The sequence below is a fragment of the Alloscardovia criceti DSM 17774 genome, from assembly GCF_000376885.1.
GTDB classification, from domain to species: Bacteria; Actinomycetota; Actinomycetes; order Actinomycetales; family Bifidobacteriaceae; genus Alloscardovia; species Alloscardovia criceti.
Window position 1 is genome coordinate 230687 of sequence record NZ_AQXR01000009.1, and the last position, 115343, is coordinate 346029.

Below are 115343 nucleotides of genomic sequence, written 5' to 3' on the forward strand. Positions count from 1 at the left end.
TCCAGGATGCGCAAAACTCGGTCGCCATCCGTGAAATGCTACGCGCCCAGCTCCTCCAGGCTGTGCAAACCGACAAGGACGGTCACACCTTCAATCGCGAGCTTGAGCTCTATCGTGAGCCGGATGCCTCTGATACGCATGTCATCATGATGGTGGGTGTGAACGGCTCCGGCAAGACCACCACCACGGGTAAGTTGTCGCGCTTGCTCATCGCGGAGGGTGTGGAAAAAATCGTGCTCGGAGCTGCCGATACCTTCCGTGCAGCCGCTGCCGAGCAGTTGCAAACCTGGGGAGATACCGTGGGCGTGCCCGTGGTGCGCAGCGATAAAGAGGGTACAGATCCGGCTTCTGTCGGCTTTGAGGCGGCCCAGAAGGCCAAAGAAGATCACGCTCAGGTGCTTATCGTGGATACGGCAGGACGCTTGCAAAATAAGTCCAATCTGATGGATGAGCTGGGCAAAATTCGCCGTGTCATCGAAAAAACCTTGCCGGTAGGCGAGGTCCTGCTCGTGCTCGATGCTACCATCGGTCAAAACGGTATGGCGCAGGCAAAGGTTTTCGCCGAAGTCATTGGCATTACCGGTCTTGTGCTCACGAAGCTGGATGGTTCTGCTAAGGGTGGCGTGGTCATTTCCGTCCAACGCGAGCTGGGGGTGCCGGTGAAATTCGTAGGGCTGGGCGAAGGCGCGGATGATTTGACGCGCTTCGATGCAGAAAGCTTCGTAGACGGTATCTTGGGCTAAGGAGCGACTGCGTCTGTGCATTTCGTCACACATCGCTGTTCCTTTTCCCACGGTGTGAGATAGCAAAAGGTACAAGAATGCACAGGCATTAATCTGCCAGAAACATCGGGAAAACTGCGCAACATCGTAGGAATTGCGCGCCTTGACCTCCGTAATGTGAAAAAATTCGAAACAATTTCGACACAAAATCGCACTGAATTTAACTCAATGGTTATCTTCAGTGCGATTTTTATTAATGGACGCGGTCTTATATGAGGGGTATCGCATACAGCGAGAAAAAGGAGGGAAAAATGAATTCTGGCGATACTGCTTGGATGCTCATAGCGAGTGGACTGGTGTTTCTGATGACCCCAGCTGTGGCATTTTTCTATGGTGGAATGGTGCGTGCAAAGGCCATTTTGCACATGATGATGCTCAGCGTGGGGGCCATAGCCGTGGTGGGCATAGCTTGGGCCGTGTGTGGATGGTCCATTGCGTATGGAGGGCAATCCGTGGGCGGAATTTTCGGAAATCCCTGGACAGGGGATTTCTTCCATGGCGTTATTTCGCTGAATAACGGCGTGTATACGGCTACGGGCGGCTCGGCATCAGGCGATTATCCGATAACCGTGGACGCGCTTTTCCAAATGACTTTCGCCATCATTACGGTGGCACTCATTACCGGCTCGCTCGCCGAACGTGTGAAGTTTAGTACGTGGCTGGTGTTCGCTTTTGTGTGGACGATTGTAGATTATGCACCACTTGCGCACATGGTATGGAACCACGGATTGCTCAGCGCAGATGGTGCCATTTCGCAGCTCTTGGGCGTGCAGGCTCACGATTTTGCAGGCGGCACCGTGGTACATATCAATGCGGCCGTTGCAGCTCTCGTGCTCGCGCTCCTCATCGGCCGGCGTAAGGGCTTCGGCACAGTACCCTTCAAACCGCACAACGTACCGTTTGTCCTTTTGGGTGCTTTTCTCCTTTGGATTGGCTGGTTCGGATTTAACGGCGGATCGGCTTTTGCAGCCAATGGCACGGCTGCATACGCCATTATCTCCACCACGCTGTGCGCATGCGCGGCTACGCTGGGATGGCTGCTCGTAGAGAAACTGCGCACCGGTCATGCCACGCCCGTGGGTGCCGCCTCAGGCATGGTCGCTGGCTTGGTAGGCATTACGCCATCCGCCGATGTGGTAGCACCATGGTGGGCGCTCGTCATTGGATTCATCGTAGGCGCCGTGTGCTGCGTGGCCATTAGCGCAAAATTCAAACTGGGCATCGATGACTCCCTTGACGTGGTCGGCGTCCATGGTGTGGGCGGCGTTATTGGCACGGTCTGTGTGGGACTTTTTGCTGCATCAGGCGGACTGGTCACCACCGGCGATATCCGACTGACCCTTGTGCAAATTCTCATCGCCCTGATAACCATCGCTTTTTCCGGCGTTGTGACCTTCGCCCTCGCCTTCGTACTCGAAAAAACAATGGGCTGGCGCGTAGGCACCTACACGGAAATCACCGGAATTGATATCGTCCAGCATGGGGAGCGCTCCTACGACTTTTCTGACACTTCCCTGTCTCTGAGAAGGAGGTCATAATGAAACTCATTACAGCCATTTTGCAACCCGAAAAACTCGATGACGTCGTCGATGCGCTTTGTAGCATAGGTGTGCATGGTTTAACCATTAGTGAAGCGCACGGTTATGGTCGCCAGCGCGGGCATACAGAGGTTTTCCGCGGTACGGAAATTGACGTGGACATTTTGCCCAAAGTGCGTTTTGAAATAGTGACAACCGATGCACAAGCGGATACCGTGGTGCGCACGATTTGTGAGACTGCGCGTACAAACAACATTGGCGATGGCAAGGTCTGGGTCGTGCCGGTGGAGTCCGTTACACGCGTGCGCACCGGCGAAACAGATGGAGCGGCTCTGTAAAAATTTTGGGTAAAAAACCAAAGCAAAATCCGCGATAAGCCTGCAATTTCAAGGTTGGGCGTGTGCAGACGGCTGTAAATATTTCATGATTTTTCGAGCAAATTGAGCGAAAAATTGGATTTGACAGAAATTTAACAATTCTCTGGCGATGTTCTGTCATTGATTTTCTACGGTATGAAGTGTTGAAAAAACACCAAAGAAAGTCGAATTATGAATCGTGAAAATCTCATGAGTCGTTTGGCTCGCCCAGCTGTAATTGCTGCGAGCATCGTTGCATTGTCAACTCTTGCACTGGCTGGATGCGGATCTTCTTCCTCCAGCAGCTCCACTTCTTCCACTTCTGACGATGCAGCAATCTCTGTTGTTTCTCGTGAAGAGGGCTCCGGTACTCGCGGCGCCTTCGTTGAATTGACTGGCGTCGAAGAAAACAAAGAAGACAAGACTATCTCTACTGCAGTAGTTGCAAACTCCACTTCTGTAGTTGCTACCACCGTTGCTGGCGATGCTAATGCAATCGGTTATATTTCCTTGGGTTCCCTGGATGACACCGTAAAGGCTGTAAACGTAGACGGCGTAAAGCCAAGCGAAGAAACAGTTTCTGACGGTACATACAAGGTTTCCCGTCCATTTAACATCGTAAAGCCAACCACGCTCAGCGAAGGTGGTAAGGACTTCCTCGCCTTCATCATGAGCCCAGATGGACAGAAGGTTGTTCAGGACAACGGCTACGTACAGGTAACCGAAGGTGTTGCGGATTACACCGCTTCTGGTTTCTCCGGTACCATCACCGTTTCTGGTTCTTCCTCCGTCACCCCAGTGATGGAAAAGCTTGCTGAAGCTTACAAGCAGAAGAATCCAGATGCAAACGTAGAAGTACAGCAGTCTGACTCCTCTACAGGTGTACAGAACGCTATCAACAACGTTTCTGACTTAGGCATGGCTTCCCGTGACCTCAAGGATTCTGAGAAGAGCTCCGGTGTTGAATCCGTAGCAATCGCTCGCGATGGTATTGCTATCATCGTCAACAAGGGCAACTCCATTACCAACTTGACTTTGGATCAGATCAAGCAGATTTACACGGGTGACATCACCAAGTGGTCTGAGGTGAAGTAATACATGGCATCACTCACGAGTTCTGAAACGCAAATTTTGCAGATGAACTCAGCCGAACGCGACGTGAAGAGAATGAACATTCCTTCACGCCGCGTTCAGCGTGCATGGCAGAATGTAGCATCCGTAGTCTTCGGTTTGTGCGCTGCAATGTCCGTGTTCGCTTTGCTGCTCATCTGCTTCTTCCTATTCGCAAACGGTATCCCAGCCCTGAACGAAATCGGCTGGTGGCACTTCCTTTCTTCTGCTACCTGGAAGCCATCTTCCGGTGAATTTGGTATTGCAGCCTTTATCGCAGGCACGTTTGTTACCACTTTGGGTGCATTGGTTGTAGCTGTTCCTGTTAGCGTGTTGACGGCTATTTTCATTTCTTCCTTCGCTTCTCCACGCATCCGTGGCATGTTCATTCCTTTGATCGAGCTTTTGGCAGAAATTCCTTCCGTTGTATACGGTTTCTTCGGTTTGATTTTGTTAGTGCCTTTTATCCGAACTACCTTCGGTGTACAGGGTATGAGCATCTTGGCAGCCGTTATCGTGCTGGCCATCATGATTGCTCCAACCATCATTTCCACCTCTATTTCCGCACTCGATGCGGTGCCACACGCTTATCGTGAAGGTGCTATTGCGTTGGGTGCTACAAAGGAGCGCGCAGAGTTTACAGCAGTTCTTCCTGCTGCAAAGTCGGGTGTGATTTCCGGAATTATCTTGGGTATGGGTCGTGCATTGGGCGAAACAATGGCCGTTATCATGGTTATCGGTAACCAGCCATTGATGCCAGATTCGCTGCTCCATGGCGCACGAACAATGACCACCAACGTTGTGCTCGAAATGGGTTACGCTGCTGATTTGCACCGCGGTGCATTGCTCGGTACAGCTGTGATTTTGTTCATTATTGAACTGATCGTGAACCTCATTTTGGCTGGCATCAGAAAGAAACTGTAATGAAACCACGTCGACACATTGGTTCGCGCATCCTGCGCATTGCACTTTATGTGGCAAGCTTGTCCGTTGTAGCTGCTTTGGCTTATCTGCTGTTCTTCGTCATTACCAACGGCATCAGCCACTTTGATCCAAAGTTCTTTGAGTGGACTTACAACTCTGATAACTCCTCGGTGGTCCCAAGTATCATCGGCACAATCTTGATTATTATCGGAACGTTGATTGTGTCTGTGCCTTTGGGCGTGGGCGCGGCTATCTTCTTGACCGAATACTCTCACCGTCGTAGCTGGTTTGTGCGCATTATCCGCGTGACAGCAGAAACCTTGGCGGGTATTCCTTCCATCGTGTACGGTCTGTTCGGCATGCTCTTCTTCGTCACTTGGCTGCACTGGGGTATGTCCTACCTCGCAGGCTGCTTGTGCTTAGCCATTATGGTGCTGCCAACCGTCATGCGTACGAGTGAAGAAGCTATTCTCGCCGTGCCAGATTCTTACCGTGAGGCCAGCCTGTCTCTGGGCGCTACCCGTCTGCACATGGTGCTGACCGTCGTATTGCCAGCAGCGCGCGAAGGCATTATCTCCGGTATCGTGCTCGGCATCGGCCGTATTATGGGTGAATCCGCTGCACTGCTCTTTACGGCAGGCACCGTAGCACAGATTCCAAACTCCTTCTTCTCGTCCACACGAAGCCTCGCCGTACACATGTATGTACTGTCCACAGAAGGCTTGCACATGGATGCCGCCTATGTATCCGCATTCGTGCTGGTCATTTTCGCATTGCTGATTAACAGCTCAGTTGCTCTTTTAAGGAAAAAGGCATGAAATACGAAGTAAAAAATTTGTCCGTCAGCTACGATGGCAAGGAAGCTTTGAAAAATATCAATATGGATATTCCAGAGCGTTCCATCACCGCTTTTATTGGACCATCTGGTTGCGGTAAGTCCACCTTCCTGCGTTCCCTCAACCGTATGAATGACTTGGTGGAAGGCGCAGAAACGAAGGGCAGCATCCGCCTCGACGGTCAGGAAATCCTGTCTCGCGACATCGACCCAACGGCCTTGCGTGCGCGCGTCGGCATGGTATTCCAGAAGGCAAACCCATTCCCTATGAGCATTTACGACAATGTCGCTTATGGCTTGAAGGTTGCCGGCATGCGCAAGCGCTCTGAAATTACTCAGCGCGTGGAGCAGGCATTGGACGAGGCTGCTTTGCTGGACGAAGTTAAGGATCGCTTGGGTGAGTCCGCATTGGGACTTTCCGGTGGTCAGCAGCAGCGTTTGTGCATTGCACGTGCGCTGGCCGTGCGCCCGGATGTACTGCTGATGGACGAGTCCACCTCGGCTTTGGATCCATTGTCCACATCCCGCATCGAGGATTTGGCTACGGAATTAAAGAAGAAGTACACCGTTATCATGGTGACCCACAATATGCAGCAGGCTATGCGTATCTCCGATCAGTGCGCATTCTTCCTCATGGGTGACCTCGTAGAATACGGCCTGACCGATCAGATCTTCAACTCCCCTCACGATCCACGCACCGAAGGCTACATTACAGGCCGATTTGGCTAAAAGTGTGCGCAATCGCACTGATGTCGGTTAAACTATAGAAGTAATTGAAATCAGTGGTCGATTCAGTGGAAGATTATGATTTATTATCTTGAAGATGACGAGCAAATTCGGGAGATGACTCTATACACCCTCAACAAAACAGGTTTTGAGGCTGTGGGCTGTAGTACAGCAAGTCAATTAGACGAGCTTCTCAGCAAAGAAATTCCGGATTTGCTTCTTCTCGATGAAATGCTTCCCGATGCCGATGGTTTGCAAGTACTTGCAAAGCTACGCAACAATCCTAAAACCGCCTCACTTCCCGTTATCATCATTACAGCGCGTTCTACGGAATTCGATGCTGTAACAGGACTGGATGCTGGGGCGGATGATTTTATCCCTAAGCCTTTTGGCATGATGGAATTAGTATCCCGCATTCATGCGCTATTGCGCCGTTCTCAGCGCAATAATACGAATGAAGATTTGCTCACCGCAGGCGGTATTTCCTTAGATTCTCAGGCGCGCCAAGTCAGCGTGAATGGACAGGTGCTCGACTTAACGCGTAAAGAATTCGACGTATTGGAATTGCTCCTCAATCATCGGGGCATTGTGCTGACACGTGAGCAACTCTTTGAACAAGTGTGGGGGTTTGTGGATGCACAGTCGCGCACTGTGGATACACATATCCAAACACTACGCCACAAAATTGATGCCATCGATCCTCAAGCAGACTTGATAGAAACCGTGCGAGGTGTGGGCTACAGATTCGCCCGAGAAGGCAAATAATAACACAATAAAGGCAAGAATTCATGAATCCAGCTCCTCAATCGATTCGCCGCCGTCTCGTCATTCGCATTGGAATGCTGGTAACGGCGGTTTTGATTATTTCAGGCATGATTTTTGCCGCCGTCTCGTACCATTTGCTCTCTAGTGAAACAAATCGGACGCTGCGCAAGGCCACAGCCGCGCTTGCAGCCGTTTTTGATGCACAAGATCGCACACAGAGCATGAGTCGCTATGATATTGAACAGATTGTCAATCAGCAGGTGGTGGCGCAGAGCATACAGTTGCGCATTACTTATGTGCTGGCGGATGGTCAGGTGCGCTACGACAATGTAGAAGATCCGGCCCTCATGGCAAATCACAGCCAGCGCCCAGAAATTCAGCAAGCACAAGAAACGGGCGTGGGTCAGTCCACCCGCTACTCCTCGACTCTGAGGCAGGAAAGTCGTTACTACGCTATGAAGCTGGCCAATGGGGATACGCTACGCCTGTCCCGCAGCCAGCAGTCCTTGCTCGGTGTGATGTTCCAAGCTCTGCCAGCATTGACGCTGCTGATTATTATCCTAGCGGTGATTTCCTGGCTGATTGGTAGTGCTATTGCCCGGTCGGTGACCTCCTCTATCGGCAGCATCGATTTGGACGACCCGTTATCTCATCCGGTGGAAACCGAGCTGGAGCCGCTGACGCACCGTTTGGCCACGCAGCAGGAGCAAATTGCCTTGCAGCAGCAGGAGCGACAGGAATTTACCGCCAACGCATCTCACGAGCTGAAAACACCGCTGACGGTGATTTCAGGGTCGGCCGAACTCATTTCCTCGGGACTGGCCGAGCCGGAGGATATTCCGCGATTCGCTCAGCAAATAACCCAGCAAGTGGCGACTATGCGCGTCATTATCAACGATATGCTGACTCTCTCACGCTACGATGAGAAGCAAGTTATGCACAGTACAGAGGTGGACATCGCCGATATCGTGCGCGGTGTTACCGCGAACTTGCAAAGCGCAGCTCGCGCCAAGCAGATTCGACTCCTCAGCACGACACAAAAGGCTCTGGTCACGGGTGATCCCGCTATGCTGACGTATTTAGTGCGTAACCTCGTGGATAATGCCATACGCTACAACCGCGAAGGCGGCGTCGTCTCCGTAGAAGCTTACTCTCAAGGCTCTTACACCATTTTGCGCGTCGTGGATACGGGTAAGGGCATTCCGCGTGACCAGCGTGAGAATATCTTCAAACGCTTCTATCGCATCGATTCTTCCTCTGAAGCGCCATCGGGATCAGGTCTGGGCCTTGCCATCGTAAGACACGTGGTCCAAGCGCATAAGGGCACAATCAGCGTAGAAGATAACAAACCAATGGGTACCGTCTTTACCGTGCGTCTTTCTGCGCGTCAGCAGTCAACGCCCTTCGACCTAGACAATGTGGAGCAAAAGTCGTAAGCGAGACTAATCGACATCGATGAGATTGCTGCGATATTTTTCCTTGCCCTCCAGGACTTTGCGGAAGAAATCTTGCTTGTAGTCGATGAAAGCGATGCTGGCTTGAATACGATCCTTCTGGCGTACAAGCTCAGCACGCTTGTGGGCGAGAATCTGCTGGCGTTCGGGGATGGATGATTCACCAGCTAAGCAGAGATTTAAGTATGCGCGCATTTCGTCGATGCCCATACCGCAGTCGCGCACACAGATAAGGCTTTGAATCCATGCAATGTCCCGATCGTCAAAGATGCGGCGATTGCGCTCATCGCGTTTAACGTGGGGGACAAGCCCAATTTTGCAGTAGTACTTCAAGGTTTCATAGCTCAAATCGACGATTGCACAGGTTTCTTTCATCGTGTAGCTCGCCATAATTCCCTCCCCTTTTCGAAGCTTTTGCTCAGAGGCAAATTCCCTCTTCACATTTGACCGGTATCTACTACCGGATTGTAGCGTGTGAAGCACTACAGACACAGAAGATACTCCGAATTACACAGAAGGATGAATTATGGAAACATTGACATTAAGCAATGGTGTAGAAATTCCAAAACTCGGCTTTGGTGTCTTCCAAATTCCACAGGATGAAACCATTCAAGCGGTACACGATGCTCTGGAAGTGGGATACCGTCATTTTGATACGGCTCAGTCCTATTTTAATGAAGAACAATTAGGCGAGGCCTTGGCCGATAGTGGCATCAATCGTTCAGAACTGTTTATCACGACCAAGGTTTGGCTTTCACATTATGGGTACGAGCAAACAAAGGCGTCGGTCGAGGAGTCTTTGAAGAAGCTGCGCACGGATTATGCAGATTTGATTTTGCTCCACCAGCCTTTTAACGATGTGTATGGTTCCTGGCGCGCATTGGAAGACCTGTATGAGGAAGGCAAGATTCGCGCCATCGGCGTGAGCAACTTTAACCCTGGACGTGTGGCGGATCTAGCGGCATTTAACCGCATCGCCCCTATGGTCAACCAAATCGAAACAAATCCATTCCACCAGCGCAGCGAGGAGCATGACGAAATGCTCAAGCGTGGTGTGGTGCACGAAGCATGGGCGCCTTTTGGTGAGGGACGTGCCGGCGTTTTCGACAACCCCGTGCTCGCACAGATTGCGCAGAAGTACGATAAGTCCGTAGCTCAGGTAATTTTGCGGTGGTTGACCCAGCGCGATGTCGTGGCATTGGCAAAGTCCGCGCATAAGGAGCGCATGGAGCAGAACTTCCATATCTTCGACTTCCGCTTAACAGACGAAGATATGCAAGCAATCGCTGGATTGGACACAGGGGAAAGTCTTTTCTTCAATCATGAAGATCCGTCTACGGTCGACATGTTTGTCCACCTTATCCAAGAGCGTGAAGGCCGCGCATAAGTGCCCTATATTCATACAAAATGCAAAAATCCTGCCGTGCTTACTGTGCGACAGGATTTTTGCATATGTGACCGTTTTCTAAGTTTTAGCAATCGGCTTGATGCAGCTGCGCCCGCTTCAGAGCCACATGAATCCAGGTGTCTTTATGCGCGCGTGCAATATTCCCAATGCCACGCACACCCATATAGGTGATATTAAACACCAGCCATAAACACACGGCTTGTACGAGCTGCGAAGCATGGAGATGCTGAAGACTGAAGTACGTGATGCTTAACACGGTGATATGTGCTACTGCGGCGATAGTGCAGGCCTTCGCTAAATAGGCGAAATCTCCCGCACCGATGAGCACGCCGTCCAGAGCCCACAGCCATCCGTGGTACGGGAAGAATGCGCCCACAATGACTGCACACACCGCGATAATACGCGCCGTCGCATGCTCCGTGGTAAACAAATCTGCGGCAAACCACCCGAAGAGTGCGAAAAATACACCCACATACACACCCCAGAGGATGCCCGCATGCTCAATTTCTTTGACCAAAGAGCGCACCAGCTGGATATTGCGCGCACCAATCGCAGCGCCTACCAAGGCTTGACCGCCCACACCAATGGCATCCAAAATATTGAGGGCTAAATTCCAGGACGAATTAATCACTTGATAGCTCGCCAAAACAGAAGTGCCCATAGCCGTTGCGGCCATGACCGTGGCAATGGTGCCAATCCTCAACGCAGCGGTGCGCACAAACAGCAAAAAACCGTCTCCTGCGCTACTTTTGACTTCGCGCAGATTCGGGGACAGTTGCACCTTGTGACGACGCAGGATAGGGAAGAGGTAAACCAGCAAAATAATGCACATCAGCCATTGTGCGATGCCCGTAGCAATGCCCGAGCCCGCTACGGACCAGTGGAAACCAAAGATGAAAATCACATCCAAAATCACATTGGCGATGGCGCCGCTGACCGCCGACCATAAGGTAATACCGGCTTTTTGCAGTCCTCTAAACATGCCATTGGCAGCATAGGCTATCAACGTGCCTGTAATACCTAATCCTGCTGTGCTCACATATGAGACGGCTGCATCGAGGACTGCGCCGCGCGCGCCCAGCGCATAACTTAAAGGATGGCCGGCGATGAGGATAAAGGCCGTCAATACCACGCCAATGCCGGTGGCCAGCCAAATACCCGAAACGCCTGATTCTAAGCCTTCTTTCGTATGTCCCGACCCCATCAGCATGGATACGCGCGAAGTAGTGGAGTAGGCGAGAAATAAACACAAACCAACGGCCGTGAGGATGATCGTAGAGCCAATGGAGAGCCCAGCCAACGCCGTATCAGAAATTGTGCCCACCATAGCCGTATCAATGAGCACGAAAATTGGCTCGGCAATGAGCTGGCCTAAAGTCGGGATGGCAATAGCCGCGAGCTGCTTTCTGACGGTTTTCTGATCAAAGGTTTTCTGATGGGCTGTTTCGTTGTCCACTGGGTGGAGGTTGACGGTGTTCTGGTTCCTAGGCATACGTTATATCCTAGGAAACCGTGCGACTAGTGTGGAGCATTGCTCACTGTGCGACACGTTTATCCCCAAGTTATCCACTGTGTTATCCGCAAAATGTGTATAACAAGGGCAGTTATGCACCGCAATTTGTCCAAAAATGTGGATAACTCTTGAGTTGAACGTGAGTTATCCACATGCTCAGAGCGCATATTGTCGGCTTTGTGCTGTACGCATACAAGCGTGCTAATAGAATAGGCGTATGCCTGAAAACAATGGACGCAATTTTTCCTCTTCGCGAGACTTGGGAGATTTTGATAATTCACGCCGCAATGACGACATGTTCGGTGGTATGCCCCCATACGACGAAACGGCTGAAATGGCCGTGCTCGGCGGCATGTTGATGAGCAATGATGTAATCGCCGAAGTCATCGAAATCATTGACGCGCATGATTTCTATATTCCGAAGCATCAGACCATCTACAGTGCTATCGTCGAGCGCTTCGCCGCGGGTGATCAGGTGGACCCTGTGCTGGTGGCAGATACATTGCGCGTGCATCAGGAGCTCGACAAGGTTGACGGCGTAGATTACCTAGCCAGCCTTGTGCACTCAGTGCCGGCGGCCATTAATGCTATTCATTACGCGGAAATCGTCCACCGCGATGCCATGCTGCGTGACGTCATCCAAACGGGTATCCGCATCGCCCAAATGGGCTTTAATGCACAAAGTGCGGATGCGGAGGATGTGGTGAATTTAGCCCAAAACTCCGTCTATCAACTGTCGGATGGGCATGTGCGCCAGGATTATCAATCCATCGGAGAAAGCGTGAAAAATACGCTGGATCATATCGAGGATATTCAGGCAGGAACGGTAACGCCGGGTGTGCCAACGGGATTCCACGATATTGATAATGTGACCAACGGCCTGCAGCCAGGCCAGATGGTGGTAGTAGCGGGCCGACCTGGTATGGGTAAGTCCACGATTGGCATCGATTTTGCCCGATCGGCTGCCTTGCACAACAATTTGCCTACGGCTGTGTTTTCCTTGGAAATGAGCAAGTTGGAATTATCTCAGCGTATTATTTCGGCAGAAACGGGCATCCCACTCAAGGCCTTGCGCGATGCGGAAAATATCAGCCCAGATGATTGGCGCAAGCTCAATGCCTTCCAAGATCGCATTGCCGATGCGCCGCTTTTCTTGGATGATTCGCCGAATATGAGCATGATGGAAATTCGCTCGAAATGCCGGCGCCTCTCGCGTCAAGGCTTAAGTCTCGTCGTCATCGATTATTTGCAGCTGATGAGCTCGGGCAAGCGCGTAGAGTCACGCCAGCAGGAGGTATCGGAGTTTTCTAGGTCGCTAAAGCTGCTCGCTAAGGAGCTGGAAGTGCCAGTGGTGGCTCTGTCCCAGCTGAATCGTGGTGCGGAGGCACGTTCGGACCGCACGCCAATGATTTCGGATTTGCGTGAATCGGGATCTATTGAGCAGGATGCGGATGTGGTGATGCTGGTGCATCGTCCAGAAGCGTATAATCCTGAGGATCGCCCAGGCGAAGCAGATATTATTATGGCAAAGCATCGTAACGGTCCAACGGCTACCTTTACGCTGGCCTTCCAAGGACATTTATCGCGCTTTGCGGATATTGCAAATGACTACAGTCAAGGCATTTAATCGGCATTGCAGTATTAAACAGTACTAAACGAAGAACTTAGAACGAAAGCTCTGAAGACAAGGACTTATATGGCTCGCACATTTCTTTCAGCTCTTACACCCGCAGTGGGGAAAGCCGTTCGCGCAGTAGCCCGACTTCGCAGCGGCGGCACGGCATTACCGGGCAAAGTAGTAGAGCTTATCGATCCTGATTTTATGGCGCGCACTTTGGCACAACTGCCATATGGCGTTATCCTCGTCTCCGGTACCAATGGCAAAACCACCACTACGCGCATTGTGGCATCCCTACTCGAGCAAGTAGGCCTCAAAGTTTTCACCAATCCTACGGGATCGAATTTCACGCGCGGAGTGGTGTCTGCTCTATTGGGACAGGTGGATATGAAGGGTCGTCTCCACGCCGATGTGGCCGTGCTGGAGTTGGACGAAGCGTATGCGGTGCATTTTGTGGAGAAGGTGAGGCCGCGATTTTCCCTGTTGCTCAATATTTTGCGTGATCAGCTCGATCGCTTTGGAGAAATTGATACCACGGCACGCATGCTCTCCGCCGTGGCGCAGGCCACCACGGACACGGTTATCCTCAACCGTGAAGATCCGCGCATCGTGGCCTTAGCCGAGGTAGTAGCAGACGGTACGGATGTACAGTATTTTGGATTATCCGATGCTTTGATGAGCTTCTTCCCCTCGGACGATGCCATGTATGAGCACTCTGAGGACGCAACGCCAGACGACAATGCTGCAGAGCAAAAATTCGATCTCGCACATTACCGCCCAGCCGCCGTCACCTTACAGGCACTACAAGGCAATACAGCCACCTATGCCTTTGGTGCTGACGAGGGCACATACAATGCCAATCTGAAGCTCGAAGGCGTCTACAATGCCTTCAATACAGCGGGAGCTCTCGCGGTGGTGGATGCAGTTATGCGTCATACAGAAGGCGCTACGCAGCGTCCAAGTCATGCCGAGCTCGTGCTTGCAGCCTCCACTGTCACCCCAGCCTTCGGGCGTGGTGAATCTATCCGCGTCGGCGACCGCACCGTCGAGCTCATCCTCGTCAAAAATCCTATGGGCTTTAGACTGGCACTGACTTCGTTCGAAGCAGATAATCATGACACCATGATTATCATCAACGATGAGTATGCCGACGGCCGCGATATGAGCTGGCTATGGGATGTAAATTTCCGCTCGCTGGCTGCCACGGGCGTGCGCATGGTTTCGGGCGTACGCGCCACGGATATGGCTTTGCGCTTGGCATATGACAGCGTGGAGGTCGAAGAAATTCACGAAAATATCAGCGAAGCGGTGGAAAAATTCGTTTCGCTCGATAACGGCCACGATAAGCATATTTACTGCACATACACGGCTATGCTTGCCGCGCGCAAAGCATTAAGCCGCATTGCACACGTAGAGGATGTGGGATTGTAATGACACAAACAACTCAGTCACACGCAATGGAAACACCAATAACAGACGCAGCGCAAATGGACAGGGCACCAGAACGCGTGCTCGATATCGTTTCCCTGTATCCCAAGGACATGAATATCTACGGCGATACGGGCAATGTCAAAACCATCGAAATGCGCGCTCGCTTGTACGGCTATGAACCACGTATCCACACGTACAATGTGGGCGATACATGGCCAGAAAGCGTCGATCTCATCCTCGGGGGCGGCGGGCAAGATAAAGGACAGTCCATTATCAGCCACGATTTGTTCTCCCGCGCTGATGCTATCCAGCAGCTTGCTCAAGAGGGCGTGCCTATGCTGCTTATCTGCGGAATGTACCAGCTGTTTGGCGAGTATTTTGAAACCCAGCAGGGCGAAAAACTGCCGGGCATCCACGTACTTGGCGTGCACACCGTGGGGCAGGATACGCGGCTCATCGGCAATCTCGTAGAAAATACGGATGAATGCGGCGTTATCGTAGGCTACGAAAATCACTCTGGCCAAACGGTGCTCCACGAGGACGGCACCCTGCCTTGGGCAGAGGTGCATGCGCAAGGCGTAGGCAATAACGGCAGTGATTACACGGAGGGTGCGCGCAAATACAACGTCATCGGCACGTATATGCACGGATCGGTGCTGCCCAAGAACCCAGATTTCGCCGATTTCCTCATCGCTAAGGCTGCAGAGCACCGCTATGGAGTTTTCGAACCACAGAGCACGGCTCAGCAGCGCGCCTTGTTAGAAAAACTCGATAGCTTGGCCAAGGCAGCACGAGACGTAGCTGCACAGCGTCCACGCTAAGCAAACTAGGATGCAGGCCGAAGCCGAGACCTTCTGCACTCCATTGCATATCTTTTCGCGCGTTTTCCACGCATAAAGACTGGATAAAAATAAATTAATTTTTGGAGAAATAAAGAGAAAATTCACAGGAGAAGTTCAGAAATGAGCTTCTCCTTTGTATATTTTCTCTACACATACTCTTTAATCTTTATACTTTCTTAAATTATCTGTAATTTTCTAATTTGCAATCGATTTCAGTCCGCGAAGTGGTGTAAGTTACTCATTTGGGTTAGAGTATCTGCGACACTTACCCGCCTTGTGGGGGCACCTTACGCGGAAAACGTAACACGAGCCATGTGAAGTTTTGGGTGGCTTAAGGCTGCGTACAGCGTGTGAGATGCGTCCAGAGGAAAAGTCTCGTCCAACGCAGAACGTGAATAGAGGTCAAATGTCTACATCAAAGAAGACCGGATTCATTCAGATCCTCCCGGTATTTATTGCCTTCCTTACCATGGCTTTTGTCGATTTGGTGGGAACTGCAACAAATTACGTGAAGCCAGAATTCAATCTTTCCAATTCAACGGCTAATTTATTTACCACTATGACATTCTTCTGGTTCCTGGTACTGTCTGTGCCTACAGGAATTTTGATGAATAAAATTGGTCGTCGTCGCACCGTTATTTTGGCAATCTGGGTAACAGCTGTGGCTACATTATTCCCATTGGTTGCTTATTTGCTGACTCAAGGCGATGTCCGCTTTGTTTTACTCGTTATTTCTTTCTGCCTGTTTGGCGTGGGTAATGCACTGATGCAGGTATCCCTGAATCCGTTGATGGCTATTTTTGCACGCGGTGACCGCTTGGCATCCATGATTTCCATCGGCCAATTTGTGAAGGCTATCGGCTCTCTGGCGGCTCCTTATGTGGCTGCATGGATGGCTATCCAGTTTGGCATGTGGTGGGGCGTGTACGCTGTCTGCCTCGTCATCGCCGTCATTGGTGCCTTTGCTTTGCAATTCGATCAGATTGAGGAGCCTCCAGTTACTACAGGAAAGACCAGCATCGGGGCTGTCGTCAAGCTGTTGAAGGATCGCACGGTGCTGTTGTGCTTCCTTGCAATCGTGGCTCATGCGGGTATCGATGTGGGCGTTAATACGCAGGCTCCACGTATTTTGATGGAGCACACGGATATTGAGCTGAGCATCGCAACTGGTGCCGCAATGGTGTATTTTGCAGGTCGTATGATTGCTAGCTTTGCAGGCGGTGTGGCTTTGCAGAAGATGAGCTCCAAGGCGGGTTTGCGCATCAGCGCTTTGTCTATGACACTTTCTGTAGTGCTCTACTTCTTCTTCACGTTGAGCACGTCCAACCCTCCACTGTGGGCCTTCTGGACCGCAACCTTCTTGGCGGGCTTTGGAAACGTCAATGTTTTCGGTATTGCTCTCGGACGTGCACTTAACAACTTGCCGGATCGCCAAAACGAAATTTCGGGTTTGATGATTATGGGTCTTGTCGGCGGCGCAATTATCCCGCCAATTGTGGGTGTGGCAGCCGATGTCATGGGCCAAGTCGGCGGCATCATCGTTATCGCCATCTGCGTGGCGTATGTGGCGGTGCTGTCTGTACGCTACTCCTTGATTGAGGAATAATTATTTGAGGAATAATTGAGATAATTCCATATAATAAACCCGCCTTCAGCGTTGACTGCAGGCGGGTTTTACGTTGCTTGAGACGAGAACACAGGGCTGAACGATGGGAAACACCGTCCAGCCCTGTGCGCTACTGAAGCTTACTCAAGCTCAAATGCGCCCGTATACAACTGGTAGTACTGACCCTTCTGAGCAATGAGCTGGTCGTGATTTCCGCGCTCAATAATGCGACCGTGATCCATCACCATAATCACATCCGAATTGCGCACAGTAGACAGTCGGTGTGCGATAACAAAGACGGTGCGACCTTCCATTAACGCATCCATACCCGCCTGCACGATTTCCTCCGTACGCGTATCAATCGACGAGGTCGCCTCATCGAGGATCATCACAGGAGGATCGGCCACGGCTGCACGCGCAATGGAAATGAGCTGACGCTGACCTTGGGACAGACCGCTACCATCACCGGTGATAATGGTGTCATAACCGTGAGGCAACATGCGGATAAATCCATCAGCATTGGCCAACTTTGCGGCGCGAATGCACTCATCATCCGTAGCGTCGAGGCGACCATAACGGATATTGTCCATGACCGTGCCCGTAAAGAGGTTCACATCCTGTAGAACTACGCCCAAGCTTTGACGCAAATCTTTCTTATTGATATTCGAAATATCGATGCCATCATACAAAATCTGGCCCGAGCGAATGTCATAGAAGCGATTCACCAAATTTGTAATCGTGGTCTTGCCTGCACCGGTTGCGCCCACCAGAGCCACTTTCTGGCCTGGCTTTGCATACAACGTAATGTCATGCAAAATCTCACGATCCGGATTGTAGCTGAAGTCCACATTGGTAAAGCGGATATCGCCGCGCAAACGCGTGTACACGCCTGCGCCAGTTTCTGGGCGGCTGACAGGGTGCTGGGTAGAGATGCTGTGTGCTAGGGCAGACACCGCAGAAGAATGTGCATCGTCCACGCCCAGAGCTTGTGCGCTTTGCTTTGAAGGAGCCACGGTGACTTCTGCCACATCTTCGCGCACTTCGATGCCTTCTGGCACCTTCCATGCCCACACATTAGTGTAGCGCGAGGTTTCCGTCAGAGTGCCATCATCTGCCACCATCGCATTGACCAGCGTAACCGTGCCATGATCTTCTTCCACCGGTTCATCCAGCAGACTGAAGATGCGCGAAGCACCAGCCAAAGCCAGCATGACCATGGTGAATTCGTTAGAAATCTGAGCAATAGGGTTGATAAAGCTGCGCGACAAGGTGAGGAAGGAAATCAGAGTGCCAATGGTCAAGGCGGATGCTCCACCTAAACCGAAGTTCGCAAAGCCATTTAAGCTGGCATAAGCGCCCACCAAAGCTATCAACACGTAGAGCAAATATCCGAGATTGCCTACCACAGGCATGGTGATATTACCGTAGGTATTTGCGGTATACGAAGAATTGAAAAGCTTCTCATTTTGCTCGTCAAACTGTTTTTGCGAAGCCTCTTCATGCGTGAAGACCTTAATAACTTTCTGGCCATTAATAGCTTCCTCGATGAAACCGTTGATATCGCCCAAGGCCTTTTGCTGCTTGACAAAGAAGTGGCCAGAGGTCGTGGCTAGATAACGGATGACGATAAAAACGATAGCCGTGTATGCGATAACGCCTAATGCAAAGGGCACGCTTAAGATAAACATGGCCACCAAGGCAGCAAGCATAGAAATCGATGAGGAGAATATAGCCGGCAAGGACTGGGAAATAGCCTGGCGCAACACATCCGTATCGTTCGTATAGTAGCTCATCATGTCGCCGTGCTGATGCGTGTCAAAGAAACGAATAGGTAATTTTTGCATATGCTCAAACATTTCGTCACGCAGCTTTTTCAGTGTAGACTGCTCGATTTTGACGAGAAGTCGGGCATAAATAAGATTTGCTATCACGCCTGCAGCAAAGACCACTGCCATAACGCCCAAGATTTGTGCCAGCGGCGCAAAGTTAGGATTGACGGCGCTTACTAATGGCAAAATGTACTGATCGATTAAAGCGCGCACAAACAATGCCATTGCAGCATTTGCTACAGCGGTAATAACAATACATACAATCACTACAAACAAAGGGCGCGTATTGCCTTCAAAAAGCGTCTTCAGTAGGCGTTTCAACGTGCCTGGATTGACGCTGTCCTTACGCTTTTCATCTTTTTCATGTGTATTACTCATCGATTGCACCTCCCTTTGACTGTGATAAGGCAATAGAACGGTACTCTTCACAGCTTTCCATCAACTCATCATGAGTGCCGTGGTCCATAATTTGCCCGTTGTTCATGACGATAATCTGATCTGCATGCTGCACCGAGCTAATGCGCTGCGCGATAATAATTTTGGTTGTATCCGGAATTTCGCTGGCAAAAGCCGCACGGATGCTGGCATCTGTTTTGGTATCCACCGCAGACGTCGAATCATCCAAAATCAAAACCTTTGGTTTCTTGAGCAATGCACGCGCAATGCACAAACGTTGCCTTTGACCGCCGGAGAAGTTGGCGCCGCCTTGCTCTACGCGCGAATCATAGCCATTTGGCAATTGCTCGATGAATTCATCGGCACTGGCCAAGTGTGCGGCGTGACGCAGCTCCTCATCGGTAGCTTCAGGATTTCCCCATCGCAAATTCTCCGCAATAGTGCCGCTAAAGAGGATATTCTTCTGCAAAACCATACCCACTTCATTGCGCAGGACATCGAGATCATAGTTGCGCACATCGCGCCCACCAATGCGCACGGACCCCTCCGTAGCATCGTACAGACGTGGAATCAGCTGCACTAAAGAGGACTTTGCCGAGCCCGTACCACCCACGATGCCTACAGTAGAACCGGAAGGAATGCTGATATCAATGTGGGAGAGTACGTCCTTTTCAGAGTCGTCAGAGTACCTAAAAGATACATCCTTAAACTGTACAGAACCATCAGCCACCTCCGTCAAAGCATTGTCTGGAGTAGTTACTGTGGATTCCTCGGTCAATACTGCAGCAATACGGCTGGCCGATGCGCGCGAAATAATAATCATGATAAAGATGAAGGAAATCATCATCAAAGCCATCATGATCTGCATGGTGTAGGTAATCAGCGATGTCAAATCACCCGTCGTCAAGCCCAGTGCCGGATTATTGCCCGAAGCTACGATTTGGTGAGCAGCCATCCAGCTGAGAGCCAGCATTGCCACATAAATCGAACCCGTGAGCACAGGGTTGAAGAAGGTTAAACGCATTTCAGCCTTGACAAAGAACTTGTAAATGGTTTGAGAAATGTGCTGGAATTTCGTATTCTCATGATCTTCACGTGTGAAGGACTTCACCACGCGCACGCCCAGCAAGTTTTCCTCCACATTTGAATTCAGACGATCATAAATGCGGAAAACCCTTACGAAAATAGGATGCACAGTTGCGGCAATCCAAATCAAAGCGCCACCCGCAAGCGGAATCAAAATCAAATAAATTAAGGAAATACTCGGGCTTGTGCGGAAGGTAAAAAGCCATGCGAAGACGATCATCAACGGGGCACGGAATGCCACACGAATCAACATCTGGAACGAGTTCTGCACATTTGTCACATCCGTGGTCAAACGCGTTACCAACGAGCCGGATGAAAAGCGGTCAATATTAGTAAAGGAAAAGCCTTGCACCTTCTTAAACAGGTCATGGCGCAAATTCCTTGACAATCCAGTTGCTACGCGTGCCGCAAAATGACCAGCGCCGATACCAGCCGCCAACGAAGAAAGGGAAACGACCAGCAAAATGCCTCCCCATTTCCATACATTGCTAATATTTCCTTGGCTCAAGCCTTGGTCGATGAGATACGCCATCAAGGTTGGAATTAGCACCTCAAAAAGTGCCTCGATTGCCACCAAAATAGGTGTAAGAATTGCTGCCGGTTTAAACGAACGCAGACTTTTAAACAGGATAAAATAATCGCGAACGGAACCATCTCCATCGCCATATCCCGTATTATCTTCTAACTGCTGCATCGTCAGCTCGGCCTGCTCTAAAGCCGCGCGCTCACGAGCGGATAGATTCTCACGTCCATCAGCAGCTACAGTTGTTGTCGATTTTTTTGCCATCATGCTCCTTTCTTCCTCCTCAAACAGCCCTTCACGCCCCTCTAGCGGTGGTATGGATGCCATTACTAAGGTCCACACATGCGATGTGCGGTTCGCATCTGCTATCTCTCACATCGAGACGCGGACTTTTGGGCATAGCAGTGCCACCGTCCGTATTTCATTGCGAACGATTGCGTAGGGTGTGAAAAGGGTAAATATAGTTTTTAGTTTAACAAAGATAGTGAAAACTCGCCCTGAATTTTCGTTGATATCTCGTAGAGAAAACAAAATTGAGTTACGGATGTTTTCGTGCGCATAGAGCGGTAAGGGTGGTGTTGAAGGAGGACTTTCTGCTCTATGCCGGACGAACTGAGGTGTACCGAGACCGGCTGAGGTGAGCATGCTGAACTACGTTGTCCGCGAGAGTCACCTAAATCGTGAAATCGGCTAGCGCAAGTGGCTTACCATCTTTAGTACGCTAGCCGAAAGGGAATTCATGAGTTACTTTTACCTGACTTGCCAGCCTGCTGATAATACCTATCAACAAGCAGTCGAGCGGTTTCCGCATCAATTTTCTTTTCAACAGTTAAAGCATTAATTGTCAAAATGAAAACATCTTCGGCATCGCTGTCATATACGCGGATCTTTTCTATGAGTCGATTTAGACGTCCGCGCAAAGTAGGGTAAGAAACCTGGTACAACTCGCTCATTTGCTTTAATGATCCAGACGCAAGAACAAAGTTCTTAACAAAGGCTGCATCTGAGTCTGTTAAGCGTTGCATCCAAGATTTTGCTGTAGTCATGTTTTACCCCCTCTCTGAACTGTATAAGCGGCTTTTGCAGGCTACCTTAAAAGTCGCCTATATTAAACAATTTTAGTCTTCCTGAAAAGAAATATCCAATTTCAAAAAGGGTGAGAACTTTTGATTCTCTTTTTGTCATCTACAGATAAAATTAGAAGGGACAACGGGTGTATTGAGTTCAAAATATGTACTTTTTCAATAGTATTTAATTAAGTTTGGATTTCATACATTTGTTAAATTAATGCAAAACATTTTCAAAGGAACAGTGAAGGAAATCGAAAATGGCAAAGATGAAAGCAACTTTCATGTACGATCCGGGCGATGTTCGCGTTGAAGAAGTGGAGCGTCCAAACATTCAAGAACCAACGGATGCCGTCATCAAGATGGTGTCAACCTGTGTGTGTGGATCAGATTTGTGGTCATGGCGTGGACTGGAAGGCGAGCAGACTGAACCTCGTCGTATGGGCCACGAGTATGTGGGCGTAGTGGAGGAAGTAGGTGCGGATGTAACGTCCGTAAAGCCCGGTGATTATGTGGTCGGTAGCTTCTGTTTGTCCGATGGCACCTGTGCGGTATGTGAGGCGGGCTATCCGAGCCGATGCATGCACGGTGGTTTCGTAGGCGAAGCTCAGGCTCAGTATTTGCGTGTGCCATTGGCGGACGGTACGTTGGTGGCAACGCCGGGCGTGCCAACGCAGGAGCAGATTGTGGATTTGACAGCGGCTTCTGATGTTTTGGGCACGGGTTGGTTTGCGGCGGATGAAGCGAAGGCTCGTCCGGGCAAGACCATCGTCGTCGTAGGCGATGGCGCTGTGGGCTTGAGTGCGGTTTTGGCTGCTAAGCAGCTGGGTGCTTCTCGCATTATTGCCATGAGCCGTCATGCGGATCGTCAGGCTTTGGCCAAGGAATTTGGTGCAACCGATATCGTCGAAGAACGCGGTGAAGCGGGTGTGGCAAAGATTAAGGAGCTCACCAACGGCGTCGGCGCGGATGGCGTCGTAGAAGCTGTGGGTACGCAGGAGTCCATGATGCAGGCCATCGCATGCTGCCGACCAGGCGGATATGTGGGCTATGTCGGCGTATCTCACGGCGTGCAGCTCGATGGCGGGCAGCTCTTCTTCAGTGAAGTGCACCTCATGGGTGGCCCAGCTCCAGTACGTAAGTATCTGCCAGAACTCATCCATCTCATCTTCGATGGCAAGATTCACCCAGGTAAGGTCTTTACGAAGACTGTGGATTTGGATGACATTGCGGAAGGTTACAAGGCAATGGATGAGCGCAAGGCCATTAAGGTGCTTGTGCGTCCATAGCTTATGGTGCTTCTTCGCACAGTCGGTGAGGAGTTGTGCTCTGCGCGACTCCTCATTTTATGCGGTATAAGTCTTTCGGCAAAACTGCAAGAAAAAGGTGTGACAACAGCAGAAATTAAGCTGTTTCCACACCTTTCTGTTTGGAAGGGAAGAATAAATTACTCGGCAATCTTCTTCAAGAATGCATCCACCTGTGCGTCAATCTGAGTCTGCTCATCTGCGCTGATTTCCACGGTTCCGGTAGCCCATTCGTTGCCGAGAATGTGAGCAAGCATAGGGTCATCCATGACGTCCATACCGATGAAGTTAGCCAAAGCTACGACATCGCGGAACATGTTAGTGGAGTAGTTTTCTCCAGAAGTGGCGGAGGAGAAGGTGATCTTCGTGCCGTTGGACACGCTGGTGCTGCGGTCGCCATCGACAACTGGACGAGAAATCTAGTCCAACAGATTCTTCACTTGTGCAGGGTAGCTGTTGTTATATACAGGGGAAACGATCCAGACGCCATCAGCAGCCTTGAAAGCTTCACGAGCTGCGGTTACGCCTTCAGGGGCTGGGAATTCGATGTCCTGGTTCACGAATGGTACCTGGGAAATGTCGAAGAAAGAAACTTCTGCACGGTCGCCGATGGTATCGGTGATCTTCTGTGCGAGCTGAGCGTTAAAACCATTCTTGCGCTGGGAAGCTACCACCATAAGAATCTTTGCCATAATATTCTCCAATTGTGAAGTCTAAAGTTTTCTGTGCTAGTTTTCGAGAGCCTGAACTCCGGTGAGTTGCTTAGCCTCAGTCATGCTTAACGGGAATTAAACAAACCTAGCACTATAAAAAGTTTAGTATCTTACATAGAGCGCATCCAGTAATATCGTTTAAGGCGGAAAATTTCAAGGAAACAAAAATTTTTTTCATGATTCATAATCATTCACATCTTGACGATAAATGAAAAAATAATCATAAGCGCATAACGCAAGGAAGCAAAGCGGAAGGGGAACGTAGCGTGGTAGCACAACAATTGCCAGCAGCAGTCATGTGGGATCTAGATGGAACGCTTATTAATTCAGAGCCTTATTGGGCTGAAAGTGAGAAGGTGCTGCTGAATTCTGCAGGACAGGAATGGAATTACGATATTGCTGCTAAATTGCAGGGAAATTCACTGACTTTTGTGGCCGAATATATGATCAGCTCGGGCGTCACCGATAAAAGCGTGGAGGAAATCGCACAATTCATGGTGGAGTACGTGTATCGTAAGGAAGTAGAGGTGCTTCCATGGACGGCGGGCGTGTACGAATTTGTGGGAATGCTGCGCGATGCTGGAATTCCTCAAATGGTGGTCACAAGTTCGCCGGAAAAATTGGCGAAAAACGTGGTGGCACAGGCGCCGGAGGGTGCATTTGTGGGCTTTGTGAGCGACGACACGGATGTGGAGCACAAGCCGAGTCCGGAACCATACTTGTATGCGGCGCGCCATATGGGTGTAAAGATCGAGGACTGCTTGATCTTTGAGGATTCGGTGCCGGGGCTGACGGCGGCGGGTGCGAGCGGAGCCTCGTGGGTGTCCGTCACGGGCTACTCGAGTATCGATGCGCGAGAGCTGGGGTTGGCCAAGCATTTCATCGAGAACTTTGAGGGCTTGGGGCTTGAGGATGTGCAGGGCTTTATGGCGCGGTAGTGTGCTGCGGCTTTTGGGCTCTGTGGGGTTTCACGCTTTAGACGGTTTTGGTTGTGTCTGTTTTAGCGGTTGAGGCGGTTTAGCCTGCGGAGGTGTCGCGTTTTTCTCGCATTTTTTTGCAGATTGGACTATCCAAGGTATTGCTCTCATTTTTTACGCGCAGGTAAAACAGAATTTTTGGCTTAAAACAAGGCTTAGAGAGGTGCACGCTCTAAGCCTTGTTGCGTATTGAGTTTGCCGATGGTCCGTTATGCAAAAAATTGCATTGATGTGAGATTTTACCGGCGCATGACGCTTTCGGTGCTCTTGTGCTAACCATGTCCGGCGTTTGTCAGCCACCGTGGAAGAAGGCCCAGGCAGATGATGGCGAGGACACTGGCAAGGAATACCACGGGAATCGCATAGGAGAAAATCAGCGAAGCAATAAGCAGGGCGACAAGTGATTTGTTGAGTCCTACTGGCGTAGCGGCGGTGATGCCGGCAATGATGGCGAGCGTCACGCTCATGCCTGGAATAAGCGCTGACACGGCCGTGCACGAAAGGGCGCCGATAAACGCTAAGGCGGAAGAATTCGCCGCCGAGCCAGCCTACACGAACCGACAATGTAGTTGCCAGAATTTTCATCAGGGTCAGCACCAAGAAGAATCCTGCTGGTTTGCTCTGCACAAGGTTAGGGAGCAAGCCTACGGACTCGTGGCCGAAGAATCGCAAAACAGGAATCGCGGCAAGAAGCAGTCCGAGCACGGCAGAGCCAATCATAATCAGCCAAACCGGCAGATGTGGATGCTGGACGTAAGCAGTCAAACGGCCTAATGCGTGACGTACAAGAAGATAGAGCGTGGCCATCGCGCAAGCGACCAAAGCAGCAAGTGCACTAAGGACAAACTGCTTGACGCTGGGCTCAGGAACGGCGGGCAAGTCAATTGGGTGCGAACTGACAGAGGACAATTTGAGCAATAGCCAGAAGGTGAGGAAGCCGCTAATGGCTGCCGTCCATGTGGATATCTTGGTGGACAATTTGTGTGTGCCGGATTGTTTCGAAGTATACAGGACGGCACCCGGCGCAGAGCCATACAATCCCGCCAGTGCAGCGGCTTGCGTGCTTTCATTCATCTCGTCGAACTGTGCTTGTGTTTGAGCCGCACGGAGAGAAATCAATGTGTCGCACAGGGGCACGATAGATAACAGCCCAGCTTCGGGCCCAATTGCGCCGCCGAAAGCTACGGACACGATGGCGATGAGGAAGGCTAGCGCGAGATGCTGACGGAAAATGGAGCGTGTATGTGCGGAAAACCGCATGTCTGCCGGGGGTAGTTAGTGGTGGTCGGTTTGATATCGACGGCTTGGGCTTTATCGGCGCTGTCTGTGTGAGCCGGCTGGGCGGTCGTGTGCGCATCAGGCAGCTTGAGTAGATCAGGGATTGGTTCGAGGCGTGAATCTTTCAGCCACGTCAGGGCGGCGATAATGCAGCCGCCGATTGACACGATGAGAAAAATTTCCCAGAAGCCATCGCGCCCGTTCCATAGGAGGTGTTGGAGCTGTTTCATCGCGATGAAGGCTAAGGCGGATATAAGACCTGCGATAGCTCCAAGAAATGTGGATATGCCTAAAATCTGCGATTGCCTAGTTAACTGTTGCTTATCCAACCGTCGCCTTGCTGGTGACATTCATGTTGTTCCGCTCTTCTCTGGTGTTTTTTTTTGGGGGGGGGGTAGGTACCTGATAAATTGTGCTTATTTCAGAATATCGATGTGTAAGGGCAATACGTGCTGCGTTTTTTGCAGATGGGACCATATGCGAAATGGTTGTGGATCGGCGTGTATGTGCGGCAATCTGGAATCGGCTTAAATCAAGGCTTTACGAAGCGCTTTTGAGGTGGTATGCGTGGGCGCGTTGTGCAGGTGGGTCGACCTGCAAAAATATCACATAATGTGGGGCAGAATCGAGTGAATTGTAATCAGAATAGCGTTCTGGATTTTTCCTCGACTCGTGGGTGGATTTACGCTGAGTTTTTGCAGATGGGACCATCGTAAATGGCGTCCTGTTTTGTGCAGCGTTCTGAGCTGCGAAAAGCGTTGGAAAATCAGAGATCGAACGGTGCGTCCGAAATCGGCAAACCTACGGGTTTTGGCAAATGGTCCCATCTGCAAAAAAACATAGATAAATCGACTAAGAAGCGCATTCCGCCCGAGAAAAATCACAATGAGTTGTCCTACGCGGAACCGCCGAAAACCTAGGAATTACAAGGCTTTCAGGCATGAAAAAAGGTTTCAAGTTATTTACCTGAAACCCTGCTCGTGGAGCTAGGGGGGGGGGAAGCAGTCGAACTCAACGCTTCCCCCTTTAACAAAAGGGGATTCGTCGGTCCAATACTCATCCAGCGAGAACCAGTCCCGCCACGTGATTTCCTGCTTGTCGTCCTCGGAGAACCACATGCTCACGACGAGCTTGTCATCGTACAGATAGACCTTGTCCACGAAATACTCGAACACTTGGTCTCGAATCCCCGGGTCGTTCACGTCAGCGTGCAGGAACTTGTCGAAGTACGCCTGAATGCCGTGCTTGTCCTCGCACAACGACACGCGGACGTTTTCCGTCTCTATGGCATCGTTCAGGGCGCTCTTTTGCTCTTCGAGCTGCGTGAGACGTTCCGTCACCGTATCGCTGACCACGCCCTTCTCGATGACCTTCACGAGGTTCGCAAGGCTTTTCTCCACTTCCCTGCGCTTCGCTTCCAGCGCTTCGAGATATGCGGTGTCGTTGTGGTTCTTCTCGTAATACTCCGCCGCATCCAGAGCGAGCGCCGTCACGTTCTCCTCGTCGTCAACGATGTTGTGCAGGGCGAACAGCACCATGTCCTCTAAGTCCCGCTTGCGGGCCTTGTGCAGGTGGGACTCTTTCCTGCGCTGGGCGGAGCAATAGTAGTAGTAATACGTCCGTCCGGTCTTGCTCGTACCGGACACGCCCTGCATGGTGCTCCCGCACTCACCGCAATAGAGCTTGCCCGTAAGCCAATAGCGCGGAGCCTCGTTCTCGTCCATGCCGTGCGCCCGCTGGGAACCCTTGCGCTTGTTCTCGGCGAACCGCCTTTGCGCCCTGTCGAAAGTCGCCTTGTCGACAAGGACGGGCATTCCGCCCTCGACCACGATGTCGCCGTGGTGATACTCGCCGATGTAGGCGCGGTTCTTGAGCATCTTGTTCAGCATGTTCACGCTGAACTTCGCGTTCCTCGGCGTGCGCAGGCCCTGCGCGTTCATCTCCTCGGCAATGGTCTTCAGCGGCTTGCCCGATGCGTATTCCCCGAACGCCCACTGCACGAACGGCGCTGTGTTCGGGTCTGGGATGTACTTCTTCGTGGACCTGTCCACGTTGTAGCCGAACAGCTTGTGGCCGTTGTACAGGGCGTGCTGCGCGTTGTAGTCCATGCCGCGCTGGATGTTCTGCGACAGCTGGCGGCTGTAATACTCCGCCATGGCCTCCATCAATCCCTCGATGAGGACGCCTTCGGGTCCCTCCGTCGGGATGTGCTCGGCCAACAGGTGAATCTCGCATCCCGCGTCGCGGATTTTCTTCTTCGCCATCGCCAGAACGTATTTGTCGCGTCCCAGACGGTCGGTCTTCCACATGATGAGGGTATGAGGACGGATTTTGCGACTTCCGACAGCATCTGCTGGAACCCCGGTCGTGCGTCCGTGGTGCCGGATATTGCCGCGTCCTCATACTCCTGCACGATTTTGAAGCCGTGCGCATCCGCCCAGTCGTGGGCAAGCTCGCGCTGCTGGTCCATGCTCGCGTCGTTCTGCGAGTGGGACGAGAAGCGATAGTACGCTATCGCAAGATTGTTGTCGTTCGGCGCGAATTTCTTCTTACGTGCCATAGGTTTACCCCCTCCCGTAATTTCTGCTTATAGGCTTTCATGGTTCACTCCTTTGGAAATTAGCCCGCCGCCCAAAATAGCGACGGGCTATCCGACATTTAGCTGATTGACTGCATCGCGAGCAAATCGGACTTAGTGCGTTCCATCACAGTCCGCATGTACTCGTCCATATACGCCCAATCAGGCTCGTTATCACTGGTGCACGGCAATGTCACAGTCAACAGCTTCGCTTTGTCCCATACACACTTATCGTCATAGCTAAACTTGTCCTTGATTGCCTTTTCGAGCACAGTTGCAAGAAACATCAACGTGAACGCTGAATCAATCTTTGCTTTCGGCTTCACCAGATAGGCATCCCATAGCACACCCGTTCTCTGCGGTTGCGCATACACATCGCCTGTTGCGATAGCACCGTTCTGCACAATATCAATCGTCATCTCAGCGGTTTCAAAATCGGCCTCGCGCCCGTAATACATGATGCCGTTATTGCCATGTTTGGCGTTCACAAGGGGAAGATTGAACTCCTCTGTACGTTCCTCAGACACATCGAACGTCTTGTTGAAGTCCTCTTTCTTGACATCAAGCTGGAGCTTTTCGAATAAGTCCCCGATGATGAACTCCCGCCACCCGGATACACTCAACGCATGTTTTTCTCCATCGGTCTGTCTCAGACTCTCAAGGCTTGCCCCAGACTCTCTCATGACCGCCGACATGTATTCATCCATATAAACCCAGTCAGGCTCACCGGACGGCGTTGCAGGGAGTTTGATAAACTCGTTCTCGACCTTTCGAAAACTACACATGTTGTCGTATGCATAATTCAAGAACTGTCGATTCAGCACGCCCGCCACGAACTGTCCAACGGACTTGGAAACAACATTTTTCGGAATCAACGCAAACACGCGAGCGTGCGTGACCATCGTATACGGATAATCACGAAAAATCGTATGGCCGAACATATCGACGGTGATGGTGTTCCCCGAAATCGGAGCGACGTCCACTTCGGTCCTACCGATAATTCCATTATTCGCCGTCCCAGCAGAAACGACCAGCGTGCCATCATCTGATAAATGTTGTGGTCGAATATCGAAGCTGCCGGTCTTCGAATCAAACAAGTCTCCGACCCGGAACTCCTTCCACCCGCTTGTATCAATCTTCGCCATCGCCGCCACCACCTTTCTGCATGGTCACGGTCACGGACTCGCCGTCGGCGCTCACGCGGCTCGAATACATCGCGGTGTCCAGCAGCTTCTCACCGAGCTCCTTCGCGTCGATACCCTGCTGGAGCATCAGGTAGTCCATCGCCGTCTTGCGGAAGTCCTCCTCATAAATCTCGAACGGCTTCTGTGGCATCTGATAGGACAGGTGCTCGGCCGGGTTGACCCACTGGCACGTATCGTCGCCGGACTGCTTCTCAACCACATCGACCCAATGCGCCTCGATAGCCGACCACTTGCCGTAGACGTCATGGCGTCCCTTGTTCTTGACTGTCGCCAACCCATCGGACTCCATATAGCAAGCGAAAAATTCCTTGCCATCCTGCGCGACACCCGCCTCGAACACGAAGATGCTCGTGGTCACGCCCACGCCGAAGAACAAGTCTTCCGGCAGCTTGATGACCTTGCGCAGGCGGTTGTTCTTCAGAATGCGCTTCATCTGCGCCTTCGATGCCTTCTCCAGCTTCTTGTCCGGCAGGATGAACGCGCACTGGGTATGCGTGGGAACGCTGTCCAGCACGTTCTCGACGATGGTCATGCAGCCGTACTTGTTCTCGTACGGCGGGTTCATCAGCACCTTCGTAATCGGCTTGGACTGCATCCATTCGCTGGCTGCATCCGTGCGGGCGTCCATCTGTTTCAAGGTTCGTCTTGCCGTCCTTGTGAATCAGCATGTTCGCGCACGCCAGCGCGTAAATCTCGCGGTCAAACTCGATGCCGTAGAGCTGCTTGGACTTAATCTCTCCGGCCTTCTTCGTCTCCATACCGCCAGCCTCGCGAATCATGTTCGCCATGGCCTTCACGAGGAAGCCGCCGGAACCGCACGTGGCGTCCAAGATGCAGTCGTCCATGTTCACTTCGAGAATCTTGTACATGAAGTCCGTGATGTGTTCCGGCGTGAATATCTGTCCTGACTCGGACTTCTTCTTGTAACGGTTGAACTCGTTGAAGAAGATGCCCATCACGTCTTCGCCGCGCCACTCGTTCGAGTTGATGCACTCGGAAATCTCGACGACCCAGTCGATGAAGTCATTGATTGCCTTCTGATTGTCGGTCGTGTTCATCTTGATGTCGGAATATTCCTCCAGCAGGATGTCAATCTTCGCATTCTGTTTGCGACTGGCTATCAATGATTTTGCAAGCGTCGAGTGAATCGCCGTATGGAACGTCTCATACCCAAGGTCTTTCAGACGCTTCAATCCCGCACCGTAACGCTCGGCAACCAACGCGCATGCCGTGAAAATCATGCGGTGATATAGATTCTTGATGCCGAACTCGAAGTGCAGGCAGTTGTTGATACGCGCCGTCAGCTGGTAAATGCGCTCCTTGTCAATGCTGTCGACGGTGTAGAGCGACAGGTAATAGCCGACGTGCTGTAATTTGTCGGGCGTCTTAACTTCCTCCTCGGCCTTGAACACGCGCACGTCCTCGCCGTTGTACAGAACACCAACAACCTTCTCGTACTGCGTTTGCACAATGCGGACGTTCTTCAGCACCTCGTCCACCTGTGCATTGCCAAGGGCAATGCGTGTCGCCTTCGTCTCCAACACCAACGCCACGTCTGCCTTGTTCTTCGGCAGATACCAGCCGTCCGGCTTGTCCGCCACGCCCGCAAACCCCAGCTGATTGAACGTCGTAAGCTGACCGACACCGGCACGTGCAATATCACTATCTACAAGCCCGAGGATATCACGCGCCAAATCACGCACCGCATCCTCCGTCAAATTCTTTGCCATCTACTCATCCGCCCCCTCAAGATGCTCCTGAATCCACTCGTGGATGATTGCGGCAATCGTCGTCTCGCGCTCCGCAGCCATCATCTTGAGCGCCTTCTTATCGCTCACAGTGAGCGACAGTGAGAGGGTGGTGCGCTTCTCGTCCGCAGTCGTGTCGGCGACGACAGCCTTCTCTATCTTCTTCTGCTCGGCCTCGCGGTCGGCAGCGTATTTCTCGAACATATTCGCCATTGCTCGACCTCCTTTAATCATTTATATATTTATACATTTATACATCATAGAGATGCATTTGTCCATACGCAGCACGGCTTTGACCTGCGGTTACTCCCTCGGTAACCCTACAGCCTTGCGCACCGTGTCCACCAGCTCGCGCGTCGCCTTCGCAGCCTTGCCGCGTCGGTCGAACTCGACCACGGACTTGCCGGCGGCTCCCGCCTGAACGAACGCCTCGGACTGGGGCAGCGTGGCCACCGTCTGGTCGCCGGCCAGACCCTCGAACCACGCCATGAAGTCGCGGGACGCCTTGAAGCGATTTCGCCAGAAAGACCAGCTCGGGGTCAAAATCCATCAGAATCTTGTTGCCGTAGTCATAGATGCCATTGTTCACGGCAACGAGGTCTTTGTCCGTGCATGCCCTCTTCTTCTCGCAGATGTCGCGAAGGGTGGCAACCGTCTCGGTGACGCCCTTCGTGGTGATTGCCATGTTGTAGCCGCGAATCAAGCGCGTCAGGACCTCTTCGGTCGTGTCATAGCACCCTTTGTTAGGACCGCTCTCCTGATAGACGCCTATGTCGAAATTGTCGTCGTCAGCCCTGTTGCAGGGTATCCCGATAGCGTGATGCAGCTCGCGCAGGACAATGGCAATCTGCAAGAAATGGAGACCCGACAGGCGCTTGTAACGCTCCGCGCCCTGCTTCTGGTCGGGGTAGGCGTCCTTCGACTTCGCGCCGGGACCTGCGTTCGGGTCGCGCTTGCCCAAGTTGTACGCGTCGATGCAGCGGTTCGTCAGCGTCAGAAGCTCGAACTTGAGCGTGTCGCGCGAGGGCGGGTTCTCGGGGTCGATGCCCTGAAGGTAGGACAGGGCGGCGTACGCGATGATCTGCTCTTCGCAAAAGGCCACCATATCGGCACAATCCTCGGGCAGGCACAGCCAGCCCTTTTCCTCTTGAATATCAGGCGCATCTGTGCTAAGATATTTATATATTGATTTGGCCGTCCCGGAAGCTGCGCAGGCATCGGGGCGGTTTTCTTTTGCCTTCATGTTCTCACCTCCTTAATTCGTCAGCTCGACGCGCTTCACGTTCGCGTTCTTCCACGCCTCAACGTCGTCAATCTTGTAGCGAACCGCGTTTCCGACCTTGTAGTAACTCGGACCCTTGCCCTGAGAGCGCCAGACGCAGAGCGTCCCCGCGCTCAAACCGAGGAACGCCGCCACCTCGCGCGTCGTCATGTAAGAAGGATTTACCTCTTTTACCTGCTTCTTTCCTTTAGCCATAACCAGCCACCTCCATGCTCAAAGTCCTTTTCGCGAAACAAAAAAAGCTCCCGTGGAAACCAAAGAAGGACAGAGGCGCAAAGCCTTGTCTATCTCGGTTTCCACGGGAGCTTCGTGTTCGTTGTTTCGCCCGTGACGCACGGCCTATTCGACCGAGCGCTCGGCTCCTATTCCCGATAGCAACCCCGCATCAAGGACGGGACGGGTGCTGAGCCATTCATCTTTATGTATTCATAATACGCCATTAGGGCAATTAAAGCAATATCAATTTTCCCGTCACCGCAGGTCAGAGCCTATTTCCGCTCATATATGGGCAGAAATCGGTTCAAATAATCTTCTGCCCGCGCCCCGAACGCATCGGCGGGGGAAGAGGACGTACGCCAAGGATTGCGGGGTCTGTTCCAGTTTGTTCTAAAAAAGTTGGAACAAGATTTTTCCGTGTTTACCTGCGTCTTTGCGCGATTCGCTGAATCTTGTTCCAACTCCGTTTTTCAAATTGGAACAGGATTTTCCCGTGTTTACCAGGCTTTATGGTCGTTTGTTCCAATTGTTCCAGTTTTCAACAAGTCCTCTATATATAAATACATATATAGAAACCCCTTCCTGTATTCTTTTTTCCGCGCTTTAGGTTTGACAATAATTGGAACAACTGGAACAAATGGGACATTTTCAGGAAAAACCCTCATAAATGAGCATAAAATCGAATTTCAAAACTGGAACAAACCTTCTATACGTTAATAGGCTTTAATGAATGGGCCCATGCCGCATCCCTTCTGTACGTCCACCCACATCCAACCGCCGCCCGCAGGGCGACCATCCCCAGCATCGAGCGGCAGCGAGATGCACACCTGCGCTCCGTCTGACGCTCTCAGAGCCGTCTTAAGGCACGAAAAAGCCCTTCAGGGTACACGAAGTATCCTGAAGGGCTTAAAACGTCTTAAAACGCCAAATATGGCGTCCACATGATGACAGCCGAAACGGGAGCACCCTTACCGGGTACCCCCGAATCTATAAACAAGCGCGAACTCATTCTTGTAAAAGAAGAGTTCGACGCTTCCTCTTTTGGTGGAGCTAGGGGGAGTCGAACCCCCGACCTTTTCGATGCGAACGAAACGCGCTACCAACTGCGCTATAGCCCCAAGGTCTAGCGTGTTTAATTGTATACGCACACTGGACCAAAGCAAGATGCACGTGTACCGTGTCGGAAAAATCTTACTGTTCGTCTGTCTGAGAAGTCTCAGATTCCTCAGCAGCAGCTTCCACGGTTTGTGCCTTCTTCTTACGATTGATAAGGCCCCGAATGGCCGCCACAATTGTAGGAGCCAACGACACGAGCAAGATTGCTACGATAACAAGCTCGAAGTTCTTTTGAACGAATGGAATGCCGCCAAAGAAGTATCCGAGCAGCGTAAACAAAGAGCTCCATACCAGACCACCGAGCACGCTAAACGGCGTGAAACGACGCCAGCTCATGCCGGAAAGCCCCGAGATAAATGGCATGAAGGTACGAATGAATGGGAAGAATCGTCCCAAGAACACAGCCAGAGGTCCCCACTTTTCAATCATGGCTTCTGTTTTTTCGATGCGTTCTGGAGTCATTGCCTTGACCTTACCCGAATCGACAATCTTGCGACCGAAGAAGTGACCGATGAAGTAATTGCACTGATCGCCGATAATTGGGGCGGTCCACACAATAGGCAACAACACAGCTAAGCTCATACCAGAGCTTGGTTCTGCTGCGAAATATCCAGCAGCAAAAAGCAAGGAATCGCCAGGCAAGAATGGCATGAAGACCACACCGGTTTCCACAAAGATGATGAGGAAGATAAATGCATACGTTGGAGCTAATCCCATTGCAATCCAACCTGCGATAGCTCCGCGTGGATTTTTAAGAAGCTCGATGAAGAAATTAATAATGCCCATGATTCTCCTGGGTGACACATATTGCTAACAAACCCTTCTAAGTGTAATGAGAATCTGCGCTCACTCCATAAGAATGAATTAACATCAACATTTTCCACATAAAAACCTGTCAGAACTTTTGTAACTTTATAGATTACCTCCATAAAAAACGCGCGAATTTGTGTAAAATCACAGGAAAGCGCCGCGGCGAAGATGAGGATTCGCGTAGCAACACCGTTGACGAGAGTACCGAAGTTTTCATAGAGCTTGGGTACTCTAAAAGTATGAGCACACTTCAGGGAACGGTTATCCTCGCAGCAACACCTATCGGAAATACGGCGGATGCCTCAGCACGTTTGGTGTCGTTGCTGTCTTCTGCGGATATCGTGGCAGCAGAAGATACACGCCGTTTGTATGACCTCGCGCGCCGGCTGGATGTGCATGTGAACGGTCACGTGGTCGCTTACCACGATCACAACGAGCGTGGGAAAGCAGACGGTTTGCTCGATGAGGTGGAGAACGGGGCCACGGTGCTCGTGGTATCCGATGCGGGTATGCCTACGATTAACGATCCAGGTCTTGCGATTGTGCGTCGAGCAATTGAGCGCGAGTTGCCTGTGACCTGTGCGCCAGGGCCTTCTGCAGTGTTGGATGCACTAGCTTTGTCGGGTCTGCCTACGGATCGTTTCTGCTATGAGGGTTTCGTGCCGCGCAAGCATTCGGACCGTATGAAACGTTTCCGCTCCTTAGCTGCTGAAATGCGCACCATTGTTTTCTATGAAACGCCGCATCGCATTGCAGAAACCATGGATGACATGGAAGCTGTTTTTGGCGAAAATCGTCGCATGGCATTGGCAAGGGAACTCACTAAGGACTTTGAAGAGATTCGCAGGGGTAGTGTTCATGCGATTCGTGAGGGTGTAATCAATAAACCTCCTCGTGGTGAGATTGTGCTGGTGATTGAAGGGGCGACAGAGGAAGAAGCCATAGAAGCTGCGGGAAATACCGTGCTTGGCATCGATGATCTGGCACAGATTTCCCTGGAGGTGTCTGAGCGTGAGGGCATGCGCATCAAGGATGCTATCGCGCAGGTCGTGAAGGAGCATCCTTTGCCGGATGGTTCCTTCGTATCCCGCAAAGACGTGTATGCGCATGTTTTGGATATGAAGGCTCAGTAAACTAGATGCCCGCCTTTCAACTTGTGCCGTCTGGCGAGCTATACGGTGTGCTCTGCTACGCTGTCTCCAAACAATATTTCAAAACTTTCCTTCACTCGAGGACCTCCTGCTTGAGACACGCATTCTAGTAGTTCGGGCGAGGCGCGGAGATTGGCGATGAGCCAGTATCTCAGATCCGGACAATGCTCGGCGATATACCATAAAATCTGCGGATTCGTGTGAGGATTCGTTGCAATGAGCGGCGTAAGGTGAAGTGGCGCTGCGGGCGGTGGACTGCCCGGGTAGGGATGTGGGCACGGTGAAGAGGCATAAAAGTATTCAGACATGGCTATCCTTGTCGTTGCGTTCTTGACGAGGCTTTACTGGGATCGGCATTGTCCTCTTCGTGTTGCTGTGGCTGAGTTTGTGGCGGTGCATTCTGCGAGGCAAAAGTGCGTAAAATCAAATTCATACCTGCCGTATACCGCGGTTGGCGCGTATTCACACGCATGACTTCTATACAATCGCGCTCGCCGAAATCATAGTTCGTTGCTAATTCCAAAATCATGGCACTGATAAGATGCGGGCGAAAGCGAGCATCTTCGCTGCAGGCAAGATCGCAGGCGGTGCGTTCAGGCGTGGTGACTAAAAGCTGGGGAAATTCCGCGATAAAAGAGCTGTGGATTTGCCGTGATGTTGAGCGCACTTTTCGCCCAAAAAGAATGGAATGATAATGGTTATCGCGCGCCACATCGATATGTCGTGGAAATTCGCCGCCCAACCAAATCCACGCAGCCAAAAAACCTGAAGCGATAGCTCCGTGTGGCATAATATCGCGCGCCACATGCGCACGCGTATGACTGGAGGCTAGAAAACGCGTGGAAAAATAGGTGCTGGCATCCAGCTCGGTAAGTGTATTATTGTCCTTCAACCTCCTCAAACACATGGGTCCTGGAAAGTCGCTCACGTGGTGGAGGGGATGCTCAAGTGTTGCTTGGAAACTTGCATCAGTGCGCGCAATGCGTTGATGGTACACGTGCGCGGACATAGATGATTTGAGGTTAACAAAATCAGAATCCTGCTCGGGCAGGGCGCGGGGAGCCATTGCAGGTGTCGGGGTTGGTATCGGGGTTGGATTTGGTTCCAGATCCGGCGTCGTTGTCGTTGAATTACTCATGAGGGTCAGGCTATAGCAAGGCCGTTCAAAGACGAAAACCGAATCCGCATTTTTGTGGATAACTGGAGAATTGTTGATAATCTCATGTGTTTTCACATTCGTCCACAGGGTGGATATGTGGACGAATGTGAAAAAATACCGTGGGTGTGAAGAAGGGTTAATGTCGGCTCAATTAGAGATAATCGACAGCATGAGTCATGTATTAGTAGCAGTAGCTTGGCCGTATGCCAACGGCCCTCGCCACATTGGCCATGTGGCAGGTTTCGGTGTTCCTTCGGATGTGTATGCGCGTTTTGAACGTATGAAGGGCAACGATGTATTGATGGTTTCGGGTACGGATGAGCATGGTACCCCAATTTTGGTGCAGGCCGATGCAGAAGGCGTAAGCGCACAAGAGCTTTCAAACCGCTACAATCGTGTCATTTCACAGGATTTGTGCAATCTGGGACTGAGTTACGATCTTTTTACACGCACCACCACGAAAAATCATGAACTTGTGGTGCAGGATATGTTTAAGCAGTGCCTTGACAACGGTTATATTTACAAGGGCACTCAAATGGTGGCAATTTCGCCATCTACGGGGCGTACGCTTCCGGACCGTTATATCGAGGGCACTTGCCCAATTTGTGGATATGACGGCGCGCGCGGTGATCAGTGCGATAACTGCGGTAATGAGCTCGATCCTATCGATTTGAAGAATCCTGTATCTAAAATCAACGGTGAAACGCCACGTTTTGAGGAAACAGAGCACTTCTTCCTCGATTTGCCAGCACTAGCAGAAGCAAACTTGGAATGGTTGAAGTCACGCAAGGGCTGGCGTACCAACGTCATTAACTTCTCCATCGGCTTGTTTAACGAGGTGAAACCTCGCGCCATTACGCGCGATATCGACTGGGGTATCCCTGTGCCGGTGGCAGATTGGATCGATAATCCAAATAAGAAGCTGTACGTGTGGTTCGATGCGGTGATTGGCTATTTGAGCGCATCCATCGAATGGGCACGTCGCAGTGGTGACGACGATGCATGGCGCAAGTGGTGGAACGACCCAGAAGCGTTGAGCTATTACTTTATGGGTAAAGATAACATCACCTTCCATTCCCAGATTTGGCCATCAGAGATGCTCGGCTACAACGGCGCAGGCTCCAAGGGTGGCGAGCCAGGCGATATGGGCACTTTGAATTTGCCTACGGAAGTGGTGTCTTCTGAATTCCTTTCTATGGAAGGACGCAAGTTCAGCTCCTCACGCGGCATCGTGATTTATGTGAAGGATATTTTGGAGCGCTATCAGGTGGATGCCGTGCGGTACTACATTTCCGTGGCGGGCCCTGAAACCTCCGATTCAGACTTCACCTGGGCAGAATTTGTGCGTCATAACAACGACGAACTCGTGTCCGGATGGGGCAATCTTGTCAATCGCGTAGCCACTTTGCTGCACAAGAATTTCGGCGAAATTCCACAAGTTAGCGAAGATCAGCTAACCGAGCAGGATCGCACACTTTTGGAGACTACACTTCAAGCCTTCGATACTGTGGGCGATTTGATTAGCCAGCACCACCAAAAGGCTGGTTTGAACGAAGCCATGCGCGTAGCCGCAGAAGTGAACAAGTACATCTCTGCCACAGAGCCATGGAAGATTAAGGATAATCCTGCACGTTTGGCCGCCGTTTTGTACACGGCTGCTCAGGCCGTTATGGATATCAATGTGCTACTTTCTCCATACTTGCCTCATTCGGCTCAGAAGGTCTGGGAAACCATGGGTGGTGAGGGCGAATTCTCGCCATTGCCACGCATTGAAGAGGTGACGGATTTGGATAATCCAGACTTCAGCTACCCAATTATTACGGGCGATTACAAGCTGGGCGTAAATGTGCACCCATGGCAACGTGAAAAGCTCGTCGCCGGTACAAAGATTGCGAAACCAAGCCCAATCTTCCAAAAGATTCCTGTGGAAGCTGTGGAAGAGGAGCTCGAGCGTTTCCAAACAGAGCTGGATGAGCGTAAGAGCAAAGAAATGGCCCGTTTAGAAGCAGAAAAGGCAAAGCTGCAAAAAGACTAAGAATGCAGATACCGCAGAGAAATAATTGAAAAGAGATGCGAGCAGAAGAGTTCACAGGTGATTGTTTACAATTTCTTTACAAAATTCTCAGCTTATCCTAAGACTTTTTCCACATTCGGCTCAGAAACCGGGTGTTATATATAAGTTATCAGCTGAAAGGCTGGCAGGTAACACTGATAATTGAACCTCTCTTCTCTTTCTCTTCTAGCCCGAGTTTTTCGCTCGGGCTTTCTCTTTTCTGTCAGCATTATGATCTTCGATCTTCCACATTCGCTGGAAGCTAGGCACTGTGCGTCTCACCCACGAACCACTTACAACAGAACTATCACTCAGAACTATCGCTAACGACTGCTACGCGCAGTCATTAAACATCACGCCATGATTGTGTACCATCCGCAAGAGTGGCGAGGAAGTGACACTACAGTATGGCTAAAAAGCATCGCAACCGCTCCTGGGCACCTGCGCCGGAAGCTTTGGAATCCATGATTATCGACAATCACACGCATGTGGCCTCGGTTGTCGATTTCGCAATTTCCATGAGCAGTCAGGCGGCGCAGCGCCATATGCCGCCCGTGCCAGTTTTCTCCGTGGAGGAGCTGATTCGCAAGGCACAGGGCACAGGTGTGGCGCACATGATTGACGTGGGCTGCGAGTTGCCAAATCTCATGCGGGCTGTGAATATCGCTAAGCAATATCCGGACATCCTCAAAGCCGCGGTAGCAATTCACCCGAACGAAAGCGTGCTCCACGGCCATCGCGGCGATGTGGGGCCGGATGGACTAGACATTCACTATCAGCCGTGGCATGACGTGACCATCGACGATGCGCTCGCAACCGTGTATCGCATCGCCACGCACAACCCAGACGATGTGGTAGCCATTGGCGAAACAGGTCTCGACTACTTCCGCACCGGTCCGCAGGCCCGCACAGCCCAGCGAGAGGCCTTCCGTGCGCATATTGCCATGGCCAAAGAGCTGAACCTCGCCTTACAAATCCATGATCGCGACGCCCACGAGGATGTTATCGATATCCTCCTCAAAGACGGCGCACCAGAGCGCACCGTCTTCCACTCCTTCTCTGCGGATAAAGAAGTGGCGGAGCTCGCCAATAAACACGGCTGGTATCTGAGCTTCTCTGGCACGGTTACATACAAAGCCAACGAACGCCTGCGTGAGGCACTCAGCGTGCTGGATAAGAGCCGCATCCTCGTAGAAACGGATGCGCCGTATCTGACGCCAGAGCCTTACCGTGGCCGCACAAATTCCTCCTATTTGATGCCTTTTACGTTTCGAGTTATGGCGGAGGTTTTACAATTGAACCATAAGGAAACAGCGGAAATTACATACGAAAACACCGTTCGTGCATATGATTTGCCCTACCGCAGTGTAAAATAAACGTCTATTGCTAAAGTGCGTGGCAAACCACGTGCTTGGTCGAGCCTGATATTTCGCGAGAATTTGACGGATTCGAAAGAATATCTAGGTCACTTCAAGAGGTAGAGGGCTCATGGAGAAAGTCCTGGAAACAGGTGGAGAATTATATGGTGTCTGAAATGGACGCAGGAACTAATCAAGACTCCGGTCTTGCAAACCTTGCAAAAGATACTGCAGAGCAAACCGAGAAAGAGCAATCTTCTGCTGATGATAAAGGAGATAAACGTATCTGTACGACCACAGATTCGCTAGCTCTCGATTTAGCTCAAACAGGTGCAATCTTGCCACCAGAAGGCATTACTAAAGCCCCAAAAGTTGACGAACATGCAGTTTCTGAAGAAGAGCTCGAAGCCAAGCGTTTAGCGGAAAAAGAAGCAAAACGCACGGCCGAACTGCAAAATAAAAAGGCGCGCACGCCGTTAGGGCGTTGGTGGCGCAAAATCCAAACTTCCCAAGATAAAATCAGCCTCGGCATGATGATTGTGGCCTTGGGCGTGGTATACGGCGATATTGGTACTTCGCCGTTATATCTTTCCCAGTCCTTCATTACAGGACAAGGCGGCATTCAGAACGCAAACCGCGAGTCCGTGCTCGGCATGCTCAGCTTGCTCTTCTGGTCCGTAACCTTGATTACGACGGTCAAGTATGTGTTCATCGCCATGCGCATTGACAACAAGGGTGAAGGCGGCATCTTTGCGCTGTATTCCTTGGTCAAGCGCTACGCAAAATGGCTGTGGATACCGGCAATGGTGGGTGGTGCGGCATTTCTTGCTGATTCCGTCCTAACTCCAGCCGTGTCTATTTCTTCGGCTGTGGAAGGTTTGCGCACGCTGGCACCGCTCAAGCAGGTCTTTACCGAAAATCCGAATATTTCGCTGGGCATTACGGCCGTGATTATCGTGGCACTCTTCCTCATCCAATCGCGCGGTACGGAAAGTATTGGAAAAATTTTCGGTATTGTCGTTTTTATTTGGTTCACCTTCCTTGCCATCACAGGCATTTCAGCAATTGGCACGGATTGGAGCATCTTCGAGGCGCTGAACCCCGTACTCGGCATCCAATACCTGTTCTCGCCGCATAATCACGCAAGCCTAGCCATTATGGGCACAGTCTTCCTTGCCACCACCGGTGCAGAGGCCTTGTACTCCGATATGGGACACGTGGGTCGCGGAAATATTTACGCTACGTGGCCGTACATCAAGGTGTGCTTGATGCTCAATTACTTCGGCCAGGGCCAGTGGATCATCGAAAATCAAAACAACACGGCTATGCAACAGTTGGAAAATCTCAACCCATTCTTCCAAATGATGCCGGAAGCCGTGCGTTATGTGGCGGTTATTCTCTCTGTGGTGGCGGGTATTATTGCTTCTCAGGCGTTGATTTCCGGCGCGTACACCATGGTTTCAGAAGCTACGGGTTTGAACTGGATGCCGCATTTGCAGGTGCGCTACCCAAGCCGTACCCGCGGCCAGTTGTATATCCCAGTGGTGAACTGGGTTCTGATGGTTGCAACGCTTTCTGTGCTGGCCATTTTCCAGGATTCCGAGCGTATGACCGCCGCATATGGTCTTGCATTGACGGTCACCATGATTACCACCACCATTCTGCTGGCAGCCTATATGTGGTGGGGGAAGAGGCGTCGACTCTTCGCCGTTATCTTTACCATCGTCTTCCTCGCCATCCAGATCCTCTTCTTCATCTCCTCGATGTCGAAGTTTATGACCGGAGGTTGGTTCACCACCTTAATTACCATCGCTATTTTCGGCATCATGTATGCGTGGGATACGGGAACGAAGGTGGAGCGTAGCCAGAGGCGTCACATGTCGCCAGAGGACTTCTTACCTTCGCTGAATGTGCTGCACAACGATGAAGACATCCCGTTATATGCGGATAATTTGGTGTATCTGACTTCTGATACGGAGCTGCGACGATTGGATACGGATATTTTCTATTCCATTTTCGCTGGGCATCCTAAGCGTGCTCGGGCCTGGTGGGCCGTATCCGTGTTTGTTACCGATGATCCGTATACGCGTGAGTATTCCGTAGAAAACTTCGGCACGGACTTCCTCTTCCGTGTGCGCATCCGATTGGGCTTTAAGGTCAGTCAAAATGTGGCTACCTATTTGCACCAAATCATGCATGAGCTCATTGATGACGGCACGCTACCGCCTCAAACTACCATTTATCCGCAGGTGGATGAGGATCCGGAAATTGGGTCCATCCGCTATGTGCTTATCCACAAGGAACTCATGCCAGAGTCCAAGGTGCCGCGCTCGGGTGCTATTGCGTTGCGCATGAAGTACGCCATTCGTAAGGCGGCAGGTTCGCCTATTAAGTGGTTCGGTTTGGCGACGTACAATCCGCTTATCGAAGTGCAGCCGCTCTTTGTATCCACCTCGCCGGTGGCTCCGTTGCGTCGCGTGAATTTGCGCAAGACGAAGAAGCGCATCACGCTGGAGGCGGTGCTGGCTGAAAAGGCTGCGAAAGCGGGTATCACCGTGGAATTGGAAGATGCTGAGGGAAACCCTCTAGAAAATCCTGCAGAGAAGACGGATGCGCAAGCGGATGCGGCAACGACAGCGTCTCAGGAGCCAGCTCAGGGGCAAACTGGTCATCAGGACAGCGCAGATAATGCTGAGGATGCCCACAATGCATCTGAGTCTGAAGATACGCAGCAGACTGAGGAAACGGCAGATGCGCCTTCCGAAGCGTCTTCAGATGCGCGAAACGGTCAGCAAGACAGTCGGCAAGACTAGACTTCACAGCGCAACCTGAGTGATCACATTCGGAGCGAAAGCGCAACTGTGCTCAATCTCACACCGCGTAATCGCTCGTTATAACTAAACACAATAACTGCATGGGCGTGTAATACAGTTCATGCAGTTATTTTTATAATTATGTGCCGTTTACTAGGATATGTTTCATCTCAAACCGATATCACACTGCGCGATGCCATTGGTTCCGCGCAGCTCGACGAGTTTAAGGAAATCTCGCGCATCCACAACGATGGCTGGGGAGCGGACACCTTCAGTAGCACACACCGCGCCGCACATGTAGAAGACGGTGGCGCACCAAGTCCCGAGGTTTTTGAAAGTATTTATCGCACCACAGAACCGGCATATTTGGATCATAATTTTGAATCCTTGGTGTCCACTAGCGCACGTAGTGCTATCTTCCATCTGCGTTTGGCTTCCTCAAATTTGCCTTTAATTCCAGAAAATCAGCAGCCTTTTACGGCGCACGGCATCAGTTTTACCCATAACGGCGATATTTCATCCACTGAGGGCGTAAATCTCGTACACAATCCCCATGTGCTCGTCTCTTCCGAAGAGGTCGCCCAAACGGGTGGTAAATCGGATTCGGCGATTTATTTTGCGCATATTTTGCACTTCATAGATGCGGGCTACCCAGTCGATCAGGCGGTGGAGCAGGCCATTGCGGAGCTGCGTAAGCAATACAGAGATTCCTCCTATAACTGCTTTGTGCAAACCGATACGCAACTCGTCTGCGTAAACGCCACCGGTCATGAAAACTTATCCACGCGCATTGCAGACATTTACGAGGCATACAACCAGCGTGAGAAGGCAAAAGATTACCGTGTCATCCGCTATAAGGAAATTCCAGGCGGAGTCGTCGTGGCATCCTCCGGTTTTGAACAAAACGAGGAGGAGGGGTGGAAAGACTTGCCGAAGAATCACATGCTCGTGGCAGATACGGCCACAGGCGAGTATGAGATTCGAGCTCTGTCTTAGTGTGCAGTAAGCGGCAAGCGACCATGAATCCGCAGGAAGTGACGCTCAATACAGGCATTTATGCGCGAAGGGAGCAGACCTATGTATAAAGATTTTCCTTATTTTCATCTGGATCGATCCGTCAATCCCAAGCATCTGCAGTCGGTGGTGAACTTTTACGCCTCGGGCTGTGTGCCGTGCGAAGAGTACGGCATCGGCGTGGAAATTGAGCATTTACCCGTGCGCAAGGGCAGTCATGAAGCCGTTACATATGCGCAGGAGCACGGCATTCGCGATATTTTACACGACCTTGCGCCGCTTTATGATGCCAGCAAAGAATATTATGATGGGGGTCATCTTCTGGGTCTTGCCCGAGGAAAAATTGCGATTTCTCTGGAACCCGGCGGACAGATTGAGTGTTCCTTGGGCGTGCTCACATCACCTGAAGAGCTAGATGCCGTATATGCGCAGTTTAGGGCGGACATCGACCCCATTCTCGAAAAGCACCAGGTAGAACTGCTGAATTACGGCTACACGCCGGTCAGCAGTGCGCGTGATATCCACATCATCCCTAAGCAACGCTACGCCGCTATGGACAAGTATTTGGGGCGTCTGTCGAGCTATGGCTGGAATATGATGCGCGCCTCGGCTTCCACGCAAATCAGCCTTGATTACTCCAGTGAGGAGGATGCCATCGCCAAAATGCGCATGGGTGTGGCTGTGGGGCCGCTGCTGAATTATTTCTTTAGAAATACGCCGTTCTTTGAAGGCCGCACAAACAGCATCCCACTGCTGCGTCAGCACATGTGGGATGGCGTGGCCACGGGCCGCACGGGCATCAACCCAGGCTTGTTTGATAAGGATTACAGCTTTGAAAAAGCTGCGTATGACGTGCTTGCCACGCCCATGATGGTGGCTGATGTGACGCATACCCCCGAGGCGCAGGGCTCTGAGCCGCAGGTGTGGATGGCCAGCTTCGACAACGCCGCAGACGTATATCCGGACCGCGAACTCAACGAGGCCGAAATTACGCATATTATTTCCACACATTTCAACGATGTACGCCTAAAAAACTTTATAGAGTTGCGCCACTGGGATTCCTTGCCTATAGAACGTGCGCGCATTCTCGCCGATATCGTGGTCAATCTCTTTACCCAGCCGGCTGAGCTCGACCGTTTACAAGGGTATTTTGAAGGCATAAGTGTATTCGATATCAACCGTGCAAAGCTCGAAATACAAGCGCAGGGCCGAGAGGCCAAACCATATGGTCAAAGCCTAGAATTCTGGCGCGAATTCCTCCATGCCGAGTACACGGGAGACGATATCCCGGGAGATCCCCATAACCCAGACGTCTTCCAGAATTAGTTCCGAGTGCGTGTGCCGAAACACGGCACTTTAAGGCGTACACAGCGGACACAACTGCACACAATGACGACATGTGGTGCGTACACGCTCAGCGAAAGCTATGCCTGCGTTCCAGCGCCACTACTAAACTGGAAGCCAGATCCATTAGCAATAGAAAGCGTAGAAAAATGGCAGAAGCACAAGCAAATATTGGCGTTGTAGGCCTTGCAGTTATGGGTTCAAATCTTGCCCGTAACCTCGCTCATCATGGAAACACAGTAGCTGTGTACAACCGTTCTTATGGACGCACAGAAACCCTTATGAAGGAGCACGGCTCCGAGGGCAACTTCGTGCCTTCCGAAACTATCGAAGACTTCGTAGCAAGCCTGTCCAAGCCACGCACTGCAATTATCATGGTGAAGGCAGGCGCGCCAACCGACGCCATGATTAATGCTTTGGCAGATGCCATGGAGCCAGGAGACATCATCGTCGATGGCGGAAACTCCTACTTCCCAGACACTATTCGCCGCGAAAAGGAAATCCGCGCTCGCGGTTTACACTTCGTAGGTTGTGGCATCTCCGGCGGTGAAGAAGGCGCTTTGAACGGCCCATCCATGATGCCGGGCGGTACGGATGAATCCTGGAAGACTTTGGGACCAATTTTGGAGTCCATCGCCGCAGTAGCTGAAGGCGAACCATGCGTGACCCACATCGGACACGATGGTGCAGGACATTTCGTCAAGATGGTGCACAACGGCATTGAGTATGCAGATATGCAGCTCATTGGCGAATCCTACGATTTGCTACGCCGCGGTTTAGGCATGAGCGCTGAGGAAATCGCGTCCACCTTCGACGAGTGGAATAAGGGCGAGTTGGACTCGTATCTTGTGGAGATTACCGCTGAAGTTTTGCATCATGTGGATGCGAAGACCGGCAAGCCATTCGTGGATATCGTAGTCGATCATGCAGGCATGAAGGGTACCGGTACCTGGACAGTGCAGACCGCTTTGTCTTTGGCTACCCCAGTTACAGGCATTGCAGAAGCAGTATTTGCACGTGGCTTGTCCTCCATGACCGCTCAGCGTGAAGAAGTCAAGACCAAGCCACTGGCAGGCCCTGACGGCAAGATCAATGTAGAAGACAAGACTGCTTTCGTAGAAGCCGTACGTCAGGCTTTGTATGCCTCCAAGATTGTGGCTTATGCACAGGGCTTCGATGAGATCCGAGCCGGCGCTGCAGAGTACAACTGGCAGATCGATTTGGGTGCAGTAGCACGTATTTGGCGTGGCGGCTGCATTATCCGCGCGAAGTTCCTCAACCGCATCTCCGATGCTTATGATTCAGGCGAAAAGTTTGAGTCTTTGCTTCAGAATGCTTACTTCAAGGACGCCGTAGAAAATGCACAAGATGCATGGCGTGAAGTTGTATCCACTGCAGCGCGCGTAGGCATCCCAGTTCCAGCATTCTCTAGCTCCCTGTCTTACTACGATGGTTTGCGCTCCGATCGCTTGCCAGCTGCCTTGATTCAGGGTCAGCGCGACTTCTTCGGCGCTCACACCTACGGTCGTGTGGATATGCCTGGCACCTTCCACACCTTGTGGAGCGAGGACCGCTCTGAAATCCAAGAGTAAGAAATCTAGGAGTAAAAGAAATCCAGTAGTAAGAAATTCAGGAGTAACAACGGGGAGTAAATCCTCGGTAGCTAATTTCTACACCTGAGTGAAACTTATGAAAAGTGACCGCGATTGCCGTATTAACGGTAATCGCGGTTCTTTATGCAATAATGTTGAATCCCAAGTAAAGCCCATTTGTATTGTGAGGAGCTTCGTTATGCGCAATATTTCTTCTCATCTTTACGCCAGTGACGGTGAAGAATTTAGCTTTGGGCCTCTGAAAACCGGCACAAAAACTGCCATGCTTACCGTTTCATTCCTCGCATGGGCCGGCGTTATCGTCACTAACATTGGCAATATTTTTGACCTCTATCCACGCGTTTCCGGACAATGGAAGGGCTTGTATGGGCACTCCGCTCGCGGCATGGCCGGCGCAGGGCAACGCTTCATTGAAGGCATGAGCTACTTTACGATGGTGTCCAATGTGCTGGTTGCCGTGGTGTTTCTCATGCTGGCCCTGAGTGCACGTAAAACGAAGCGACGTGTGGTTTTGGTAGATTCGGCCGTGCTCATGATTACTATCACATCGCTGATTTTTCTCACCGCCATTCTGCCGTATATCCAGCTTTCCGGCCTCAGCCTCGTGACATCGCCGTGGCAGCATGTCGTTGTGCCTTTCAGCGCATGGATTGTGTGGCTGCTATGGGGGCCACGCGATTTTTATGTGGGTTCACGGCTGATGACCGTAGCGCACACGCTGGTATTGCCGGCATTATGGATCGTATGGATGCTCATATATGGGGCGTTTACAGGGTATTACCCGTATGGTTTTGTGAATGTCAACGAGCTGGGGTACGCCGGTGTAGCCCTGAGTTTGCTTGTGGTAACGGCCCTGGGCATTGTGATAGAAATTGCTTTAGGCTATGTAGACCGCATATTGCTACGCAAGAAATAAAATAAAACGGGCGTGGAGCTCGATAAGGAACTCCACGCCCTTGCTTTAAGAAATGTACGAAACAGTTATGCCAAATTCGTTGCGGCAGAACTGTCAATCATCCACAGGGTTTCTTCCTTGCCACGGGCGAATGAACTTGGTACGTGCTGATTATCCGCCTCATACAGGGCACGGCCCACAGCATCGCTCTTGCGCTCGGTGGAGGCAAAGACCCATACAAAATCGGTCTGCTGGATAAATGGCACGGTTAAGGTGACACGCAGTGGTGGCTTCTTTGGCGAATGCGCAACGCCCAAGCACTTAATCGACGGGTCTGTGGATAAGACCTCATCATGGCCTGGGAAGAGGGACGCGAAGTGGCCATCTGGCCCCACGCCGAAGAGTGCTAAGTCCAAAGAGCCATCTGGACCGAGCTCGCGGTCGAGTTCTGCCTGGTAGGTGCGTGCTGCTTCCAGAAGCACAGCATCATTTTCAGCATCGCTGGCGGCAGCGACCTGCTCAGCTGTACGCGTTTCGGCCGGCATTTCGTGGATATTCTTTTCTGGCAGTTCTCCGCTTTCCACCAAGCCATTGAGCCATGCATCGCGCGCCTGCAGAGCATTGCGATCTGCATGATCAACTGGCACATACCTCTCATCGCCCCACCAGAAGTGGACACGAGAGAAGTCGACAGCGGCAGCCAAAGGGCTGGATGCTGCGGCTGCTAGTACTTCGATGCCATCCGTGCCGCCTGTTAAGGCCACATCAACGCGCTCCTGAGCGGTGAGAAGGTCAGAAATGCGCAGAAGTAAACGCGCTGCTACTGTTTGGATAAGTGTTTCTTCAGTGGCATACACCATGATGCTGCGTTGTGTTTTATCCATATAAACCTCATTGCTTGATATGTATGAGTCGCGGGTTTTACTTAGACCAGTGCTCATGACTAATCTTATCCCAGCCCTCGGTAAGAACGGCGTTGTAGATTTCGTCAGGATCCAAACGGCGCAATTCCTCGGTCATGCACTCCTTCAATGTGCGGTGAGGCACAGAAACGGTTTGCTTATGCTGACCCGGTGTAGTGATGAAAATATCCGAGGATGTGTCATCCGGACGCTCAATAGCACTATCGCCTTCTGCAAGGTGGAAAATAACACCGCTGACGGCAGAAACATTAGGATCAAATTCGAACTTGACAGGCACCTTCAGCGCCCACGCCAGCCAAGCGGCCAGCAAATCCACGGACAAGTGAGAACGGCTACCGCGCACAGTCACCGACTGGATAGGACTCTGTGGTTGATCGTCAAACATAGCGGCCAAAAGTCCGCGCCACACCGTTAAACGCGTCCAAGAAAGATCCGTTTCCTCTACGGAGTGGTTGGCGCGCAACTTCATAAAGGTTTCGTATGGGTTTTCTGTCATTTGAGCATCGGTAATGCGACTGCGTGCCATGCTGCCGAGCAGGGAATTGGCAGGGGATGCAGGTACGCTGCTGGTCCACCACGCTACGACTGGGGAATCCGGCACGAGCAGCGGAATCACCAGCGTATCCAAATGGCGCAGCAGACTCTCCGATGGGCGCATCACGATGACCTCGCCGGCGCCGCCATCAGAGCCTAAACGAATTTCTGCATCCAAAGGCGCCAAAGTACCCACCGCCACGGCTGGCAGAGTATCCATATCAGGAGCCTCCGTACGGTCCGTAACGATAGCAATAATGCGGCTCGGATGCTCTTGACTTGCGTGGATAGCAGTTTTGAGCACGTCTTCGAGTTCTTTTTCGCTGGTAGAGACGAGCAAGGTCAGTACGCGACCCTGAGACGCCTCACCGCGTTCCTTGTGCGCCTGGTCCAGCTTGGAGGAAATTTCAGACGTGGTGCTGGATGGTAAGTTTACAATCATTGTCTTGTCTTTCTTGCTTTTCTAGCTTTTTCTAACGACTTCAATGGATGCAATGCATAGAATGGGGCAACTTTACGGCAAACGCCAAGCGCGACCATCGCGAGCCAGCATATCGTCTGCTTCCTGAGGACCCCACGTACCCGCGCGATAGGCCTGTGGCTGCGGCTGCGTAGCCCAGAACTTTTCGATAGGGTCGAGAATTTCCCAGCTGAGTTCCACCTCACGTGTCGTAGGGAAGAGTGGTGGCTCGCCCAGAAGCACATCCAAAATCAAGCGTTCATAGGCTTCTGGAGACTGCTCAGTAAAGGCCGTGCCGTAATTGAAGTCCATATTCACATCACGTACTTCCATAGCAGTGCCTGGCACCTTGGAACCAAAGCGCATGGTGACGCCCTCATCCGGCTGTACGCGGATGACGATGGCGTTATTGCCCAATTCTGAGGTGGAGGTGTCTTCGAATGGCAGGTGTGGAGCGTGCTTAAAGACCACGGCAATTTCCGTGACACGCTTGCCTAAACGCTTGCCCGAGCGCAGATAGAATGGCACTCCAGCCCAGCGGCGCGTATCGATATCGAGGCGGACGGCTGCGTATGTTTCCGTCTTATCGTCCTTTTCGATGCCCTTTTCATCCAAGAAACCGTTCACCTTCTCTGCGCCCTGCCAGCCTTCTGCGTACTGACCGCGTGCCGTGTGCGCGCCCAAATCCTTCGGCAAGCGCACAGCAGAGAGCACCTTAATCTTTTCAGCGACCAAATCCTTGGCAGAGAAGCTCACCGGCTCTTCCATAGCAGTCAGTGCCATCAGCTGGAGCAAGTGATTCTGGATGACATCACGCGCAATGCCGATGCCGGAGAAGTAGCCGGCACGTGTACCAATGCCAATATCTTCTGCCATGGTAATTTGCACGTGATCGACGTAATTCGAATTCCATACAGGTTCAAACATCATGTTTGCAAAGCGCAAAGCAAGGATGTTTTGTACGGTTTCCTTACCGAGATAGTGATCAATACGGAAGACGGATTCCTGATCAAAGACCTCCGAAACCACGCGGTCGAGTTCCTGAGCGCTTTCCAAATCGTGCCCAAATGGCTTCTCGATGATGACGCGACGCCACGCACCCTCCGTGGACTTTGCCAGTCCCGAGTCCGCAAGCTGGCGGGAAACGGTAGGGAAGTCGCGAGGAGGAATAGACATGTAGAAAGCGTGATTTCCGCGGGTGCCACGCACCTCATCCAGCTCGGATACGGTGTCAGACAAGCGCTTGAAAGAATCGGCATCATCGAAGGTACCCTGTACAAAGCGAATACCGCCCTTTAAATACTGCCACGTGGATTCATTAAATCCCGTACGTGCATGCTCAAGAATATTTTCCTTAATAAATTCAGCAAAATCTTCATGGCTCCACTCACGGCGTCCGAAGCCTACAAGACCGAAACCAGCAGGCAACAAACCACGATTCGCAAGATCGTATACAGCAGGAATCAGTTTCTTTTTACTCAAATCACCCGTAACACCAAAAATCACCAAGGAGCACGGACCTGCAATACGTGGCAGACGCATATCACGAGGATTGCGCAAAGGATTATTCCAATGATGTGCTGAGGAAGTGCGGTCAGAGGAAACATGTCCTTCAGAATTGTGACCATTCAAAGCGTTATTCATAAGTTCTCCTCAATATTAGTTACTTTCATTTTAAACGTGTGAAGGCTGTAAAATCCAAGAAAAAATAAACTATGCGATGCGTGAAACACGAATATAATCCGCGTCGGCACGTTTCACGCAAAAGGCCTCGCCCTCGTCGGATTGCAAAACGATATCCGTCGGCGTCAGAGCCTTTACCGTAATAGTGCTGTCAATCATGGCATTGTGCTCTTGCAGGATGTGCAACAAATCCGTGTGATCGTCATTCACACGACTAATAACGGCGCGCGCGCCCACCGGTACAAGATTGACATTAATCGTGTCAAACTGAGGAATGTCGCCTGCGCGGTCGGGGATGGGGTCTCCATGTGGATCGCGGTCGGGGAAGCCCAAATGTTCCTCCATGCGCTCTATCATCATAGAACTCGCCACGTGCTCCAAAGCCTCCGCTTCCTCATGCACCTCATCCCACGTGTACCCTAAAGCGTGCACGAGGTAGGTTTCGATAATGCGATGTCGGCGTAGCATTTGGATGGCCAACGCGCGGCCCTTTTCCGTAAGTTGGATGCCGCCGTAGGGTGCGTGCATGACAAATCCCTGATCCGTCATGCGTGCCAAGGCGCCGGACACGGTAGACGCACGCATGCCTGTTTCATTCGCCAAATCAGAAGGGGAGATAATGTACTGCTCCAAGGATGCAGGATTGGACTCCATGTGATGCCACTCGTGCAATTTCCAAATCGCTTTGACATAATCCTGGGTGCTGGCAGAGGTAGAAATCGTCATAATACTTCTATTTTACGGAGGAAAAGTTTCATAAAGAGGTAAAGGTGACGAATTGTTCGCATATGGGCAGTTTTAGGCCTTGGGCACCGAGAGCAATCAGAGAATCCACCGGTATTTACGTCTCGCTCGTTACAATACGAATTATGGTGTGGAACGGCTGGCAGACAACGGCTAATACAGAAAAATTATGGCAACTCCATAAGGCTATCGCCTCACGCAGTGCTCAGCCGGAGCAGGCATTTGCGCTCATTGCTACACACTGCGAAATCGTGGCACGGCTCGCCGAGATTATCGCGCGCGTCTGGGGCAAGCCGCTCGACTCGGAGCACAAAAACCTCCTCATAGAAGGCGCGCTCGCACACGATATTGGCACCTATAGTGTGCTGGATGACAGCAATTTCACTGCCCAACGAGAGCCTATTTTCCAGCGCGGGGTTTATATACAGCATGGCGTACGCGGCTACGAACTCCTACGCAAAGCCGGGTTTAGCGAGGATATCGCCCAGTTCGCCCGCAATCACACGGGCGTAGGCATTACCTACGACGACTGCCTCAAGCAAAGTCTCGCCATACCTGCGGCAGATTACACGGCCCAAAGCACACTGCAAGCCATCGTGATGCTAGCGGATAAATTCCATACCAAAAGCCTGCCGGCGCGCTTCGTCAGCGAGGATGCGGCCCGCACGCGCTGCGCAAAATTCGGCGCAGAAAATCTCCACAGGTGGGATAAACTAGTGGCTGAATATGGCGTTCCGACTGCGGCAGAGCTGACGAAGCTGGCGAGCGAATATGCTATGGACATTATTGAAAAATAGGTCAACAATTATCTACACGACAACGACTGAGAACTTGAGAAAACTATGAAGAAGAGCATTCTTGCGCTAGCATCAGGCACTTTTGCACTGGGTGCGGCTGAATTCGTCATGATGGGGGTTTTGCCGCGCGCGGCTGATGAAACGGCGGTCAGCATTCCGACGGCTGGTCACTATGTGTCGGCGTATGCCATTGGTGTGTGCGTGGGCGCGCTGTTTCTCATTTTTGGTCGCAAAATCAAGCCGCGCAATCTCATTGTTCTTTTTATGGTTATTACCCTCGTGGGTAATCTTCTTGCTGCACTTGCTCCAAATTTTGCCGTGCTCGTGCTGGCACGCTTTATCTCCGGTCTGCCGCATGGTGCGTATTTCGGTACGGCCACGATTATGGCGAAAGTGCTGGCAGATAAAGGCAAAGAGGGCATCGCCGTGTCGCAGATGGTGCTGGGCCAAACCGTGGCAAATATGATTGGTGTACCCGTGGGCACATGGCTGGGCAGCACGCTGTCGTGGCGACTTGCCTTTGCCATCCTGTCCGCATGGGCTGTGATGACGATTATCCTCGTTATCGCGTGGGTGCCCGATGTGAGCGCAATTAAGGATGCGGGTTTGATGGGACAGTTTAAGTTCCTCAAACGCATCAAGCCGTGGTTCGTGATTTTGGCTGTATTCTTTGGAAATTCAGGCATTTTCTGCTGGTGGAGCTACGTGTCACCATGGCTGCAAAAGACGGGCGGCTGGAGCGAGGCGGCTGTGCCGTTGCTTATGACGCTGGCTGGTTTCGGTATGGTTGTGGGCGGACTCGCGGGCGGTAAAATTACGGATAAATTCGTCCCAGGTGCGGTGGCAGGATTTGGTCAATTAATTGCCGTTTTCGCCTTGATTGCGATTTTCTTGGATCCGGGTTCGCGCCCCACATCGGCGCTGCTCACCTTTATTTGCGCAGTAGGCATGTTCTTCATTTCCTCGCCTCAGCAGTTACTGATGGTGCAACTCGGCGAAGGTGGCGGCGAAATGCTGGCCGGTGCGATGGTGCAGATCGCCTTTAATGGCGGAAATTCTGTCGGTTCGCTCATGGGCGGCTGGGCTTTGGATAATTCCCAGGAAGACTACCACATGTCAGCGCTGACGGGCGTGCCCTTTACACTTTTGGCTGTGATCCTGCTCTTTGCCTTCTACTTCCTGTATGAGCGCAAGAAGCGCAATCAGGACATTCTGTAGTAATTCCCGTCATCGCCACGAGCTAGCGAGTACGCTACGACTTAGCACTCGACCACATTGACAGCGAGACCTCCTTGTGAGGTCTCTTTGTATTTGCTCATCATGTCATCGCCCGTTTCTTTCATCGTGCGAATGGCATTATCCAAAGAAACAATGTGTGAACCATCGGAAAGCAGTGCCATATGAGCCGCGTTAATCGCCGTATTTGAGGCCAGAGCATTGCGTTCGATGCATGGAATTTGCACCAGTCCTGCAATAGGATCGCAGGTGAGGCCTAAATGATGCTCGATGCCAATTTCCGCCGCATTTTCCACTTGCGCAGGCGTACCGCCCAGCACTTCGCACAGTCCAGCCGCTGCCATGGAGCTGGCCGAGCCCACCTCGCCTTGGCAACCCACTTCCGCGCCGGAAATAGACGCATTGCTTTTAAAAAGATAACCAATGGCGCTAGCCGTGAGCAAGAATTTAATAATGCCCTCCTCGTTTGCGCCATCCACAAACCACCAGTAGTAGCTCAAAACGGCTGGGATGATGCCAGCAGAGCCATTCGTAGGAGCGGTAACGATGCGTCCGCCACCGGCATTTTCTTCGTTAACGGCCAGTGCAAAGAGATCTACCCAGGAGCTTTTATCGTGTGTGGGATGCGCAAGAGGACGGTGTGCGGCTGCATCGGTAGCAAAAATATCAAAGTCGGTTTGTGCGAACTTCTTATACAGTTGTGGCGCACGCCGGCGCACATTGAGACCGCCTGGCAAAATTTCTTCCGTAGAGCGGCAGCCCGACTCAATGCAGCCTTGCATGGTATGCCAGATGCGCAACAGGTACGCGCGCACTTCTTCGGCCGGGCGGAGAGCCGTTTCGTTTGCCCACATGATGTCGCACATACTTAAGCCCGTTTCCTCACACAAGGCGACGAGTTCGTTGCCCGTAGAGAAGGGGTATGGAATGGCTTCTTGCGCGTGTACGGGGCTGGAGTTGGATTCACTCTCGAGAGCCTCGATGTCTTTTTCGTGGACGACGAAACCGCCACCCACCGAAAACGCCGTGTCTTTTAGCAGAATTTCCTGAGCCGCATTAAAAGCCGTAATCGTCATGCCATTAGGGTGATATGCCAACTTCTCCCAGCGTTCGAATTCGATGTCAGAGCGCGAAAATGCGATGGCATGAGTGCCGCCTACGAGCAACTGACCGGCCTGATCGCACTCATCCAAAGCATTCAGCACAATCTGAGGATTGACATCTTCTGGTGTGTGCCCAAGGAGACCGGCTACAATGGCGCGATCCGTGCCATGTCCCAACCCCGTTTGCGACAAAGAACCATACAGTTTCACATGAATGCGCGCCACGTCGTGCACAAGTTGAGCATCGCGCAATGTGGAAATAAAATCATAGGCTGCCCGCATAGGTCCCACGGTATGCGAGGATGATGGCCCAATGCCAATGGAAAACATATCAAAAACACTGAGCATGAGAGCCTTCCCTGTGATTCGATGGATACGCATTGCCTTTCATGGAGGCGTACTCATTTTAAGCATGTGGGTGCATTTTCCCGCCTTGCACACGCCGAGCAAAACGGTCGGGTTAAGGAGGGAATTTTATGAGGATTACTGCAAAAATTTTTCGTTAAATTCAGAATATTTCATCATGCTCGAAAAATACCAGTTGAGAAGATGAAATAAGCGGAGATGTCAGAATGTCTCATTGATAGGATAGAAGTACTGAGAGGGTAAAGGGCTATGAGTGCGAGAAGCTCATAAACCAAAAGAGAAAAGGGGATCCAAGATGAGGTGGAGAAATCTTATCATCAGCGCGGCCTTGACGGTTTCCATGATTCTGCCAATATCAAGTGCCTTTGCGGCGCAAAGTACGCAAGATTCTGCGAATAATCAAACAACGACTTCCGTGCAGCCTGATTCGACAACGCAGTCGGATTCTGCTTTAGAATCGGATGGACAAGCAACGAATAATAGCGCAGGAACTGAGTCCATTAATCAGGATTCTGCTGCAGATGCGCTGGATTCCGATGCGAGTGCGAGTACGAGTGCAGACAACTCTGACAATAATTCTGACAATTCCGACAACTCTGCTGATTCTACGTCCACGTATACACAGGATGGTGCGGCAACTCAGGACAGTGACGCCCAAGACGAGGCAGCAACGCAATCCGATTCGCAATCAGAAGCACAAGCTCCTGCTGCGCGTGCACCGCAAGCCCGAGCGCAGGCTCAAGCACAGCCTATTGTTGAAGCGACACTGCGTGATAGGAATCAGGAAGCCACTCAACGCGCGGAGCTAACGGACCCATTCGGCGATTTCACTACAGGGCGTAACGCTGCCTATTATCTGCGCATTCACGCTGTTTTCCCTGCGGCTTCTGAAAAGCGCATTGCGGTGCGCCTCAATTACGGTGTGCAGTATGGGAATTACAGTTTTGACACCACGGCTGGCTGGTACCTCGCGCTGAAGGAGAACGGTATTACGTACCCGGGCGATCAACCACATGCCGAAGATAAGAATACGAAGCTTTATGGTGCAAACTTCCAGGACGGCACGCTCAGCTTTGACTTCCAAGATGGCACTCAGGAAGTAACCTTCGATGTGCCTATCCGTGTTTCATGGTCACAAGATAACGGCGGTGCTAATGCTGATGGTATGTCGTCTATTCCACAGGCTGTGTCTGTCACGCAAAGCTATACAGAAGAAGATGGCACAGAAGTTTCAACGAAGATTGGCACGAATTTCACTATTACTAATCTACGCGCGGTCGTTATTGGCCTGCAACGCCGCATAAACAACATGTTCAACGACAACGGCAATATTGCAATTGCATCGGATTCGCCAAAGGGCACGGGCGATGACGTGACGTACAACGCCGGCTTGAACGACAACAGTGGCGCCATGCTCGATGACTATTATGTGGCGATGCTGGCTCCTGCAGATGCGGAATATTTGGGCATCTCTACGAAGAACGGCGCATTCGGCGATGGTACGCAATATCTCAGAACCATCGATGCTGGTGAGCACTTTACCCTGAGCACAGGCGAGGATTATGTGGTGCCAGACGGTCAAAAGTTGTATGTGTGGCAGCGCACAAATTCATATACGAATACCGATGTTAATCGCGGCTTCAACCCTATGTGGCGCTTCCCTAGCGATAAATTCCCAGCCGGTACGGTTGTAGAAATTAAACAGATTGATGTGGGCATCAAATTCTACAACCCTTATCAGGAACGCTCCTATCTGCCATACAATGCGAATAATCGCGCTACGGTAAGATACGAAATTACGCCTCCTCAAGAGGACGTGTATGTCAACACGACAATGTACTGGCAAGGTAACACGAAGCCTCAGGGCTGGCCGCTGTGGGAAGGCTATATTGCAGACAATAACGTCTATATGGGTGCACCGGGATATGAACACACCCAGGAGCGCACCTTCGGTTACTTTACCGTGGGCAATCGTGGTACGGGTGACTCCCGCGCGAAGACAATTATCATCGATTACGATGTAAATAACACGGGCGTCGGTGGTGTCACCGGTCAGGCTTTGCCGTTCTTGTCTCATGAATACTTGGGCTTGCAACCTACCCAGGTGACGGATTTTAAAGCGGTTTTGTGGGATAGCAATACCAATACGACGAAGGAATATACGCTGGATAATCCTCCGCAGCGTTTCCGCGTACAAACCCTGCTCGGCGAAGGTGCGCATGAAGGCATCTATATCAAGCATATTGAGTACAAGATTGACACCATTCCTGCGAAAACGGCTTTGGTGAGCTACAACAATAACGATTATGCGACCGAAAACTTTGGCTCGCCAACGGCAAGCTTCCCTTACTTCGGTGTAGTACGTAATAACACGTACATAGAAAAAGGTAAGTGGGGTGATGATCCGAGTTTGTTTAAGACGCGCATTCGCATTGAAAATACGGGCGCAGAGGAACCAAACTGGAATAAGCGGCATCAAGAGGAGGGCGATCCTGACGGGGACGGAAAAAACGAGTATCTGTGGTACGAAGGACGCTCAGCTGATCACGTCACTATTGGTGATACCTTTACGGCCTTTACGGGAAAGAGTTACATCGAAGGTCACGGTGAAGTGCGTGGCTGGCATGGTGGCGACTTTACAATAAACCTCGGTGATCAGTTCAGGGATGGAGGCATCTCGTACTTCTCTCCTGTATGGGGAGACGGCAGTAAAAACGGCATCGAAACCTATAAAGCAGCCTATTTGATTAGCCCTTATGGTTCGGATATGTCCATTCACGTGAAATATCGTGCATACAACTCAAAGCCATGGTTGACCAGTAAATCGAATAACGAGTATGAAGCAGCACAACCGAAGATTTATAAGGTTCCTGCATCGGAAGCATTAAAGGCAGAATACCCGAATGCAGTGGTGTATAAACTCGATTTCTCTGTACTGACATCTCAGCAGGATATTTATGAATCTCGTGCATTCGGTCCGAGTGTGCTCTGGCGTGAAGCCTCGTCAACGATTCCTTACGCCACAAATCAAAGTTACTGGGCGTATATGGGATATCCTATCGTGCAAGTGAGCTACACATCGGACCCAGAAAAAGATGTGCCGGGCGTCTTCAGAGGCATGCTGTGGTACGAATACGATACGGACACGCCTGAAGAGCTTGTATACGGTGACGGATTTACCAATGATAAGTGGGATGTGAACGGCGACGGCTCTACGGAAGATAAGATTGGTCTGGCATACGGCAGCTTGACTATTAAGGCCCCAACCGATGTAGTCGTGCGGTCCTCCGCAAAAATGGCCTCACAGCCAGACAGCCGTTACGTCACCTACGATGGTCGAAGCAAGGCCGTAGTAGGTGCGCAAAGCACGGTGGATTATCGTTTGATTGCCAATAACCCTACGGTTATGGATGTGAACGGCTTTGAAAGCTACTGGCCGGTGCCGAAAGCAGGTCAGAATTGGGGTAACAGGCTGCAACCAGAGGGCGCATTCAAGTTCAATATGTATCTCAACGGCGGTATCCGCTCTGAAATCCCAGACGGCTACAAGGTGTATTACGCCAAGAACGCTACCCCGACCCAAAATGAGCTGAAATGGGCCGACTTCGAATGGACAGAGCAAAGCGGCACGTCCTCATGGACTCAGGGCGACTGGGATCAGGTGAACTTCGTCAAAGTGGTATCGCCAGATAATGCCGTCTTTGCTTCGAAGCAGACACTGCCTATGAAGTTCAATTTGATGGTGCGTGAAGGCGAAAACAAGGATGCCGTCAACGGTCTGCTGAACGTATACAAATCGGCATATCTGCGCGATCTCGGTAGCGGTAAGACGTGGGCGTACGGACAGCCCGTAGGCATCGTCATCGCCACGGGCACTATCGGCGGTACGGTCTGGTACGACAAGGACTACGATGGCGTCATGGATGACACCGATGCTGAGCCGCGCATTGCGGGGGCAAAAGTGGAGCTGTACAACGACCGTGGAGAACTCGTGGATTCCCGCGTGACGGACGCCGCCGGTCAGTACCAATTCGATGGATTACTCAAACCAACGGCATCCACGGATACGGCGAATGCGCTGGCATCCCGTTTTGCGGCGAATAGTGCTTTACCGGACTCGCCATTGGCTTCGCTGTCGAGAGCGGCAGCAGCTGCAAACGATGCTCAAGATGACAGTGGTCTGGATCAGTACACGGTGAAGATTACCAATCCGGACACGGAGAAGTACAGTCGATTTACGGCACAAGGTGCAGATATGCGCTTCACCTCGGATGAAAATTCGGCGAATACAGCCACCTCCGTGGCCGTCAACACGCTGAGCGCTGTGGCGAATGATTTGAACGTGGGCTTGACGCAGACCAGGCGCATCACAGTGTCAAAGACTTGGGCAGAAACCGATGCTCAAAAGACACCTGTGACGATCAAACTACGCGCCGATGGCCAGCCGGTTAAGGATATCGATGGCCATGAGGTCGCAGACCTCACGCTCAACGACTCCAATAATTGGACGGACGTGTTTACCAATCTCATCATCAATAATGCTGAGACAAATACGGAAATCCAGTACACGGTGGCTGAAGATCCGGAACCAGAAGGCTATTGGTCTGCAGTAACGGGCAACATGACGGACGGCTTTAGCGTAACGAATACGAAGATTCGCGGCACGGTCACCGTGACAAAGGTGGATGCGGATGATCAGACGCCACTGGCAGGAGCGAAGTTCGCGCTTCAGCAAGATGGGGTGACGAAGTACGAAGCTACCTCGGACGACCATGGCGTAGCCACGTTTAGCGACGTGCTGTATGGCACCTACATCGTGGTCGAAACCAAGGCTCCTACCGGTTATGTACTGTCCACTCAGACGCTGACTGTGCAGGTGAAGGGTAACGGCGACACCGTCAATGCGGGCACCATTACCAATGCCAAGATTCGCGGCACGGTCACCGTAATGAAGGTGGATGCCGATGACCAGGCACCGCTGCCGGGCGCTAAGTTTGCGCTGCAGCAAGCGGGTGAAACGAAGTACACAGCTACATCCGAGGCTAACGGCGTAGCTACCTTTGAAAATGTCGTTTACGGCAACTATGAACTTGTAGAAACGCAAGCTCCAGAAGGCTATGTGCTGTCCGATACGAAGCTGGATGTAAAGGTAGACAAGGATGGTGAAACAGTCAATGCGGGCACCATCGAAAATGCGAAGATTCGTGGCACTGTCAAGGTTACGAAGCTGGATGCAGAAGACCAGAAACCACTTGCGGGTGCAAAGTTTGAGCTTCAGCAAGGCGGCGAGACGCAGTATGAAGCTACGTCTGGTGCCGATGGTGTGGCTACCTTCGAGAATGTCATTTATGGCAACTATGAACTTGTAGAAACTGTGGCTCCGGAAGGCTATGTGCTGTCCGATACGAAGCTGGATGTAAAGGTGGACAAGGATGGTGAAACAGTCAATGCGGGCACCATCGAAAATGCGAAGATTCGCGGCACCGTAACCGTGAAGAAGGTCGATGCGGATGATCAGGCACCACTGGCGGGTGCGAAGTTTGAGCTGCGACAGGGCGACGAAACAAAGTACGAAGCGACTTCTGGTGCCGATGGCATAGCCACCTTCGAAGGCGTCATTTACGGTGATTATGAACTCGTGGAAACTCAGGCGCCGGAAGGCTATGTGCTCAATAACACGGTGCGGCAGGTCCGCGTCCGCGAGCATCAGCAGAACGTAGATGCCGGAAGCGTCGAAAATGCGAAGATTCGTGGCACTGTCACCGTGAAGAAAGTCGATGCGGATGATCAGACGCCACTGAGCGGAGCACGCTTCGAGCTTCAGTACAACGGGGTAACAAAGTATGTAGCAACCTCTAGCGCCGATGGCGTGGCTACGTTTGAAAACGTCATTTACGGCGACTATCAGTTGGTCGAAACGGTAGCGCCGGAAGGATATGTCCTGAACAAGGAACCTATAGCGGTGAGCGTGCGTGAGAATGGCGAGACCGTAGAGGCGGGCATCGTACAGAATGCCAAGATTCGTGGCACGGTCATCGTTGCAAAGAAGGACAAGGACGATAACAATGCTCCTTTGGCTGGAGTTACCTTCGCATTGCAGCAAAATGGCGAAACCAAATACGAGGCGGTCAGTGGTGCGGATGGCTTGGCAGTCTTCAACGATGTAGTGTACGGACGCTACACCTTGCGTGAAACCAAGGCCGCTGAGGGCTATGTCATCACAGATGAGAGCTTCGACGTCACCATCGACACAGATGCCCAAACCGTTGAGGTGGGCGATGTACTGAACGCAAGAATTCGCGGCACCGTTACAGTGACCAAGAAGGATGCGGACGACCAAACACCACTCGCAGGCGCACAGTTCGCTTTGCAACGTGAAGGCAAAACCTTGTACGAGGCTACTGCTGGCGAGGACGGCGTGGCCACCTTCGAGCGGGTGCTCTACGGCACGTACACACTGGTGGAAACTGAAGCGCCGGTGGGCTACAACCTCTCCACGGAGTCTCTGAACGTCACCGTTGCACAGGACGGCGAAACCATCAATGCTGGTGATATCCACAATACGAAGATTCGTGGCACGGTGCTAGTAACCAAGAAGGATGCGGATGACGAGACGCCTTTGGCGGGTGCGAAGTTTGAGCTCCAGCAGGATGGTGAGACGAAGTATGAGGCCAGTTCTGGCGAAGATGGGGTAGCTACCTTTGAAAACGTCATTTATGGCGACTATCAATTGGTAGAAACCCAAGCGCCGGAAGGCTATGTACTAAACGATAAATCCATACTCGTCAGCATGCGTGAAAACGGCAAGACCGTGGATGCGGGTGACGTGCTCAACGCCAAGATCCGCGGCGCGGTGATTGTGACGAAGAAGGATGCGGATGACGAGATGCCTTTGGCGGGTGCGAAGTTTGAGCTGCAGCAGGATGGTGAGACGCAGTATGAGGCCACCTCGGGTGAAGACGGTGTGGCTACCTTCGAGGGCGTCATCTACGGTGATTACGAACTCGTAGAAACCGCGGCTCCAGAAGGCTACGTCCTCGATGAGAAGCCAATCGACATCAGCATCACAGAAGATGGCAAGACCGTGGATGCGGGTGACGTGCTCAACGCCAAGATTCGCGGTGCACTCAAGGCGCGCAAGATTAATGCGGCCATGGGCTGGGCACTAGCGGGCGCACGCTTCGAGTTACGCGATGCCACATCGCAGGTCGTCGCCGAAGTCACATCTGCTGAGGATGGCACGATACTCGTTGAGAACCTCCCATACGGCATGTATACGCTGGTAGAAACAAAGGCTCCAGACGGATACATACTGGATCCTGCGGTGCGCAAGTTTGACATTCAGACCAACGGAGAAATCGTAGACCTAGGGGATATCAAGAATGACCCAATTATCGTGGACACTCCAGAGCAAAAGCTGGCTCGCACGGGTGTGAACGTGGTCTATGCGTTGCTTCTCGGTGTGGGACTCGCCTTTGGTGGTGTGCTTTTGCGTACCTCCACCGATATGGCACCGGCCGCGGGATCGAGGAAGCGCGGTGGTAGGCATGCGCGGCGATAAGACTCGCTAAATGCATTGTTCAAGGGACGATAGTGTTTTGTACTATCGTCCCTTTGTCTATCCGTAAGAAAAACGGCATAAAAAAGCTCTGGCAGCTCATGCTGACACAGCACAGAAAGCCAGAGCTAGAGAAAAGAAAGTGAGGCTAAAATTAGTCCACCAGACCGTACAAACGATCACCCGCATCACCCAAACCAGGGACGATGTATGCCTTTTCGTTGAGCTTCTCATCCTCAGCGCAGACCACAAGCTTGAAATCGATAGAAGGATCGACTTCTTTCTCCAAGCGCTCCAAGCCTTCTGGTGCGGCGAGAATGCAGATAGCAGTAACGTCCTTAGCGCCGAGCTTCTTCAAATACTCGATAGCGGCCACCAATGTGCCACCGGTTGCCAGCATAGGGTCCACGACGAAGACCTGACGGCCCGTCAAATCATCCGGCAAGCGGTTTGCGTAGGTGACGATATCCAAGGTATTTTCGTCGCGCTTCATACCGAGGAAGCCCACTTCAGCCGTTGGAATCAGACGGGTCATGCCGCCAAGCATGCCCAAACCAGCGCGCAAAATTGGCACAACCATAGGGCGAGGCTTCGTCAGTTTCTTGCCCACCATAGGAGCTACAGGGGTTTCAATAGGCGCATCTTCCACGGTGAGATCGCGCGTAGCTTCATAAGCTTCCAGCATGACAAGTTCAGAAACAAGTTCACGGAAAGTGTTAGAAGGAGTGTTCTTATCACGCAAAACAGTGAGCTTATGGGCGACCAAAGGGTGGTCCAAAACAGTCAAATGCATAGTCATACTTTCAGCATAGTCTTAGGTGTATGAACTCGCCATTTTCACACGCTATGGGCGTGGCTCTCGAGCAGGCACAGCAAGCCCTAGACAGCCACGAAATTCCTGTGGGAGCCGTGCTACTGGATGAAGATGGTGCTGTCATAGCCGCCGCCCACAATCTGCGCGAGACGCATGGAGACCCTTTAGCGCATGCTGAAGTGGAAGTCCTGCGTAAGGCTGCGCAGCTTAGAGGAGACTGGAAGTTTGACAACTGCACCTTAGTCGTCACGCTGGAGCCGTGCCCTATGTGTGCAGGAGCGGCCGTCAGCGCCCATATGGGACGCATTGTTTTTGGTGCGTGGGACGAAAAAATGGGTGCCTTGGGCTCAGTGTGGGATATAGCGCGCGATCCGCATGGGGGATTTCAGCCCGAGGTGTTTGCAGGAGTTCGCGCGTATGAGTGTGCACAGCTGCTGACGGAGTTTTTCCGCACGAAACGATAAGTAATCTGGCTATTTCTTAAAATTCTCTGGTTTGGCTGGGCGTTTTGCCCAACCGGTTCGATATAATTTCTTGTAGACGGAAAATAAATACCGTAAACTAATTAAAACAAGCGGTACGGGGCAATGATGGCCCACGGCTGCTCACAACGACTCAAAGGCGCGACACAACAAGTAAGGACCAATGATGGTAAATTCTTCCACCCTTTCTCGCAACGTATACGCAGACAGCGGCGATCCTGTGGATGGTAAAACGCAATCCATATATACTTTGGAAAACTCGGGCGTGGCGGTGACCCTATCCGTGTTTGATAACGAACTCCCGCGCATAGTGTACTGGGGCAAGTCCTGGGAGAGCGCTCCTGCACAGTCAGCACATTCAGTACAGCCCGATACTTCCGTAGCACATCTGTACGCGGCTCTGCGTCCACAGCGCATTTCCGGTGGTTTGGATGATACGAGCTTTCCTTCCGTTTTGCCTACACAGGCAGAAGGATGGACGGGTGCGCCACGTTTTGTGGTGACGCGCGATGGTCAAGAAATTTTCTGCAAATTTACGGTGACGGATGTGCAGGCAAATGTGGAAGGCAAGGTTATCGATGGCTTATCTGATCTTGCACGCCAGCTTTCTGGTCTCAGTGAGGAAGAACTCCAACAGGCGGAGGAAACCAGCTCCACCTATCCATCTGGCCTCGCTCAGGTACCACACGTGGTGGTGACGGCAGAAGACGCTCAGCAGGCTGTGAAACTGGTCTGGGAAATGCAAATTCTCAACGGTGGCTTGGTGCGTCAGCGGGCGCAAGTGTCTAACATGGACTCAGCGGCGCCAGATTCTGTACTGTCCGTGCAGACGTTGGAGCTGTCCTATCCTGTGCCAGCCATTGCTCAGGAAATCCTCACCACAGCCGGGCATCACTTGCGCGAACGTCATCCACAGCGTCAAAACCTCACCATGGGCCGCTTTGAGCGCGTGGTGGAAATTGGCCGCCCAGACTTTGATGCCACGCTGCTGCTCAATATCGGCTCCCGCGGCTTTGATTTTGAGCATGGTGAAGTGTATTCCACGCATGTGGGTTGGTCGGGAAATTCCATTACGGCAGTAGAACAGACCGTGTATACCCTGCCAATCATTGGCGGTGGTGAGCATTTGTATGCAGGCGAAGTGCAGCTCACTGCGGGCTCACAGGATACCTATACTTCACCATGGGTGTATGGTTCGTACGGCGAGGGGCTCAATGCAGTTGCACAGCGTTTCCATGCTTACGTTTCCAGCTTGCATCCAAACTTCCGTGCTAAGCCTCGCCCGGTTATTTTGAATACGTGGGAGGCCGTGTACTTTGATCATGACTTTGATACGTTGAAGAGACTTGCGGACAAGGCGGCGCAGTGCGGCGTAGAGCGCTTCGTTGTGGATGATGGCTGGTTTGGCAGCCGCCGCGATGATACCTCGGGCTTGGGTGACTGGTATGTGTCGGAAGAAGCCTGGCCGGAAGGTCTCAAGCCGCTGGCGGATTATGTGCACGGTTTAGGTATGGAATTCGGCTTATGGTTTGAGCCGGAAATGGCGAATATCGTATCTGATCTGGTAAGCCAGCATCCGGACTGGTTGCTGGCGCCAAACAGTGCTCGCAAGCCTATGCAAGGCCGCTTCCAGCAGGTCGTGGATCTGTCTAATCCAGAGGCATTGCGCTATATCTTCGACGCCATGGATCGCTTAGTAGATGAAATTGGCATTGACTATATCAAGTGGGATCACAACAAGCTCGTCACCGAGCCGGGGTCGCCAATTCATGGATTTGCAGCCACGCAGCGCAAGCAGGTCGAAGCTGTGTATGCCATCTTTGATGCGCTCAAAATTAAGCATGATGGTTTAGAAATCGAATCCTGCTCCTCGGGCGGTGGTCGCGTGGATTTGGGTATCCTCGAGCGTGCTGACCGCATCTGGACCTCCGACTGCGTAGATCCTGTAGAGCGCGCGGATATCCAGCGCTACACCTCGCTACTCCTGCCAGAAAGCATGATGGGCGAGCACGTCGGAGCCTCTCCAGCGCACTCCACTCAACGCGCCACGTCACTATCTATGCGTGCGGCCACTGCACTCTTTGGGCATCTTGGCATCGAGTGGGATCTCAATAGCCAGCCACAGGAGGATCTGGATGCCTTGGCCCAGTGGGTGGATTTGTACAAGCAAAGCAGACCATGGGCTGGCTTTGGTGTGAACGTGCACGGGGATAACAATGATGACAATGTCCGCCTCGATGGCGTGATTGCCCTCGATGGCTCGAAAGCCTTGTATCGTTTCGCACAGGTGCGCACCTCGGTGCATTACCCAGCCTTGCCAGTGCGCTTACCAGGTCTCGATGACCACACTCTGTATCGTGTACGTCCTGTAGATATCCAGCGCGAGCTGACCGTGCATGAAATGAATGGTCAGTCAGAGCTGCTGTGGTGGAATGCCGAGGGTGTTATACTCAGCGGTGCAGCATTGAAGAACTTTGGCATTCGCCCACCACAACTGCACCCAGCACAGGCCGTTGTATTCCAGGTGGACGCGGTAGAAACGTTGTAGAAAAGGTGTGAAGGCACAATGGTTGGAATACGTGACGTTGCGAAAAAAGCAGGCGTCTCCACAAGCACAGTTTCGCTGGTTATCAATAACAGCGGGTACGTTTCGGACAAAATGCGCGAACTCGTCACCGCTGCGATGCAGGAACTCAATTACATTCCAAACGATTTAGCGAAAAACCTGTCTAAAGGCCGCACCAATACGGTGGGCGTTATCATCCCTACGCTCCAGCACCCCTTCTTTGCCTCGCTTGTGGCAAGAATTCAGCATTACTTGGACGTGCAAGGTATGCGAGCTCTGCTGTGTTCTACAGCCGATCAGCAAACGGGGGAAACTCAGTATGTAGATATGCTGCAAAGGCATACACTCGATGCGCTGATTATGGGCTCGCATTCCCAGCTGAGCCAGGAGTACTGGGAAACGATTCATCGTCCCATTGTGGGCTTTGACCGTTATCTGTGTGATTCCATCCCAACCGTGGGTGCAGACCACGTCTCTGGCGGGCGTATCGTGGCGCAAAAGCTCATCGAAACGGGCGTGCAGCATGTGGTCAACATTGGCGGCCCGCGCACGCGTTTCCATGACCGCGACCGAGGTGTGGAGCTGCTCAATGCCCGTGCAATGAGTTCACGGCCAGACAGCTCCTTCCCTACGGTGCGCTATCAGTTGGTCATGGAGGATGAGCTACTGACCGCAGGTATTGAGACGGATTACATTACGGTGGAGGACCTGTCGGATTTGTCGCTCTTCTTGAGCTCTGCGCAGCGAGCTTTCGACGATTTTGCGGATGTGGATGCCATTGTGGCGCCGGATTTGGCGGCCGCCGCGGTGATCCAAGAGGCGACGAAACGCGGCATCCGCATCCCGGAGGATCTGCAAGTCATCGCCTATGACGGTACGTACATTACGCAATTTGCGGGTCAACAAATTTCATCCATCGTGCAAAATGTAGATGAAACCGCGCGCCGCTTGGTGGTGCATACCATGCAGGAAATCGAAAGATATGCCCATGCCGAACGGTCAAAAACGCAGATTAGCGCGGATCAGTCCGGTGAGAAGATTTCCAATGATCATCAGGACTACTTCTCCGTTTCTGATAATTCTGAGGGCGTGCCGTATCGCTTCGATGCGGTCAAACTCGAATTTGTGGAGCGGCACACAACCAAGCGTATGGATATCAATAAATAAATCCATCAGCAGTGCCTTCAAGGGCTTCCGATTCAGCGCAATCGGAAGCCCTTATATTATTCCCGAGCGCCAAGAATTTCATGAATCGCGCCAAAAATTACCTGAGTAGCCGATTAAAATTTGCTCTTATCAAACGGGTTCGATATAATAGGAGAGTCTGAAAAATTGATCAGCCATGGAGGACTGATGAAGAACAAAGTTCAATTAATTACCTATGCAGATCGCCTTGGTGATGGGACATTGCAGTCTATGACCGAGACCATCCGCAAGCATTTTGATGGCGTGTATGAGGGCGTGCATATTCTCCCATTCTTCACACCGTTCGACGGAGCTGATGCAGGCTTCGACCCAGTGGATCACACGCAAGTGGATCCACGTTTGGGCTCTTGGGATGACGTGGCAGAGCTTTCCAAGACGCACGACATTATGGTCGATACCATTGTGAACCACATGTCGTGGGAATCCAAGCAGTTCCAGGACGTGATGGCTAAGGGTGAGGAATCTGAGTATTATCCAATGTTCCTGACCATGTCTTCGATTTTCCCAGATGGCGTCACCGAAGAGGATTTGACCGCCATTTATCGTCCACGTCCAGGTCTGCCATTTACGCATTACACCTGGGGTGGCAAGACGCGTCTGGTCTGGACAACCTTTACGCCTCAGCAGGTGGATATTGATACCGACTCAGAAATGGGTTGGAATTATCTGCTCACCATTTTGGATCAGCTGTCTCAGTCGCATGTATCCCAGATCCGTTTGGATGCGGTGGGCTACGGTGCGAAGGAAAAGAATTCGTCCTGCTTCATGACGCCGAAGACCTTCAAGCTCATCGAGCGCATTAAGGCTGAGGGCGAGAAGCGTGGCTTGGAAACCTTGATTGAGGTGCATTCCTACTACAAGAAGCAGATCGAAATTGCTTCCAAGGTGGATCGCGTGTATGACTTCGCCATCCCGGGTCTGCTTTTGCATGCTTTGGAATTCGGCAAGACCGATTCGTTGGCCAAGTGGATTGAAGTACGTCCGCACAATGCGGTCAACGTACTGGATACGCACGATGGCATTGGCGTTATCGACATCGGCTCTGACCAGATGGATCGCTCCTTGCTGGGTCTCGTACCAGATGAGGAAGTCGATGCTCTGGTGGAGTCCATTCATCGCAATTCCAACGGCGAATCCCAGGAAGCAACCGGTGCGGCCGCATCTAACCTTGATTTGTATCAGGTCAACTGCACGTACTACTCCGCTTTGGGTAGCGATGACCAGAAGTACATCGCTGCGCGTGCCGTGCAGTTCTTCATGCCAGGCGTGCCACAGGTATATTATGTTGGCGCTTTGGCGGGTAAGAATGATATGGAGCTGCTCAAGAACACCAATGTGGGCCGCGATATTAATCGTCACTACTACTCCGCAGCCGAAGTCGCTCAGGAAGTGGAGCGCCCAGTGGTGAAGGCTCTCAATGCATTGGGTCGTTTCCGCAATACTCTGTCCGCCTTCGATGGTGAATTTAGCTACACCGAAGCAGACGGCGTGCTTACCATGACTTGGGCGGATGACGCTACCAGCGCCAAGCTCACCTTCGCCCCTCAGGCCGGTGCTCACGATGTATCCGTAGCCCGCTTGGAGTGGAAGGATAGTGCTGGCGAGCATGCTACCGATGATCTCATTGCAAACCCACCAGTGGTGGCATAGCAGGAGAGTAGTGGACATTTAGAATAATTCTTCTCCTTCATATGCGTCCCTTTGCGCGCTTCACAACGAGCTAGCTCAGGGGCGCACTTTTATATGTGCTGGATGTATGAGTGTAAGGTTTTTCCTATGAGTGGCTTTTTCGATCAAAACAACTGGTTTTACAAACTGATGGGCATGCTGTTTGATTTAGTGGTGCTCAATGTCATCACCCTCATTGTCAGCATCCCACTGTTTACAGCTGGCGCGGCCTTAACTGCCTTACATTACACGTTGTGGCGCATGGTGAGGGGAGAAGAGGGCTCGCTGCTGAAAATGTATTTTTCTGCCTTTTCTTCGAATTTCAAAAAAGTCACACCCATCTGGCTGGTGGTACTCGTGCTGGCAGGCATTGGAGCGGCCGATGTGTACTTCGTCACGCATTTTGAGGAAGTTGCTCCGGGACAACCGAATGCCTTGCGTGCTGTGCTGATTGTGGCATTTAGCATTATGGCGGTTATTGTCGTCGCCATCACCCAGTGGTACACCATTTTGGTCTCGCGGTATGAAAACACGAATGCTGCACACCTGAAAAATGCGGCCTTGAGTGCTATGGGCTTTTTCCCACAAACGCTGACCATGCTCATCCTGCTCGTTGGCACCGCCGTTGCCTGCGTGATTTTTTACGGATACGCTGTGCCTTTTGTTCTGTTGCTCGGCATTTCTCTGCCACAGTATTGCTGTGCGCTGGTGTATAACCCAGTGTTCGAGAAATTAGATAATAACTAGCAGAAACAGAAAAGACGAGAAGCCCGGAATTACCGGGCTTTTGTGCTTTCTGTGTGAATTTTATCGGACAATTATCACACACGTATCGAACCCGTTTGACATCCCTGTGATTTTTAGGTATTATCGAACCGGTTGCATAAAGAAGTGACCGGCAAAGAAGCAGTAACTTGTGCTTGCTTTTCAAGGACGGAAAGTAAAGCAAAGGAGAGATAAAATGTTGAAAGATTGGAAGCGCTGGGCTACCGCAGCAGTAGCAACCGTTGCAGCAGTTGGATTATTGGGTGCTTGTGGAGCAGGTTCTGGCAGTGGCGACAGTGACCGCACAAAGATTACAATCTTTAATTCCAAGATGGAAATTCAGTCCCAATTCGAAGAGCTGGCTGAAACATATAGCGAAGCGCATGATGTAGACGTGGAGGTCTACTACTCCAGCGATACCGTTGCAGCTCATTTGGCTACAAAGTACGCAGCAAACCAGCCTTATACCATTTCTATGGTGGATGCAAAGGATGTATACTCCTTGGCTGAAGAGCATGCTCTGGATTTGAGCGACCAGTCTTGGGTGAGTGACACTGACCAGGCCATCGCCATCGATGGTAAGACCTATGGCTTCCCAGTCACCATCGAAGCACGCGGACTTATCTATAATGCAGATGCCATTAAGAAGGCTACGGGCAAGGACTTCGACCCATCAACTATTAAGACTACTGAAGACCTCGAGCAGCTCATTTCTGATTTGAAGGCGGGCGGCATGGAAACCCCAGTGGGCATCATGAAGGAAGACTGGTCCCTTGCAGCTCACTACCTCCCACAGGTCTATGAAGAGCAGACCGATCCTGCAGCATTCATTCAGTCCTTGCATGATGGCGCAGATTTGAACGCCGATGCACGCTGGACCTCCTTGATGAACACCTTCGATGTGCTCAAGGAAAACAACTACGCACAGGGCGATAAGGCTATTTCCGCAGAGCGCGAGGTGACCGAGCAGAAGCTGGCACAGGGCGATATCGCTTTGATGTTTGGTGGAAACTGGGATTGGTCCGTGCTCAACCAGTATGAGCCAACCGAAAACATGGGCATGATGCCAGTGCCACAGGATGACAACGATCTCGAAGTGCAGGACAAGCTCGTAGGTGGCGGTTCTAAGTACTTCTTCATTGATAGCTCTGAAAATACCTCCGAAGCACAACAGAAGGCTGCTAAGGACTTCCTCACCTGGTTGGCTGAAGACAAGGAAGGCCAGGAATGGCTGGTAAACACGGCTAACCTCGTTTCTCCATTCAAGAGCAATACGCTGACCGTGGCTGACCCATTGGGTAAGTCCGTGAAGGAATACGCAGATGCGGGCAAGCTCATCGACAACTACAACTACCTCCCGGATGATCACTACTCTGTGCTCGGTGCTCAGTTCCAGAAGTACCTCGCAGGTCAGTCTGATCGCGCAACCTTGGCTACCCAGATTGTGGATTACTGGAAGTCCAACGATATGAGCACCATCAAGTAATTTCCGCTCGGAAATCTTGATGCACTCCATCTCAATCAAAAAATTAATATGAAGAGCCCAAGAAAAGTGACGCATGGGGAGCTTTCACCAGAGAACCTTCTTATGGTGTCACTTTTCTTCTCTTCGCTCTTGTCTTCACGACGTACATTATGCAGAGCATCACACAGTCGCGGTGCTACGCATATATCCACATCCATTACACACACTAATGGTGAGAGAAATGAAACAGAATAAACTTTCCTATAAAATCGGACAATATTTAATGTTCGCAGGCCCGGCAACGATACTCTTCGTTGCAGTGGTGATCGTGCCCTTTATTTACGGTCTGTATTTAACCTTTACCAGCTGGGATGGCGTCGCAAATACCAAGCCATTCGTCGGCTTCCAAAACTATCGCGATGCTTTCGCAGATACCGATTACTGGTCGGCTCTGGGACGCACCGCAGTCTACTCGGTAATTTCCGTGATTTTGGTCAACATCGTAGCCTTTGCTTTGGCTTACCTTGTAACCTCCGGTCTGAAGGGCCAAAACATCTTCCGCGCAGGATTCTTCATTCCAAACCTTATCGGCGGTATTGTCTTGGGTTATGTCTGGAAGTTCGCATTTAATCGCGCATTCGTCGCCATCGGCACGGCACTGACCGGGCATGACGGGGCTTCGCTCCTAGGCACGACCAATGGAGCCTTGTTTGCGCTGATTCTCGTATCCGTCTGGCAATACGCCGGCTATATGATGTTGATTTATGTGGCGGGCTTCATGGGCGTGGATAATTCCCTGAAGGAAGCCGCACTTATCGATGGCTGCAGCAACGGACAGGCCATGCGTCACGTCATCATTCCTTTGATGCGTTCCTCCTTCGTGCAGTGCATCTTCTTGTCCACCACACGTTGCTTCATGGTCTACGATTTGAACCTCTCCTTGACCAAGGGCGAGCCATTCAACTCCTCCGTTTTGGCTGCTATGCACGTGTACAACAAAGCATTCGTATACAAGAATTACGGCGTAGGTCAGGCTGAGGCTTTGATCCTCTTCATCATCTGCGCAGTCATCGGCATGATTCAGGTATACGTTGGTAAGAAGGGCGAGGTGGCAGCATAATGGCTCAGTTAGCTCAAATTCAAACACACGATAACCGTAAGGCTGTTATTCGTCAGCGCATTGCACATGGTTTGACCATTGCCTTGCTGACCATCCTCTTGTTGATGTTCCTGTGGCCATTCTTCTTGGTTCTCACGAACGCCTTCAAGTCCATGAGTGACATCACCAGCCAGCCGTTAAGCATTGTGGGCGATCATGGCTTTACCTTAGATAACTTCACCAAAGCTATGAAGAGGATGCACTTCTGGCGTGTATTTGGTAATTCTGCCATTATTACCACCTGCGCCACCGTGCTGACCGTACTCTTCTCCGCCATGGCGGCCTACGTACTGGTGCGCAATCCAAAGTGGACCGCTTCCAAGCTGACCTTCTCGGCTATGGTAGCGTCGATGGTCATCCCATTCCAGGTCGTCATGGTGCCATTGGTCTCCGTATACGGTGGTTACCTCGGCATCCTCAACTCCCGCACCACTTTGATCTTCATGCACGTGGGCTTCTCCGTCTCTTTGGCGGTGTTCATGTTCCACGGTGCCATCAAGACCAACGTGCCGATCGAATTGGAAGAGGCAGCCGAAATCGATGGTGCGTCCAAGTGGCGAACCTTCTGGACTGTGGTCTTCCCATTGCTCAAGCCAACGGCTGCCACCGTAGCCATCATTGATGCCATGGCATTCTGGAATGATTACCTCCTGCCATCCCTCGTCCTGACGGACAAGAAGCTGTACACCATTCCTATTGCTACGCAGGTCTTTTACGGTACGTACTCCACGGATATTGGTCTGGTTATGGCCGCACTTCTGCTGGCTATGCTCCCAATCCTCATCTTGTACTTGGCTTTGCAGCAATTTATTGTAGCTGGTGTGACTGCAGGTGCAGTAAAGGGTTAAGACTAAGCTCCGCAAACCCCGCGGTTTCGCTCATGCTGCGGGGTGAGCGCGTTCATAAAATTTCTCTCACCATCCCTTGCCTCGTAATGAGGCAAGGGAATTTCTTATTTTTGGTAAGAAAATCTTAAAAATGGCACAATCATACCCTTTTTCGTCTCTTTCACCCTCTATAATGTAAATCGGTAAAAGCGCTGCAACGTGGCGCCTTTTTTATGTGAGGGTAAAACATGGCACAGAATAATTCGCCGTTGCCAGGATCTGGAAAATTCCAGCGCCCAGGCATTGATGATCGCCCAGATTTGGACGAAGCATTCGATGACGAACAAATGAACGCTATCAACAGATTAGCTGTACCAATGAAAACAACAAATATCGAAGAAGAACCTACTCTTGAAGATCCAGACGTGCAGGCCACGCGCATGAGCGCAGAATCAGGAGCCGCAGCCGCGGCGGCAGTACCGACCGAAGTGCCGGGCACTGCATCCGCATTTGTAGATCTGCGCGATCCTATGGTCAGCGCCGATGGACACCGCCCAACGCGTGCAGAAATTATCCGTCTTGGCGTGGGCTTTACTATCACAGCTGTTTTGGGTGCTATCCCATGGCTGGCTATGAACTCCATCTTGCTACCAGATTTGCTGCAATCCATCGATTATGCCAGCAAAGACGCAATGATTTCCCTGATTAGCTCTGTGGGCGCAGTCGTTGCACTGTTTTCCAATCTTATTTTTGGTACCTTCTCTGATTTGACGCGTTCGCGCTTCGGCCGCAGAACGCCATGGATTATCGCCGGTGGTCTGGTAGCCGGCGCTGCAGTGGCCCTGATTTCCACGGCTACGACTGCATGGGCAGTCGTCGTGCTGATGTGTTTGGCTCAGTTGGGTTACAACATGATGCTGGCTCCGTTTGTGGCCACCATGTCCGACCGCGTGCCAGATAAGTTCCGTGGTACCGTTTCCGCCTTCTATGGCGCGGGCATTACGACCGGTCAAACCCTGGGTACCTTGGTGGGCTCCATGATGAAGGATACGGCTACAGGCTTCCTCATTGGTGGTGCTATTTTTGCCATTTTAGGTATTTTGGTCGTGACCATTTGGCCGCGTGAAAAGAGCAATAAGGATCAGCACCGCGAAGCATTTAGCATCAAGATGATTCTCAACTCCTTCCGTCCACCGCGCAATGCGCCAGATTTCTACCTCGCGCTGGTGGGACGCACGCTGATGATGGCAGGTTACTTTATGATTTCCAGCTACCAGCTCTACATCGTGCAGTACTACATTTTCGGCGGTGGCGAAGGCTCAAATGACTCTGCGAAAAGCGTGATTGCCATCATGTCCACGATTACTTTGGTCGTCTCCTTGGTGGCAGCCTTCGTGTCTGGGCCAATTGCGGACTATATCGGCAAACGCAAACTGCCAGTAGCGCTGTCCAGCTGCCTCTTCGCCGTGGGTGCCGCTATGCCATGGCTCTTCCCAAGTGCTATGGGTATGTACTTATTCGCCGGTATTGCAGGCTTTGGATATGGCGTGTATAACGCTATTGACCAGGCTTTGAATGTGGCTATTTTGCCCAATCCGGAAGAAGCTGGAAAAGATTTGGGCATTTTGAACCTTGCTAATACTATTTGCACCGTGCTCGGTTCTGTCTTTACAGCCACCATCTTTATGCTCTTCAACAGCTATGCGCTGGTCTTCCCAGTGTGTATCGTGGTCGTACTGGCCGCCGCATTCATCATTATGCGCATTAAGGGCGTGGAGTAAATCTCGGTATATCCTATCCACGCTTTAAACGGGTTGCGTGTCACATGCAGCCCGTTTTTTCTGCGCTTTGTTGTCGTAATTCAGTTGTAATAATTCGAGTTACAACGTATGATGGAATATTCGAAAGACTTTTACCAACGGAAGTAAAAACTACAGACGCAAAAGAGTACAGAAACATGCAAATTTCCAGTCGATTTACTATAGCTATACATATTTTTTCCTGCATCGAATACTTCCAGAGTGCGCATAAGATAACTAGTGAGTTTTTGGCCGATAGTATCCAAGTCAATCCGGTAATCATTCGCAAAATCTTGGCGCAACTGAAGAAAGCAGGGCTGGTGAATGTAGCGCGCGGTGCAGGTGGTGCTACAAGTGCCAAGCCCGTGGCTGATATTACGCTTTTCGACGTGTATCAGGCCGTGGATAGCGTGGAAAATGGCGAGCTATTCCATTTTCATGACAACCCCAATCCGCAGTGTCCAGTTGGGCGCAATATTCACAATGCCTTAGATGACAAGCTCGCCCAAGTGCAGGCCGCCTTTGAAAATGAGATGAAAAGCATCACCATTCAAGATGTCGTACGCGATACCCAGCATTTCATTGCGTTGGAAGGGAATTCAGAGGCATAATCTTAGATACTGACCCACACATAATCATAAAAATCCAACAAAATAAAGAATTTTCCTAAATTAACCATATTGTGGTATGCGATGTCTTAAAACTGGAAAATCTCGATACTATAGTGCCAAGAGTTGGGACAAAATCCTGCGATTGACACATTCGCGTTAAGAGAATAAACGCAGTATTTTAAGGAGCGCCTCATGGCAGCACAAATTTGGTATGAAAAGGATGCAAACCCTTCCGTTCTCGATGGCAAGAAGGTTGCAATTATTGGTTATGGTTCCCAAGGCCACGCACATGCACTCAACTTGCGTGACTCCGGTGTGGACGTAGTTGTAGGTCTTCGCCCAACCTCCAAGTCTGTAGAATTCGCTAAGGAACAGGGTCTGGAAGTTCAGTCCGTAGCGGATGCAACGGCAGAAGCAGATATCGTGATGATTCTGGCTCCAGATCAGTACCAGCGCACCATTTGGGCCAATGACATCGAGCCAAATTTGAAGCCAGGCGCAGCTATTGCTTTCGCTCATGGTTTCAACATCCATTATGGCTACATTAAGCCATCTGCAGACCACCCAGTATTTATGGTGGCTCCAAAGGGACCAGGCCATATCGTGCGTCGTCAGTACACCGAGGGACGCGGCGTTCCAGTAGTTGTAGCAGTGGAGCAGGATCCACAGGGCGATGCTTGGGATATCACCTTGGCATACGCTGCAGGTATTGGTGCTCTGCGTGCAGGTGCTATCAAGACCACCTTTAAGGAAGAAACCGAAACCGATCTCTTCGGTGAGCAGAACGTACTGATGGGTGGCGTCAACAAGCTCGTAGAAATGGGCTTTGAAGTATTGACGGATGCCGGTTATCAGCCAGAAATCGCTTACTTCGAGGTTTGCCATGAGCTTAAGATGCTCGTGGACCTCATGAACGAGGGCGGTTTGAACAAGGCTCGCTGGTCTTGCTCCGATACCGCTCAGTATGGTGACTACACCAACACCGTCATCGACGAATCCTGCCGCAAGCGCATGGAGTACCACCTTGGACGCATTCAGGATGGCTCCTTCGCGAAGGAATTCATCGATGATCAGGATGCGGGCGCTCCAAAGTTCAAGGAACTGCAGGAAAAGTACTCCAACGTACGCATCGAAACTGTGGGTCCAAAGCTGCGTGCTATGTTCTCCTGGAATAACGAAGGCGTCGCAGATGCTGATGAAGGCCAGTCCTTCAATGGTAAGATTGCGCGTACTCAGGTACAGGAGTAATTGCTAACCCAATCTTAACATTTCGCTCGCTAAGGAGAGATCTTAATCAAGATCTCTCCTTTTGCATTAGAATTGTTAAAGAATTGAATGACAATATTTCTATGAGTTGGATTCCTGTGCCTGCAAATAATAAAAGAATAGTAGATTTAAGTGCAAGTGACGCACGTGAGCAATTACTAGACCCTCGAGCGTATTGCACGATTCCACTGCCTGAATATATAAATTCTAAGCCAATCTTAGACGTGGCGAATGCTTTCGTGTTTTTTTGTTGGGATGGCAAAAGCATAAAAGAATTGAAGCAAACGGATGCCAGTTGGAAGAATCTGATGAATGCAACTGACTATGTTAATTATAAATTATTAACCAATAAAGATGGGTTATTGAGTTGGCGCCCTATTGAGCTTATGGAGCCAATCTGCTATGTACAGCTAGTAAGAACAATCACAACTCCAGAAAATTGGGAAATAATTGTAAATCGTTTTAAAGAGGTTGAGTCTTGCAACGTGATAGAGTGTTGCTCTCTCCCATCGGTAAGAAGTGATGACGAACATCTCAGTAAAACATCAATTCTAAACTGGTGGAGTGGCTTTGAACAGAGGTCGGTTGAGCTGTCTTTGGAATACCAATTTATGATCACAACCGATATAGCGGATTGTTATGGATCAATCTATACGCATGCAATCTCTTGGGCACTACATGGAAAACAATTAGCAAAAAAGAAAAGAAATGCTGATGCTTTATTAGGGAACAAAATTGAAACAATTCTCAGAGCTCCACGTGCTAACCAGACTAATGGAATTCCTCAAGGCAGTATGCTCTCTGACTTGATTGCAGAAATGGTTTTAGGTTATGTAGACATTGAACTTCAGAAAAGGTTGGATGTAATCTTTAGTTCTAATGACGGAGAGACAAACAGAAGCAATAAACCAAAGTTTAAAATTCTTCGTTATCGTGATGACTACCGGATTTTTTCTGATGACCATGCAGTAGCGCAAACGGTCCTACTAGAACTTATGCAGGTCTGTGCTGAAAACAATTTTAAATTGAATTCAGGTAAAACAAACCAATCAGAGGATATAATTATCAGTTCGATTAAGCCAGATAAAATAGCTTGGCTATCAATTGGATGTTATCCAAAAAATTTGCATAAACAGCTGTTATTAATAGCTGACTTTTCAAGACGTTTCCCCAATTCGGGCACCCTACTGAAAGAAATATCACGTTTTGCCGATCGGCTTGAGCATCTTAAAGGGAGACCTGAGCAAAATCAAGTACTGATTGCGCAGGTTGTAGATCTTATGGTACGTAATCCACGGTGCTACCCTTCGGGGTGTCGTGCACTGAGTATTCTTTTGAAGTATGAGTCGGAGGAATCCCAAGCACGTCTTTTCGAATTAATTCTTAAGCGTTCTCAATCAGTACCGAATAGGGGGCTGTTCGAGATATGGTTACAAAGGATTGCAGTGAGGCTAGAATGTTTCGTCTCACACAAATGGGAAGAACGAATTTGCGAGTGTCTGCCTCAAACCTCAATAGGTGACACTCAAAGACAAAACCCATTCAATTTTGACTGGGTTGATAAGGAGTCTTGTGCTTTGATCCAAAATGTGCCAATTGTGGATCAAAGCAAGTTGGAAGTGATAACGCCAGAAATTTCTGCCGATGAGGCGAATGAGCCTTTTACTTACACAGGCTTTTTATGGTAGTAATTATAGGGGCTATTGAATTTTCAGAATTAACAAGTGCCCATAAATCGAAAAAGGGCGCAACTCTGAACTGTGCCTTTTATAATTAGAGAAGAATAATTTAACCGATGTCAATAATCTTCTTCTCGATAATTTCCCTGATACTTTTTATTTCATCGGGGCACAAGGGTAATTCTAAATTCGTAATTGTCTTACGAACAAACTCTGGATCAAAGATGTTTTCAACATTATATCTCGACATTACTGACTGCAGATATGAGTCACTGTCTCCTGAAAGAACGTCATGGTTCTCATCCCTAAATACATCAATGCTAACTCGATCAAAAAGAGCATGAATGTTTTTGGTTTTTGAATCTTGCTCAATGGTTTGGAGGTTGATAACTGCTGTAAAGTTATTTTTTCTAACAACAATCCACTTCCAAATCCCTAAATTATACGGCGATATATTCCTCCTAGATGTATACCTTGGAGACCCTTGACGCCCAGATACTTTGAAATCATGTTTTCTTAAATCTTCGATAATTTTTGAACGCTCAATATTTCGTGCATCATTATATTTTTTCCTTAATTCTTCAAATGAGGATTCCATATTAAATAATAATAATTACTATTCTTGATTTCTAAAGAATGCTCTCCATAATCGTTTCCTGAGGCTTCATTCCAAGGCTTTCATAAAAAGCCCGTGCGCCTGCGTTGAGTTCCCACACGCCTAGGGTGATGTTGTAATATCCCTTTTCGCGTGCCCAATCGCGCACAAATTCGAGTAAGGTCCTGCCCACGCCTAAACCGCGTGCCTTTTCATCGACACAGACATCGTCGATGTACAAGGATGTGATATCCGTAAACAGCGGATTATCCCGGTAATCGCGCCTTTCGCAGAAGCAGTGTCCATACACCTGAGACGGCTCATATGCAGACACGGCCACGAAAATCGGATTTTCCGAAGCGGTATCCGTCAATCTTTTCTCCAACTCCGCCGCAGAATACTTTGTGCCCAGCTCAAATAAGTCCGGACGTCCGTCATGATGGACGCGGTTTACCTGTTTCAGTAGCTCCATAAGCGTTGGAATATCCTCGATTTGTGCTGGTCGAATGGAGATTTTCTTCATATGTACAGTTTAGGGCGAAGAATGTATATTCCACTGTTATAAAATGAAAATTTGTAGATTGAACAAGAGCGGATGTAAGAGAAGGGCTGGTATGACTGACTCATCACAGACTGAGCACAGAAACAGCAATCTGAAAACGGTGGACCATTTGGATGAAAATAACCAGATGGAGCGTGGGCTTAAGAATCGTCACGTCCAGTTCATCGCCATTGGTGGCACCATTGGTACGGGTTTATTCCTTGGATCAGGTGAATCCATTGCGCTGACCGGCCCGTCTATCATTCTCGTCTACATCGCTGTCGGTCTGTTTATGTTTATCCTTATGCGTGCCATCGGCGAGCTGATGTACCGTGACCCGAGCCAGCACACCTTCATCAACTTCATCGGCCGCTACGTGAGCCCGATGTGGGGACGGTTTGCGGGTTGGTCATATTGGATTGTGCTGATTTTGATTGGCATGACCGAGATTACGGCTGTGTCCACGTACTGTGTGAGCTTTTTCGGCACCTTCGGCGTGGATATTTCGTGGTACAAATGGCTCATTGAGCTGGTCTTTCTGGGTGTACTCACGGCCGTCAACCTCATTGCAGTAAAAGTTTTTGGTGAAGCAGAGTTCTGGTTCTCCATGATTAAGATTGCCTTGATTGTGGGCATGATTATTACGGCTATCGTGATGGTGGTGCTGAATTTCTCTTACCCAGAGCACAATATCAACGGTGTCGTCACGCCTGCCGGGCATGCGTCCGTTAGCAATTTGTTGGAGAATTTCCAGATTGCGCCGCTGGGCTGGAAGAGCTTCTTTATGGCTTTTCCTATGGTCTTCTTCGCATATGAATTGATTGAATTTGTAGGCGTCACCGTGTCCGAAACGGAAAATCCGCGCAAGATTTTGCCCAAGGCCATTAATCAGCTGATTTACCGCATCCTGATTTTCTATGTGGGCGCTTTAGTGGCCATTATGTGCATCGTGCCCTGGAAGAGCTTTGTGCCGGATGCGCAAGGCAATATCGCCTCACCGTTCATTATGGTCTTCCGCTATGCCGGCTTGGACTGGGCGGCTACGCTCGTATTCTTCGTGGTGATTACGGCAGCCAGCTCGGCGCTGAATTCCTTGCTGTACTCCGCAGGTCGTCACCTGTACCAGTTGGCGGAAAATTCTTCAGAAGACAGTGTGCTCTCGCGCTTGGGGCTGAACCAGGTTTCTGCGGCGAAAGTGCCTGCGCGTGCGATTATTGCTTCGGCTTTCCTCATTATTTTGTCCCCGATTGTCAGCATTATCCCAGGGATTAAGTCCGCCTTTACGCTGTTTTCCTCGGCCTCTAGCGCGGTCATCATCTTCATCTATGTGCTGACCTTGGTTGCACATTACCGGTATCGTCAAAGTCCGCAATTCAGTCAAGATGGCTTTATTTTGCGCGGATATCAGTTCTTTGATGTCATCGGCATTATCTTCTTTGTGGGCATTTACATCTCGCTCTTTGTATCAAATGGGCGCATTATTCCTGCCGTGGCAGGGCTGTTGTGGTTGGCGATTTTTGGTACCTATTGTTACTTCAAAGAGCGCAAAATTGCCCAAGAGCAGCTTGCCTAAGCTGCGTTGCTTGTAAAGAATTCGCCCTGCCAGTTTGCCGACTGCTGGGCGAATTGGGTATATCCCAGACGAGCAAAACTCCATTGGGGGATATCGGGCTGGAGCAGGGCCTGGGGTGCACAGAAAAACAGAGCTGTGGACAGCGCATCCGCCCATGCCGTGGGATACGCACCCGCATGCTGAGCATCTACACAAGTCCACGTGGCCGCTATATCCTGCGTGCTTTCACCAGTGAGTCCATCGATTATGTGATGCACCTCGTGTGCCGCTTGCGCGGGCGTCCAATGCCGGCGTGAAGGGGATGAGGCACACAAGGCCTGACCGGGCTGGAGCGTTATCATGCCCACAGCCTGCTCGAAATTCTGCGGATTTTCTAGACCGACGCGCAGGCCTTCGGTGGTAAAAATATCTCCGCCCGCATTAATTGTAAAATCACTCCAGCCGTGTTCGATCAATGCCTGAGCCAGTAAATCTACGAGAAAGCCTTTTCCGGCGGCGCCAAAATCCAGATGAACGGGCCGGGAAGTGTGCAGCAAATACGGCTGCTGAGGATCGCGCCATACATCCACACCCCATGTGGCACGCGACGTTGCCTCTACACCGAAATCCTCACCGTAGCCTAACCGCACTAAATCCTCAGCCACCGTAGGCGTAAAACGACCATCCGTCGCGCGATACAATGCATCATAAATATCAAAAAGCTGCGCCGCATAAGGCGGGAAAAGGGCCGAAAATTCACGGTGCTGGGTCATTTGACTGAGGAGACTATCCGCCTGGAAACGAGAAAAATACTGCTCAAAATCGTGGATGAATGCGGCTAGTTGACTGTGTAATGCTTGGATCTGCTGCTGTGACATTTCGGCGCGGGAGGAAGAAATGATAATGCCCGTGCCCACGGCATGCGGAAAATCAAGAAGAACAGACATACCTTCACCATACCCGAGCAAAGTGGGCGGGTAAACGGTAGAAACTGAGATATTTCAGAAAAACTATTTACTTTTGGCGAAATTCCTTTACCCTTGGTTTTGAGAGCACAGGGAAAACCTGAAGAGAAAGTGAGCGTGAAGAAGTGACTGCACACTGTACAACAACACAGAAGAATCAGCAGCCCACAGTAATGCGCTATATCCTGCGAGCAGTGCTGCTTGCGGCCTTTGTAGCAGTGTCCACTTCGTTTATTTTTGCGCCTTTAGTCACGCCGTCCAGCTTCGCTGCGGACAATACCACGGCAAACACCACCACCGAGAGCGTATCCATTCCTGCCAGTGCAGATGCGGACTCGTGGAGTGTCGTAGCCGCGCAGCTCAACCAAGACCTGAGCGAGGGCGTGGCCTCCCTCCAGCTGGGGGATACCGCTACGGCGGCCTCGCATTTCCAAAGTGCCTACAATACCGACTATGTCGCCTCGAATTTTGCCGTGGTAGCCCAGCAGTATCTGGCTGCTGAAACGGCGCAAAGCATGCAATCCGAGCTCTCTGCTTTTACAACCGACGTGTTTGTATCCTCCAAAACAGCCGGCATTGCAGACCGCGTCAGCACGGTGAGCGCGCAAGTGACGGATGCGGCAAACCAACTGGATGCTACCGCAGATCTGAAAAATCCGCGCGATTACGCCACGGAGCGCGCACAAAAAACAGCACAGGAACGCGAGCAACTGGATGCCGCCAAAACCCGCACCAATGAGGGCCGTGGAACGCGCACGTGGTCGCAAATTGCCGAAGAAATGACGGCTATCCTCGACAAAGCACAAACAGCTGCCACCACCGGCAATGATGATCGCCAAGGCTCCAATCTCGTCAATGAGGTGTACTACCAATACTACGAAAAACTGGGCTTCGAAAAAACCGTGATGAGCGCCATCTCCGGTAGCCGCGTCTCCCAAGTAGAAAACCAATTCAAGGAAACGCGCAAATCCATGATTGGCGGCAAATCCGACGCCGAAGTGACCGCCAACGTGCAAAGCCTGAAAAATATGCTGGTCGAGGATGCCAAAACACTGGATGAAGGCGCCGCTGCCAAGGTGAACCCTTTCGTCACCTTCGCTACCTCGGCATTCGGCCAGGCGTTCATTATTCTCCTGCGTGAAGGATTAGAAGCTATCCTCGTTGTAGCCGCCATTATCGCCTACCTCGTCAAGGCAGGGCAGCGACGAAAAGTTGTGTATATCTATGCCGGCGTCCTCGTGGGCTTGATTGCCTCCGGGATTATGGCGGCGCTGATTACCTTCGTCTTCGAATCCGCAGGTTCCCATCAGGAAGTATTTGAAGGCGTAGCGGCCCTGATTGCTATGGTGATGCTGCTCTACACCAGTAATTGGATGCTCAGCAAATCCTCCCACGATGCGTGGCACGCCTACGTGGACGAAAAAACCCAGAAAAGCATCTCCTCGGGAAGCGTGATTTCGCTGGCCGCGCTCGCCTTTCTTGCCGTCTTTCGCGAGGGTGCGGAAACGGTGATTTTCTACCAGGCATTAGGCACGATGATTAGCGATTCTGACTATTCACCGCTGGTGTGGGGTGCAATGGCCGCCACCGTGGTGCTCATCGCCATCCTGCTGCTTTTCCGATTTACCTCGGTCAAGATTCCTTACAAGTACTTCTTCTCCGTTATGTCCCTTCTCATGTCCATTATGGTGGTTATTTTCGCGGGCTCCGGCTCGCACGAGCTCATCGAAGCGGATGTGATTAACGGTACTTATATGGCTTCCTGGCCTACCAACGACTTCCTCGGTCTGTATCCATACGTGCAAACCGTTGTATTCCAAATTGTGATGGCAATCATTGTTATCGCTCTGTATGTCTTGTCCTCCGTACGTCGAAAGCGCTACGAGCAGCTGAAAGCTACGCAGATTTCCGCCCAGAACGTCTCTGAGCAGAAGAGCGGGCATCCAGAGGATAACTAAATTTCCACCGTATGGGCGTAACACACACAAAGAGAAAAGATAAATAATGAAGAAAAAGAATCTCGCAGTTGCCGTAGCACTCATTCTCGCAGGTAGCCTAAGCCTCGCCGCGTGTGCAAACAACACCTCGAGCAGTAGTTCCTCCGATTCCTCCACCTCGAGCAGCCAGTCTGACTCGAACTCGGACTCAAATTCCACCGCCGTCGGTTTCGAGGAGTTCCCTATCGGGGATGATCAGGAAGTCGGCCCGCTGAACGTGGCGATGGTGTACTTCCAGCCCGTAGATATGGAGCCAGCCGGCATGGGTCTTTCAGCCGCTGAGTCCAGCTTCCACCTCGAAGCGGATATTCACGCGCTGAAAGATAACAATCTTGGCTATGCCAGCGGCGAATACGTGCCAGATTTGACCGTAACCTACGAAATCATCAACAAGGACAGCAACGAAACCGCTGCTTCGGGCACCTTCATGCAGATGAATGCGGATGACGGCCCTCACTACGGTGCGAACGTCAAGCTCGACACCGCCGGTTCCTATACCGTCAAGCTCACCATTGCTTCACCTTCGGAAAAGGGTTGGGCACTGCATGTGGACTCTGAAACGGGCGTGAAAGGTAAGTTCTGGACCACGCCTTTGGAAGCTAACTTCGACTGGGACTACACCCCAATGCAGTGGTAATTTCTCGCAGCGGCCTCAGACGTTGTGAGGGAGTTTTTGAATAGTAAAGGCAAGGCGTAGAGTTTATGCTCGATCAATTCGTTCATGCGCTTCCAGGCTCTTTTGCTCCCATCGTCCTGACCATGGTGATGGGAGCCGTGTGCAAACCTGCGGATGTGAAATATCACCGCTCCAGCCGGTTTGCACGCCTCGGCGGCGTTATTGTAGGGCTTATTGGGGCAGTCATTTTTGCCAGTTTGCGCGGCACCGGCGTTATCACACAGCGCACGGCCGTGAATCTGCCTACGCTGGTGCTCTGCATCATCGCAGATGTTGCCGTGTTGGTCATTTTCGCGCGCATGATGGCCCGGCGTCGCGTAGAGGTGTCTGCGCGTACGGCGGATATCGTGAATTACATTTTTGCCCTCGGCCTTGCCTTGACGTATTTCCGTGCTTTCCCGGATGTGATTTTGAATGTCACGAATTTCGTAGAAACCGGACAGAGCATTTTCACCTCCGATATGCTGCTGCGGGCGCTGGGATTTGTGCTGGGCATCGGCGCCAGCGTGGTTATTGCGGCGATTTTTACCTCGATGAAATCCAGCATCGCGCCTTGGTATTTCGCATTAACGGGCTTTTTACTCACGCTACTCATCGCCGTGCAGCACAGCATCGATGTCGTGCAAATTCTCTTTAGCACACGCGTTATACGGCTAAACAGGGTCGTTTTTTCCTGGCTGGCGTGGGGATTGAACCATTCGCTTGCTATCGTCATTGCGCAAGCCTGCATTTTTATTATTCCCATTATCATTACGCTCATCGCCGGGTGGAAGACGCCGCTCGAGGGTGAAACCATTGCCGTGGTGCGTACCAAGCGCAAATTCAAGCGTCATGCCTATGCTGCCGTGGCCTTTAGCTTGTTAGCCGTTCTGAGCGTGGGTGCCGCCTTAACGTACGGTGTGGCTGCCACACAGGTGGAAATTAAGCTGTCTGAGCCTGAATCTTACGAGCTCAAGGATGGCGTGGCACAGATTCCCGTCACTCAGGTCTCGGATGGTCATTTGCATCGCTTTGAATACACCGCCAATGACGGCACAACCATGCGTTTCCTCGCCATTAAAAAGGGTGCCGGCGCCATCGTAGTCGTGCTCGATGCCTGCGATAACTGCGGCGATGCAGGATATTACGAAAAAGACGGCAAAATTATTTGCAAAAAATGTGATGTGGCTATGAATGTGGCAACCATCGGTTTCAAGGGTGGTTGCAATCCTGTGCCCATCAACTTTAATAACGACGGCACCACGGTAACGGTGCAGGCATCCGACTTGGATGCGATGAGCTCATACTTTAGAAGATAGTAAGGAGGGATCATGTTTTTTGTGCGAATGATTGCGCGCTCCTTGACGCAAGAACTGCGAAAACGTGTGCTCATGGGGCTTACTGTTCTTCTTGCAGCCACCGTCTCTACAGCTATGCTGGGCGTGGTTTTTGATGTGGGGGATAAGCTGACGGACGAGTTGTCCGAATATGGCTCAAACATCACCGTGCGTCCACAGTCGGATGCGGTTATTTCCGATTTGTACTCCACTGGTTCCGCATCCACGCCGAGCTCCGCGCAAACGGATCCGACGCGGTTTATCAAAGAATCCGATTTACCGAAAATGAAGACCATTTTCTGGGCGTATAATATTTTGAATTTTGCACCACAGCTGAACGAACACGTCACGGTGAGCGCGCATAATGCCCGCATCGATCGCGTACCTGTGGCGGGCACGTGGTTCCAGAAAACCTTGAATCTGACCACCGGGGAATCCACCGTGGTGGGCATCCAAACCATGCGGAACTGGTGGAGTATGAATGGCACCTGGCCGCAGGATGACGCGGATGAGGCCATTGTCGGCTCCACGTTTGCGCGTGAGCAGTCCATCAAGGTGGGCGATACGTTGACGCTGGAACGCGATGGCAGAAGTCATGCCGTTACGGTTACGGGCATTTTTACTTCGGGCGATGATGACGATAAAGCCGTATTCACCTCCACCTCTGTGCTCCAAGACGTCACCCAGCTTGCCGATAGTGTGAATTACGTAGAGGTCAAAGCACTGACCACGCCGGAAAATGACTTGGCGCGCAAGGTGGAAAAGTCCCCTGAAGCGGTGTCTCAAACCGAGTGGGAGACTTGGTATTGCACGGCGTACGTCAGCTCTATCGCTTACCAAATCGAAGAAGTTATCCCGGGGGCAGTGGCCAAGCAGGTACGTCAAGTAGCCAGCCTGCAGGGCAATGTTTTGCGCAAAACTCAAGCCATTATGATTGTGATGACTGCACTGACTTTGATAGCCGCCGCCATCGCCGTCGCAAATCTTATGGCCGCAGCCACGGCCGAGCGTTCTAGCGAATTGGCACTGCGCAAGGCTATCGGTGCGAAAAACAGCGAAGTTATCCGCTTTGTGCTGGCTGAAACGGCTTCGATTTGCGCATGCGGCGCTCTGGTGGGCGCCCTCCTGGGCACAGGCGTTGCGCAGGCCATCGGGCAGGTGGTCTTCGGCTCCGGCATTGTGATGCGACCGATGGTTTTCGTGCTCGTAGCCGTGCTTTTGGTGTTAACCGTGCTCGTAGCATCCTTGTCCGCTATGCGCTCCATTTTGAACGTGAAACCAGCAGAGGTGCTACATGGAAGATAAAGAAGAGAAAGACGTGGATACGACACATCACAATTCTCAGTCAGAAGACGTAAAAGCGGCAGAAAGCTCAGAAGCTCAGCCGACGTACACGATTGCAGACGTAAAAAAGCAGGAGCGTGCCCAGCGCGCCATGCTCTGGACTATGATTCGCTCCGCCATTACACGCCGCCGCTCGCGCGCCATTATGGCCGTCATCGCCTCCCTTGTGGGCTCGGCTACGCTTTTTGTACTAATCATGGTGTGCATCGTGGTGCCTGCTCAAATGACCGAGGAAATGCGCACCTACGGTGCAAATCTGGTGGTAACAAGTAATCAAATGGGGGTCACCGCGCAGGGCATTCAACCAGACATGGTGGAGCACACCACTGAAATGGTACGCGCCACCGGTTTTGATGAAAATCACGCCACATATAGGTATGACACCGTGCGTATTAATTCGGCCTCCTACCAAATGGCGGGCATAGATGCGACGCGTGTGCAGGCCATGAATAAATTCTGGGATGTCACCGGCTCATGGCCGCAAAAAGACGACCAGATTTTAATCGGATCCGATGTGGCATCTAAGCTGAGCGTAGAAATCGGCGAAAGCATTACCGTGGGCTATATTGATGAAAATTCTACGGATACGATTTTGGACACGGACGGCACACGCATGCAAATCGTGGGCATCGTGAGTACGGGTGGTAACGAAGATTCTATGGTGTACTCTACGGTGAGCACGCTGGAAAAGTTGACCGGTGTGGAGCGTGGAGCAGACGTTATCGAGTATTCTTCGGAAGCCAGCGGTGCGGATTTGGATAAGCTAGTGAGCAATATCAACGATATGACCTCCATGAATGTCACTGCCCAAGCCGTGAGCAAGATTTCTCATGCCAATGCCAGCATTATCGCCATGCTGACCACGCTGTTTTGGATTATTTCCGTGGTCATCGTGGCGCTGACTTTGGTGGGCGTATCCACCACCATGACCTCCATTGTCTCGCAGCGGCGCAATGAAATCGGACTGCGTAAGGCCTTGGGTGCTTCCAATGCGTCGATCGCCCAAGAATTTTACGCAGAATCCGCCATCTACGGCGTGCTCGGCGGCGTGCTCGGCGTCCTTGTGGGTGCGGTCGTGGCGGCTGTGCTCATCCAATCCGTCTTCGCACGCAGTGCGGCTCCCCATGTGTGGCTGATGCTCCTGTGCGTGCTGGTGGCCGTGATCATAGCCATCGTGGCATCTATCCTGCCTGTGCGTAAGGCAACTCAAATCAACCCAGCTGTCGTATTACGAGAAGAGTAAAAATGAGCGAAATTGTATTGCATTTAGACCATGTGTCCAAGATTTATGGCGATTTGCATGCTTTGGATGATGTGAGTCTGAGCGTGCCGAAAGGGCAGTGGCTATCCATTGTGGGCTCCTCCGGCTCGGGTAAAACCACGCTGATGAATATCATCGGTTGCTTGGATTCGCCAACCAAGGGCGAAGTCATCCTCCAAGGCAAAAACGTGGAGCATTTGCGGGAACGTGAACTGGCAGATGTGCGCAAAAACGTGGTGGGTTTGGTGTTTCAGAAATTCTATCTCATCCAGCATTTGACGGCGTTGGAAAATGTGATGGCGGCTCAGTACTACCACTCCGTCGTGGACGAGAAGCAGGCCTTGGAGGCTTTGCGTCAAGTGGGTTTGGAAGACCGCGCACATCATTTGCCGCGCGAGCTTTCCGGCGGCGAGCAGCAGCGCGTCTGCATCGCCCGTGCGCTGATTAACTGCCCAGATATTATCTTGGCAGACGAGCCTACGGGTAATTTGGATGAGACGAACGAGCATATCGTGCTGGATCTTTTTAAGAATTTGCATGAACAGGGCACCACGATTATCGTCGTTACGCATGATTCCACCGTGGCGGGGCAGGCGCAGCGAGAGATTATGCTAAACCACGGTAAACTGGTGGGAGAAAAGTGGAATGATGCTCAAGCTCGTGCGGATTTTGAAGCTTTGGCTGCAACCGATTCTTCCATTGCTGGCGTCAAGAGTGATGGTTTTGTCTCGCCCACAAAATCGGCAAAAGATACGATGAATCAGACACAATTTGAGTAATGCATACAAGGTGAGGGATATGACAACGAAAGCACACAATCAGGCTATGGCTCTGGCTGCTGCGGGCGTGCTGAGCACGGGGCTGCTACTTGCAGGATGCGCACAGCAGTCTCCAACAGCTGGCGACAATACGGATTTGCAAAGTGACTCCTCAAGCTCGTCCGAGTCTTCGAATAGCTCAAGCACGGATGCTGCCCAAGTGAGCAATGAGATGAATTTCCCGGCCGCCAGTGCGGATACGGGCACCTATGCGGACGGCACATATACCGTTTCTGGCACTTACGGTGAGCATAGTGCTAGCACGATGAATGCCTCCATAAGCATCCAGGATGGCAAGATTTCCTCCGTAGAGGTGACCACAGAGTCATCGAGTGCTATTTCTAAGAAATATGGCAAGGACTTCGTGCAAAATATCAATGCGGCTGTAGAAGGCAAAGATATCCGGGACTTGACTGTGGATACGGTAGCGGGTGCAAGCTGGACTACAGAGGCCTTTAATACGGCTTTGGTCAATGTGCGCGGTGAGGCCTCTGCTGCGGCTGCGCAGAGCTAAAGGAACTGGTCACATACAAGAGCGTTACGCATTCCTACGCTCCATACTTACCGTGAGATGGAAAAAGAGCTGCTGACTTACGCCAGCAGCTCTTTTTCAGTCTTGACAAAAAATCTATGGAGGTTAAGCAACTTCCTTTTCAGCCAGTTGCTTCTTCTCGCTCTTGCCTGCCTTCTTACCGAAACGCTCAGTAAGCTCGTAGGCGACAACAAGCACGATGCACCAGATTGGTCCTAACCATGCAGCAATGCGGTAACTTGGTGAGAACCACATCAGTCCATAAATCACCAGCATAGCCACAAGGATGACCCAAGGAGTAATCTTAGCAAATGGAAGCTTAAATGTCAGCTCCTTTTCGCCATTTTTTCCAATAAATTTTCTAAACTTCATCTGAGTGATGGCAATCAGCGACCAATTCAGGATGCCGGAGAAGGTGGCAATAGACATCAGATAGTTGAATGCGAAGTCAGGCCAGAGGAACACAACCACCACAGCGATAACCGTAATAGCAGCAGAAGTGATCACGCCACTGGCTGGCACGCCACGCTTGTTCAGGCGTTGCAAATACTTAGGTGCGTTGCCTTGAATGGACAGCGAGTACAGCATACGCGAGTTGGAATACAGCGCGGAATTGTATACAGAAATGACAGCGGTTAAGCAGACGAAATTCAAAATACCGGCTGCAAAATGGATGCCCACGGAGTCAAAAATTTGCACGAATGGACTAACCACCACGCCGTCAGCATTTGGGACGCCAATCTTATTCCATGGGACAACGCACATAATTACAGCAAGAGCTGCCACGTAGAAAATCAAAATTCTCCACACAACTTCGTTGGTTGCCTTAGGAATGGACTTCTTAGGATCGGCTGCCTCGCCTGCGGTAATGCCGATCAGTTCCGTGCCGCCAAAGCTAAACATAACCACCACAAGAGCCATCAAAACGCCAGAGTAGGTGACACCACCTGCTGCGCCCGAGCCCTCACGTGCGGTAAAGAATCCGTTAGGGAAGAAGTTCGCAAGATTATGCAAACCTGGGATAGCTCCGTCCGCTCCTGGGATAGCCATAAAGATGACAACTATACCAAGAACAATCATGGCGATTACGGCAACAATTTTGATAATGGCAAACCAGAATTCAAACTCACCGAATGCTTTTACTCCAAGAAGGTTTGCGGCAGTAATCAAAACCATAAATACTGCGGCGCTTACCCACGCTGGGATGCTTGGGAACCAATATTGTACAAACTGTCCGACTACGGCAAGTTCCACCATAGATACGAGCAGATAATTTGCCCAGTAATTCCATCCACTGACGAATCCGGCGCGCTTACTCCAATAATGGCTTGCATAGTAGCTAAAAGCGCCAGCTTTTGGATCGTAGGTGCTCATCTCGCCCAGAGCGCGCACAATAAGGAAAATCAGTGCGCCACCCAGCAGGTAGGTGAGCAAAATAGATGGACCAGCAAGTTGGATAGACTCTGCTGAGCCGAAGAAAAGTCCGGTGCCGATAGCACCGCCCAGCGCAATGAGCTGGATATGACGATTCTGGAGACCCTTCGTGAGTTTCTCTTGACTCTGGTCATTTGTTGTTTCAGCCATAGGTGTAGCCTCTCTCTTCACTGTTGCCTATTTGTAGCTGCGGTGGAAAGAGCTACCCGAGTCATTGTTTTGTAAAACTCTGACCACCTACATTGATGCTAGCGGCACCGCCGTTTGTAGAGAGTTGAACGTTCGCATTTTGACATGCGCCGTTACCTGTGCAGACCATAGACCACGTAATCTGTGACGGGTTGTCCTGATTATCCACGGTGGCGCAGCTGCCTGTGCTGCCGTCGCTGAAGGTGCAGGTACTTGGAGCGCCGGAGGAATTGTCGGCATAACGCACGCTACAGTCGCCATTCAAGGTGAACTGCGTAGAACCGTTGGCATAGGTTCCTGCATAAGGTGCACAAATACCGGACGTATTTTCTTCCCTATTTTTCTTAGCTTCGGCTTCCTCGTACGTCTTCATAGAGTTTTGCACAGCCGTCATGGTGTTGTTCAAAGTGTCCACAGCGGCGGAGTATTGCGTCGCTGTCACAGACTTTGTGCTTTGTGCAATGAGCTCGTCTGCTTCGTCAATGGCCTTCTTCAGATTCTCACGTGTAGTTTCGTCAGATACCTTGCCAGCGGACTGGTCGTACAGGGTTTGAGCTTCCTGACGCTTAGAACTCAGATCATTCTTGGCGCTGGAAATGCTCTTATTGGATTTTGCGCTATCTACGGCAGAAACGCTGTCGTTAATCGTCGTCGTGTACTGCGTTTGATTGGTGACAATCTCGTCTGCTTGAGAGGTGATGGACTGCAATTGAGCATCGCTCAGCTCCGTTGTGCAAGACTGAAGATCCTTCTCGCTGGCAATGGATGCGCTCGCTTGATTGACGGCATTCTTTACCTTGGTCAAAACCGTCGTATCGTCCACCTCGCTGGACTGCGTGGAGGTAGCAGACTGCGCATCATCCACCACCTTTTGCAAAGCTGCGGATGAATCTTCAGCAGCCTTGCGGCTAGATACGCATTCCGCGAGAATCTGCTGATGCGTTTGAGCATTCGCAGTATTGCGCCAGAAAATAGCTACGGCTACAATCAACGAAATTACGAGCACAGCCACGATGCCCCAGATGAGGATGCGACGCGTATTGCGGTCCGAATTGGTCTTCGAGCGTGCCACATGCGAATGGCGGCCCGCAGCGCTTGCGGCGGCGAATTCTCCGGTTTTGCCGAGGTCATCATCCTCATCGGCAAACTGATTCAGGGCCTCGGTAAACGCCGTATCGAAGGAGGATGTGTCTTCAGCAGCAGAGGTGCCGGATGCAGAGGTGCCGGATATGGCTTCGCGTGGGGTAGTCGGTGCAACGGTGGTTTCATCCACTGGCGACAGGGGTGCCCCCAAAACTACCGTTTCCGAACCGTCATCGGTAGAAGAAGCGGCATCGCCTGCATCTCCGGCCTGCGAGGCCATCGAAATTGTATGAGTTTCTGTGTGCGGGTTAAATTCCGCAGGCAGCATGTCCGCGTCATCGGCGAGCGGATCAAAAGATGCGGTGGATTCTGGGTCTATAGAATTGTCCGAAGCGTTGGCGGTGCTGGAGTCCACATGCTGCGCGCCCTCTTGATCAGGAGTATCGGCATTGATCTCCCGCAAGGATGACGACGTACTTTCTGAAAGCTGAGCCAAAGATTGTGTATTTTCCGCCGTTGGCTGCCCAGATAAATCAAAATCGATGCCGTCTAAGTTAGGAATGTCCCACTGAGATTCGTTCATGGCATCATCTTTCGAGTTAGGGTTAAAATTCCCCATCGAAGGGATACCGTTTGAGTCGGTCATAAAAACTGTCCCTTTATTTCTCGTTCTTCCCTGATGTGAATAGTTTAGCGTAAAGAGGGTGCAAACGGGGGAAAATGCCTGTAGGAGCTCGTGGAAAACGGCGTAGAACAACGGTAAATTTACAACAATATTATTATTTCTTTAATAATTACGCATAATCTCCATGCATAAAGCACGTGAAGAAACGCCGATAATTTCACTCGATGCCAACGCCGCATGGAGCAGGGGAGCCACGTCAAGTCCCTGTATTTCCTGTGCATGCACGCAAGAGCAAGTGTTTCGTGCGGTAAAACGTTGATGTGAGAATAAATTAGGGAAAAATACAGGTAAGGCAAAGCTGTCAAGAGGGATTTTCTGTTGCTGTCGGGGTCGGACTATTTGTGAAATCATGGAAGCGAAACACAATGTATGGCGTCACTTTCGGCATAAAATAAAGGATCATGAGCGGCTACACGAAAGTTTCGACACGCCTCATGAGATAGTTAAACGATTTTACTAACTGCGTGCTATGATAATTTTCGTTAATTGGGGATTTTTAGTTTTGCATTTTCTGAATTTATGCTAATGTGGGGAATAGGGAAATGTGAACGTTCACATTTAACAACACACACTCATAAAGTTAATGGAGACACTCATCAAAGGAGATAACATGAGTGGAGAAACTACAACTGTAGAGCCAAAAAAGCTCTCAACTAGTGACCGCTGGCGTTACTACATCACCTTCCTAATGTTTGCACTGCTGTGGATGGGCGGATTGGCTATCGTAGCTTCCGTTTTGTTGCCACAGCATTTGAAGGATGTAACCGGCGATTCCAACACGGCAACGGCTGTGTACACGGCACTGAACTCCGTCACCGCTTTTGCATCCCTCATTTCTAATTTGCTCTTTGGAAATCTTTCCGACCGTACCCGTTCTCGTTTCGGTCGTCGCACACCATGGATTTTGGGCGGCGGTATTGTCGGTGGTATTTCCCTCTTCCTCACCGGTGTATTTGACAATCCTTGGATTGTAGGTTTCTGGTACTGCGTCTGCATGTTTGGTTTGAATGCAATGATTGCGCCGATTATTGCGGCTCTATCTGATCGTGTGCCGGAAGATATGCGCGCAAGTATGTCCGCATTCATGTCCCTGGGCACCACCATCGGCCAGTCTATGGGTACCATCATCGCAGCCTTCTTCATCAATATGGTTGTACCAGGCTTCCTCGTCGCCGGTATCCTCATGGGTATCTCTGGTTTGGCAGCTGTATTAATTTGGCCAAAGGAGCCTTCTGCTGCAGACCTGCCTCCGGTCAAGTCTGGATTTGCAGATCTCATTAAGTCCTTCACGCCTCCAACGAAGGGTGCGCGCGACTTCTGGCTCGCATTCCTCGGCCGTACAGCCATTATCTTTGGCTACTACATGATTTTGAACTATCAGCTGTATATTCTTCAGGATTATATTGGCTTGTCCAAGGAAGCATCTGCTACCACCATCGCATTCATGTCCACCTTGATTATGGTTTTCGGTCTCATCGGCTCTTTGGGCTCTGGTTTCATCTCTGACAAGATTGGCCGCCGTAAGCTCCCAGTAGCAGTGTCTGCTATCACCATGGGCCTGGGCTTCTTGCTCCCATGGATTTTCAAGACTGAATGGTCTATGTTCGGCTTCGCTATTCTCGCAGGCTTCGGCTACGCAGTATACGGTGCTGTAGATCAGGCTCTGAACATCGATGTACTGCCAAATCCAGACGAGGCTGGAAAGGATTTGGGCATCCTCAACATTGCTACAACCTTGGGCCAGATGGTTGGACCTATCTTGACGGGCGTTATCGTCATCGCTGTGGGTTACCAGATGGTATTCCCAGTAGCTATCGCCTTTGAGGTACTGGCAGTCGTATTCATCTACATGATTCGCTCCACCAAGTAAATCTGCCTACACTATTAAGTGACATTTCTGAATTCATAGCAAAGAAAGCGCATCGTAGCGCAAACGTGCAACGTACAGCACCATCGGTGCGCTTTCTTACCTCCCCATACCTCACCGTATTTTCGAACTACTTGCTTGAAAGAAGAAAATCATGACAACATGGATTGCTACAACTCCAGATGAAAAATTTGTAGAAAAAACGATTAACGCTTCCGAAATTTCCGAATCCCAAGATTTGCAATTAACAGGTGAAAAATTCCAGGCTTTCCGTGGATTTGGTGGCTGCTTTAACGAGCTCGGTTATCAGGCATTAACAGAAATTGCCAGCCCAGAAGATGCCGAAGAGGTATTCAAGGAACTCTTCGATCCTGCGGAAATGAATTTCGTTTTCAACCGTGCACCAGTGGGCGCAAACGACTTCTCTCTCAATTGGTACAGCTACGACGAAACCGATGGTGACTTGGAACTCAAGGACTTCAGCGTAGAACGCGATGAGCAGACTTTGATTCCATACATTCACCGTGCGCAGAAGTACCAGCCAGATTTGGAACTTTTCGCCAGCCCTTGGTCCCCTCCAACCTGGATGAAGTTCCCTAAGGTGTACAACTTCGGCCGCCTCGTCATGACGCCAGAAAATTTGCAGGCCTATGCAAACTACTTCGTCAAGTACGTCCGCGCATACGAAGCACACGGCATCAAAATCTCACACATCTTCCCACAGAACGAAGTCTTCGCAGACCAGAAGTTCCCAAGCTGCCTCTTCGACAGCGAAGACATGAAGATCTTCATCCGCGACTACCTCGGACCAACCTTCGAACGCGAAGGCCTGGACACCCGCATCGGTTTGGGCACCTTGAACGGCCCAGAAGACATGGCGTTTACCGGCGTAGGCTACGGCATGCGCATGGATAACTACAATCGCTGGGTGGATAACATCCTCTTCGATGACGATGCGCGCAAGTACATCTCCGCAGTAGGCTACCAGTGGGCTGGCCGCGCCGCTTTGCAGCGTACACACGAATCCTGGCCAGAGATGGAAATCTTCCAGACCGAATCCGAGTGCGGAAACGGCGAAAACGCTTGGGATTACGCTGAGTACATCTTCCACTTAATCAACCACTATCTGCGCAATGGTGCCACCACCTACACCTACTGGAATATGGTGCTCACCGAGGTAGTATCCACCTGGGGCTGGATGCAGAACTCCCTCTTCACCGTAGACTCCAAGAGTGGCGAAATTACTCGCAATCCGGAGTACTACGTGATGAAGCACTTTGCTAAGTTCGTCAAGCCAGGCGCTCGTGTGCTCGGCACCAGCGGACACTTCAACTCCATGGCTATTGCCTTCGAAAATACCGATGGCACTATCGTGGTCGTGGCTCAGAACGCTTTGGAGAAGGAAATGCAGTTCAGCTTTGCAAATCCAGAAAATCCTCAGCAGGGTATCGAGGTGACCCTTCAGCCACGCTCCTTCAACACTTTCGTCCTCGGCTAAGTGCTGAATCTAAGCTGATTTCACACGGTTGTTCTGCTTTGTCGTACGCAATGAGGCAGAGCAGAACAACCCTCTCTTTTCATTCGACACAAACACTCATTATGTGGGCTTTAGCATACCCAAAACACCCAAATTCTGGGCAAGACGGCGGCATAAAGCTCATAATGAAAGAATTCTTAAGGACTTCCCATGGCAAAAAATCACGTAGACCAATTCCTTTTTGGCGCCGCTTATTACGACGAATACATCCTTCCGCACAATATTGATCGCATAGACGAAGACTTCCAGATGATGCGCGAAGCAGGCATGAACGTCATCCGCATTGCCGAGTTCACGTGGAGCACGGAAGAGCCTGAACCTGGTGTTTTCAATTTTGCACATGTCGACCGTGCACTCGAAGCAGCAGAAAAATACGATATTAAAGTCATTATTGGCACGCCAACGGCGGCTGTGCCGAGCTGGCTGGTCGAGCTGGATCCACATGTGCTCGCCGTTCAAGACAATACAGGACAGGCCAAGTACGGCGCTCGCCAAAACATGGACATCGTCAACGGCACCTACCGTTTTTATGCAGAGCGCATTATCCGCAAGCTGATTTCGCACACAGCTCCACACAAGCAGGTCATCGGTTTCCAGGTGGACAACGAAACCAAGTATTACGACTGCGCCAGCGCAGACATGCAAAAACTCTTCGTGCAGTCCTTGCGCAAGCGTTTCCACAATTCCACCGATGAAATGAATAAAGCCTTTGGCTTGGATTACTGGTCCAATCGCGTGGATGCCTGGGAGAATTTCCCAGATGTCACCGGCTCTATTAACCAGTCTCTGCGTGGTGCTTTCGACGAATTTAGGCGCGCAGTTGTCACGGAATTCCTTGCGTGGCAGGCGGCTATTGTCCGCGAATACGCGCGTGAGGATCAATTCGTCACCCAAAACTTTGATTATGAATGGCGCGGCTACTCCTTCGGAGTGCAGCCGGCCGTCAACCACTTTGAAGCCGGCAAGGCCTTAGATATTTCCGGTGTGGATATTTATCATCCAACCGAAGAACATCTGACAGGTAAGGAAATCGGCTTTGGTGGTGATGTAGCACGATCGGTGAAAGGTGGCCGAAACTTCATCGTGCTCGAAACAGAGGCTCAAGGTCAGCACGGCTGGCTTCCATATGCGGGACAGCTGCGTTTGCAAGCGTACTCGCATGTGGCAAATGGTGCAGATGGAGTGATGTACTGGCATTGGCATTCAATCCACAACTCCTTCGAAACCTATTGGAAAGGCGTTCTTTCTCACGATTTTGCAAAGAATCCTACCTATGAAGAAGCAGGCATTTTTGGACGAGAGATGGCTGCAGACAGCATTGGTGGACGCTTAGTGCACGCGACGAAGAACAACCGCGTGGCGATTATGGTATCCAACGAAGCATTGACCGCTTTAAATTGGTTCCACATCGAAACGGGATTCCCTTTCGGCGGACAGCTCATGTACAACGATGTGGTACGTCGATTCTACGATGCACTTTTCGAGCTGAATGTAGAGACGGACATCATTCCTGTCAATGCTGACCTTGAGCGCATTGCGCGTTACGACATGGTGATTACGCCTGCTTTGTACGTGGCGCCTCAAGAAACCATTGATAATTTGCGCACCTATGTAGCCGATGGCGGACACCTCATATCTTCTATGCGCTCCTTCGTCACCGATAAGGACACGAAGGTGTGGCAGGGTGCCGCTCCTCACGATCTGACGGACGTATTTGGCATGAGCTACAACCAATTCACCCGCCCAGATGGTGCTGTAACTGTCTCGGGTTCAGTAGTGCAGACCTTCAATGCGGAGGCTTTGATTGAATTGCTCAAGCCTTCCGAGGGTACGGAGGTCTTGGCTTCTTATGATCACTATGCATGGGATAGCTACGCTGCTGTGACGCGTCATGCGTTTGGCAAGGGCGATGCGCAGTACATTGCCACCCTTCCAACCGCCGATGCTACTCGCGAAATCTTACGCGAGGCGGTGCAACATGCGGGCATTGAGGTCGCGGGTGCGGATCTAGCGGGCATTATTACCGTGCGCCAGACAATTACGCCAGAAGGTAAAACAGCCACCTATCTGCTGAACTACTCGGCCGAGGAAAAGACCTTCGCCTCACCTGTCAGCGGCGAGGTACTCGTAGCCCCTGAAATTATTGGGCAAGATGGCAAGCTGGCGGGACAGGCAGCACCGCTAACAGCGGGTACAAACGTCCAGCAAGGCGAGAGCATTACTATCGGCCGCTGGAATCTTGCTGTCATTCTGAGTTAAACGCTTGGATAAAATAGTCATGTGAGGCAGGGGAGCCAAGCCGCTGCTCGCATACGTGTTAAATGGAGAAATCAATGGTGAATGTAAACGATTTAACCCTAGAAGAAAAGGCATCGTTAACCTCCGGTGGCGATGCATGGCATTTCCAAGCTGTGGAACGCGCCGGCGTACCAGGCTACATGCTGACGGATGGTCCTCACGGATTGCGTAAGGAAGACTCGGAAACGGCTGCCTTGGATATGAAAAATACCGTACCAGCAACCTGCTTCCCACCAGCTGCGGGCATGTCCAGCTCGTGGAATCCTGAACTCGTCCGCGAAGTCGGCGTGGCCATGGGCGAGGAGTGCGTACAGGAAGACGTAGCCGTCATCCTTGGCCCAGGCGTAAACATTAAGCGCAATCCTTTGGGTGGACGCTCCTTCGAATACTGGTCCGAAGATCCTTATCTGGCCGGTCATGAAGCCATTGGCATCGTCGAAGGCGTGCAGTCCCAGGGTGTGGGGACCTCCCTGAAGCACTTCGCAGCAAACAATCAGGAAACCGATCGCCTGCGCATTAATGCGCGCATTTCTGAGCGTGCATTGCGTGAGATTTACCTGCCAGCCTTCGAGCACATTGTGAAAACCGCACAGCCATGGACTATTATGTGCGCATACAATCAGCTCAACGGCGCATTCGGCTCCGAAAATAAGTGGCTCCTCACCGATGTATTGCGCAAGGAATGGGGCTTCGAAGGCATCGTCATGAGCGACTGGGGCGCTGTGCACGACCGTGTGGCATCTCTCAACGCCGGTCTGAATCTCGAAATGCCACCAAGCTTTACCGATGATGAAATCGTCGTAGCCGTGAAAGACGGTCGTGTGAAGCAGGAGCAGCTCGATGCTATGGCTCAGGGCATGCTCGACCTTGTGGCGAAGGCTCAGGAAGCCATGGAGCGTGAAGGCTTTGTCTTCGACAAGGATGCACATCACGCCGTCGCACGCCGCGCAGCTCAAGAATCCATCGTTATGCTCAAGAACGAAGACGCGCTGTTGCCACTGGCTGCAGACACCAAGCTGGCCGTTATCGGCGAATTCGCGCGCACACCACGCTACCAGGGTGGCGGTTCCTCTCATATCAACCCTACGAAGATGACCTCCTTCGTGGATGCTTTGGACGAGCGTGGCGCAAACTACACCTTCGTGCCGGGCTTTACCTTGGACCGTGCCGAGCAGACGGAAGAATTGACGGCTCAAGCCGTGCTCGCTGCTGAGGATGCGGATGTGGTACTCATGTACCTCGGGCTGCCGGAAGAGGAAGAATCCGAAGGCTTCGACCGTACGCATTTGGACTTGCCTGCTAAGCAGCTCAAATTGCTGGAAACCGTGGCAGATGCAAATCCACATGTCATCGTGGCACTGTCGAATGGTTCTGCCGTACAGATGAACCCTTGGCAAGACGATGCTGAGGCTATTTTGGAAACCTGGTTGCTCGGCCAGGCGGGCGGAAGTGCTGTGTCGGATATCATCTTCGGCGATGCCAATCCGTCCGGTAAGCTCGCACAATCCTTCCCATTGGATATCAAGGATGACCCTTCTATGGTGAACTGGCCTGGTGGCGACCGCGTGGTCGACTACGGCGAAGGTGTATTCGTGGGATACCGCTACTATGACAGCTTCGACGTAGACGTGGCTTATCCATTCGGCTTCGGTTTAAGCTACTCCACCTTCGATATTTCTGGTGTGAGCGTGGAGGCTACGGGCAACACCTCTGCTCGTGTGCGTGCGTTGGTGACCAACACCTCCGATGTGGACGGTGCTGAGGTTGTACAGGTTTACGTCAACCCTGCGGATACCACGCCTGTGGAGCGCCCAGTACACGAGTTGAAGGGCTTTAAGAAGGTCTTCCTCAAGGCGGGCGAGTCTACTTCTGTAGAGTTCGAGCTGGATACGCGTGCCTTTGCCTACTGGTCTGAGAAAGACCATACATGGCGCGTCGTCGCCGGCGAATACGGTGTAGAAGTAGCAACATCCTCACGCGACATCGTTTCACGTGAAACCGTGGAGCTCCAGGGTGATGACTTCTATGCAGAGCTCAACGAATGGTCCAATTTCGGCGAGTTCAAGGCTGACCCATACGGTAGCGTGGCCGTGCAGCACATGCTAGACAAGGGTAGGGCCGGTGAGCTCCCAGCCATTCCGGAGGATAATGTGGCCGTGCAGATCTTTATGGATACCATGCCAATTAATTCCATGCCAGTCCTCTTCGGCAAGGACGGAAGGCGTTTGACACAGTTCTTGCTCGATGAGTATGCGGCTGAGCGTGCACAAGCTCAGAACTAGCAGGCACATTAAGTTCTCCAGCTAGTCGCGAAGGCATTCTCGCACGGGTTTCCAACTCGGGGGAGGATGCCTTTTTCGTGCCTGTGTACCGGTTTTTGTTGCAAGAACAAAGCAGTCATGAGAAAGTGTAATGTTTTTGCATAAAACGCATAAAGTTTTCTGAGTACTTTTCAGGTTAGAATAGCCCTAAGGAGCAAGTGTTCAAGGTTGACTATTTACTTGCCGTTATGCCTCCAAGGTGTGAGGGAGTTTGTGAGATGCATGGGCTACTTGCTGAAAGAGAAAGGAAAGACCATGCTTTGTCCAAAGTGTGGCGCAGAAGCCCGCGAGGGTGACCAAATCTGTGCAAACTGTGGCAATCCATTGCCTATAAACGCGGGGAATGCTGAGAATTCTTCGTCGACACCGCCTGTGGTAGCAACACCGCCGGTAGTAGCCACGCCGCCAGCCGTTGGAAATGCTACTATGAGTGCTTCCGCGAATCGTACTGCTGAGATTCCGCCGATGGATGCTACTACTCCACATAATCACACACAATCCATGCCGCCTGTTGCCGATAATCAGGCGGCATTTTCATATCCTCAGGCAGGTAATGCTGGAAATAATGAGGGTATGGGCGCAGAGGCAGCTTCGGCGAATCCGCCTATTTTCGTGCCTCCTGTGCAATCGACTGCTCAGCCGTCTGCACAGGCTCCTGCGGGCGGGGCTATGCCGCAGCCGGGTATGCCAGGTGCTCCGGGTGCTTCTCAAGGCGGGCAAGCTACGCCTTCGCCCTTTGTCACTATGATTCCAGATAATTTGGAAGAAGATATCAACAAACTCGGCCAAGAAGCAGCGAAGCCACACGTATGGCAAACGGCGCTGATAACGCTGGGCATAGGTGTGGGTAGCGCCCTTGTTTTGGCCCTGATTTCAGCGCTCACCTTGATGGGCGGGCTCGGTGATATCGCCGATGAGCTGCCAATGATTTCCGGCACCTCATCCATGTCTGAAATTCTGGGTGCAGATGGCAATGCCAATATTCTACAGGCCCTCATGTCTGCTCTTGTCATGGGCGCCTCGGGATCCTTCAGCATGAGCGGATTTGGCGCTTCCATGTACATGTGGATGCCGATTTCATTGTCTGGTGTGGCATTGGCACTGGGTTGTGCCTTCGGCGCGTACCAAGGCGCGCGCAAGTATGCTATGAAATTTAGGTGGTTGGGCGTTGCTAGCTCTTTGGCCGTGGGCTTCGGTGCTGGTATCGTCTACGTGATTTTTGGTTTGCTGTCTCGTGTGTCCAGCGAGTACTACCAAATTTCCGGCCTGACTGTACGCACCTTCTTCCTGCCACTGATTATCGCGGCTCTCGGATCTTTGTGTGGCTTCTATCTCGCGGAGTTTGCTCCGCAAGGAAGTAACGTCTTTACTGCGGCATGGAATTGGATGCGTAGCAGCCGTGGCTTTGTGCGCACAACGGCTGAGATTACCGTGATTTACGCGGCCTTTGGCATCGTTTTGGCGGTAATTTTCATCGTGTTATACGCCATTGGTGCCGGAGAGCTGGGCGCAATTGGTCTGTTGCCAACCTTCTTGCCTATGCTATCGGCGGCATTGCTTGCCGTATTTTCCTTCGGCTCGCTGACCTCAAGTATATCTCAAAGTAGCTCAGCATCCGTATCGTTGTTTAACTCTGCGCTCATGAGCCAGGATGGCATGTGGATTTTGTGGATTGGTGCCTTGCTCTTCCTTGTGGTCACCTTCTACATTGCACTGCGTCTGGCGGCGCGCAATATGTATGACACCGCATATGTGGGCTGGGAGCATATCTGGAAGGCGCCGGTGGCTGTGGCGGCTATCTGGATTATCAGCTCCGTCCTCTTCTTTACGATTGGCGCTGGCGGTGGCGGCGGTACAGCTGGCATGGTCGTGGGCATGACCTTTGGCGTCTCCTTCTGGTCCTTCCTCCTCGCAGCTATCTGGACCGTCGTTATCGAGGCATTGGCACGTACTGTGGGACCTACCGTCATCGCATCTGCGCCAGGATTGTGGAAATTCCTCGCGGGTGGCACCGTGGTCGTAGGCGCAGCGGCGGCCGGTGCTACTGCGGCGGCTGCTACCCTGCCAAATCAGGGCGGGGATAATACGCAAACCACACAATTCTCCCAGGTTAACGCACAGGGAAATAACGCACCTCAGCAATCGGGAATCGATACAACCGTTATATCGGATCCATCGGCAGAGCACACGGGCTCGGGCGCTACACCTGCGGCAGTGGTCGGTGGATTAGCTGCAGACTCAGCTCTGGGTGCTAATACGACTTCGGCTCAAGCTACTCCATCAACGGGCGCACCATCTCAAGCGCCAATGCCAGCTCCGGGCGTAGCTGCGAATATGTCCGCACAAGCAACGCCAAACGGGACACCAAACGCAGCGCCAACGCCTGCTCCAGGTGTGGCACCTGCAGCCGCTCAATCCAAGCCGATGAACAAAAAGACCAAGTCCATCATCATCCTCATCGTAGCAATTGCGGGCCTGCTTGCTCTCCTCGGCATCGGCTACGGCGTGCTGAGCAATACGGTGTTTAGCCCGAAGGGAGTCGTGGATAGTTACATGTCTGCCCTTGCTTCTGGCGATTATGACAAGGCAAACGAGATCGCGGATCCGCAGGTAAACTCCTCCCAGCGCGCTCTGCTAACCCAGGCTGCTGCGAAGGGCGAAAATGCCACGATTTCAAATGTGCACGTCAGCGATGTAAAAACAAATTCCAACGGTACCGCCACCGCGCACTACACCTACAGCTTGGATGGCAGTTCTTACGAAGGTACGCTCAATCTGGTCACCTCCGGCTCGAAGTTCCTGATTTTCAAGAACTGGGCCATTAGTGAGCCTCTCGTGCAAGAGCTAAACGTTTCAGCTTCGGGTGGTATTGAGTCGGTGACCGTCAACGGTGTCACCGTGGATTCCTCAAATGCCATCGATACGAGCATGGGCTACATGACTTTCAAAGTGTATCCAGGAAAGTACACGGTTTCCATCCCAGAAACCAAGTTCTTCACCGCACAGGACGATACCGTAACCGTGTCCACGGATTATGCGGCAACGGCAGATTTGAGCGTTACCGCCACGGATGCGTTGAAGGAAGCCATCAATCAAGCCATTAAGGACAAGATTGACGAATGTGTGAAGTCTACCGAGGCAGATCCGGAAGGCTGCCCATTTAGCTTCTACACGTACAATTCGAGCAATTACCGCAACTTCGTCTGGTCCGTATCCAAGTATCCAACGGTCAGTAGCATCTACCCGGGATACGACGAATTCAGCACAGACTACAACGGTAAAGTCAATCTCACTTACGAATACAAGGGATTCTTCAACGATGACTGGACGTCCACGGAAACGAGCGATACCTTCTATGCCAGTGGAACCTACGAAATCGATGGAGACACCGTAACTGTGGAGTTGTCAGATTACTAAACACTAGTCTCCGCAATTCTTCCCTCCACACATCTGCCTCGTGCTTCTATCGGCACGGGGCAGATTTTTCTATCTGAAATTCAAAAATCCATTCAGGATAAAATAATTACGCCATTAGTACAGCACCACAAGCTAAACTAATCAACGTAAAACAGTGTGTTGGGCTGAAAATTGGAGAGTTCATGACGGACGAAGAATCATTGCGCGAGGCGCAGATGCAGAAGCGGTTAGCGGGCGAAGAGTCTGCGCCGGTGAGCACGGCAGATACGGATGAACCTGTAGAACTTCACGTCGTAGATGCCGCCCATGACGGCCTCAAACGCCGCATGACCTCTCGCCATCTCACCATGATCTCCCTCGGCGGTGTCATCGGCACAGGCTTGTTTGTCAGCTCTGGCGAAACCATCCATGCCGCAGGTCCCCTTGGCGCCATCCTCGCTTACGCAGCAGGCTCTCTGCTCGTCTACTGCGTCATGCTCTGCCTCGGCGAACTATCCGTGGCCATGCCATTCGCCGGCAGCTTCCACCTCTACGCCAAAAAATTCATCGGTCCCGGCACGGCATTCACTGTCGCCATCCTGTACTGGCTGAACTGGGCGGTCGCGCTCGCCTCGGAATTCACCGCAGCAGGCATGCTCATGAAATTCTGGTTCCCGCATTCACCGACCTGGATATGGTCTGCACTGTTTATGATTGCAGTATTTGCGCTGAACCTCATGAGCGTCAGGCTGTATGGAGAGTCCGAATTCTGGTTTTCCAGCATCAAAGTCGTGGCAATTACCGCGTTCATCGTCATCGGCGCGGCGGCAATTGTCGGCATTGTGCCTATGGCGTCCTCTACCACGGGCGTAGAAGGAGCGCCATGGCTGAGCAACTTCTACATCGACGGCTGGTTCCCAACGGGCATTTTGCCTATCTTCTCCACGCTGTTGACCGTAATTTTCGCCTTCTCTGGCACGGAAGTTGTGGGTGTGGCTGCGGGCGAAACCAAGGACCCAAGCAAGGCCATCCCGAAGGCTGTGCATACCACCGTTTTCCGTCTGGTGATTTTCTTCATTGGCTCCATCGGCGTCATGGCGGCGCTGATTCCATGGCATATGTCTGGCGTCAGCACGTCGCCCTTCGTGCTCGTGTTCCAGTCGATTGGCATCCCATACGCAGCCGACATCATGAACTTCGTCGTGCTCACCGCTGTGCTGTCCGCCGCGAACTCAGGCCTGTATGTCTGCGCACGCATGGTGTGGTCGCTTGCCAAGGAGGACATGATTAGCCCACGACTTGCTCGCACGAACTTCCATGGCGTACCCGTTTACGCCGTGTTTATTTCCATGGCAGGTAGCATGCTGTGCTTGCTCACTTCCGTGTTTGCGGCGGATACCGTGTATTTGGCACTCGTGGCCGTGTCCGGGTTAGCGACCCTCGTGGTGTGGGGCGCTATCGTTGTATGTCAGATACTTTTTAGGCGGTCTCTAGAACGCGAGGGGAAGAGCGCGGACAGTTTGGCCTATAAGGTGCCGGCGTATCCGTTTATTCCGGTGCTTGCTCTGATTATGACGGCTTTGGTGCTAGTGCTGATTTTGTTTGACGCTGCTCAGAGGACGACTTTGCTGTATATGATTCCGTTTACCGCTTTGTGCTATGCATGGTATTACGCGCGTGCTTGGTGGAAGGGGCGGAAGGCGGAAGAGTAGAAAGGTCCGCCTACTTCGCAGCCCTTTTTCTATCTTGGGTTTACTTTGGTGTCAAAGTAAACCCAAGAATTTTGTTCTTTCTCTGAAGACGGAATAACCCCTCAATTTTGCTTTCACGGCCTTGTAAGTAATGAAGAAGGCTCCCAACCTCTTGGGAGCCTTCTTCAAACTGGCGGAGAATACGAGATTCGAACTCGTGAGGGCGTGAACCCAACACGCTTTCCAAGCGTGCGCCATAGACCACTAGGCGAATTCTCCATTTTGATTTATTGCTGTCTATGAGATCAAAAGAGCAATTAGACAACAGAAAAAAATTATAGCATAAAACTGTGGACAGTAAACCCCAGCGTGGCGAATTTTAAAGAAGTCAAAAATTCTTTCAAAACAACGATATATTCTAGCCGAAACAGTTACTTGCCACGGCATGCAACACTTCGTACAGTTCGTATTCAGCGAGGCTCCAGTATACTTTCCCATATGAACCTTAAGAACATACTAAGGCGTATGGTCCCTGTGTCCAATAGCTCTTTCCATGCAAGGCTGAATGGCTTAGAACAGAAGATTAACAACATTAACGCCGACAATCAGACGCTGATCCAATTTGCAGAGAAGCAAGAGCAGCAGAGTCGCTTAATTGCCTCGCTGACATCGCAACTTTTGGGCATGGATGTTCCTGCCTATTATCTGGTATGCGAAGCAGGTTATCCAAATTATGGAGACGAATTGATCGCGCGCGAATGGTTGCGATATCTGCTCCAAGTACATCCTGAAATCCCTATTTATTTGGATTGTGCTCGGCCGGGTCCTTCCATGGCAATCCTCGGCAAGGAGCATCCTCGCGTGCGTGTGGTGGATACGATTTCGCGCTTAACGGTAGAAAATGAGCACGTGGAGGGCGCGGGCAATGTACAGGATGTGGGTCAGTTCGTCTCGCAAGCGTTGACGGATGATGGCGTAGCTGCGCGCTATGCATCAGGCATCCAGATTTTGCGCGAGAAAATCCGCAGTGTGCATTTTGTGGGTGGCGGCTATATGAATGGACGTTGGTATGCCAACCTCGCACGTCTGGAATTAGGCCGTTGGGCGGCAGATAGAGGCATTCCTGCCATAGCCACGGGTGTGGGGCTCATGCCGTTGGATGCGACGTCTACGCAGTACGTTCAAGAGTTGCTTCCTTATTTCGATACGTTTACGGTACGAGATGAAGATACTGTGGGCGCTGTAAACGTGGAATCTGGTGAAAATACGTGCGAAAAGCAAGTAATGCTAGCACCCGATGATTGCTTCGTAAACGGTTTAGAAGGCTGCTATTCTGAGGAAATAGAATTCCCTCGCATTATGGTGTACGTTCAATCCGATTTAGTCAGTGACCAGGAGAAACTTATCAGCCATGTGGTTGGAACAGTAAAAGCATGGCAAGAATCTGATGGCGAGCCAATCGGTGTGATTGAGTGCAACCCCTATATCGACTATCCGATTGTAGAAGCGCTTGAAGAAGCCGGTTGCGCCGTGCAGTTCTATCCTTTGGCGTATCTGTTGAATGTTGGATTCCCCGCCGCGCAAGGACAGCGATGGCTGACCACGCGATATCATCCGCATATTTTGGCGGCCGCAAAAGGGTGTGAAGGCTCGTATATTTCCGTGGATAAGGAGTACTACAGCACGAAGCACAATGCGGTGCTCCGCATGGGCTCGCATTGGACTCAATCGGTTATCGGTGAAGGCGTAGTAGAGCCGGGGCCAGGATTTGATAATCCACAGCTGCCACAGCTGTACTCGGAGCAGATTAGAGCATCCGTTGCGCATATCTATGGTGAAAAATAGTTCATAGTTTTGCACCTGAAAATGAAGCTCCCTATGCACAATTCGCATAGGGAGCTTCATTTAGTAGTCTAGGGAAGCAGGGTAGGCGGTGAACACCTATCTCACAGCAAACTACTGCCACGTATCTGGCTCGATGCCTTGGGCGCCGATAAACTCACCATTAGGTACATACGAAGGGTCATTCGTATCCTCGAGATGCGCATGACCGTAGCAGTGTGTGTCACGACCGAAGGTCCAATCACCCTCAATAGTTACGCTGGCGGCAGCCGCAAGAGACGGCACGCCATACGGGAAACGCTCGTTAAAGTCGTGGATGTTCTTGTAATAGCGCTGATCCAAGGAAATATTTGGGAAGATGTAATTTCCATCTTCCATCTCATAAGAATCCGTAAGGTGGAAACGGTCAGAACGCAGGATAAACAAATCCTCGGTAGTCTTCACCGGCAAGAAGCGTGAGCGGTTTACCTCAATGCAGCACGCATTGTCAAAGAGTGAAATGGCGGCACCCATAGCGGTTTCCAGCTGCACCACGCGAGGGCTGGAAGAGTTCGTAGGGTCTACAGTTTTGTTATTGCGAATTACAGGCAAAGGCAGGATGCCGTTGTACTTTTTCAATACCTTCTTCAAAGCGCTGATGCGGATCCAAATATTATTCGTATTGAAGAAGGGGTGAATCTGCTCGTCCATCGCGATGTCTTTGTCATCTGGATGAACTTGGCTCATTTCACGCAAGGTTAAGCGGTCTGTGGCATTGTCGATGACAAAATGGCCACCCTTGCGGTCGGCAGGTGTTTTACGGGACACTTCCACCATGAAATCCGACTTAGACTGTGCGAAATAGCCAGCGATAATGCTGGATGGGCGTGCGCCTAAGTTATCTGAATTGGAAATGAAAATGTACTCGATGCCGTGCTCTTGAAGGTCGTCGAGAACGCCGGACTCCCACAAAGTCGAGTAAATATCGCCATGTCCAGGAGGGCACCACTCCAGGTCGCGGTCCGCAGGATACTCTGCAGGGTTGCCTGTGTGAAGCACAATTTTTGGCTCACGATGCTGGATGATTTCCAAAGGAATATCATCCTGATGGAAACGACGATTGCGGTGTACAGCAGTCAAAGATTCCTTAGAGGTGCGGAAGGAATTCATAAGCACAAGCGGCAGGGATACCTTGTGCTGGTCACGCATACTGACGACTTGGCCCAAAATAATATCGAGGAATCGCATCTGACGTGCCTTATGGCGGCGCACAGGGAGCAGTGACTTTGGCCCATCGAGACCCATGGAAGTGCCTAGGCCGCCATTGAGCTTAATAATTGCAGTCTTTGACAACGCTGTACGTGCCGTGCGCGTAGACATAGTGTCGTGGAAATCTGCAACGGAAACGATGTTCGTGAGCGGAGTAACATCTGATTCTCGCATCCAGCCGACCTCGTCAGCCTGCCAGACCTTATACATGCGTTCGAATTGTGCGATGGCAGTATCGCTCATCCCTTCATCACGCATTCGTTGCACGCATGCAGCTAAACCGTCAGTCATGAAAACCTCCAAAAGTGAACATCCTTAATGTTCGATAAGGGCAAGTTTACCGCAATTCTTGCGAAGTCACATACGTGCACCATTTTAGGAGGCAGAAGCGGCTCGCGTCTTCTGGATAAGGAAAACCTTCACATCTTTCAAATATTGCGGGCAGACTGCTAGCATGTGAGGTATGACGTCTTCATCTATACGCGTAGCCGCCGTTGTGGTGTCTTACAACCGTGAAACGCTTCTGCAGGAATGTCTCGATAGCCTTGAACAGCAGACATATCCTCTCTACCGCACCATCGTCATCGATAACGCCAGCACAGATAATGCCGTGCACGTGGCGAAGCAGCACCCGCTTCGCCCACAGGTGACCCGCCTCAATGAAAACGTAGGTGGAGCAGGCGGTTTTGCGGCAGGAATCGCCATCGCAGCCAGCGATCCAAACGTTGACTACGTGTGGATCATGGATGACGACACTATACCAACGCTGACAGCCCTCGAAAAACTTGTGGACGCGCTGCGCGAAGCTACACAAACCAATGGGGAAGAGCCAGTTATTATGGGGTCGAAGGCTATCTGGACGGATGGACGCGAGCATTTGATGAACAAGCCACGCCCCCGTCGTTGGATTTACCGAGGCGCGGCCACGCTGACCCAATCAAAGAACGCCTACCAGGCTCGATCCTTCTCCTTTGTATCGTGTTTGGTGAATGCTACCGCAATTCGCGCTCGCAGGGCTCTGCCTATTGGTGCTTATTTCCTCTGGAATGATGACTTTGAATTCACCACACGTTTGCTCAAAGAAGCCACCGGATACTATGTGCCTCAAAGCATAGTCGAGCATAAAACAAAGGTTTTCGGCTCTTCAAATGCCGATCCTGGTGCACGTTTCCGTTTTGAAGTGCGCAATAAACGCTGGCTGTTCAAGTACGCGCAGGCAAACTTTAGTGGAAAAGAAAAGCTCTACTATCATCTTGCAACCCTCAAACGGTGGGTGGAAACTATGCTCCGCTCTCACGATAAGAAGACATTACTGGGCTATGCGAAGCAAGGCTGGAAAGAGGCGGGTGCTGGAAAGCCGAAAAGCAATGCGGCGGTGCTAGCGAAAACACCTGAGGTAGCCAGCATCGTCGAGCAGTTTGAGAGCTGAGTGTCCCGAAGCTACTGTACTGATTTATTTTTCACCGCTGTGCGCAGTCTGTACAGCGGTTTTTTTATCCACGTAGGGATGAGACGGTACACCCCGCGCACAGCTATATTTCTGAAAAATTGGGTATGCGTAGTAAAGCCTTCTCGTAGGAAAGTGCGCTGAAGAGCAAACTCGGAGCGGAACATCTCCCAGCCACCGCGCCGGTTGTACGCGCCGCTATCCACGCGGTAGCCGAGAAGCACCTCCGGCAGATTGGCAAAAGTGCTACCATGCATGAGCATACGCGCCCAAAGCAGATAATCTTCGAAGCGCCCAGAGTCTTCTGGGTATCCACCTGCTCGAAGGACTGCTGATTTGCGGAGCATAACTGTAGGGTGGTGGAGCGGAGACTGCAGCCGTGCATACTGGTCTAACCCAGTGTGTGAAGAAGGCAGTACACGCCTTTCACCCCACACAATACGCCCGAGTTCCGGCTCAGTAAACTCCTGTAGTGCAGTGCCAAGTGCGTCCACCTGAGGGTGCTGCTCTAAGTAAGCTACTTGCTGTGCAAATCTTTCAGGAAGGCAGATGTCGTCCGCATCCATGCGTGCAATCCACTCGGTGGAGATTTCCTTCATGCCAATATTGAGCGCGTGTGCCAGGCCGTGATTTTCGGCAAGCTGGAGAACTTTAATACTCGAATCTGCGGCCTGTGCTTCAGTAAGATATGTCTCGATATTCACAGACACAGGTCCGTTTTGGACGATAAGAACTTCAGTAGCATGCACGGTTTGATCTGTAGCGCATGAGGTAAGCGCACGTTTGAAATGCTCTAAATTGTCGCCCTGATATACGCACATCAACACAGTAAAGTCCATTTTGCCCGCTCGATTCGTCATAGTGTTCATATTTTATCAGTTGCGAGCATCTGTATTTTTACTACTCTTAGTGAGATTTATTTCTCGTTGGAGTCGCCGTAGCGCATGAAATCTCTTACTGGGAAAGACAAGCATGTCTGCTCATCGTGATTAACCGCTGGACGTATGGCGCAGTGCTGAAAATAAAAGGTTAACGATATACTAAGCACTATGAATGAAACATCGAAGCCATCCGTTGCTGTGCTCCTTCCTTGCTATAACGAGGAAATCACTATCGGGAAGGTCGTACAAGATTTTCAAAAATCTTTGCCAGACGCAACGATTTACGTTTATGACAACAATTCAACTGATCGTACGGTTGAAATTGCGCAGTCTTTAGGTGCGGTTGTGAGACGTGAATCACGTCAAGGAAAAGGTAACGTCATCCGTGCAATGTTCAATGAAATTGATGCGGATGTGTATGTCATGGCGGATGGTGACGATACCTATCCCGCAGAGGCAGCCCCCCGCATGGTGGATAAGGTGCTCGAAGGTTATGACATGGTGATTGGGGACCGTTTAAGCTCCACTTATTTTGAGGAAAATAAACGACCATTCCATAACTTCGGAAATTCTCTCGTAAGAGATTCCATTAATTTTCTCTTCCAATCGGATGTCAAAGACATTATGACTGGCTACAGGGCATTCTCCTTCAGCTTTGCGAAGAGCTATCCCATACTCTCTCAAGGCTTTGAAGTCGAGACAGAAATGACCATTCACAGTCTTGATAAAAATATGAGATTGTATGAAATGCCGATTCAGTATCGCGATAGGCCAGAAGGTTCAGAATCAAAACTCAATACCCTTGGTGATGGTTTTAAGGTCATGGTCACGATTTTCCGAATGATTAGAGAGTACAAGCCGCTCCCGTTCTTCACAGCATTAGGCTCTTTGCTGGGGATAATCGGCTTAGGCTTGATGATTCCTATCGTCATTCGGTTCTGGGAAACGCATGTGGTTCTTCAGTTTCCTACGCTTTTCGGCTGTTTCTTCCTTATCCTTTCGGGACTGATGTTAATTGTTACGGGTATTATTTTGGACGTTTTGGCAAAGAATGAGCGTAGGCAGTTCATCGCTACGGTTAATTCTTTTGACTACCTGCGTAGGTCCCATACAAAATAACCTTTCAATAGAACTGAACAGCAGTGATGCCCGGCATGACGGTAAACATGCCGGGCATCACTATAAGAATCGTGCGTTGGAGATTACTCTGAAGGTTTTTGGGTTCTTCTTAGTATCTCTTGTGCTTTTGGGTTATCTTCGGCTTTCCTATAAACGATTAAGCGCTTGTAAAAATATGCGATTTCCGTGTCATGAAGAATCGAATTGACCTGGCTATTGAAAAAAGGAATATCCAGAATCTCTTGGAAGTTTTCTTCTGTCCATTCACTTTTATCAATAGCGGTCATTTCGCGGATAATATTATGTGTGTTTTTATAACTCGTGCTTTCGCCTAAGCTATCAATGAGGAAGGCTCTTTGTTTGTCCTGCGGGCTAAAGCTCTCCGTTTCTCGGTTTTTCTCTTCTACACAGTCGTAGTGGACCTTCTCGAGTGCGCTTCTGGTTTTAATCTGATCGATAATGCTTTTTATGAGTACTTCCAGTTGAGACCCAGCCGCGTAATCCGCGGGTGCAAAATACCGGATTCTGTTTTCTTCTAGCATGCGGAAAACCTTACTT

The 115343-nt window shown here is 51.2% G+C and carries 88 protein-coding genes, 2 tRNA genes and 3 pseudogenes (2 of these 93 running past the window's edge); 56 read left to right on the forward strand and 37 right to left on the reverse strand.

What is annotated here, in order from left to right; all coding sequences use genetic code 11:
• From ftsY to D570_RS0103005, 9 genes are all read left to right on the forward strand, one after another.
• On the forward strand, positions 1-743 hold the 3' portion of the coding sequence (gene ftsY, locus D570_RS0102965) for a signal recognition particle-docking protein FtsY (RefSeq protein ID WP_018142914.1). 484 nt of this gene lie to the left of the window's left edge; only the last 743 of its 1227 coding nucleotides appear in the window; its start codon lies beyond the left edge, outside the window; it ends in the stop codon at positions 741-743.
• Between the two features lie 290 nt (positions 744-1033).
• The gene (locus D570_RS0102970) at positions 1034-2320 is read left to right on the forward strand and encodes an ammonium transporter (protein WP_018142915.1); all 1287 of its coding nucleotides are present in this window, start codon (positions 1034-1036) and stop codon (positions 2318-2320) included.
• The gene (locus D570_RS0102975; protein WP_018142916.1) at positions 2320-2658 is read left to right on the forward strand and encodes a P-II family nitrogen regulator; all 339 of its coding nucleotides are present in this window, start codon (positions 2320-2322) and stop codon (positions 2656-2658) included. Before D570_RS0102970 ends, D570_RS0102975 begins: the two co-directional genes overlap by 1 nt.
• 210 nt (positions 2659-2868) lie before the next feature.
• Positions 2869-3771 carry a substrate-binding domain-containing protein gene (locus D570_RS0102980; RefSeq protein ID WP_018142917.1) on the forward strand — a complete coding sequence of 301 codons (903 nt, stop codon included), beginning with the start codon at positions 2869-2871 and terminating at the stop codon, positions 3769-3771.
• A 3-nt stretch (positions 3772-3774) separates the two neighbouring features.
• A complete protein-coding gene (pstC, locus tag D570_RS0102985; RefSeq protein WP_018142918.1) occupies positions 3775-4710 on the forward strand; it encodes a phosphate ABC transporter permease subunit PstC in 936 nt (311 codons plus the stop codon).
• The gene (gene pstA / locus D570_RS0102990) at positions 4710-5528 is read left to right on the forward strand and encodes a phosphate ABC transporter permease PstA (RefSeq protein WP_018142919.1); all 819 of its coding nucleotides are present in this window, start codon (positions 4710-4712) and stop codon (positions 5526-5528) included. Before pstC ends, pstA begins: the two co-directional genes overlap by 1 nt.
• On the forward strand, positions 5525-6274 hold the full coding sequence (gene pstB / locus D570_RS0102995; protein WP_018142920.1) for a phosphate ABC transporter ATP-binding protein PstB: 750 nt from the start codon (positions 5525-5527) through the stop codon (positions 6272-6274). The genes pstA and pstB overlap by 4 nt, the downstream gene beginning before the upstream one ends.
• A 75-nt stretch (positions 6275-6349) precedes the next feature.
• Entirely contained in the window at positions 6350-7036 is a 687-nt protein-coding gene (locus D570_RS0103000) for a response regulator transcription factor (RefSeq protein ID WP_018142921.1), read from the forward strand.
• 23 nt (positions 7037-7059) lie between these two features.
• Positions 7060-8472 carry a sensor histidine kinase gene (locus D570_RS0103005; RefSeq protein ID WP_018142922.1) on the forward strand — a complete coding sequence of 471 codons (1413 nt, stop codon included), beginning with the start codon at positions 7060-7062 and terminating at the stop codon, positions 8470-8472.
• Between the two features lie 6 nt (positions 8473-8478).
• Here the strand turns inward: D570_RS0103005 and D570_RS0103010 are convergent, their stop codons facing one another.
• Positions 8479-8880 (reverse strand): MerR family transcriptional regulator, encoded by a 402-nt coding sequence (locus tag D570_RS0103010; protein WP_018142923.1) that lies wholly within the window; start codon positions 8878-8880, stop codon positions 8479-8481.
• 136 nt (positions 8881-9016) lie between these two features.
• Here D570_RS0103010 and D570_RS0103015 point away from each other — a divergent pair, with 136 nt between their 5' ends.
• Positions 9017-9877: an aldo/keto reductase gene (locus tag D570_RS0103015; RefSeq protein WP_018142924.1), complete on the forward strand. Its 861-nt coding sequence runs from the start codon at positions 9017-9019 to the stop codon at positions 9875-9877.
• A gap of 85 nt (positions 9878-9962) precedes the next feature.
• On the opposite strand, the gene D570_RS0103020 is transcribed toward D570_RS0103015, so the two are convergent.
• A complete protein-coding gene (locus tag D570_RS0103020) occupies positions 9963-11390 on the reverse strand; it encodes an MATE family efflux transporter (protein WP_018142925.1) in 1428 nt (475 codons plus the stop codon).
• Positions 11391-11628: 238 nt separating this feature from the next.
• Here D570_RS0103020 and dnaB point away from each other — a divergent pair, with 238 nt between their 5' ends.
• The 4 genes from dnaB to D570_RS0103040 all read left to right on the forward strand — a co-directional run bounded on the left by dnaB (position 11629) and on the right by D570_RS0103040 (position 16908).
• Entirely contained in the window at positions 11629-13038 is a 1410-nt protein-coding gene (dnaB, locus tag D570_RS0103025; RefSeq protein WP_018142926.1) for a replicative DNA helicase, read from the forward strand.
• A 69-nt stretch (positions 13039-13107) separates the two neighbouring features.
• The gene (locus D570_RS0103030) at positions 13108-14460 is read left to right on the forward strand and encodes a Mur ligase family protein (RefSeq protein WP_018142927.1); all 1353 of its coding nucleotides are present in this window, start codon (positions 13108-13110) and stop codon (positions 14458-14460) included.
• A gap of 26 nt (positions 14461-14486) precedes the next feature.
• Positions 14487-15281, forward strand: a complete 795-nt coding sequence (locus D570_RS0103035; RefSeq protein WP_211204886.1) for a type 1 glutamine amidotransferase — start codon at positions 14487-14489, stop codon at positions 15279-15281.
• 427 nt (positions 15282-15708) lie between these two features.
• Positions 15709-16908, forward strand: a complete 1200-nt coding sequence (locus D570_RS0103040) for an MFS transporter (protein WP_026181821.1) — start codon at positions 15709-15711, stop codon at positions 16906-16908.
• A 140-nt stretch (positions 16909-17048) separates the two neighbouring features.
• Here the strand turns inward: D570_RS0103040 and D570_RS0103045 are convergent, their stop codons facing one another.
• The 3 genes from D570_RS0103045 to D570_RS0103055 form a co-directional block, all read right to left on the reverse strand.
• Complete coding sequence (locus tag D570_RS0103045) at positions 17049-19115, reverse strand: ABC transporter ATP-binding protein (RefSeq protein ID WP_018142930.1); 2067 nt, start codon at positions 19113-19115, stop codon at positions 17049-17051.
• Complete coding sequence (locus tag D570_RS0103050) at positions 19108-21006, reverse strand: ABC transporter ATP-binding protein (protein WP_018142931.1); 1899 nt, start codon at positions 21004-21006, stop codon at positions 19108-19110. Before D570_RS0103050 ends, D570_RS0103045 begins: the two co-directional genes overlap by 8 nt.
• 473 nt (positions 21007-21479) lie before the next feature.
• Positions 21480-21788: a DUF2089 family protein gene (locus D570_RS0103055; protein WP_018142932.1), complete on the reverse strand. Its 309-nt coding sequence runs from the start codon at positions 21786-21788 to the stop codon at positions 21480-21482.
• Positions 21789-22069: 281 nt separating this feature from the next.
• Between D570_RS0103055 and D570_RS0103060 the strand changes: the two genes are divergently transcribed.
• Entirely contained in the window at positions 22070-23098 is a 1029-nt protein-coding gene (locus tag D570_RS0103060) for a zinc-dependent alcohol dehydrogenase family protein (RefSeq protein WP_018142933.1), read from the forward strand.
• Positions 23099-23256: 158 nt separating this feature from the next.
• Here the strand turns inward: D570_RS0103060 and D570_RS09620 are convergent, their stop codons facing one another.
• On the reverse strand, positions 23257-23496 hold the full coding sequence (locus D570_RS09620) for a hypothetical protein (RefSeq protein ID WP_245531849.1): 240 nt from the start codon (positions 23494-23496) through the stop codon (positions 23257-23259).
• A gap of 39 nt (positions 23497-23535) precedes the next feature.
• The gene (locus D570_RS09625) at positions 23536-23808 is read right to left on the reverse strand and encodes an NADPH-dependent FMN reductase (RefSeq protein ID WP_018142935.1); all 273 of its coding nucleotides are present in this window, start codon (positions 23806-23808) and stop codon (positions 23536-23538) included.
• A gap of 287 nt (positions 23809-24095) precedes the next feature.
• Here D570_RS09625 and D570_RS0103070 point away from each other — a divergent pair, with 287 nt between their 5' ends.
• Positions 24096-24767 carry an HAD family hydrolase gene (locus D570_RS0103070; RefSeq protein ID WP_018142936.1) on the forward strand — a complete coding sequence of 224 codons (672 nt, stop codon included), beginning with the start codon at positions 24096-24098 and terminating at the stop codon, positions 24765-24767.
• Positions 24768-24920: 153 nt separating this feature from the next.
• Here the strand turns inward: D570_RS0103070 and D570_RS09285 are convergent, their stop codons facing one another.
• From D570_RS09285 to D570_RS0103135, 13 genes and pseudogenes are all read right to left on the reverse strand, one after another.
• Positions 24921-26066 carry a chloride channel protein gene (locus D570_RS09285; RefSeq protein WP_083907377.1) on the reverse strand — a complete coding sequence of 382 codons (1146 nt, stop codon included), beginning with the start codon at positions 26064-26066 and terminating at the stop codon, positions 24921-24923.
• Positions 26015-26413: a hypothetical protein gene (locus tag D570_RS0103085; RefSeq protein ID WP_156812215.1), complete on the reverse strand. Its 399-nt coding sequence runs from the start codon at positions 26411-26413 to the stop codon at positions 26015-26017. Before D570_RS0103085 ends, D570_RS09285 begins: the two co-directional genes overlap by 52 nt.
• A gap of 657 nt (positions 26414-27070) precedes the next feature.
• Positions 27071-28393, reverse strand: a complete 1323-nt coding sequence (locus tag D570_RS08875; protein WP_018142941.1) for a recombinase family protein — start codon at positions 28391-28393, stop codon at positions 27071-27073.
• A 77-nt stretch (positions 28394-28470) separates the two neighbouring features.
• Positions 28471-28644 (reverse strand): annotated as a pseudogene (locus D570_RS09680) (recombinase family protein); the annotation flags it as partial.
• A gap of 98 nt (positions 28645-28742) precedes the next feature.
• Complete coding sequence (locus tag D570_RS09290) at positions 28743-29807, reverse strand: restriction endonuclease subunit S (RefSeq protein WP_018142942.1); 1065 nt, start codon at positions 29805-29807, stop codon at positions 28743-28745.
• Positions 29794-30141, reverse strand: a complete 348-nt coding sequence (locus D570_RS09535) for a hypothetical protein (protein ID WP_211204887.1) — start codon at positions 30139-30141, stop codon at positions 29794-29796. Before D570_RS09535 ends, D570_RS09290 begins: the two co-directional genes overlap by 14 nt.
• Before the next feature lie 93 nt (positions 30142-30234).
• Positions 30235-30495: pseudogene (locus D570_RS09685) on the reverse strand (HsdM family class I SAM-dependent methyltransferase); the annotation flags it as partial.
• Between the two features lie 82 nt (positions 30496-30577).
• A pseudogene (locus D570_RS09690) lies at positions 30578-31597 on the reverse strand (N-6 DNA methylase); the annotation flags it as partial.
• Positions 31598-31828: a hypothetical protein gene (locus D570_RS0103110; protein ID WP_018142943.1), complete on the reverse strand. Its 231-nt coding sequence runs from the start codon at positions 31826-31828 to the stop codon at positions 31598-31600.
• Between the two features lie 37 nt (positions 31829-31865).
• Complete coding sequence (locus tag D570_RS09540) at positions 31866-32858, reverse strand: hypothetical protein (RefSeq protein WP_026181824.1); 993 nt, start codon at positions 32856-32858, stop codon at positions 31866-31868.
• A 12-nt stretch (positions 32859-32870) separates the two neighbouring features.
• The gene (locus D570_RS0103120; RefSeq protein ID WP_018142944.1) at positions 32871-33092 is read right to left on the reverse strand and encodes a helix-turn-helix transcriptional regulator; all 222 of its coding nucleotides are present in this window, start codon (positions 33090-33092) and stop codon (positions 32871-32873) included.
• Between the two features lie 1063 nt (positions 33093-34155).
• Positions 34156-34231, reverse strand: a tRNA-Ala gene (locus tag D570_RS0103130).
• A gap of 73 nt (positions 34232-34304) precedes the next feature.
• Entirely contained in the window at positions 34305-35015 is a 711-nt protein-coding gene (locus tag D570_RS0103135) for a VTT domain-containing protein (RefSeq protein WP_018142946.1), read from the reverse strand.
• 158 nt (positions 35016-35173) lie between these two features.
• On the opposite strand from D570_RS0103135, the gene rsmI reads away from it, so the two are divergent.
• Positions 35174-36172 carry a 16S rRNA (cytidine(1402)-2'-O)-methyltransferase gene (rsmI, locus tag D570_RS0103140; RefSeq protein WP_018142947.1) on the forward strand — a complete coding sequence of 333 codons (999 nt, stop codon included), beginning with the start codon at positions 35174-35176 and terminating at the stop codon, positions 36170-36172.
• Positions 36173-36210: 38 nt separating this feature from the next.
• On the opposite strand, the gene D570_RS09785 is transcribed toward rsmI, so the two are convergent.
• Positions 36211-36498 carry a variant leucine-rich repeat-containing protein gene (locus D570_RS09785; RefSeq protein ID WP_083907380.1) on the reverse strand — a complete coding sequence of 96 codons (288 nt, stop codon included), beginning with the start codon at positions 36496-36498 and terminating at the stop codon, positions 36211-36213.
• Positions 36499-36500: 2 nt separating this feature from the next.
• The gene (locus D570_RS09040) at positions 36501-37328 is read right to left on the reverse strand and encodes a hypothetical protein (protein WP_156812216.1); all 828 of its coding nucleotides are present in this window, start codon (positions 37326-37328) and stop codon (positions 36501-36503) included.
• 190 nt (positions 37329-37518) lie between these two features.
• Between D570_RS09040 and metG the strand changes: the two genes are divergently transcribed.
• From metG to D570_RS08375, 7 genes are all read left to right on the forward strand, one after another.
• Positions 37519-39384: a methionine--tRNA ligase gene (gene metG / locus D570_RS0103150; RefSeq protein WP_026181825.1), complete on the forward strand. Its 1866-nt coding sequence runs from the start codon at positions 37519-37521 to the stop codon at positions 39382-39384.
• Between the two features lie 425 nt (positions 39385-39809).
• Positions 39810-40778, forward strand: a complete 969-nt coding sequence (locus D570_RS0103155; protein WP_018142950.1) for a TatD family hydrolase — start codon at positions 39810-39812, stop codon at positions 40776-40778.
• 146 nt (positions 40779-40924) lie between these two features.
• Positions 40925-43573, forward strand: coding sequence for a KUP/HAK/KT family potassium transporter (locus D570_RS08370; protein ID WP_018142951.1), 2649 nt, complete (start codon positions 40925-40927; stop codon positions 43571-43573).
• 141 nt (positions 43574-43714) lie between these two features.
• Positions 43715-44569: a class II glutamine amidotransferase gene (locus D570_RS0103165; RefSeq protein ID WP_018142952.1), complete on the forward strand. Its 855-nt coding sequence runs from the start codon at positions 43715-43717 to the stop codon at positions 44567-44569.
• 81 nt (positions 44570-44650) lie between these two features.
• On the forward strand, positions 44651-45913 hold the full coding sequence (locus tag D570_RS0103170) for a glutamate-cysteine ligase family protein (RefSeq protein ID WP_018142953.1): 1263 nt from the start codon (positions 44651-44653) through the stop codon (positions 45911-45913).
• A gap of 167 nt (positions 45914-46080) precedes the next feature.
• A complete protein-coding gene (gene gndA, locus D570_RS0103175; protein ID WP_018142954.1) occupies positions 46081-47523 on the forward strand; it encodes an NADP-dependent phosphogluconate dehydrogenase in 1443 nt (480 codons plus the stop codon).
• Positions 47524-47722: 199 nt separating this feature from the next.
• On the forward strand, positions 47723-48460 hold the full coding sequence (locus D570_RS08375; protein WP_018142955.1) for a Pr6Pr family membrane protein: 738 nt from the start codon (positions 47723-47725) through the stop codon (positions 48458-48460).
• A 65-nt stretch (positions 48461-48525) separates the two neighbouring features.
• Here the strand turns inward: D570_RS08375 and pgl are convergent, their stop codons facing one another.
• The 4 genes from pgl to D570_RS0103200 all read right to left on the reverse strand — a co-directional run bounded on the left by pgl (position 48526) and on the right by D570_RS0103200 (position 52765).
• On the reverse strand, positions 48526-49323 hold the full coding sequence (gene pgl, locus D570_RS0103185; protein WP_018142956.1) for a 6-phosphogluconolactonase: 798 nt from the start codon (positions 49321-49323) through the stop codon (positions 48526-48528).
• A gap of 37 nt (positions 49324-49360) precedes the next feature.
• The gene (locus D570_RS0103190) at positions 49361-50338 is read right to left on the reverse strand and encodes a glucose-6-phosphate dehydrogenase assembly protein OpcA (RefSeq protein WP_018142957.1); all 978 of its coding nucleotides are present in this window, start codon (positions 50336-50338) and stop codon (positions 49361-49363) included.
• Positions 50339-50410: 72 nt separating this feature from the next.
• Entirely contained in the window at positions 50411-51898 is a 1488-nt protein-coding gene (zwf, locus tag D570_RS0103195) for a glucose-6-phosphate dehydrogenase (RefSeq protein WP_245531858.1), read from the reverse strand.
• A 171-nt stretch (positions 51899-52069) separates the two neighbouring features.
• The gene (locus tag D570_RS0103200; protein ID WP_018142959.1) at positions 52070-52765 is read right to left on the reverse strand and encodes a metal-dependent transcriptional regulator; all 696 of its coding nucleotides are present in this window, start codon (positions 52763-52765) and stop codon (positions 52070-52072) included.
• Positions 52766-52908: 143 nt separating this feature from the next.
• Between D570_RS0103200 and D570_RS08380 the strand changes: the two genes are divergently transcribed.
• Positions 52909-53580: an HD domain-containing protein gene (locus D570_RS08380; RefSeq protein ID WP_018142960.1), complete on the forward strand. Its 672-nt coding sequence runs from the start codon at positions 52909-52911 to the stop codon at positions 53578-53580.
• Positions 53581-53625: 45 nt separating this feature from the next.
• Positions 53626-54798, forward strand: coding sequence for an MFS transporter (locus D570_RS0103210; protein ID WP_018142961.1), 1173 nt, complete (start codon positions 53626-53628; stop codon positions 54796-54798).
• Between the two features lie 41 nt (positions 54799-54839).
• Here D570_RS0103210 and D570_RS0103215 read toward each other — a convergent pair whose 3' ends face one another.
• Positions 54840-56267: an L-serine ammonia-lyase gene (locus D570_RS0103215; RefSeq protein WP_026181829.1), complete on the reverse strand. Its 1428-nt coding sequence runs from the start codon at positions 56265-56267 to the stop codon at positions 54840-54842.
• Between the two features lie 313 nt (positions 56268-56580).
• On the opposite strand from D570_RS0103215, the gene D570_RS0103220 reads away from it, so the two are divergent.
• On the forward strand, positions 56581-63846 hold the full coding sequence (locus tag D570_RS0103220) for a SpaA isopeptide-forming pilin-related protein (protein WP_018142963.1): 7266 nt from the start codon (positions 56581-56583) through the stop codon (positions 63844-63846).
• Between the two features lie 151 nt (positions 63847-63997).
• On the opposite strand, the gene upp is transcribed toward D570_RS0103220, so the two are convergent.
• Positions 63998-64636, reverse strand: a complete 639-nt coding sequence (upp, locus tag D570_RS0103225; protein WP_018142964.1) for a uracil phosphoribosyltransferase — start codon at positions 64634-64636, stop codon at positions 63998-64000.
• A 29-nt stretch (positions 64637-64665) separates the two neighbouring features.
• Between upp and D570_RS0103230 the strand changes: the two genes are divergently transcribed.
• The 12 genes from D570_RS0103230 to D570_RS0103285 all read left to right on the forward strand — a co-directional run bounded on the left by D570_RS0103230 (position 64666) and on the right by D570_RS0103285 (position 80159).
• Positions 64666-65121 (forward strand): nucleoside deaminase, encoded by a 456-nt coding sequence (locus D570_RS0103230; protein WP_033376832.1) that lies wholly within the window; start codon positions 64666-64668, stop codon positions 65119-65121.
• Positions 65122-65305: 184 nt separating this feature from the next.
• Positions 65306-67687: an alpha-galactosidase gene (locus tag D570_RS0103235; RefSeq protein ID WP_018142966.1), complete on the forward strand. Its 2382-nt coding sequence runs from the start codon at positions 65306-65308 to the stop codon at positions 67685-67687.
• Positions 67688-67705: 18 nt separating this feature from the next.
• Entirely contained in the window at positions 67706-68872 is a 1167-nt protein-coding gene (locus tag D570_RS08385; RefSeq protein WP_018142967.1) for a LacI family DNA-binding transcriptional regulator, read from the forward strand.
• 186 nt (positions 68873-69058) lie between these two features.
• Positions 69059-70561: a sucrose phosphorylase gene (gene gtfA / locus D570_RS0103245; RefSeq protein ID WP_018142968.1), complete on the forward strand. Its 1503-nt coding sequence runs from the start codon at positions 69059-69061 to the stop codon at positions 70559-70561.
• Between the two features lie 126 nt (positions 70562-70687).
• Positions 70688-71326, forward strand: coding sequence for a YesL family protein (locus tag D570_RS0103250; protein WP_018142969.1), 639 nt, complete (start codon positions 70688-70690; stop codon positions 71324-71326).
• Positions 71327-71540: 214 nt separating this feature from the next.
• Complete coding sequence (locus tag D570_RS0103255) at positions 71541-72830, forward strand: ABC transporter substrate-binding protein (protein WP_018142970.1); 1290 nt, start codon at positions 71541-71543, stop codon at positions 72828-72830.
• A gap of 220 nt (positions 72831-73050) precedes the next feature.
• Positions 73051-73929 carry a carbohydrate ABC transporter permease gene (locus D570_RS0103260; RefSeq protein ID WP_018142971.1) on the forward strand — a complete coding sequence of 293 codons (879 nt, stop codon included), beginning with the start codon at positions 73051-73053 and terminating at the stop codon, positions 73927-73929.
• Positions 73929-74816, forward strand: a complete 888-nt coding sequence (locus D570_RS0103265; RefSeq protein WP_018142972.1) for a carbohydrate ABC transporter permease — start codon at positions 73929-73931, stop codon at positions 74814-74816. The genes D570_RS0103260 and D570_RS0103265 overlap by 1 nt, the downstream gene beginning before the upstream one ends.
• A 227-nt stretch (positions 74817-75043) precedes the next feature.
• The gene (locus D570_RS0103270) at positions 75044-76576 is read left to right on the forward strand and encodes an MFS transporter (RefSeq protein WP_018142973.1); all 1533 of its coding nucleotides are present in this window, start codon (positions 75044-75046) and stop codon (positions 76574-76576) included.
• Positions 76577-76752: 176 nt separating this feature from the next.
• Positions 76753-77205, forward strand: coding sequence for an Rrf2 family transcriptional regulator (locus tag D570_RS0103275; protein WP_018142974.1), 453 nt, complete (start codon positions 76753-76755; stop codon positions 77203-77205).
• Positions 77206-77397: 192 nt separating this feature from the next.
• Entirely contained in the window at positions 77398-78453 is a 1056-nt protein-coding gene (gene ilvC / locus D570_RS0103280) for a ketol-acid reductoisomerase (RefSeq protein WP_018142975.1), read from the forward strand.
• A 101-nt stretch (positions 78454-78554) separates the two neighbouring features.
• Positions 78555-80159 carry an RNA-directed DNA polymerase gene (locus D570_RS0103285; protein WP_018142976.1) on the forward strand — a complete coding sequence of 535 codons (1605 nt, stop codon included), beginning with the start codon at positions 78555-78557 and terminating at the stop codon, positions 80157-80159.
• A gap of 100 nt (positions 80160-80259) precedes the next feature.
• Here the strand turns inward: D570_RS0103285 and D570_RS0103290 are convergent, their stop codons facing one another.
• Both D570_RS0103290 and D570_RS0103295 read right to left on the reverse strand, forming a co-directional pair.
• A complete protein-coding gene (locus D570_RS0103290) occupies positions 80260-80748 on the reverse strand; it encodes a hypothetical protein (protein WP_018142977.1) in 489 nt (162 codons plus the stop codon).
• A 31-nt stretch (positions 80749-80779) separates the two neighbouring features.
• Entirely contained in the window at positions 80780-81268 is a 489-nt protein-coding gene (locus tag D570_RS0103295) for a GNAT family N-acetyltransferase (RefSeq protein WP_018142978.1), read from the reverse strand.
• Positions 81269-81359: 91 nt separating this feature from the next.
• On the opposite strand from D570_RS0103295, the gene D570_RS0103300 reads away from it, so the two are divergent.
• Positions 81360-82859 carry an amino acid permease gene (locus D570_RS0103300; RefSeq protein WP_018142979.1) on the forward strand — a complete coding sequence of 500 codons (1500 nt, stop codon included), beginning with the start codon at positions 81360-81362 and terminating at the stop codon, positions 82857-82859.
• On the opposite strand, the gene D570_RS08390 is transcribed toward D570_RS0103300, so the two are convergent.
• Complete coding sequence (locus D570_RS08390; RefSeq protein WP_018142980.1) at positions 82856-83785, reverse strand: FAD:protein FMN transferase; 930 nt, start codon at positions 83783-83785, stop codon at positions 82856-82858. The two genes, D570_RS0103300 and D570_RS08390, sit on opposite strands and share 4 nt — an antisense overlap.
• Before the next feature lie 191 nt (positions 83786-83976).
• Between D570_RS08390 and D570_RS0103310 the strand changes: the two genes are divergently transcribed.
• The 7 genes from D570_RS0103310 (at position 83977) to D570_RS0103340 (ending at position 91729) form a co-directional block, all read left to right on the forward strand.
• Positions 83977-85761, forward strand: coding sequence for an FTR1 family iron permease (locus D570_RS0103310; protein WP_018142981.1), 1785 nt, complete (start codon positions 83977-83979; stop codon positions 85759-85761).
• A gap of 46 nt (positions 85762-85807) precedes the next feature.
• Positions 85808-86437: an iron transporter gene (locus D570_RS0103315; RefSeq protein WP_018142982.1), complete on the forward strand. Its 630-nt coding sequence runs from the start codon at positions 85808-85810 to the stop codon at positions 86435-86437.
• Positions 86438-86502: 65 nt separating this feature from the next.
• Positions 86503-87774: a Fe-S-containing protein gene (locus D570_RS0103320; protein ID WP_018142983.1), complete on the forward strand. Its 1272-nt coding sequence runs from the start codon at positions 86503-86505 to the stop codon at positions 87772-87774.
• A gap of 12 nt (positions 87775-87786) precedes the next feature.
• Positions 87787-89097, forward strand: a complete 1311-nt coding sequence (locus tag D570_RS0103325) for an ABC transporter permease (RefSeq protein ID WP_018142984.1) — start codon at positions 87787-87789, stop codon at positions 89095-89097.
• A 130-nt stretch (positions 89098-89227) separates the two neighbouring features.
• Positions 89228-90379, forward strand: a complete 1152-nt coding sequence (locus tag D570_RS0103330) for an ABC transporter permease (protein ID WP_026181834.1) — start codon at positions 89228-89230, stop codon at positions 90377-90379.
• A 2-nt stretch (positions 90380-90381) separates the two neighbouring features.
• Complete coding sequence (locus tag D570_RS0103335; RefSeq protein WP_018142986.1) at positions 90382-91176, forward strand: ABC transporter ATP-binding protein; 795 nt, start codon at positions 90382-90384, stop codon at positions 91174-91176.
• A 19-nt stretch (positions 91177-91195) separates the two neighbouring features.
• Positions 91196-91729: an FMN-binding protein gene (locus D570_RS0103340; protein WP_018142987.1), complete on the forward strand. Its 534-nt coding sequence runs from the start codon at positions 91196-91198 to the stop codon at positions 91727-91729.
• Between the two features lie 123 nt (positions 91730-91852).
• Here the strand turns inward: D570_RS0103340 and D570_RS0103345 are convergent, their stop codons facing one another.
• Complete coding sequence (locus tag D570_RS0103345; protein WP_018142988.1) at positions 91853-93331, reverse strand: amino acid permease; 1479 nt, start codon at positions 93329-93331, stop codon at positions 91853-91855.
• 61 nt (positions 93332-93392) lie between these two features.
• A complete protein-coding gene (locus D570_RS0103350) occupies positions 93393-95099 on the reverse strand; it encodes a hypothetical protein (protein ID WP_018142989.1) in 1707 nt (568 codons plus the stop codon).
• Between the two features lie 649 nt (positions 95100-95748).
• On the opposite strand from D570_RS0103350, the gene D570_RS0103355 reads away from it, so the two are divergent.
• The 6 genes from D570_RS0103355 (at position 95749) to D570_RS0103380 (ending at position 108269) form a co-directional block, all read left to right on the forward strand.
• The gene (locus tag D570_RS0103355; RefSeq protein ID WP_018142990.1) at positions 95749-97008 is read left to right on the forward strand and encodes an MFS transporter; all 1260 of its coding nucleotides are present in this window, start codon (positions 95749-95751) and stop codon (positions 97006-97008) included.
• Between the two features lie 151 nt (positions 97009-97159).
• On the forward strand, positions 97160-98503 hold the full coding sequence (locus D570_RS0103360) for a glycoside hydrolase family 30 protein (RefSeq protein ID WP_018142991.1): 1344 nt from the start codon (positions 97160-97162) through the stop codon (positions 98501-98503).
• Between the two features lie 189 nt (positions 98504-98692).
• Complete coding sequence (locus D570_RS0103365; RefSeq protein WP_018142992.1) at positions 98693-100801, forward strand: beta-galactosidase; 2109 nt, start codon at positions 98693-98695, stop codon at positions 100799-100801.
• 74 nt (positions 100802-100875) lie between these two features.
• Positions 100876-103122, forward strand: coding sequence for an exo-alpha-(1->6)-L-arabinopyranosidase (locus D570_RS0103370; RefSeq protein WP_018142993.1), 2247 nt, complete (start codon positions 100876-100878; stop codon positions 103120-103122).
• Between the two features lie 294 nt (positions 103123-103416).
• Positions 103417-106578: a zinc-ribbon domain-containing protein gene (locus D570_RS0103375; RefSeq protein ID WP_156812218.1), complete on the forward strand. Its 3162-nt coding sequence runs from the start codon at positions 103417-103419 to the stop codon at positions 106576-106578.
• A gap of 326 nt (positions 106579-106904) precedes the next feature.
• Positions 106905-108269: an amino acid permease gene (locus tag D570_RS0103380; protein WP_245531859.1), complete on the forward strand. Its 1365-nt coding sequence runs from the start codon at positions 106905-106907 to the stop codon at positions 108267-108269.
• Positions 108270-108439: 170 nt separating this feature from the next.
• Here D570_RS0103380 and D570_RS0103385 read toward each other — a convergent pair.
• Positions 108440-108527, reverse strand: a tRNA-Ser gene (locus D570_RS0103385).
• A gap of 246 nt (positions 108528-108773) precedes the next feature.
• On the opposite strand from D570_RS0103385, the gene D570_RS0103390 reads away from it, so the two are divergent.
• Complete coding sequence (locus D570_RS0103390) at positions 108774-110093, forward strand: polysaccharide pyruvyl transferase family protein (RefSeq protein WP_018142996.1); 1320 nt, start codon at positions 108774-108776, stop codon at positions 110091-110093.
• A 111-nt stretch (positions 110094-110204) separates the two neighbouring features.
• On the opposite strand, the gene D570_RS0103395 is transcribed toward D570_RS0103390, so the two are convergent.
• Positions 110205-111629 carry a UTP--glucose-1-phosphate uridylyltransferase gene (locus D570_RS0103395; protein WP_018142997.1) on the reverse strand — a complete coding sequence of 475 codons (1425 nt, stop codon included), beginning with the start codon at positions 111627-111629 and terminating at the stop codon, positions 110205-110207.
• A 172-nt stretch (positions 111630-111801) separates the two neighbouring features.
• On the opposite strand from D570_RS0103395, the gene D570_RS0103400 reads away from it, so the two are divergent.
• Entirely contained in the window at positions 111802-112767 is a 966-nt protein-coding gene (locus tag D570_RS0103400; protein WP_018142998.1) for a glycosyltransferase, read from the forward strand.
• Positions 112768-112778: 11 nt separating this feature from the next.
• Here the strand turns inward: D570_RS0103400 and D570_RS0103405 are convergent, their stop codons facing one another.
• The gene (locus D570_RS0103405; protein WP_026181838.1) at positions 112779-113645 is read right to left on the reverse strand and encodes a glycosyltransferase; all 867 of its coding nucleotides are present in this window, start codon (positions 113643-113645) and stop codon (positions 112779-112781) included.
• Positions 113646-113834: 189 nt separating this feature from the next.
• Here D570_RS0103405 and D570_RS0103410 point away from each other — a divergent pair, with 189 nt between their 5' ends.
• Positions 113835-114785 carry a glycosyltransferase family 2 protein gene (locus D570_RS0103410; RefSeq protein ID WP_018143000.1) on the forward strand — a complete coding sequence of 317 codons (951 nt, stop codon included), beginning with the start codon at positions 113835-113837 and terminating at the stop codon, positions 114783-114785.
• Between the two features lie 83 nt (positions 114786-114868).
• Here D570_RS0103410 and D570_RS0103415 read toward each other — a convergent pair whose 3' ends face one another.
• Positions 114869-115343, reverse strand: the end of a protein-coding gene (locus D570_RS0103415; protein WP_018143001.1) for an HAD family hydrolase. The gene runs 716 nt beyond the window's last position; 475 of the gene's 1191 nt are visible here — the last part of the coding sequence; the start codon falls outside the window, past its right edge — the gene reads right to left on this strand; the stop codon is at positions 114869-114871.

What these genes read in the sequence shown, in the direction of transcription:
- D570_RS0103215 (WP_026181829.1), bottom strand. Translation starts at nt 56,267, where the DNA reads ATGCTCAGTGTTTTTGATATGTTTTCCATTGGCATTGGGCCATCATCC.
- D570_RS0103395 (WP_018142997.1), bottom strand. Translation starts at nt 111,629, where the DNA reads ATGACTGACGGTTTAGCTGCATGCGTGCAACGAATGCGTGATGAAGGG.
- D570_RS0103405 (WP_026181838.1), bottom strand. Translation starts at nt 113,645, where the DNA reads ATGACGAATCGAGCGGGCAAAATGGACTTTACTGTGTTGATGTGCGTA.
- D570_RS0103045 (WP_018142930.1), bottom strand. Translation starts at nt 19,115, where the DNA reads ATGAGTAATACACATGAAAAAGATGAAAAGCGTAAGGACAGCGTCAAT.
- D570_RS0103170 (WP_018142953.1), top strand. Translation starts at nt 44,651, where the DNA reads ATGTATAAAGATTTTCCTTATTTTCATCTGGATCGATCCGTCAATCCC.
- D570_RS0102980 (WP_018142917.1), top strand. Translation starts at nt 2,869, where the DNA reads ATGAATCGTGAAAATCTCATGAGTCGTTTGGCTCGCCCAGCTGTAATT.
- D570_RS08375 (WP_018142955.1), top strand. Translation starts at nt 47,723, where the DNA reads ATGCGCAATATTTCTTCTCATCTTTACGCCAGTGACGGTGAAGAATTT.
- pstB (WP_018142920.1), top strand. Translation starts at nt 5,525, where the DNA reads ATGAAATACGAAGTAAAAAATTTGTCCGTCAGCTACGATGGCAAGGAA.
- D570_RS0103000 (WP_018142921.1), top strand. Translation starts at nt 6,350, where the DNA reads ATGATTTATTATCTTGAAGATGACGAGCAAATTCGGGAGATGACTCTA.
- pstC (WP_018142918.1), top strand. Translation starts at nt 3,775, where the DNA reads ATGGCATCACTCACGAGTTCTGAAACGCAAATTTTGCAGATGAACTCA.
- ilvC (WP_018142975.1), top strand. Translation starts at nt 77,398, where the DNA reads ATGGCAGCACAAATTTGGTATGAAAAGGATGCAAACCCTTCCGTTCTC.
- D570_RS0103375 (WP_156812218.1), top strand. Translation starts at nt 103,417, where the DNA reads ATGCTTTGTCCAAAGTGTGGCGCAGAAGCCCGCGAGGGTGACCAAATC.
- D570_RS09785 (WP_083907380.1), bottom strand. Translation starts at nt 36,498, where the DNA reads ATGTCTGAATACTTTTATGCCTCTTCACCGTGCCCACATCCCTACCCG.
- D570_RS08380 (WP_018142960.1), top strand. Translation starts at nt 52,909, where the DNA reads ATGGTGTGGAACGGCTGGCAGACAACGGCTAATACAGAAAAATTATGG.
- D570_RS0103040 (WP_026181821.1), top strand. Translation starts at nt 15,709, where the DNA reads ATGTCTACATCAAAGAAGACCGGATTCATTCAGATCCTCCCGGTATTT.
- D570_RS0103220 (WP_018142963.1), top strand. Translation starts at nt 56,581, where the DNA reads ATGAGGTGGAGAAATCTTATCATCAGCGCGGCCTTGACGGTTTCCATG.
- D570_RS0103330 (WP_026181834.1), top strand. Translation starts at nt 89,228, where the DNA reads ATGCTCTGGACTATGATTCGCTCCGCCATTACACGCCGCCGCTCGCGC.
- D570_RS0103275 (WP_018142974.1), top strand. Translation starts at nt 76,753, where the DNA reads ATGCAAATTTCCAGTCGATTTACTATAGCTATACATATTTTTTCCTGC.
- D570_RS0103365 (WP_018142992.1), top strand. Translation starts at nt 98,693, where the DNA reads ATGGCAAAAAATCACGTAGACCAATTCCTTTTTGGCGCCGCTTATTAC.
- D570_RS0103235 (WP_018142966.1), top strand. Translation starts at nt 65,306, where the DNA reads ATGGTAAATTCTTCCACCCTTTCTCGCAACGTATACGCAGACAGCGGC.
- D570_RS0103165 (WP_018142952.1), top strand. Translation starts at nt 43,715, where the DNA reads ATGTGCCGTTTACTAGGATATGTTTCATCTCAAACCGATATCACACTG.
- D570_RS0103325 (WP_018142984.1), top strand. Translation starts at nt 87,787, where the DNA reads ATGTTTTTTGTGCGAATGATTGCGCGCTCCTTGACGCAAGAACTGCGA.
- D570_RS0103335 (WP_018142986.1), top strand. Translation starts at nt 90,382, where the DNA reads ATGAGCGAAATTGTATTGCATTTAGACCATGTGTCCAAGATTTATGGC.
- D570_RS0103390 (WP_018142996.1), top strand. Translation starts at nt 108,774, where the DNA reads ATGGTCCCTGTGTCCAATAGCTCTTTCCATGCAAGGCTGAATGGCTTA.
- D570_RS0103360 (WP_018142991.1), top strand. Translation starts at nt 97,160, where the DNA reads ATGACAACATGGATTGCTACAACTCCAGATGAAAAATTTGTAGAAAAA.
- D570_RS0103230 (WP_033376832.1), top strand. Translation starts at nt 64,666, where the DNA reads ATGAACTCGCCATTTTCACACGCTATGGGCGTGGCTCTCGAGCAGGCA.
- D570_RS0103030 (WP_018142927.1), top strand. Translation starts at nt 13,108, where the DNA reads ATGGCTCGCACATTTCTTTCAGCTCTTACACCCGCAGTGGGGAAAGCC.
- D570_RS0102975 (WP_018142916.1), top strand. Translation starts at nt 2,320, where the DNA reads ATGAAACTCATTACAGCCATTTTGCAACCCGAAAAACTCGATGACGTC.
- D570_RS09540 (WP_026181824.1), bottom strand. Translation starts at nt 32,858, where the DNA reads ATGAAGGCAAAAGAAAACCGCCCCGATGCCTGCGCAGCTTCCGGGACG.
- D570_RS0103135 (WP_018142946.1), bottom strand. Translation starts at nt 35,015, where the DNA reads ATGGGCATTATTAATTTCTTCATCGAGCTTCTTAAAAATCCACGCGGA.
- D570_RS09040 (WP_156812216.1), bottom strand. Translation starts at nt 37,328, where the DNA reads ATGAGTAATTCAACGACAACGACGCCGGATCTGGAACCAAATCCAACC.
- D570_RS0103210 (WP_018142961.1), top strand. Translation starts at nt 53,626, where the DNA reads ATGAAGAAGAGCATTCTTGCGCTAGCATCAGGCACTTTTGCACTGGGT.
- D570_RS0103355 (WP_018142990.1), top strand. Translation starts at nt 95,749, where the DNA reads ATGAGTGGAGAAACTACAACTGTAGAGCCAAAAAAGCTCTCAACTAGT.
- metG (WP_026181825.1), top strand. Translation starts at nt 37,519, where the DNA reads ATGAGTCATGTATTAGTAGCAGTAGCTTGGCCGTATGCCAACGGCCCT.
- D570_RS0103250 (WP_018142969.1), top strand. Translation starts at nt 70,688, where the DNA reads ATGAGTGGCTTTTTCGATCAAAACAACTGGTTTTACAAACTGATGGGC.
- pstA (WP_018142919.1), top strand. Translation starts at nt 4,710, where the DNA reads ATGAAACCACGTCGACACATTGGTTCGCGCATCCTGCGCATTGCACTT.
- gndA (WP_018142954.1), top strand. Translation starts at nt 46,081, where the DNA reads ATGGCAGAAGCACAAGCAAATATTGGCGTTGTAGGCCTTGCAGTTATG.
- D570_RS0103190 (WP_018142957.1), bottom strand. Translation starts at nt 50,338, where the DNA reads ATGATTGTAAACTTACCATCCAGCACCACGTCTGAAATTTCCTCCAAG.
- D570_RS0103345 (WP_018142988.1), bottom strand. Translation starts at nt 93,331, where the DNA reads ATGGCTGAAACAACAAATGACCAGAGTCAAGAGAAACTCACGAAGGGT.
- D570_RS08390 (WP_018142980.1), bottom strand. Translation starts at nt 83,785, where the DNA reads ATGTCTGTTCTTCTTGATTTTCCGCATGCCGTGGGCACGGGCATTATC.
- D570_RS0103015 (WP_018142924.1), top strand. Translation starts at nt 9,017, where the DNA reads ATGGAAACATTGACATTAAGCAATGGTGTAGAAATTCCAAAACTCGGC.
- D570_RS0103060 (WP_018142933.1), top strand. Translation starts at nt 22,070, where the DNA reads ATGGCAAAGATGAAAGCAACTTTCATGTACGATCCGGGCGATGTTCGC.
- D570_RS08385 (WP_018142967.1), top strand. Translation starts at nt 67,706, where the DNA reads ATGGTTGGAATACGTGACGTTGCGAAAAAAGCAGGCGTCTCCACAAGC.
- D570_RS0103370 (WP_018142993.1), top strand. Translation starts at nt 100,876, where the DNA reads ATGGTGAATGTAAACGATTTAACCCTAGAAGAAAAGGCATCGTTAACC.
- D570_RS0103340 (WP_018142987.1), top strand. Translation starts at nt 91,196, where the DNA reads ATGACAACGAAAGCACACAATCAGGCTATGGCTCTGGCTGCTGCGGGC.
- D570_RS09290 (WP_018142942.1), bottom strand. Translation starts at nt 29,807, where the DNA reads ATGGCGAAGATTGATACAAGCGGGTGGAAGGAGTTCCGGGTCGGAGAC.
- D570_RS0103120 (WP_018142944.1), bottom strand. Translation starts at nt 33,092, where the DNA reads ATGGCTAAAGGAAAGAAGCAGGTAAAAGAGGTAAATCCTTCTTACATG.
- D570_RS0103310 (WP_018142981.1), top strand. Translation starts at nt 83,977, where the DNA reads ATGCGCTATATCCTGCGAGCAGTGCTGCTTGCGGCCTTTGTAGCAGTG.
- D570_RS0103290 (WP_018142977.1), bottom strand. Translation starts at nt 80,748, where the DNA reads ATGGAATCCTCATTTGAAGAATTAAGGAAAAAATATAATGATGCACGA.
- D570_RS0103315 (WP_018142982.1), top strand. Translation starts at nt 85,808, where the DNA reads ATGAAGAAAAAGAATCTCGCAGTTGCCGTAGCACTCATTCTCGCAGGT.
- D570_RS0103320 (WP_018142983.1), top strand. Translation starts at nt 86,503, where the DNA reads ATGCTCGATCAATTCGTTCATGCGCTTCCAGGCTCTTTTGCTCCCATC.
- D570_RS0103260 (WP_018142971.1), top strand. Translation starts at nt 73,051, where the DNA reads ATGAAACAGAATAAACTTTCCTATAAAATCGGACAATATTTAATGTTC.
- D570_RS0103285 (WP_018142976.1), top strand. Translation starts at nt 78,555, where the DNA reads ATGAGTTGGATTCCTGTGCCTGCAAATAATAAAAGAATAGTAGATTTA.
- D570_RS0103380 (WP_245531859.1), top strand. Translation starts at nt 106,905, where the DNA reads ATGACCTCTCGCCATCTCACCATGATCTCCCTCGGCGGTGTCATCGGC.
- D570_RS08370 (WP_018142951.1), top strand. Translation starts at nt 40,925, where the DNA reads ATGGTGTCTGAAATGGACGCAGGAACTAATCAAGACTCCGGTCTTGCA.
- D570_RS0103200 (WP_018142959.1), bottom strand. Translation starts at nt 52,765, where the DNA reads ATGACGATTTCTACCTCTGCCAGCACCCAGGATTATGTCAAAGCGATT.
- zwf (WP_245531858.1), bottom strand. Translation starts at nt 51,898, where the DNA reads ATGCGTCTGCCACGTATTGCAGGTCCGTGCTCCTTGGTGATTTTTGGT.
- pgl (WP_018142956.1), bottom strand. Translation starts at nt 49,323, where the DNA reads ATGGATAAAACACAACGCAGCATCATGGTGTATGCCACTGAAGAAACA.
- D570_RS0103055 (WP_018142932.1), bottom strand. Translation starts at nt 21,788, where the DNA reads ATGACTACAGCAAAATCTTGGATGCAACGCTTAACAGACTCAGATGCA.
- D570_RS0103300 (WP_018142979.1), top strand. Translation starts at nt 81,360, where the DNA reads ATGACTGACTCATCACAGACTGAGCACAGAAACAGCAATCTGAAAACG.
- D570_RS0103050 (WP_018142931.1), bottom strand. Translation starts at nt 21,006, where the DNA reads ATGGCAAAAAAATCGACAACAACTGTAGCTGCTGATGGACGTGAGAAT.
- D570_RS08875 (WP_018142941.1), bottom strand. Translation starts at nt 28,393, where the DNA reads ATGTGGAAGACCGACCGTCTGGGACGCGACAAATACGTTCTGGCGATG.
- gtfA (WP_018142968.1), top strand. Translation starts at nt 69,059, where the DNA reads ATGAAGAACAAAGTTCAATTAATTACCTATGCAGATCGCCTTGGTGAT.
- D570_RS0103410 (WP_018143000.1), top strand. Translation starts at nt 113,835, where the DNA reads ATGAATGAAACATCGAAGCCATCCGTTGCTGTGCTCCTTCCTTGCTAT.
- D570_RS0103400 (WP_018142998.1), top strand. Translation starts at nt 111,802, where the DNA reads ATGACGTCTTCATCTATACGCGTAGCCGCCGTTGTGGTGTCTTACAAC.
- D570_RS0103020 (WP_018142925.1), bottom strand. Translation starts at nt 11,390, where the DNA reads ATGCCTAGGAACCAGAACACCGTCAACCTCCACCCAGTGGACAACGAA.
- D570_RS0103255 (WP_018142970.1), top strand. Translation starts at nt 71,541, where the DNA reads ATGTTGAAAGATTGGAAGCGCTGGGCTACCGCAGCAGTAGCAACCGTT.
- D570_RS0103350 (WP_018142989.1), bottom strand. Translation starts at nt 95,099, where the DNA reads ATGACCGACTCAAACGGTATCCCTTCGATGGGGAATTTTAACCCTAAC.
- D570_RS0102970 (WP_018142915.1), top strand. Translation starts at nt 1,034, where the DNA reads ATGAATTCTGGCGATACTGCTTGGATGCTCATAGCGAGTGGACTGGTG.
- upp (WP_018142964.1), bottom strand. Translation starts at nt 64,636, where the DNA reads ATGCATTTGACTGTTTTGGACCACCCTTTGGTCGCCCATAAGCTCACT.
- D570_RS0103010 (WP_018142923.1), bottom strand. Translation starts at nt 8,880, where the DNA reads ATGGCGAGCTACACGATGAAAGAAACCTGTGCAATCGTCGATTTGAGC.
- D570_RS0103035 (WP_211204886.1), top strand. Translation starts at nt 14,487, where the DNA reads ATGGAAACACCAATAACAGACGCAGCGCAAATGGACAGGGCACCAGAA.
- D570_RS0103005 (WP_018142922.1), top strand. Translation starts at nt 7,060, where the DNA reads ATGAATCCAGCTCCTCAATCGATTCGCCGCCGTCTCGTCATTCGCATT.
- dnaB (WP_018142926.1), top strand. Translation starts at nt 11,629, where the DNA reads ATGCCTGAAAACAATGGACGCAATTTTTCCTCTTCGCGAGACTTGGGA.
- D570_RS0103110 (WP_018142943.1), bottom strand. Translation starts at nt 31,828, where the DNA reads ATGGCGAATATGTTCGAGAAATACGCTGCCGACCGCGAGGCCGAGCAG.
- D570_RS09285 (WP_083907377.1), bottom strand. Translation starts at nt 26,066, where the DNA reads ATGCGGTTTTCCGCACATACACGCTCCATTTTCCGTCAGCATCTCGCG.
- D570_RS0103155 (WP_018142950.1), top strand. Translation starts at nt 39,810, where the DNA reads ATGGCTAAAAAGCATCGCAACCGCTCCTGGGCACCTGCGCCGGAAGCT.
- D570_RS0103270 (WP_018142973.1), top strand. Translation starts at nt 75,044, where the DNA reads ATGGCACAGAATAATTCGCCGTTGCCAGGATCTGGAAAATTCCAGCGC.
- D570_RS0103295 (WP_018142978.1), bottom strand. Translation starts at nt 81,268, where the DNA reads ATGAAGAAAATCTCCATTCGACCAGCACAAATCGAGGATATTCCAACG.
- D570_RS0103265 (WP_018142972.1), top strand. Translation starts at nt 73,929, where the DNA reads ATGGCTCAGTTAGCTCAAATTCAAACACACGATAACCGTAAGGCTGTT.
- D570_RS09625 (WP_018142935.1), bottom strand. Translation starts at nt 23,808, where the DNA reads ATGGCAAAGATTCTTATGGTGGTAGCTTCCCAGCGCAAGAATGGTTTT.